This is a genomic window from Hymenobacter sp. DG25A (genome assembly GCF_001280305.1).
Lineage (GTDB): Bacteria > Bacteroidota > Bacteroidia > Cytophagales > Hymenobacteraceae > Hymenobacter.
Genome location: NZ_CP012623.1, coordinates 2,590,727 through 2,703,471, shown reverse-complemented (window position 1 = coordinate 2,703,471; position 112,745 = coordinate 2,590,727). Strand labels below are relative to the sequence as shown.

108 protein-coding genes, 1 other RNA gene and 1 pseudogene (2 of these 110 running past the window's edge) are annotated in these 112,745 nt (G+C 56.7%); 46 read left to right on the top strand and 64 right to left on the bottom strand.

Annotation, left to right across the window (positions count from 1 at the left end):
- The 4 genes from nuoD to AM218_RS11590 form a co-directional block, all read right to left on the bottom strand.
- On the bottom strand, positions 1-942 hold the 5' portion of the coding sequence (gene nuoD / locus AM218_RS11605) for an NADH dehydrogenase (quinone) subunit D (protein ID WP_054415544.1). Its footprint begins 249 nt before the window's first position; the window shows 942 of its 1,191 coding nt (coding positions 1-942); its start codon is at positions 940-942; the stop codon falls past the left edge of the window.
- Between the two features lie 96 nt (positions 943-1,038).
- The gene (locus tag AM218_RS11600; protein ID WP_082318199.1) at positions 1,039-1,605 is read right to left on the bottom strand and encodes an NADH-quinone oxidoreductase subunit C; all 567 of its coding nucleotides are present in this window, start codon (positions 1,603-1,605) and stop codon (positions 1,039-1,041) included.
- Between the two features lie 75 nt (positions 1,606-1,680).
- Positions 1,681-2,235: an NADH-quinone oxidoreductase subunit B gene (locus AM218_RS11595; protein WP_054414011.1), complete on the bottom strand. Its 555-nt coding sequence runs from the start codon at positions 2,233-2,235 to the stop codon at positions 1,681-1,683.
- A 69-nt stretch (positions 2,236-2,304) separates the two neighbouring features.
- On the bottom strand, positions 2,305-2,697 hold the full coding sequence (locus AM218_RS11590) for an NADH-quinone oxidoreductase subunit A (protein WP_044511890.1): 393 nt from the start codon (positions 2,695-2,697) through the stop codon (positions 2,305-2,307).
- A gap of 131 nt (positions 2,698-2,828) precedes the next feature.
- Between AM218_RS11590 and AM218_RS11585 the strand changes: the two genes are divergently transcribed.
- Positions 2,829-3,431, top strand: coding sequence for a Uma2 family endonuclease (locus AM218_RS11585; RefSeq protein ID WP_071843771.1), 603 nt, complete (start codon positions 2,829-2,831; stop codon positions 3,429-3,431).
- 122 nt (positions 3,432-3,553) lie between these two features.
- Here AM218_RS11585 and pruA read toward each other — a convergent pair whose 3' ends face one another.
- The 5 genes from pruA to AM218_RS11560 all read right to left on the bottom strand — a co-directional run bounded on the left by pruA (position 3,554) and on the right by AM218_RS11560 (position 7,551).
- The gene (gene pruA / locus AM218_RS11580) at positions 3,554-5,221 is read right to left on the bottom strand and encodes an L-glutamate gamma-semialdehyde dehydrogenase (RefSeq protein WP_054414009.1); all 1,668 of its coding nucleotides are present in this window, start codon (positions 5,219-5,221) and stop codon (positions 3,554-3,556) included.
- A 178-nt stretch (positions 5,222-5,399) separates the two neighbouring features.
- Positions 5,400-5,948 (bottom strand): nucleoside/nucleotide kinase family protein, encoded by a 549-nt coding sequence (locus AM218_RS11575; RefSeq protein WP_054414008.1) that lies wholly within the window; start codon positions 5,946-5,948, stop codon positions 5,400-5,402.
- Between the two features lie 58 nt (positions 5,949-6,006).
- Positions 6,007-6,717 carry a YjjG family noncanonical pyrimidine nucleotidase gene (locus tag AM218_RS11570; RefSeq protein WP_231717480.1) on the bottom strand — a complete coding sequence of 237 codons (711 nt, stop codon included), beginning with the start codon at positions 6,715-6,717 and terminating at the stop codon, positions 6,007-6,009.
- A 79-nt stretch (positions 6,718-6,796) separates the two neighbouring features.
- Positions 6,797-7,114 (bottom strand): (2Fe-2S) ferredoxin domain-containing protein, encoded by a 318-nt coding sequence (locus tag AM218_RS11565; RefSeq protein ID WP_054414007.1) that lies wholly within the window; start codon positions 7,112-7,114, stop codon positions 6,797-6,799.
- Positions 7,115-7,155: 41 nt separating this feature from the next.
- Positions 7,156-7,551, bottom strand: coding sequence for an ArsR/SmtB family transcription factor (locus AM218_RS11560; protein WP_054414006.1), 396 nt, complete (start codon positions 7,549-7,551; stop codon positions 7,156-7,158).
- Positions 7,552-7,662: 111 nt separating this feature from the next.
- Here AM218_RS11560 and AM218_RS11555 point away from each other — a divergent pair, with 111 nt between their 5' ends.
- Positions 7,663-8,343, top strand: a complete 681-nt coding sequence (locus AM218_RS11555; protein WP_054414005.1) for a carboxypeptidase-like regulatory domain-containing protein — start codon at positions 7,663-7,665, stop codon at positions 8,341-8,343.
- Between the two features lie 139 nt (positions 8,344-8,482).
- A complete protein-coding gene (locus AM218_RS11550) occupies positions 8,483-9,859 on the top strand; it encodes an NAD(P)/FAD-dependent oxidoreductase (RefSeq protein WP_054414004.1) in 1,377 nt (458 codons plus the stop codon).
- A gap of 162 nt (positions 9,860-10,021) precedes the next feature.
- On the opposite strand, the gene AM218_RS11545 is transcribed toward AM218_RS11550, so the two are convergent.
- The 5 genes from AM218_RS11545 to AM218_RS11525 all read right to left on the bottom strand — a co-directional run bounded on the left by AM218_RS11545 (position 10,022) and on the right by AM218_RS11525 (position 14,732).
- Positions 10,022-10,672 (bottom strand): beta/alpha barrel domain-containing protein, encoded by a 651-nt coding sequence (locus AM218_RS11545; protein ID WP_054414003.1) that lies wholly within the window; start codon positions 10,670-10,672, stop codon positions 10,022-10,024.
- 79 nt (positions 10,673-10,751) lie between these two features.
- Positions 10,752-11,126, bottom strand: coding sequence for a hypothetical protein (locus tag AM218_RS11540; protein WP_054414002.1), 375 nt, complete (start codon positions 11,124-11,126; stop codon positions 10,752-10,754).
- A 68-nt stretch (positions 11,127-11,194) separates the two neighbouring features.
- Complete coding sequence (locus AM218_RS11535; protein ID WP_054415537.1) at positions 11,195-11,569, bottom strand: PH domain-containing protein; 375 nt, start codon at positions 11,567-11,569, stop codon at positions 11,195-11,197.
- Between the two features lie 89 nt (positions 11,570-11,658).
- Complete coding sequence (locus AM218_RS11530) at positions 11,659-14,010, bottom strand: M1 family metallopeptidase (RefSeq protein WP_054414001.1); 2,352 nt, start codon at positions 14,008-14,010, stop codon at positions 11,659-11,661.
- Between the two features lie 134 nt (positions 14,011-14,144).
- On the bottom strand, positions 14,145-14,732 hold the full coding sequence (locus AM218_RS11525; protein WP_054414000.1) for a HupE/UreJ family protein: 588 nt from the start codon (positions 14,730-14,732) through the stop codon (positions 14,145-14,147).
- Positions 14,733-14,821: 89 nt separating this feature from the next.
- Here AM218_RS11525 and AM218_RS11520 point away from each other — a divergent pair, with 89 nt between their 5' ends.
- From AM218_RS11520 to AM218_RS11510, 3 genes are all read left to right on the top strand, one after another.
- Positions 14,822-15,310, top strand: coding sequence for a hypothetical protein (locus AM218_RS11520; protein ID WP_054413999.1), 489 nt, complete (start codon positions 14,822-14,824; stop codon positions 15,308-15,310).
- A 148-nt stretch (positions 15,311-15,458) separates the two neighbouring features.
- Positions 15,459-17,573, top strand: a complete 2,115-nt coding sequence (locus tag AM218_RS11515) for a TonB-dependent receptor family protein (protein WP_082318196.1) — start codon at positions 15,459-15,461, stop codon at positions 17,571-17,573.
- Between the two features lie 245 nt (positions 17,574-17,818).
- Positions 17,819-18,262: a hypothetical protein gene (locus AM218_RS11510; RefSeq protein ID WP_157547644.1), complete on the top strand. Its 444-nt coding sequence runs from the start codon at positions 17,819-17,821 to the stop codon at positions 18,260-18,262.
- Positions 18,263-18,353: 91 nt separating this feature from the next.
- Here the strand turns inward: AM218_RS11510 and AM218_RS11505 are convergent, their stop codons facing one another.
- Positions 18,354-18,746: a hypothetical protein gene (locus AM218_RS11505; RefSeq protein ID WP_157547643.1), complete on the bottom strand. Its 393-nt coding sequence runs from the start codon at positions 18,744-18,746 to the stop codon at positions 18,354-18,356.
- Between the two features lie 98 nt (positions 18,747-18,844).
- Positions 18,845-21,460, bottom strand: coding sequence for an ATP-dependent chaperone ClpB (gene clpB, locus AM218_RS11500; protein WP_054413995.1), 2,616 nt, complete (start codon positions 21,458-21,460; stop codon positions 18,845-18,847).
- Positions 21,461-21,547: 87 nt separating this feature from the next.
- On the opposite strand from clpB, the gene AM218_RS11495 reads away from it, so the two are divergent.
- On the top strand, positions 21,548-22,363 hold the full coding sequence (locus tag AM218_RS11495; protein WP_157547642.1) for a hypothetical protein: 816 nt from the start codon (positions 21,548-21,550) through the stop codon (positions 22,361-22,363).
- A 222-nt stretch (positions 22,364-22,585) separates the two neighbouring features.
- On the opposite strand, the gene bla is transcribed toward AM218_RS11495, so the two are convergent.
- The 7 genes from bla to AM218_RS17065 form a co-directional block, all read right to left on the bottom strand.
- Positions 22,586-23,332 (bottom strand): subclass B1 metallo-beta-lactamase, encoded by a 747-nt coding sequence (gene bla / locus AM218_RS11490; protein ID WP_054413993.1) that lies wholly within the window; start codon positions 23,330-23,332, stop codon positions 22,586-22,588.
- A gap of 226 nt (positions 23,333-23,558) precedes the next feature.
- The gene (locus tag AM218_RS11485; RefSeq protein ID WP_054413992.1) at positions 23,559-24,479 is read right to left on the bottom strand and encodes a DUF808 domain-containing protein; all 921 of its coding nucleotides are present in this window, start codon (positions 24,477-24,479) and stop codon (positions 23,559-23,561) included.
- 342 nt (positions 24,480-24,821) lie between these two features.
- A complete protein-coding gene (locus AM218_RS11480) occupies positions 24,822-25,415 on the bottom strand; it encodes a hypothetical protein (protein WP_157547641.1) in 594 nt (197 codons plus the stop codon).
- A 236-nt stretch (positions 25,416-25,651) separates the two neighbouring features.
- The gene (locus tag AM218_RS11475) at positions 25,652-26,071 is read right to left on the bottom strand and encodes a hypothetical protein (RefSeq protein ID WP_054413990.1); all 420 of its coding nucleotides are present in this window, start codon (positions 26,069-26,071) and stop codon (positions 25,652-25,654) included.
- Between the two features lie 111 nt (positions 26,072-26,182).
- On the bottom strand, positions 26,183-26,977 hold the full coding sequence (locus AM218_RS11470) for a hypothetical protein (RefSeq protein WP_054413989.1): 795 nt from the start codon (positions 26,975-26,977) through the stop codon (positions 26,183-26,185).
- Positions 26,978-27,225: 248 nt separating this feature from the next.
- Positions 27,226-27,768 carry a hypothetical protein gene (locus tag AM218_RS11465; protein WP_054413988.1) on the bottom strand — a complete coding sequence of 181 codons (543 nt, stop codon included), beginning with the start codon at positions 27,766-27,768 and terminating at the stop codon, positions 27,226-27,228.
- Between the two features lie 294 nt (positions 27,769-28,062).
- Positions 28,063-28,215: a hypothetical protein gene (locus AM218_RS17065; RefSeq protein ID WP_231717479.1), complete on the bottom strand. Its 153-nt coding sequence runs from the start codon at positions 28,213-28,215 to the stop codon at positions 28,063-28,065.
- Between AM218_RS17065 and AM218_RS17225 the strand changes: the two genes are divergently transcribed.
- The 3 genes from AM218_RS17225 to AM218_RS11450 all read left to right on the top strand — a co-directional run bounded on the left by AM218_RS17225 (position 28,165) and on the right by AM218_RS11450 (position 30,877).
- Positions 28,165-28,593, top strand: coding sequence for a DUF72 domain-containing protein (locus AM218_RS17225; RefSeq protein WP_502213744.1), 429 nt, complete (start codon positions 28,165-28,167; stop codon positions 28,591-28,593). The genes AM218_RS17065 and AM218_RS17225 overlap by 51 nt on opposite strands.
- The gene (locus tag AM218_RS11455; protein ID WP_157547640.1) at positions 28,590-29,675 is read left to right on the top strand and encodes a hypothetical protein; all 1,086 of its coding nucleotides are present in this window, start codon (positions 28,590-28,592) and stop codon (positions 29,673-29,675) included. The genes AM218_RS17225 and AM218_RS11455 overlap by 4 nt, the downstream gene beginning before the upstream one ends.
- Before the next feature lie 287 nt (positions 29,676-29,962).
- Positions 29,963-30,877: a pirin family protein gene (locus tag AM218_RS11450; RefSeq protein ID WP_054413985.1), complete on the top strand. Its 915-nt coding sequence runs from the start codon at positions 29,963-29,965 to the stop codon at positions 30,875-30,877.
- A 317-nt stretch (positions 30,878-31,194) separates the two neighbouring features.
- On the opposite strand, the gene AM218_RS11445 is transcribed toward AM218_RS11450, so the two are convergent.
- Positions 31,195-31,986 (bottom strand): SDR family NAD(P)-dependent oxidoreductase, encoded by a 792-nt coding sequence (locus tag AM218_RS11445; RefSeq protein WP_054413984.1) that lies wholly within the window; start codon positions 31,984-31,986, stop codon positions 31,195-31,197.
- A 213-nt stretch (positions 31,987-32,199) separates the two neighbouring features.
- Here AM218_RS11445 and AM218_RS11440 point away from each other — a divergent pair, with 213 nt between their 5' ends.
- On the top strand, positions 32,200-33,018 hold the full coding sequence (locus tag AM218_RS11440; RefSeq protein WP_054413983.1) for an ion transporter: 819 nt from the start codon (positions 32,200-32,202) through the stop codon (positions 33,016-33,018).
- Positions 33,019-33,051: 33 nt separating this feature from the next.
- Here the strand turns inward: AM218_RS11440 and AM218_RS11435 are convergent, their stop codons facing one another.
- Positions 33,052-33,618 (bottom strand): hypothetical protein, encoded by a 567-nt coding sequence (locus AM218_RS11435; protein ID WP_054413982.1) that lies wholly within the window; start codon positions 33,616-33,618, stop codon positions 33,052-33,054.
- A gap of 90 nt (positions 33,619-33,708) precedes the next feature.
- The gene (locus tag AM218_RS11430) at positions 33,709-34,110 is read right to left on the bottom strand and encodes an NUDIX hydrolase (RefSeq protein ID WP_054413981.1); all 402 of its coding nucleotides are present in this window, start codon (positions 34,108-34,110) and stop codon (positions 33,709-33,711) included.
- A gap of 158 nt (positions 34,111-34,268) precedes the next feature.
- On the opposite strand from AM218_RS11430, the gene AM218_RS11425 reads away from it, so the two are divergent.
- The 3 genes from AM218_RS11425 (at position 34,269) to treF (ending at position 38,608) form a co-directional block, all read left to right on the top strand.
- A complete protein-coding gene (locus tag AM218_RS11425; RefSeq protein WP_054413980.1) occupies positions 34,269-34,997 on the top strand; it encodes a DUF72 domain-containing protein in 729 nt (242 codons plus the stop codon).
- Between the two features lie 119 nt (positions 34,998-35,116).
- Positions 35,117-36,979, top strand: a complete 1,863-nt coding sequence (locus AM218_RS11420; protein WP_054413979.1) for a glycoside hydrolase family 13 protein — start codon at positions 35,117-35,119, stop codon at positions 36,977-36,979.
- Between the two features lie 21 nt (positions 36,980-37,000).
- Positions 37,001-38,608, top strand: coding sequence for an alpha,alpha-trehalase TreF (gene treF, locus AM218_RS11415; protein WP_054413978.1), 1,608 nt, complete (start codon positions 37,001-37,003; stop codon positions 38,606-38,608).
- A 95-nt stretch (positions 38,609-38,703) separates the two neighbouring features.
- Here treF and AM218_RS16585 read toward each other — a convergent pair whose 3' ends face one another.
- Positions 38,704-39,483, bottom strand: a complete 780-nt coding sequence (locus AM218_RS16585; protein WP_082318195.1) for a ferritin-like domain-containing protein — start codon at positions 39,481-39,483, stop codon at positions 38,704-38,706.
- Between the two features lie 282 nt (positions 39,484-39,765).
- Here AM218_RS16585 and AM218_RS16825 point away from each other — a divergent pair, with 282 nt between their 5' ends.
- Complete coding sequence (locus AM218_RS16825) at positions 39,766-39,903, top strand: hypothetical protein (protein WP_157547639.1); 138 nt, start codon at positions 39,766-39,768, stop codon at positions 39,901-39,903.
- A 143-nt stretch (positions 39,904-40,046) separates the two neighbouring features.
- Positions 40,047-40,571, top strand: a complete 525-nt coding sequence (locus AM218_RS11405; RefSeq protein WP_054413976.1) for a GreA/GreB family elongation factor — start codon at positions 40,047-40,049, stop codon at positions 40,569-40,571.
- A gap of 139 nt (positions 40,572-40,710) precedes the next feature.
- Here AM218_RS11405 and AM218_RS11400 read toward each other — a convergent pair whose 3' ends face one another.
- The 5 genes from AM218_RS11400 to AM218_RS11380 form a co-directional block, all read right to left on the bottom strand.
- The gene (locus tag AM218_RS11400; protein ID WP_054413975.1) at positions 40,711-41,568 is read right to left on the bottom strand and encodes a hypothetical protein; all 858 of its coding nucleotides are present in this window, start codon (positions 41,566-41,568) and stop codon (positions 40,711-40,713) included.
- A 223-nt stretch (positions 41,569-41,791) separates the two neighbouring features.
- The gene (locus AM218_RS11395) at positions 41,792-42,079 is read right to left on the bottom strand and encodes a YMGG-like glycine zipper-containing protein (protein ID WP_054413974.1); all 288 of its coding nucleotides are present in this window, start codon (positions 42,077-42,079) and stop codon (positions 41,792-41,794) included.
- A gap of 164 nt (positions 42,080-42,243) precedes the next feature.
- Complete coding sequence (locus tag AM218_RS11390; protein ID WP_054413973.1) at positions 42,244-42,954, bottom strand: pirin family protein; 711 nt, start codon at positions 42,952-42,954, stop codon at positions 42,244-42,246.
- 92 nt (positions 42,955-43,046) lie between these two features.
- On the bottom strand, positions 43,047-43,619 hold the full coding sequence (locus AM218_RS11385) for a nitroreductase family protein (RefSeq protein WP_071843902.1): 573 nt from the start codon (positions 43,617-43,619) through the stop codon (positions 43,047-43,049).
- Positions 43,620-43,712: 93 nt separating this feature from the next.
- Entirely contained in the window at positions 43,713-44,426 is a 714-nt protein-coding gene (locus AM218_RS11380; RefSeq protein WP_054413971.1) for a pirin family protein, read from the bottom strand.
- 375 nt (positions 44,427-44,801) lie between these two features.
- Between AM218_RS11380 and AM218_RS11375 the strand changes: the two genes are divergently transcribed.
- A complete protein-coding gene (locus AM218_RS11375; RefSeq protein ID WP_054413970.1) occupies positions 44,802-45,776 on the top strand; it encodes a glutamate--tRNA ligase family protein in 975 nt (324 codons plus the stop codon).
- Here the strand turns inward: AM218_RS11375 and AM218_RS11370 are convergent.
- The 3 genes from AM218_RS11370 to AM218_RS11360 all read right to left on the bottom strand — a co-directional run bounded on the left by AM218_RS11370 (position 45,717) and on the right by AM218_RS11360 (position 48,335).
- The gene (locus AM218_RS11370; RefSeq protein ID WP_054413969.1) at positions 45,717-46,397 is read right to left on the bottom strand and encodes a hypothetical protein; all 681 of its coding nucleotides are present in this window, start codon (positions 46,395-46,397) and stop codon (positions 45,717-45,719) included. The genes AM218_RS11375 and AM218_RS11370 overlap by 60 nt on opposite strands.
- 10 nt (positions 46,398-46,407) lie before the next feature.
- On the bottom strand, positions 46,408-47,094 hold the full coding sequence (gene nfi / locus AM218_RS11365) for a deoxyribonuclease V (RefSeq protein ID WP_054413968.1): 687 nt from the start codon (positions 47,092-47,094) through the stop codon (positions 46,408-46,410).
- Positions 47,095-47,180: 86 nt separating this feature from the next.
- Positions 47,181-48,335 (bottom strand): acyltransferase family protein, encoded by a 1,155-nt coding sequence (locus tag AM218_RS11360; protein WP_071843770.1) that lies wholly within the window; start codon positions 48,333-48,335, stop codon positions 47,181-47,183.
- Positions 48,336-48,732: 397 nt separating this feature from the next.
- Here AM218_RS11360 and AM218_RS11355 point away from each other — a divergent pair, with 397 nt between their 5' ends.
- Positions 48,733-49,293: a DUF1990 family protein gene (locus AM218_RS11355; RefSeq protein WP_054413966.1), complete on the top strand. Its 561-nt coding sequence runs from the start codon at positions 48,733-48,735 to the stop codon at positions 49,291-49,293.
- Positions 49,265-50,008, top strand: coding sequence for a DUF1990 domain-containing protein (locus AM218_RS11350; RefSeq protein WP_054413965.1), 744 nt, complete (start codon positions 49,265-49,267; stop codon positions 50,006-50,008). Before AM218_RS11355 ends, AM218_RS11350 begins: the two co-directional genes overlap by 29 nt.
- Positions 50,009-50,016: 8 nt before the next feature.
- On the opposite strand, the gene AM218_RS11345 is transcribed toward AM218_RS11350, so the two are convergent.
- Entirely contained in the window at positions 50,017-51,564 is a 1,548-nt protein-coding gene (locus AM218_RS11345; RefSeq protein WP_054413964.1) for a glycosyltransferase family 39 protein, read from the bottom strand.
- Between the two features lie 118 nt (positions 51,565-51,682).
- Here AM218_RS11345 and AM218_RS11340 point away from each other — a divergent pair, with 118 nt between their 5' ends.
- On the top strand, positions 51,683-52,726 hold the full coding sequence (locus AM218_RS11340) for an NAD(P)-dependent alcohol dehydrogenase (RefSeq protein ID WP_054413963.1): 1,044 nt from the start codon (positions 51,683-51,685) through the stop codon (positions 52,724-52,726).
- A 67-nt stretch (positions 52,727-52,793) separates the two neighbouring features.
- On the opposite strand, the gene AM218_RS11335 is transcribed toward AM218_RS11340, so the two are convergent.
- From AM218_RS11335 to AM218_RS11315, 5 genes are all read right to left on the bottom strand, one after another.
- Positions 52,794-53,297 (bottom strand): hypothetical protein, encoded by a 504-nt coding sequence (locus tag AM218_RS11335; protein WP_157547638.1) that lies wholly within the window; start codon positions 53,295-53,297, stop codon positions 52,794-52,796.
- 119 nt (positions 53,298-53,416) lie between these two features.
- Positions 53,417-54,091: a cytochrome b/b6 domain-containing protein gene (locus AM218_RS11330; protein WP_054413961.1), complete on the bottom strand. Its 675-nt coding sequence runs from the start codon at positions 54,089-54,091 to the stop codon at positions 53,417-53,419.
- Positions 54,092-54,178: 87 nt separating this feature from the next.
- Positions 54,179-55,378 (bottom strand): pyridoxal phosphate-dependent aminotransferase, encoded by a 1,200-nt coding sequence (locus AM218_RS11325; protein WP_054413960.1) that lies wholly within the window; start codon positions 55,376-55,378, stop codon positions 54,179-54,181.
- A gap of 140 nt (positions 55,379-55,518) precedes the next feature.
- Positions 55,519-57,057 carry an aldehyde dehydrogenase family protein gene (locus AM218_RS11320; RefSeq protein ID WP_054413959.1) on the bottom strand — a complete coding sequence of 513 codons (1,539 nt, stop codon included), beginning with the start codon at positions 57,055-57,057 and terminating at the stop codon, positions 55,519-55,521.
- Between the two features lie 325 nt (positions 57,058-57,382).
- Positions 57,383-57,700: a cupin domain-containing protein gene (locus AM218_RS11315; protein WP_197273956.1), complete on the bottom strand. Its 318-nt coding sequence runs from the start codon at positions 57,698-57,700 to the stop codon at positions 57,383-57,385.
- A 354-nt stretch (positions 57,701-58,054) separates the two neighbouring features.
- Between AM218_RS11315 and AM218_RS11310 the strand changes: the two genes are divergently transcribed.
- Positions 58,055-58,765, top strand: coding sequence for a ferritin-like domain-containing protein (locus AM218_RS11310; RefSeq protein WP_054413957.1), 711 nt, complete (start codon positions 58,055-58,057; stop codon positions 58,763-58,765).
- 87 nt (positions 58,766-58,852) lie between these two features.
- Here the strand turns inward: AM218_RS11310 and AM218_RS11305 are convergent, their stop codons facing one another.
- Complete coding sequence (locus AM218_RS11305; RefSeq protein WP_044516293.1) at positions 58,853-59,152, bottom strand: DUF3817 domain-containing protein; 300 nt, start codon at positions 59,150-59,152, stop codon at positions 58,853-58,855.
- A gap of 171 nt (positions 59,153-59,323) precedes the next feature.
- On the opposite strand from AM218_RS11305, the gene AM218_RS11300 reads away from it, so the two are divergent.
- Entirely contained in the window at positions 59,324-60,814 is a 1,491-nt protein-coding gene (locus AM218_RS11300) for a serine hydrolase domain-containing protein (protein WP_231717478.1), read from the top strand.
- A 206-nt stretch (positions 60,815-61,020) separates the two neighbouring features.
- Here the strand turns inward: AM218_RS11300 and AM218_RS11295 are convergent, their stop codons facing one another.
- The 5 genes from AM218_RS11295 to AM218_RS11270 all read right to left on the bottom strand — a co-directional run bounded on the left by AM218_RS11295 (position 61,021) and on the right by AM218_RS11270 (position 69,667).
- Positions 61,021-61,752: an MOSC domain-containing protein gene (locus AM218_RS11295; protein ID WP_071843769.1), complete on the bottom strand. Its 732-nt coding sequence runs from the start codon at positions 61,750-61,752 to the stop codon at positions 61,021-61,023.
- Between the two features lie 507 nt (positions 61,753-62,259).
- Positions 62,260-62,745: a hypothetical protein gene (locus tag AM218_RS11285; RefSeq protein WP_157547637.1), complete on the bottom strand. Its 486-nt coding sequence runs from the start codon at positions 62,743-62,745 to the stop codon at positions 62,260-62,262.
- A 73-nt stretch (positions 62,746-62,818) separates the two neighbouring features.
- On the bottom strand, positions 62,819-64,084 hold the full coding sequence (icd, locus tag AM218_RS11280; protein ID WP_054413953.1) for an NADP-dependent isocitrate dehydrogenase: 1,266 nt from the start codon (positions 64,082-64,084) through the stop codon (positions 62,819-62,821).
- Between the two features lie 177 nt (positions 64,085-64,261).
- Positions 64,262-67,213, bottom strand: coding sequence for a M16 family metallopeptidase (locus AM218_RS11275; RefSeq protein ID WP_231717477.1), 2,952 nt, complete (start codon positions 67,211-67,213; stop codon positions 64,262-64,264).
- A gap of 453 nt (positions 67,214-67,666) precedes the next feature.
- Positions 67,667-69,667 carry a DNA polymerase III subunit gamma/tau gene (locus AM218_RS11270; protein ID WP_054413952.1) on the bottom strand — a complete coding sequence of 667 codons (2,001 nt, stop codon included), beginning with the start codon at positions 69,665-69,667 and terminating at the stop codon, positions 67,667-67,669.
- A gap of 279 nt (positions 69,668-69,946) precedes the next feature.
- Here AM218_RS11270 and ssrA point away from each other — a divergent pair.
- Together ssrA and AM218_RS11265 are read left to right on the top strand one after the other, a co-directional pair.
- Positions 69,947-70,317: a transfer-messenger RNA gene (gene ssrA, locus AM218_RS16395) on the top strand.
- Between the two features lie 215 nt (positions 70,318-70,532).
- Entirely contained in the window at positions 70,533-71,039 is a 507-nt protein-coding gene (locus AM218_RS11265) for a hypothetical protein (RefSeq protein WP_157547636.1), read from the top strand.
- 63 nt (positions 71,040-71,102) lie between these two features.
- On the opposite strand, the gene AM218_RS11260 is transcribed toward AM218_RS11265, so the two are convergent.
- The 6 genes from AM218_RS11260 to AM218_RS11235 form a co-directional block, all read right to left on the bottom strand.
- Positions 71,103-71,372, bottom strand: a complete 270-nt coding sequence (locus tag AM218_RS11260; protein WP_044512015.1) for a hypothetical protein — start codon at positions 71,370-71,372, stop codon at positions 71,103-71,105.
- 143 nt (positions 71,373-71,515) lie between these two features.
- Positions 71,516-73,831, bottom strand: coding sequence for a beta-glucosidase BglX (bglX, locus tag AM218_RS11255; RefSeq protein WP_054413949.1), 2,316 nt, complete (start codon positions 73,829-73,831; stop codon positions 71,516-71,518).
- A gap of 39 nt (positions 73,832-73,870) precedes the next feature.
- Entirely contained in the window at positions 73,871-75,631 is a 1,761-nt protein-coding gene (locus tag AM218_RS11250; RefSeq protein WP_054413948.1) for a family 43 glycosylhydrolase, read from the bottom strand.
- 189 nt (positions 75,632-75,820) lie between these two features.
- Positions 75,821-77,161: a glucoamylase family protein gene (locus AM218_RS11245; RefSeq protein WP_054413947.1), complete on the bottom strand. Its 1,341-nt coding sequence runs from the start codon at positions 77,159-77,161 to the stop codon at positions 75,821-75,823.
- 85 nt (positions 77,162-77,246) lie between these two features.
- A complete protein-coding gene (locus AM218_RS11240; protein WP_071843901.1) occupies positions 77,247-78,782 on the bottom strand; it encodes a RagB/SusD family nutrient uptake outer membrane protein in 1,536 nt (511 codons plus the stop codon).
- Between the two features lie 11 nt (positions 78,783-78,793).
- On the bottom strand, positions 78,794-81,712 hold the full coding sequence (locus tag AM218_RS11235; RefSeq protein WP_054413946.1) for a SusC/RagA family TonB-linked outer membrane protein: 2,919 nt from the start codon (positions 81,710-81,712) through the stop codon (positions 78,794-78,796).
- A gap of 568 nt (positions 81,713-82,280) precedes the next feature.
- Here AM218_RS11235 and AM218_RS11225 point away from each other — a divergent pair.
- Complete coding sequence (locus tag AM218_RS11225) at positions 82,281-83,600, top strand: cystathionine gamma-synthase family protein (RefSeq protein WP_054413944.1); 1,320 nt, start codon at positions 82,281-82,283, stop codon at positions 83,598-83,600.
- Between the two features lie 90 nt (positions 83,601-83,690).
- Here the strand turns inward: AM218_RS11225 and AM218_RS11220 are convergent, their stop codons facing one another.
- The 5 genes from AM218_RS11220 to AM218_RS11200 all read right to left on the bottom strand — a co-directional run bounded on the left by AM218_RS11220 (position 83,691) and on the right by AM218_RS11200 (position 87,998).
- Positions 83,691-84,065, bottom strand: coding sequence for a hypothetical protein (locus tag AM218_RS11220; protein WP_054413943.1), 375 nt, complete (start codon positions 84,063-84,065; stop codon positions 83,691-83,693).
- A 29-nt stretch (positions 84,066-84,094) separates the two neighbouring features.
- Positions 84,095-85,012 (bottom strand): UV DNA damage repair endonuclease UvsE, encoded by a 918-nt coding sequence (uvsE, locus tag AM218_RS11215; RefSeq protein ID WP_054413942.1) that lies wholly within the window; start codon positions 85,010-85,012, stop codon positions 84,095-84,097.
- A gap of 48 nt (positions 85,013-85,060) precedes the next feature.
- Positions 85,061-85,723, bottom strand: a complete 663-nt coding sequence (locus AM218_RS11210) for a carboxypeptidase-like regulatory domain-containing protein (protein ID WP_071843900.1) — start codon at positions 85,721-85,723, stop codon at positions 85,061-85,063.
- A gap of 213 nt (positions 85,724-85,936) precedes the next feature.
- Entirely contained in the window at positions 85,937-86,596 is a 660-nt protein-coding gene (locus AM218_RS11205) for a hypothetical protein (protein ID WP_054413940.1), read from the bottom strand.
- Positions 86,597-86,759: 163 nt separating this feature from the next.
- Positions 86,760-87,998 carry a metallophosphoesterase gene (locus AM218_RS11200; RefSeq protein ID WP_054413939.1) on the bottom strand — a complete coding sequence of 413 codons (1,239 nt, stop codon included), beginning with the start codon at positions 87,996-87,998 and terminating at the stop codon, positions 86,760-86,762.
- A gap of 115 nt (positions 87,999-88,113) precedes the next feature.
- On the opposite strand from AM218_RS11200, the gene radC reads away from it, so the two are divergent.
- Positions 88,114-88,866 (top strand): RadC family protein, encoded by a 753-nt coding sequence (gene radC, locus AM218_RS11195; protein ID WP_082318192.1) that lies wholly within the window; start codon positions 88,114-88,116, stop codon positions 88,864-88,866.
- Positions 88,867-88,965: 99 nt separating this feature from the next.
- Here radC and AM218_RS11190 read toward each other — a convergent pair whose 3' ends face one another.
- Both AM218_RS11190 and AM218_RS11185 read right to left on the bottom strand, forming a co-directional pair.
- Entirely contained in the window at positions 88,966-89,499 is a 534-nt protein-coding gene (locus AM218_RS11190; protein ID WP_054413938.1) for a hypothetical protein, read from the bottom strand.
- Positions 89,500-89,511: 12 nt separating this feature from the next.
- Positions 89,512-90,666 carry a zinc-dependent alcohol dehydrogenase gene (locus tag AM218_RS11185; RefSeq protein ID WP_054413937.1) on the bottom strand — a complete coding sequence of 385 codons (1,155 nt, stop codon included), beginning with the start codon at positions 90,664-90,666 and terminating at the stop codon, positions 89,512-89,514.
- 399 nt (positions 90,667-91,065) lie between these two features.
- On the opposite strand from AM218_RS11185, the gene AM218_RS11180 reads away from it, so the two are divergent.
- From AM218_RS11180 to AM218_RS11155, 6 genes are all read left to right on the top strand, one after another.
- Positions 91,066-91,698, top strand: a complete 633-nt coding sequence (locus AM218_RS11180; protein WP_054413936.1) for a DUF1684 domain-containing protein — start codon at positions 91,066-91,068, stop codon at positions 91,696-91,698.
- 241 nt (positions 91,699-91,939) lie between these two features.
- The gene (gene pheT, locus AM218_RS11175) at positions 91,940-94,375 is read left to right on the top strand and encodes a phenylalanine--tRNA ligase subunit beta (protein ID WP_054413935.1); all 2,436 of its coding nucleotides are present in this window, start codon (positions 91,940-91,942) and stop codon (positions 94,373-94,375) included.
- Between the two features lie 219 nt (positions 94,376-94,594).
- Positions 94,595-94,891 (top strand): hypothetical protein, encoded by a 297-nt coding sequence (locus AM218_RS11170; protein WP_044512044.1) that lies wholly within the window; start codon positions 94,595-94,597, stop codon positions 94,889-94,891.
- 31 nt (positions 94,892-94,922) lie between these two features.
- A complete protein-coding gene (locus AM218_RS11165) occupies positions 94,923-95,213 on the top strand; it encodes a cell division protein ZapA (protein WP_044512045.1) in 291 nt (96 codons plus the stop codon).
- Positions 95,214-95,333: 120 nt separating this feature from the next.
- The gene (rny, locus tag AM218_RS11160) at positions 95,334-96,998 is read left to right on the top strand and encodes a ribonuclease Y (RefSeq protein ID WP_054415528.1); all 1,665 of its coding nucleotides are present in this window, start codon (positions 95,334-95,336) and stop codon (positions 96,996-96,998) included.
- 140 nt (positions 96,999-97,138) lie between these two features.
- The gene (locus AM218_RS11155; protein WP_157547635.1) at positions 97,139-97,915 is read left to right on the top strand and encodes a hypothetical protein; all 777 of its coding nucleotides are present in this window, start codon (positions 97,139-97,141) and stop codon (positions 97,913-97,915) included.
- A 45-nt stretch (positions 97,916-97,960) separates the two neighbouring features.
- Here AM218_RS11155 and AM218_RS11150 read toward each other — a convergent pair whose 3' ends face one another.
- Positions 97,961-99,364 (bottom strand): mercuric reductase, encoded by a 1,404-nt coding sequence (locus tag AM218_RS11150; RefSeq protein WP_054413933.1) that lies wholly within the window; start codon positions 99,362-99,364, stop codon positions 97,961-97,963.
- A gap of 125 nt (positions 99,365-99,489) precedes the next feature.
- Between AM218_RS11150 and AM218_RS11145 the strand changes: the two genes are divergently transcribed.
- The gene (locus AM218_RS11145) at positions 99,490-100,221 is read left to right on the top strand and encodes a hypothetical protein (RefSeq protein ID WP_071843899.1); all 732 of its coding nucleotides are present in this window, start codon (positions 99,490-99,492) and stop codon (positions 100,219-100,221) included.
- Between the two features lie 216 nt (positions 100,222-100,437).
- The gene (locus AM218_RS11140; RefSeq protein WP_157547634.1) at positions 100,438-100,986 is read left to right on the top strand and encodes a hypothetical protein; all 549 of its coding nucleotides are present in this window, start codon (positions 100,438-100,440) and stop codon (positions 100,984-100,986) included.
- A gap of 118 nt (positions 100,987-101,104) precedes the next feature.
- Here AM218_RS11140 and sucD read toward each other — a convergent pair whose 3' ends face one another.
- On the bottom strand, positions 101,105-101,986 hold the full coding sequence (sucD, locus tag AM218_RS11135; RefSeq protein WP_054415526.1) for a succinate--CoA ligase subunit alpha: 882 nt from the start codon (positions 101,984-101,986) through the stop codon (positions 101,105-101,107).
- A 209-nt stretch (positions 101,987-102,195) separates the two neighbouring features.
- On the opposite strand from sucD, the pseudogene AM218_RS11130 reads away from it, so the two are divergent.
- A pseudogene (locus AM218_RS11130) lies at positions 102,196-103,170 on the top strand (PLP-dependent cysteine synthase family protein); the annotation flags it as partial.
- A gap of 61 nt (positions 103,171-103,231) precedes the next feature.
- Positions 103,232-103,657, top strand: coding sequence for a response regulator (locus tag AM218_RS11125; protein ID WP_071843898.1), 426 nt, complete (start codon positions 103,232-103,234; stop codon positions 103,655-103,657).
- A gap of 85 nt (positions 103,658-103,742) precedes the next feature.
- On the opposite strand, the gene ade is transcribed toward AM218_RS11125, so the two are convergent.
- Complete coding sequence (gene ade / locus AM218_RS11120) at positions 103,743-105,395, bottom strand: adenine deaminase (protein ID WP_054413928.1); 1,653 nt, start codon at positions 105,393-105,395, stop codon at positions 103,743-103,745.
- Positions 105,396-105,477: 82 nt separating this feature from the next.
- Between ade and AM218_RS16820 the strand changes: the two genes are divergently transcribed.
- The 7 genes from AM218_RS16820 (at position 105,478) to AM218_RS11090 (ending at position 109,937) form a co-directional block, all read left to right on the top strand.
- Positions 105,478-105,639 (top strand): hypothetical protein, encoded by a 162-nt coding sequence (locus AM218_RS16820; RefSeq protein ID WP_157547633.1) that lies wholly within the window; start codon positions 105,478-105,480, stop codon positions 105,637-105,639.
- Positions 105,640-105,747: 108 nt separating this feature from the next.
- Positions 105,748-106,140 (top strand): hypothetical protein, encoded by a 393-nt coding sequence (locus tag AM218_RS11115; protein WP_054413927.1) that lies wholly within the window; start codon positions 105,748-105,750, stop codon positions 106,138-106,140.
- Positions 106,141-106,262: 122 nt separating this feature from the next.
- Positions 106,263-106,670: a hypothetical protein gene (locus AM218_RS11110; protein ID WP_054413926.1), complete on the top strand. Its 408-nt coding sequence runs from the start codon at positions 106,263-106,265 to the stop codon at positions 106,668-106,670.
- Complete coding sequence (gene cmk / locus AM218_RS11105) at positions 106,667-107,395, top strand: (d)CMP kinase (protein ID WP_054413925.1); 729 nt, start codon at positions 106,667-106,669, stop codon at positions 107,393-107,395. Before AM218_RS11110 ends, cmk begins: the two co-directional genes overlap by 4 nt.
- A gap of 54 nt (positions 107,396-107,449) precedes the next feature.
- Positions 107,450-108,328, top strand: coding sequence for a 4-hydroxy-3-methylbut-2-enyl diphosphate reductase (locus AM218_RS11100; protein ID WP_054413924.1), 879 nt, complete (start codon positions 107,450-107,452; stop codon positions 108,326-108,328).
- 86 nt (positions 108,329-108,414) lie between these two features.
- Positions 108,415-108,960: a DUF502 domain-containing protein gene (locus AM218_RS11095; protein WP_054413923.1), complete on the top strand. Its 546-nt coding sequence runs from the start codon at positions 108,415-108,417 to the stop codon at positions 108,958-108,960.
- Between the two features lie 182 nt (positions 108,961-109,142).
- Positions 109,143-109,937 carry an alpha/beta fold hydrolase gene (locus tag AM218_RS11090; RefSeq protein ID WP_054413922.1) on the top strand — a complete coding sequence of 265 codons (795 nt, stop codon included), beginning with the start codon at positions 109,143-109,145 and terminating at the stop codon, positions 109,935-109,937.
- 7 nt (positions 109,938-109,944) lie between these two features.
- On the opposite strand, the gene AM218_RS11085 is transcribed toward AM218_RS11090, so the two are convergent.
- Entirely contained in the window at positions 109,945-110,517 is a 573-nt protein-coding gene (locus tag AM218_RS11085) for an O-acetyl-ADP-ribose deacetylase (RefSeq protein ID WP_054413921.1), read from the bottom strand.
- 184 nt (positions 110,518-110,701) lie between these two features.
- Here AM218_RS11085 and AM218_RS11080 point away from each other — a divergent pair, with 184 nt between their 5' ends.
- The 3 genes from AM218_RS11080 to AM218_RS11070 form a co-directional block, all read left to right on the top strand.
- Entirely contained in the window at positions 110,702-110,983 is a 282-nt protein-coding gene (locus AM218_RS11080; protein WP_071843768.1) for a 2TM domain-containing protein, read from the top strand.
- 57 nt (positions 110,984-111,040) lie between these two features.
- The gene (locus AM218_RS11075) at positions 111,041-112,168 is read left to right on the top strand and encodes a PQQ-dependent sugar dehydrogenase (protein WP_231717476.1); all 1,128 of its coding nucleotides are present in this window, start codon (positions 111,041-111,043) and stop codon (positions 112,166-112,168) included.
- A 208-nt stretch (positions 112,169-112,376) separates the two neighbouring features.
- Positions 112,377-112,745 carry the 5' portion of an ATP-dependent zinc protease family protein gene (locus AM218_RS11070; protein WP_054413919.1) on the top strand. It continues 108 nt past the right edge of the window, so 369 of the gene's 477 nt are visible here — the first part of the coding sequence; the start codon lies at positions 112,377-112,379; its stop codon lies off the right edge, out of view.

Genomic DNA, 112,745 nt, shown 5'->3' with positions numbered 1-112,745 from the left:
GTGGTAGATGAGAGCCTCCATGTTCTGGTACACGGCCTGCTTGGGCGGCAGGTAATAATGCGGGGCATCGGCGTGGAAGGGGCCTTCGGGCAGGTTTTCCAGGGCTTGATTGATAATGCGCAGGCTCTGCCAGATTTCCTCGTTGCGCACCATGAAACGGTCGTAAGTATCGCCGTTGGTGCCCACCGGAATTTCAAAGTCGAAATCCTGATAAGAGGAGTAGGGGTTCATCACCCGCACGTCGTAGTCGACGCCGGCGGCGCGCAGGTTGGGGCCCGTGAAGCCGTAGTTCAGCGCCTTCTCCGCCGTGATACCGCCCACGTTCTGGGTGCGGTCCATGAAGATGCGGTTGCGGTTAAACATCTTCTCAAACTCCCGCATCACGGCCGGGAAGGTCTTCAGCCAGTCGCGCAGCTTCTGCAGGGCTACGGGCGTAAAGTCGCGCTCCATACCGCCCACGCGGCCCATGTTGGTAGTGAGGCGGGCGCCGCAGATTTCCTCGTAAATCTCATACACCTTCTCGCGCTCCTGAAACACATACAGGAAGCCCGTGAAAGCGCCGGTATCTACCCCCAGAATGGAGTTGCAGATGAGGTGGTCGGTAATCCGAGCCAGCTCCATCACAATCACGCGCATGTACTGGGCGCGGGTGGGCACCGTAACGCCCAGCAGCTTCTCTACCGTCATGTGCCAGCCCATGTTGTTGATGGGCGACGAACAATAGTTCATGCGGTCCGTCAGGGGCGTAATCTGGTAGAAGGGCCGGCGCTCGGCAATCTTCTCGAAGGCGCGGTGGATGTAGCCGATGGTGGGCACGCCCGAAATAATCCGCTCCCCGTCCATCTGCAGAATGTTCTGGAAGATGCCGTGGGTAGCGGGGTGCGTGGGGCCCAGGTTCAGCGTAGTCAGCTCCTGGTTGAAGTCGTTGACGGCCGGGTGCATCGGGTTGATGCGGTGGTCCTGCTCCTTCGCCGACTCAATGATTTTATGGGTGCCTTCCAGCGTGTCGTTTACTGCCATGATAAAGGTATCAGGGGCCTAGCGGCCGAAGAAAAGGTCAGTTTTGTCTTCGCGGGTACCATCTTCCAGCGCGTACTCCTTGCGCATGGGGTAGTAGTCCATATCCTCCACGTTGAGGATGCGAATGAGGTTAGGATGGCCCGGGAACAGGATGCCGTAGAAATCATAGGCTTCGCGCTCCATCCAGTTGGCCGTGCCGTAGATGTCCGTCATGGTGGGCACCACCGGGTCGGCAATGGGGAAGAAAATCTTCAGGCGCAGGCGGATGTTGTGCACCAGGCTGTGCAGCATGTACACTATGCCCAGCTCCTGTCCTTCGCGCTCCGGCCAGTGCATGCCGCACATGGTGGTGAGGAAGTTGAGCTGCAATTCCTGGTCCTGCTGAAGGCCGGCAATGATGTCATGAATCCGCTCACGCGTGGTGGTCACCGTCAGCATGCCGTAGGGCTCCTCTACATCGGTAAAGGCATCGGCCCCAAACAAGCGGTGCAGCAAAGCCAGCAGCTGCGCGTTTTGCTGCGCGGCCGGGTCCAGTGCCGCGGCAGTTTCCTGGGCAGCGGGAGATTCTTCGTTCTGTTCAGCCATTCTGGTGGAAGAAGCTAGAGGAGAGAAGAGAAGCGAGGGTCCGGAATAAACTTCCCGCTCCTCGCTTCCGGCTTCTTACTTAATGTTATAAGACGCCAGCAGGGCCTGATACTCGGGCGAGTTGCGGCGGCGCATCGATTCATTTTTGGCCAGATCCTGCACGCGCATCAGGCCATCCAGCACCTGCTCGGGGCGGGGCGGGCAGCCGGGCACGTACACGTCTACCGGGATAATCCGGTCGATGCCCTGCAGCACAGAGTAGCTATCGAAAATACCGCCGGAGCAGGCGCAGGCGCCCATGGCCAGTACCCAGCGGGGCTCGGCCATTTGCTCATATACCTGCTTTACAATGGGCGCCATCTTCTTGGCAATGGTACCCATCACCATCAGCAGGTCGGCCTGCCGAGGCGAAAACGAAGGGCGCTCCGAGCCGAAGCGGGAAATATCATAGTGCGAGCCCATGGTAGCCATGAACTCGATACCGCAGCACGAAGTAGCAAAGGGCAAGGGCCACAGGGAGTTGGCGCGGGCAATGCCCACTACTTTCTCCAGCGACGTGGCAAAAAAGCCTGCACCCTCAATGCCTTCCGGTGCCTCTACAGTTTTGATTTCAGGAACTCTATTATCCATGCGGAAAGGTCAGTTTAGAAAACGGGAAACCCCGCATAGCCAACACTGCGGGTGGGCTAAAGGTTGCTGCTAACGGGCTTCATTCCAGCGCAGGACGCCTTTTTTGATAACGTAGGCAAAGCCCGCCATCAGCAAAGCCAGGAATACAATCATTTCGTAGAAGCCGGTTTTGCCCAGCTCCCGGAAGTTCACGGCCCAGGGGTACATGAAGATGACTTCCACATCAAACAGCACAAATAGAATGGCTGTGAGGAAGTACTTCACCGAAATAGGCGTGCGCGCATTGCCCACCGATTCGATGCCGCACTCAAAGGCTTCATCCTTCACGCGGCTCTTGCGGCGCGGACCGATGAGGTGAGAGGCAATCATGGAAAAAGCCACGAAGGCTATAGCCAGCACAAACTGCACGATAATCGGCAGAAAGTCAGAGGGCTGGTAATTGGAGGTTACAGCAAGAAGCATAAGCAGCAACGGGAAAAGGCCGTTCGGGAACGGCATTGGAGGGCAAAGGTAGGGCTTGGAGGGTTGGGAACAAAGGTTAAACCGGGTGGGTAAGGGAATGGCGTATATTTGGGCAAATCAGCAGTTGTGATATGGCACATCCTCAATCCCCAATGCGGCGCTACACCTTGGAAGAATACCAGGCGCTGGAAGAGGTTTCGGAGCAGCGACACGAGTTTTTTGAGGGGGAGGTGTATGGCATGTCGGGGGCTACTCCCCGGCACAACCTAATTGCGCAGAACTGCGCCTTTGCCCTGCGACAGGCAGTGCGTGGCAAAGGTTGCCGGGTATTTCTGGAAGGGGTGCAACTGGCCGTTCAGGCAGGCCACTATCATACCTATCCGGATGTGATGGTTACCTGTGATGCCGACGATCTGGCAGCTGAGCGCACCATGCACCATCCGGTACTCATCATTGAAATCCTCTCGCCCTCCACCGCCGACCACGACCGGAGTTGGAAATTCAATCAATACAAACAGCTATCCTCATTGCAGCACTACCTGCTGGTTTCTCAGCACACCTGCCTGGTAGAGTGGTTCCGGCGTGAGGAAAGCGGCGTGTGGTCCTTCACCCCGCTGGGCGAACTGACCGATACACTGAAAATCCCGGAGCTGGATGCTATGCTGCGTGTACAGGATATTTATGATGAAATAGACATTACGCCGATGCGGGCGCAGCCGCCAGCGGAGTTATAGCAGAACGTGTCATGCTGAGCGGTAGAGACGCTTCGGTCAACTCAACATGACACCCCGTAAGAAAATAGAAAAAGCCGCCCCGGTAACCCGGAGCGGCTTTTTCTGTCAGAAAGTTAAACGGCTTAAAAACCGCCTTTCGCTACGTTCAGGTCCTCGTGGTTATCCACGCCCAGGAAGGGGTAGCGGTAGTCTACCGGCGGTACGAAGGTTTCTTTGATAGCGCGCGGCGACACCCAACGGAGCAGATTCAGCATGGAGCCAGCCTTATCGTTAGTGCCGGAGGCGCGGGCACCGCCGAAGGGCTGCTGGCCTACCACAGCGCCGGTAGGCTTATCATTGATGTAGAAGTTGCCGGCGGCGTGCACCAGGCGCTTCGAGGCCAGATCAATGGCATAGCGGTCCTGGGAGAAGATAGCGCCGGTGAGGGCATAGGGCGAAGTGCCATCTACCAGATCCAGCGTTTTCTCGAATTCCTGCGAGTCGTACACGTACAGCGTGAGCACGGGGCCAAACAGCTCCTCACACATGGTGATGTACTGCGGGTTTTTGGTCACGATAATCGTGGGCTCAATGAAATAGCCTTTCGACTTATCGTAGTTACCGCCTGCAATGATTTCGGCCGAATCATCAGCCTTGGCACCGTCGATGTACTTGGCCAGCTTATCGAACGACTTCTCGTCGATAACGGCGTTGATGAAGTTGGAGAAATCCTCCACGTCGCCCATTTTAAACGACTTCAGATCTTCCTGCAGGTAGCCTTTCACTTCATCCCACATGTTGCTGGGGATGTACACGCGGGAAGCGGCCGAGCACTTCTGCCCCTGATACTCAAAAGCACCGCGGCTAATGGCCGTAGCCACCTGGCGCGGATGCGCCGAGTGGTGGGCCAGGATGAAGTCCTTGCCGCCGGTTTCGCCTACAATGCGTGGGTAGCTCTTGTAGGTGCTGATATTCTGACCAATGGTTTTCCAGATGTTCTGGAACACGCCCGTAGAACCGGTGAAGTGGATACCGGCGAAATCAGGATGCGAGAAGATAACATCACCGGCGGTGGGGCCATCCACATACACAAGGTTGATAACGCCATCCGGTACACCAGCTTCCTTGAACAGCTCCATCAGCACCTGGGCTGAGTAAATCTGGGTGTTGGCGGGCTTCCACACCACCACGTTGCCCATCATGGCCACGGAAGTAGGCAGGTTGCCGGCAATGGAGGTGAAGTTGAAGGGCGTGAGGGCAAACACGAAGCCTTCCAGCGGGCGGTGCTCCAGGCGGTTCCACATGCCGGGGAGGCTCTCCGGCTGCTGCCGGTAGATTTCCTGCATGAAGTGCACGTTGAAGCGGAAAAAGTCGATCAGCTCACAGGCAGCGTCAATTTCAGCCTGGAAAGCGTTTTTGCTCTGGCCCAGCATGGTAGCCGCGTTGAGGCGCGCCCGGTAGGGGCCAGCCAGCAGGTCGGCGGCTTTCAGGAAGATGGCGGCGCGGTGCTCCCAGGGCATTTCGGCCCAGTTGGTGCGGGCAGCCAGGGCGGCTTCAATGGCCTGGCCTACGTGGGTTTTGTCGCCCTCGTGAAACTGCCCCAGCACGTGCTGGTGGTCGTGCGGCGCGGTGATATTCTTGGTTTTGCCCGTGCGGATTTCCTGGCCGCCGATGTGCATCGGAATGTCGCGCTGTTGCTGTTTCAGCTCTTTCAGCGTTTTGAGCAGCTCCAGGCGCTCCGGCGAGTTGGGCGCGTAGCCTTTAACAGGCTCATTAATCGGGGTGGGAACGTTAAAAAAGCCGTTGGCCATAGCGGTTGCGGGTTTGGGTTGCAGATTATTAATGGAGAAGTGGGCGGGCAAAGGTATAAGAATACTGTCTGTCATCCCGCGCCCGGTACAGGGACCTGCTTGGGCTTGAACCAGAAGTGATACTACGATATGCTCCTGAGTGAGAAGGTCCTTTGCCGGGCTCAGGATGACACGATTTTTAGAGTTGATTTAGCATGTCTGCCACCTGCTTTTCCAGCTCAGCGCGGGAGCCGGTGTTATACAGCACGGCCGTGAACTGGTCATACGTATCCATCACCGTTTCGCTGGGGTGCGAGTCGTCACGGGTGCCGTCGCCGCGCTGGTGGAGCGGGTCGCCTTCCACGCGCAGCATAATGCCGCCCCGGTCCAGAATGGGCTGGGCTTCGTTGGGGAAGCGCACATCGGGAATGATGACAAACTGGTCTTTAGGCAGGCGGGCGAAAAAGGCCTTCACCCAGATTTCATAGTCCCAGGCGCGCAAGGCGGCCCCTACCTGCTGCAGCATCTCGCCGCGGGTGCGGCCAAAGGCCGGCAGAAGCTCCGTTTTGCCGTTTTGGGTATAATAGGGGGCCGTGCTTTCGCCGGTCAGGGTGGCACACACAGCCTTGATGGCATCCCCGAAGGACATGATCTGCCAGTTGCGTTCGGGCTGGAGCTGCTGAATCAGGTGAGCCACCGTGTCCTTGCCGCTGCCGCGCTTACCCGAGAGTCCGATGAGTTGTACCATAGCGGGCAAAGGTCGGGAGGAACGGGGCAATAGTTAGCCTTGGGTAAAGAAACAGCAGTTATAAAATGGCCCGTAGCTCGCTTAAACAGCTGATTTCGTAGGTCACTTCGTTGAAATGACGGCGCTTTTCCGGGTTGAAATACACCTGGTCAATACCGGCGTTGTAGGCGCCTAGTACGTCGCACTCCAGGTTGTCGCCTATCATCAGGCTCTCGGCGGCTGTGGCGCCGGTGCGCTCCAGGGCGTGCTGGAAAATGCGCGTATCCGGCTTAAGATGGCCGCAGCACTCCGAGGTGACAATCTCCTGGAAATAGTCCGTCAGGCAGGAGGCGTTCAGCTTGATGTACTGAATATCCTTGAAGCCGTTGGTAATCAGGTGCAGCTCGTAGCCTTTGTCGCGCAGGTAGTCCAGCACCTCGTAGGTGTAGGGAAACACCGCCGACTTCTTGGGCAGGATATCCGTGAACTGCTCTGAGATACCGGCCGGGGAGTCGGCTTCCGTGAGGCCCAGCTTCACAAAAGTGCGTGGGAAACGGGTGGCGCGCAGCTGTTGCTGCGTGATTTTATTGTTCTGGTACAGGCGCCACAAGCCGTGGTTGATATCGGAATACACCTGAATAAACGCATCTACCGTGAACGTGCCGAAGCGCTGCAGGTCGTGGTGGTCGAACAAGTGACGCAGGGTAACATCGGCGTTGGTTTCGAAGTCCCAGAGCGTATGGTCGAGGTCGAAGAATAGGTGGCGGTAGGACTTCAAGGAAGAATTCACGTCAGAATGAATATATATTTTGCTTGTCATTCTTCGCGGGGCTCAGGATGACAGATAGATTTTGGGATTGGAAAGCGAATCAGTCAATCAATAACCGCTTTATAACCTGGCCTTCGCCCAAGTGTTTCTGCACAATTTCGGCGGCGTCCTTGGGCTTTACGTCGCCGTAGAAGGTGCCTTCCGGGTAAATGACCAAGGCAGCGCCGGGGCCTTTTTTGCAGTGCTTGCACTGGTCCAGGCAGTTACAGGTCTGCACGCGGTTCCGGCGCTTTTCTCCGCCTGTCAGCAAGCTTTTCAGTCCCTGCTTCTTCAGCTCGATTTTGAGCGCCTTGGCAACCTCCCGGCCGATTTCGTTTTTCTGATTGGTGCAGACAAATAGGTGATGATCGAGCAGCATGGATGGCAGAGGGTAGGGGCGGAAGGGAGGAGCCGGCCGGCTTACGAAACGGGCGTTCCGGTCCAGCGGCGGTTTTGCAGCTTATACGCGGCCAGCTCCCGGTTAGACCAGAGGGTTTGGTACACCTGCTGGTCGTGCACCAGCTGCGGGTCGCGCTCCAGGTAGCCCAGCAACTGCTGCATCAGCTCTATTACCTCATCCTTGAGATAGTAGAAAACCCAGTTATCGAGGCGGCGGAAGCTGACGAGCCCCGCATTTTTTAAAAACAATAATTGGCGGGAAGTTTTTGTTTGAGTGAAGTCCAACACCTGTTCCAGGTCAGAAATGCACATTTCCTGATTTCGCCAGAGCAAGTGCAGGATGCGGACGCGGCTTTCGTCGCCCAGGGCTTTAAAAATTGGGAGGCCAAATGCAACGGTGAAGTGTTTTAGGCGCATCTTTTGTAAAAGCAGGAGGGCAGAACCAGTGGCCGGGGGCGCCACAAATTTACGCTAAACCGGCCGGCTCCCCCCAAATCCACCGTATACTTGTAGTCTGTAATGCCTTGTATGTCTGTTGTAGTTCGATATAAATTCCTTTTCCCGGCACTGCTGGTGCTGGTGTGGGCCGCTTTTTCCTCGGCCGCCCAGGCTCAGGGCCAACGGCGCGTGGTGCAGTTCACGGGTATTGTGGCCACCGGCGACTCTCTGCTGGGCGTGCCCGGGGCCACTGTGATGGTGCCCCAGGCCGGCCGTGGCACCGCCACCAATGCCTACGGCTACTTCTCCCTGCCCGTGCTGGCCGGTGATAGTATCGTGATTCGCTCCCTGGGCTACCGCAACCAGTGGGTGGTGATACCGCTGGACTACCCGCGCCAGAGCTACTCCGTTATTGTGCAGCTGAAGGAAGATGCCACCATGCTGCCGGAGGTTCGCATTTTCCCCTACGTGACGGAGCGAGACTTTAAAAAGGCTTTCCTGGCCCTGCGCCTGCCCACCGAGCGGGGCTCCCGCACTGCTGAAAACCTCAACGAGGAAATCATGAAGCGCATTTTCAATAATGCTCCTGTGACCAGCATGGGCAACTACCGCCAAACCATGCAGCAGCAGCAGTTTGAGCGCGACCGGCGCATGGGCATCGGCCCCTCGGTGCAGGCCAACAACCCACTGCTGAACCCCTTCAGCTGGCTGCAGCTCATCAAACAGGTGAAAGATGGCGAATTCAAGAAGAAAGAAGGCGTAGATTATTAAGCGGCGGGCCTGAAAGACGCCTGAAGCAAGAAAGAACCTCAGGTAGCGCCCCGCTGCCTGAGGTTCTTTGTTTAACAGACAACCTGGACCCGGTTTTCCCGGTAAAGCCAGTGTTTGCTTCATTAGTAGCTGAGTTTATATGGATACGAACCTTCCGGTTTCAAAAAATCCGCGGGTAGTGATTGTGGGTTGTGGCTTTGCCGGCCTGCGCCTGGCCAAAGAATTGCGCCACGCCCCCGTGCAGGTGGTAGTCATCGACCGCAACAACTACCACAACTTCCAGCCGCTGCTTTACCAGGTAGCTACCGGCGCCCTGGAAGCCGATAGCATTGCTTATCCCATCCGGAAAATATTCGCGGGCCAGGAGAATTTCTTCTACCGCATGGCCGATGTGCAGCGCGTAGAGCCGGAGCGCAATACGGTGGTGACGCATATCGGCGACATTCACTACGACTACCTGGTACTGGCTACCGGCTCACTCACCAATTTCTTTGGCATTGAGAGCCTGGAGCGTAATGCCATGCAGATCAAGAGCATTCCCAATGCCCTGAATCTGCGCAGCTTCATCTTTCAGAATTTCGAAAAAGCCCTGCTCACGGAAAACCCCGACGAGCGCCAGGCCCTGATGAATATTGTAGTAGTAGGCGGCGGCCCTACGGGCGTGGAAATCAGCGGCTCCCTGGCCGAGATGCGCAAGCACGTGCTGCCTAAGGACTACCCCGAGCTGGATTTGCAGCAGATGCAGATTATTCTGGTAGAAGCCGGCGCCGAGCTGCTGGGGCCCATGTCTAAAAAGTCGCAGCAGAAATCAAAAGAATACCTGGAAGAGCTGGGCGTTCAAATCCGGCTGAATACGTCCATTAAGCGCTACGAAAACTGCCGCGCCTATTACTCCGAAACCGAGTTTATTCCCACGGAAAACCTGATTTGGGCCGCTGGGGTGAACGGGGCGGCTATACCCGGCCTGCCGCCGGAAATTGTGGCCCGCAACAAGCGCATCAACGTGAACCAGTGGAACCGCGTGGAAGGCTTCGAGAATGTCTTCGCCATTGGCGATGTGGCCAATATGGTGACGGAAGACATGCCCCGCGGCCTGCCCATGCTGGCGCCCGTAGCCCAGCAGCAGGCCGATTTGCTGGCTAAGAACTTAGTGCGCATCCTGCAGGGGCAGGCGCCCGAGAACTTCAAATACCTGAACAAAGGCGTTATGGCCATTGTGAGCCGCAATAAGGCCGTGGTAGACTTGCCCAAAGACGTGCATTTCAATGGCTTCTTTGGCTGGCTTACCTGGCTGTTTGTGCACCTGATGACCCTGGTTGGCTTCCGTAATAAAATCGTGGCCTTTATTGACTGGGCCTTCAGCTACTTCAACTCCGACCAGGCCCTGCGCCTCATTATCCGTCCCTTCAGCCGCCGCGACGTGAAAGACGACCGGGGCAAGAAGGCCGCCGAGCACCAGACCGCCACTCCGGAATATATTCCTACCCCGCCCGCTATTCAAACCCCCGTAGGCTAGCTAAAGGGGTAATAATCCCAAGCTTTTTTCTATAAAAGGCCGTCATGTCGAGCAAAGTCGAGACATCTCGCTAGTGTGGTGAATAGTTGGACTACTATCCCAACCTCAGCAAGCGAGATGTCTCGACTTCGCTCGACATGACGGTCTTATTTATTCGTGCAGCTAAGCTGTAGTACTCAGAGCCCGCATCAGCATGGCTACCTGCGCCGATAAGGTGGCTGGATCATCCGTTAGCAGCAGGCGGGCATCAATGCCTACGCAGGTAGCGCCGGCTTCCCGCCATTCGGTGAGCATCGGCACTGTGGGCTGAATACCGCCGGTAGCCATAATGGGCAGGGTAGGCATGGAGCCGCGCAGGGCTTTCAGATAAGCCGGAGTAAGCTGGGCCGCCGGAAATAGCTTTACGAGGGCCGCGCCCAGCTGCTGGGCCTGATACACCTCATTCAGGGTCATGACGCCGGGCAGCCAGGCCAGGTTGTGGCGCTGACACACGGCCGCTACTTCCGCGCTGATAATGGGTTGAATGATAAAGTCAGCGCCCGCCTCAATAAACCGCTCGGCTTCTTCGGCCGTGAAAATGGTGCCGGCTCCCAGGAGCAGCTCTGGGTATTCTGCTTCTACAAAGCGCTGTAAATCGGCGAAGATGGCAAAGGCGTTGGGTCCGCGGTTGGTGAACTCAAACAACCGGACGCCGCCCTCGTAGCACGCTTGCAATACCTGGCGGGCATACACGGCTTCGGCGTGGTAGAAAACCGGAATTAGCGGGGTGCTCTGCGCTTGCGTAATGGTGTGCGTACGGGTAAATCGGGGCATAAGCGGAAGAAATTTCGGGTCAGGCCACCTTCCCCATTATGCTAAGCGGCAGGCGCCAGGTAGCCAGCTCTGGGTACGGCTATTTCAGACATTTGGGCGGGCCTACCGTGAGTTGGGGTACGTCGTAACTCTGGTAAATAGCCAGGCACGGTTGCGCAGTGGCATCCGCATCTGTAGCGGGCTGCAGGCTGAATACAAAGGTGTCGCCGGCTTTTAAAGTATCTGGAAGTGGGGAGTAAGTGCCAAACACGTTGGTATACACTGTATCCTGATACGTGATATTTTGCCCTACACTGGTTTCCTCCAACAGCTGGATAAGCAGGCCATTGCAGCTGGGACCAATGACCCGTCCCCGGGCGCAGTTCAGCTGCAGATTTACGTTTTCTTCCTTGCAGCTACTGATCAGGGCCAACGCCAACAAGCCGGCTACAGTGGCCAGAAATATCTTATGCATAAACCGGGGAGAGTAAGAAGTATGCCTTAAGGAGCCTGAGCCTGCTTAAATGGTTGCAGGCTTAAGCGCTACAACGCATACTCGCTCAGGGCCCGGTAAATGTCATGGATGCTTTTATCGTCGCGGAAGGTTTTGATGATGGGGGCTGCCTGCCCGCGCACCCAGATTTTCAGCTCCGATTCCAGATCAAAATGCCCGGTGGTTTCCATGGAAAACTGCGTGATGCTGCGGTAGGGAATGCTTAGCAGCTCGGCCTTTTTGCCCGTAACACCCTGCTTATCCACGGTAATCAGGCGCTTGTTGGTGAAGATTATCTGGTCCCGGATGAGTACGTATGCCCGTTCTACCCGCTCGGTAGAGGCCAGTACCTTCGTCAGCTCTTCCTGTAATTCCTGGGCATCTTTTTCTGATGCATTGCCGAGTAAGCCGTCGAGTAGTCCCATGTGAAAAGTAGCAAAGGGTAGAATAAAAAACAGCCGCACCAGTTGGCGCGGCTGTTTCAGTACTGGAGTTAGGCTTCCAGAGTTGCGGCTTAGTTGCTGCCGCCCGTGCTGGTGCCGGTTGGTTTCTTCTCCGTCTGCTGCATGGCGTTCTGCATCGGGTTCGTCTGTGCGCGCTGCTGCTGTTCAAACAACTCGAAGCGCGAAGGCGAATTCCGGTGCGGGAAGGCGTTGTTAGACAGGTCCGTATCGGCGGTTTCCAGGAAGGGGTCTAGCACAAAGCTTACAACGGGCTTCTCAGTGATGAACACCTTCGTTACCTGGGCGTTGTTCTTGCGCCAGATTTCGGCCGGAATGTTCACTACTTCCTGCTTGCCGTCCTCGTAGGTCATCTGCACAATAACCGGCATGGTGAGGCCGCCCAGGTTTTTCAGGCTTACCTCGTAGAAGTGCAGGCCGCCGGAAAGGCGCTTCTGCTGCTCGGGAGTAAGCTTAGATACATACTCCTGATAGCGCTTCTTGTCGGCCTCAGTGGTAGCCAGCGGGTCATACTGGTTGTAGAAGTCCTTCAGCTCGGGCTTGTCGTCTACCAGGGTACGCTTGATGTCCTGCAGGTTGCGCTGCTCCGAGAGGGTTTTAGGGGCCGCATTCAGTTGCTCGCGCTTGCGGACGTTTTCAATTTCGGGGTTCTTGGAGTCTACGGTGTACCACTTCACGCCTTCAATGCTGAGGTCGGTGTAGTCGGTGGTGTAGAACCAGCCGCGCCAGAACCAGTCCAGGTCAGTGCCGGAGGCGTCTTCCATGGTGCGGAAGAAGTCAGCGGGCTCGGGGTGCTTGTAGGCCCAGCGACGGGCGTATTCCTTAAAGGCGTAGTCGAAAAGCTGACGGCCCAGAATGGTTTCGCGCAGAATGTTCAGGCCGGTAGCGGGCTTGGCGTAGGCGTTCGGCCCAAACTGCAGCACCGATTCCGAGTTGGTCATAATCGGGGTCTGCACGTTTTTGCCGGTGCGCATGTAGTCCACAATCAGCTTGGGCTCACCGCGGCGGGAGGGGTAGCCACGCTCCCATTCCTGCTCCGTGAGGTACTGCACAAAGGTGTTCAGGCCTTCGTCCATCCACGTCCACTGGCGCTCATCGGAGTTGATGATCATGGGGAAGAAGTTGTGGCCCACTTCGTGGATAATCACCGAAATCATCCCGTATTTCCGCTCAGCGGAGTAGGTGCCGTCTTTCTCGGGGCGGCCGCCGTTGAAGCACAGCATAGGGTATTCCATGCCGCCCACCGGGCCGTGCACCGAAATAGCTACCGGGTACTCGTAGTCGATGGTGTACTTGGAGTAGGTTTTGATGGTGTGCGCGACAACTTCCGTGGAGTATTTGCCCCACAGCGGGTTGCCCTCTTTGGGGTAGTAGCTCATGCACATTACGGGCTTGCCGGCCTGCTTAATCTGCATGGCATCCCAGATGAATTTGCGAGACGAAGCCCAGGCAAAGTCACGTACGTTTTTGGCGGCGTAGGTCCAGGTTTTGGTGCCTTTGGCGCGCTTCTGCTCGGCGGCTTCGGCTTCCTGCTGGCTCACGATGAGCACGGGCGTTTTGGCATTCTTGGCTTTCTCCAGGCGCTGGCGCTGGGCGGCCGTCAGTACTTCGCCGGGGTTCTGCAGCACGCCGGTAGCGCCTACTACGTGGTCGGCGGGGGCCGTAATGCTCACGCGGTAGTCACCGAAGGGCAGGGCAAACTCGCCATTGCCCAGGAACTGCTTGTGCTGCCAGCCCTGAAAGTCAGAGTACACCGCCATGCGGGGGTAAAACTGGGCAATTTCGTAGAGGTAGTTCTTGTCCTCGGGGAAGAACTCGTAGCCGGAGCGCTGATTGATTTTCAGCTGGTCGTTGATGTTGTAGCTCCACTTGATGCTGAACGTAACTGCCTGCTTGGGCCGCAAGGGCGTGGGCAGGTCAATGCGCATCATGGTGTGGTTGATGACGTGGGACAGAGCTTTACCACCTTTCAGCTTCACTTCCGAAATCTTGAAGCCGCCTTCAAAGTCGGAGTTCATCAGGTACTCCAGCCCACGGAAGGACATCTTATCCGACAGCTCGCCTACTTCTGTGGCTTGCGTGATGGAGTTTTTGTCCATGATGTTCTGGTCCAGCTGCACCCACAGGTAAGTGAGCACATCGGGCGAGAGGTTGGTGTAGGTGATGTCCTCGGAGCCCGTGATGGACTGCTTTTCATCATCCAGCTTCACCTGAATGTTGTAGTCGGCGCGCTGCTGCCAATATTGGCTGCCGGGTGCCCCGGAGGCCGTGCGGTACGCGTTGGGCGTGGGCAGCTCCTGGCCCAGCTGGGCAAATTTATCGGTGCCGGAGTTGGTGGACTGGGCAGCCAATGGGCCGGCTACCAGCACCGCCACACCAGCCGTGAGGAAGAAATGTTTCAGCATGTAAACAGGGGTGAAACGAAGATCAAAAAACAGAAAATCAAAGCTACGAAATGACAATGCGAAATAAGACACTTTCAGGATAGGAACGTTGCATCTCTATAACAGCCACTGGGGCGGTTGCACTTTAACCCGCCTTAGGCGTGCTGCAGCAGCAAAATAACCGCAATGCCCGCTGCCGCGCCGCTTACTACCAGCAGCCAGTCGCGGCGGGCTACGTTAAATACCCGCAGCACCACCAAGCCCAGTATCAGGATCAAAGACACAATTAAGAGCTGCCCAAGTTCCACGCCCACATTGAAAGCCAGCAGCTCCAGCACCGGCCGGCTCTGGTGGCCCAGCAGCTCGCGCAGGTAGCTGGAAAAGCCCAGGCCATGAATCAGCCCAAAGCTGATGGCCAGTAGGTTAGGCAAGGCCAGCACAATAGGGGCCCTGGGGTTGGGGCGCTGCCCGGCCTTGCTCAGGTTCACCAGGCAGGTGAGCAGAATGGTAACGGGAATCAGCACTTCAATGAGCGCCGGGCTGTACTGCACAAAGCCCAGCGTGGCCAGCGCCAGCGTAATGGAGTGGCCCACCGTGAAGCTGGTGACCAGCGCCGCCACGCGCCGCCAGTCCTGCAGCACATAGGGCGCGCACAGGGCCAGCAGGAACACCAGGTGGTCGTAAGCCTGCAGATTGAAGATGTGGAAGAAGCCGAGCTGGAGGTAGGTCTGAAAAACGGACATAAGGCAAAGCTAGACAGGGAAGCCGGAACTGCTATATCCGGAACTGCTATATATTACCGCCGCAAGTGTATGTATCCTATTTTCCCGTTATGCTCCGATTAGTGCTTATTCTCGGATTACTCATTTGTTTAGCCCCCTTTGCCCGGGCACAAACTTCCACCGACTCCATCCTCCACATTGCCCGGCCGGCAGCTACCGCCGCAACCTATACCCACGCCGATACCCTGCGCGCTATTCAGGCTATTTTCAGGAAGCACCGCCGTAATGCCCGGGTAATGGCTGGCTCATTCCCTGTTCTTTTGGCGGGAGGGATTTATTGTTTGAGCGAGGAAATGAACTCCGGCTCAGTTGCTATAATTGGGTACTCCACTCCGCAGAATGATGGCTCTACCTGGCGTTCAGCAGGATTTGTTGTAGGAACAGTTGGTGGTTTTGTTCTACTCTACGAGGCACTTAACACCGCCTTCAAAAACACCCGGAGAAGTGAACGGGACATGATAACCCTCTACGAGCAAAAGCAGGCGCTTCCCAAGCGTATGCAACGGCAATTGTCCCGGCAGCTGGCAAAACTGCGCTAAGTGCTGAATTATGCAGCTGGCATAACCTCAGCAGATTGAAGATGTGAAAGGAGCCGAACTGGAGGTAGGTCTGAAGTAAGGCTGGCCATATTAGCCCAACCTGAGCAGATGCTTCCGCGTTGGGAGAGGCCGGCTTTTTCTCTTTCTGATGAATCGTATTTTCCTGTTGAGTGGATTGCTGCTGGGCAGCGTCCCGCTACTGGGGCAAACCCTGCCCGCACCGGATACCACCCGCACCGTGCTGCTCCCGGAAACCACCGTAACCGGCTACGGACAGGAGCTGCCGTTGCGCCGCACCGCCGCCGGTATTGGGGTAGTAGATGCCCGCGTTATCAACCAGTTCAACCAGACCTCCCTTACGGCGGCCGTGAATACGCTGCCGGGCGTGCGGCTGGAGGAGCGGGCCACCGCCAGCTACCGCCTCAGCGTACGGGGCAGCACGCTCCGCTCGCCGTTTGGGGTGCGCAATGTGAAGGTTTACTACAACGATATTCCCTTCACCGAGGCCAGCGGCAGCACCCCGCTCAACCTGCTGGACCCCGCTACTATTGGGCGCATTGAAGTGCTGAAAGGCCCGGCAGGCAGTGCCTACGGCGCCGGAACTGGCGGGGCCGTACTGTTCAGCAGCCCCCGGCCGGCCGCGGGCACCACCCGGGCACAAACCGGCTTCACGGCGGGCAGCTTTGGGTTGCGGCGCTATAACGTAGCTGCCGAAAGCGCCACGGAAAAAGCCAGCTGGCGCGCCCAGTACGTGCGTCAGACCCTGGATGGCTACCGCCAGCAGAGTGCCCAGCGCCGCAGCGTAGTGGCCCTGGATGGGGAGCTGCGGCCTTCTGATGAGCGCACCGTGGCCCTGCATCTGCTGTATACGGATCTGGATTATCAGCTGCCCGGTGGCCTTACCCTGGCGCAGTTTCAGCAGAACCCCCGGCAGGCCCGCCCCGATAGTCCGGTCGGGCCGGGCACTGTGGCGCAAAAGGCGGCCTACCGTTCCCGCACTGCCCTGGTGGGCGGTTCGCATCAATACCAATTCTCGCCCCGCCTCAGCAATAAAACCGTGTTGTATGGCTCCGGCTCAGTTATTCGCACCCCTTTTCTGGTAGACTATGAGCGGAACACGCTGCTGGGGCTGGGCGGGCGCACCGCCTTCCGTTACCAGACTACCCTGGCCGGACATACGCTCCGTTTGCTGGCGGGGGCAGAGGTGCAAAGCAGCTTCGAGAATTCCCGCAACTACCGCAACCAGGGCGGCACGCCCGGGGCCCTGCGCTACGATGATGAAATCCGGACGGCTATGGGCTTTGGCTTTACCCAGGCCGACTGGGAGCTGCCCGCCGGCTGGCTCCTGACGCTGGGGGCCAGCTACAACCGCCTGACCTACCGCATTACCCGGGTATCGGATGCGGCTGCGCAGCCAGATACCTATCAGTTTAAGCGAAGCTTCCGCCCGGAGGTTTCCCCGCGGGTGGCGCTGCTGAAGGAGCTCAGCCCCAAAATTTCAGCCTATGCCAGCGTGAGCACCGGCTTCTCGCCGCCCACCGAAGAAGAAATTCGCCCTTCCGATGGCAGCCTGAACGCCGACCTGCAGGCCGAGCGCGGCACCAGCTACGAAATCGGGACCAGGGGGCAGCTATTGGCCGATCGGCTCACGTTTGATGTTTCGGTGTTTGATTTTGAGCTCCGCCAAACCATTGTAACCCGCAGCAATGCGCAGGGCACCGCCTTGTTTTCCAACTCCGGGGCCACCCGCCAGTTGGGGGCGGAGGTAGCGGCGAGCGGCTGGTTGTGGAAGCCTGCATCGGTAGAAGGGGGGACCTTCAATGCGCCCACCCCCGAAGCGGGTCTGCAGGCCTGGGCCAGCTATGCCTACAACCACTTCCGGTTTCAGACTTACCAGCAGGGCCCCAACGACTACACCGGCAACCGCCTGACGGGCACTGCGCCGCACACCCTCAGCGCGGGCCTGAATGCCAGCCTCCAGCAAGGGTTTTACCTCACGCCCAGCCTCAGCCACCAGGCCCGCCTGCCCCTCAACGATGCCAACACCGTGTTTGCCCCCGGCTACTGGACTTTCGCCGCCCGGGGTGGCTGGCGGCGGGTGCTGCTGCAGCAACTGGAGCTGGATGTATTTGCGGGCATTGAAAACGCCACGGATAGAAAATACAGCCTGGGCAATGATTTAAACGCCTTCGGCAACCGCTACTATCAGCCCGCGCCCGGGCGTAATTATTACGGCGGCGCTACCGTGGGCTGGCGCTGGTAGCGCTTTGTGTATCCATAACGAAAAACTGTCAACTCACTGCTAATGGGCTTTTCTCTGTAAGTCAGGTATCCGTCAACTGCATCAAACGGATGACATTTGAAATCCAGTACGCTAATGTTCCTGATGAAAATTAATGTGAAAGAAAAGTACTTGGCGGTTAGTTATAACTTTGACACGAATCATATTCTATTCCCAACACCTTCATTTTATCAGGCAAGGATTTCCTGAATCCTTGTTACAGCAGCATGAAAAAACAATTACTTATTACAGGCCTGGTTCTGACTACCAGCATGAGCGTGTATGCGCAACAAGCAGTTCCGGCTGGTACCATGGCTCCCAGTGCAGCAGCTGGCACAGCTACCCACGCAGATACAGTACAGGCCGTAAAAACAATGTTTCACAAACACCGCACCGGCGGTTGGATCTGGACTTCCATTGGCAGCGCGTTTGCTGTGCGTATTGCAACGGCGGCGGCAGCGTCAAGCAGCAATTCCATCGATTCACCTACTACCGGTAGTACGGTTACCGGAATTGCCCTGTTTGGCGGCGTACCGGCCGGTATTGGCATTGGCAAGCTAGTGCGTTTCAGCACCACCCGCGAGGCGGAAATACTTAGCGCTTTCGAGCAAGGCAAGACCCTGCCAAAATACGTGAGCAGCCGTTTGAAGAGGAAGTATTTCGGTAAGTAAAGTGCTGTTGATACAAACAAAAACCCCGCTGGTAACTTCCAGCGGGGTTTTTTGCAAATAGATCTACTGAGGGAAGCTCAGTGCAACACGGCTACTGTTTCCGGAAGATGAACGTCTGCACAATAAGGCCGGTACGATTTGCATCGGTTTCATTGATGCCGCCGCCGCCGGTTGCCTGAATAAGCGCGTAACCCGCCTGGTAAAGCTTGGAAATGGCCAGCTGAATTTCCTGGGTCATGGGCACATAGTTGTCCATGGATTTAAACTGCTTCAGGTTGGTTATATCGGTCTTACCATCCTCGTAGGTAACTACAATGCCAGAACCATATACGCCACGTCCCTCATACACCCGCATGACGGCAATACCGCTTGGAGGTACGGTAGCAGTAGCGGTGGGTGGGGCAGCAGGCGTACTGCTGCTTTGCGCGGTTACGGCTACCGGCAGCAGCAGACAAAGTAAAAAGCAATAGCAAGCGTGTAACAACCGCGCATAGCTGATAAGGGAAGTGAATGAACACAGCAAGCTAACAAAAAAGCCCCGCCAACATCTGCCAGCGGGGCTTTTTTGTGCTTATTCAATCCTTAACCAACGGCCGGAATCTCCACGTTGTTAAACCGGATCTGGTGGCCGTCTTCCAGCACGGCTTCCACCACGGAGTCCTTGCTTACGCGGCCGGAGAGAATATCCTTCGACAGCTCGTTGAGCACCAGGCGCTGGATGACGCGCTTCAGCGGCCGGGCCCCAAACTGCGGGTCGAAGCCCTGCTCGCCGAGGTAGTCCAGCACCTCGTCGGTGGCTTCCAGCCGGATGCCGGCTTCTTCCAGGCGGTGCTGAATCTGCTTGAACTGGATGTCGACAATCTTGCGGATTTCCTTGCGCTTGAGGGGCTGGAACATCACAATCTCGTCGATGCGGTTCAGGAACTCGGGGCGCATGTGCTGCTTCAGGCGCTCTACTACTTCCTCGCGGGTGCGGTCCACCACTTCGTCGTGGTTGTATTCATTCAGCTCCTTGAAGTTCTTCTGAATGATATCCGCCCCCGTGTTGGAGGTCATGATGATGATGGTATTCTTGAAGTTCGCCACCCGGCCTTTGTTGTCGGTGAGGCGGCCATCATCCAGCACCTGCAGCAGGATGTTGAACACATCGGGGTGGGCCTTCTCGATTTCGTCGAGCAGAATCACGGAGTATGGCTTACGGCGCACGGCCTCCGTCAGCTGGCCGCCCTCATCGTAGCCCACGTAGCCGGGAGGCGCCCCAATCAGGCGCGATACGGCGTGGCGCTCCTGGTACTCGCTCATATCAATGCGCACCATGTTGTTCTCATCGTTGAACAGGTACTCGGCCAGGGCCTTAGCCAGCTCGGTTTTACCCACGCCGGTAGTGCCCAGGAAAATGAAGGAGCCAATGGGCCGCTTGGGGTCCTGCAGGCCGGCACGGGAGCGGCGCACGGCATCGGATATGGCCGCAATGGCTTCGCTCTGGCCGGCCACGCGCTTGCCCAGCTCTTCTTCCAGGTGCAGCAGCTTCTCGCGGTCCGACTGCAGCATTTTGCTCACCGGAATGCCCGTCCACTTGGCCACTACCTCGGCAATGTCCTCCTGGGTTACCACTTCCTGCAGCATAGAGCCGCCTTCTTTGCTGGCGTTGGCAATGTCCTGGGCCTCTTTCAGCTTGGCTTCGGCTTCCTGAATCTTGCCATAGCGCAGCTCGGCCACGCGGCCGTAGTCGCCCTGGCGCTCGGCCTGGTCGGCTTCCAGCTTGTAGCGCTCAATGGCTTCCTTCTGCTCCTGAATGTTGGTGAGCACCGATTTCTCGTTTTCCCACTGGGCCTTCAGGTCGTCGCGCTTCTCGCTCAGCTCGCTTAGCTCCTTGCTCAGCACGGCTTCACGGTCCTTGTTGTTTTCGCGGCGGATGGCTTCGCGCTCAATTTCCAGCTGCATGATGCGGCGCTGCACCTCATCCAGCTCGGCGGGCATGGAGTTCAGCTCAATGCGCAGCTTGGCGGCGGCTTCGTCCATCAGGTCAATGGCCTTGTCGGGCAGGAAACGGTCGGTGATGTATCGGCTACTCAGCTCCACGGCGGCAATTACGGCGTCGTCGGTGATGCGCACGCCGTGGTGCAGCTCGTACTTCTCCTTGATGCCGCGTAGGATGCTGATGGCGTCTTCCTGCGAAGGCTCGTCTACCATTACGGCCTGGAAGCGGCGCTCCAGGGCCTTGTCCTTCTCGATGTACTTCTGGTATTCCTTGAGGGTGGTAGCGCCAATGGAGTGCAGCTCGCCGCGGGCCAGAGCAGGCTTCAACAGATTGGCCGCGTCCATAGCGCCCTCGCCACCGCCGCCAGCCCCAATGAGGGTGTGCATCTCATCAATGAACAGAATAATCTGCCCTTCGGAGTCGGTTACTTCCTTGATAACGGACTTGAGGCGCTCCTCAAACTCGCCCTTGTACTTGGCGCCAGCCACCAGCAAGCCCATATCCAGGCTCATGATGATTTTGTCCTTGAGGTTTTCGGGCACGTCGCCGGCCACAATGCGCTGGGCCAGGCCCTCCACAATGGCGGTTTTACCCACGCCGGGCTCGCCCAGCAGCACGGGGTTGTTCTTGGTACGGCGGGAGAGAATCTGCAGCACGCGGCGGATTTCCTCGTCGCGGCCGATAACGGGGTCCATCTTGCCGGAGCGCACTTGCTCATTCAGGTTGCGCGAGTAGCGGTTCAGGCTCTGGTACTGGTCCTCGGCGGTTTGGCTGGTGACTTTGCGGCCCCCACGCAGCTCCTTAATGCCGGCTTTCAGGTCTTTTTCGTTGAAGCCCGCGTCTTTCATCAGCGTGGCTACGCTGTCTTTGCCGCCCAGCAAACCCAGCAGCAAGTGCTCCACGGATACGTACTCATCCCCGAACTCCTTAAGGAAGCCCGAGGCGCGCTGCAGCGCCGAGTTGGCATCGTTGGACAGGTACGGCGAGCCGCCGCTCACCTTGGGGTAGGCGGCTACAATGGCGTCCAGGCGCGGGGTAAGAATATTGAGGTTGGCGCCCAGCTTCTTGGCCAGAAACGACAGTACATTCTCGTCGCTCTGGAAAAGGCCCTTCAGCAAATGGCCCGTTTCAATGGCCTGCTGCTGGTTGGCGCCGGCAATTTCGGTGGCCTTTTGCACGGCCTCCTGCGCCTTAATGGTATAGTTGTTAAAGTTCATGGCTACTAGGGCTTAAGTAGATGCTTCGGTTAAGAAGTTCTACGAGTGGCCTAGCAAACCGGGTGCAGAAGTGTTTTTGCTGACTTTTTGGCTGATTTATTGATTTTATTGGCTTTACATAAGTCAATATGTCTTATTGTTGCTTACTTGCATATGCATCTATCGCCAAAAAGACATATGGAGAATAATTTAAGTAAGTCAATTATAGCTGCTACAGCTTCTAACCTTACTGACATTACAAAAGATATTGTCGAAGCCGCCTTTGATTCATTGACTGATGATGGAATGATGAAAGATATTCCAGTAGTAAATACGATTCATTCACTATATAAAATAGGGACAAGTATTCGAGAAAGAATATTTATAAACATGATTCTTAAATTTCTAGTAGAATTGAAGGATATCCCACTCGAAAAACGAAAAGAATTTGCAGATAGGTTGCAAGAAGGATCCTATAGAGATAAAGCAGGAGAGAAAATCATAGTAATCTTAGATAAGCTAGATGATTCGGATAAGGCATCAATGATTGGTAAATTATTTCGAGCCTGTATACAGGGTAAATTTATTTTCGAGGATTTTTTAAGATTGTCACATATTGTAAATAATTCTTTCTTGGATGATCTACGTGTATTAAAAAGTGGTTTTCAAGTCGATGGCCGTGTTGCAACTTATAGTTTGTCAGATTCAGATTTAAGTAAGTTATATAGGGTTGGGTTAGCTTCTGCTGTAATTGTTCCAGATGCTTCTTCTATAGCTAGAAGGGAGAGATACCGCGAAACAAATAAGCCTATTGACTATAAAACAGCATACAAATTAAACAATGATGCATACATTATAACTCGGGAATTATTCGATTTTGCTTGGATTGAAGAAGTCTACGGTATATATAAAGGAAGGAAATAGGTATCTGTGGCGAAATACCAAATCATAGGGGAACCCCTCAACTGGCGCGAGCTTGTAGCTCGTGACCAGCCATGTGGTGGAGGTTGTACCTCCACTGGCGAGGAGCGGCAAATTACGCAAGAACGAACCCGGCGGCGAACGGCGCAAGCGGTGGGAGGCGCAGCCTCCCGGCATAACTGGTCACGAGTTACGCTGCGCTAAACTCGCGCCAATGCCGCGTTATTACTGTTGAAATAACTGAATGGTATAGTCAAGCAGGCTTGGGCCGCCGACTTTGCCATGCCCGGGAATTACAACTTGCACCGCAGGATATGCTTGCTTTATTTTTTCTACGGTGGCGGACCACGCTTGCACGTTGGCATCGCCCAAATAGCCTTTGTTGGCCTGCAACTCCTTAATTAAACAGCCACCAAACAGCACTTTGTCCTCCGGGAAATACCCCACTATGTTGTCTTTGGTGTGGCCTTCTCCCCAAAAAATGGCATACACCTTCGTAGTGCCAACCTTCACCGTCAGGCTATCGGTAAACCCGCGCTGAGGAATATTAAACTTGTTCTGCTTAGCGTACTCAATCGTATTTTTATTGGCGAAGGAGGGGATTTTTTGTCGCTCAAATTCCTTTAGCCCACCCACGCAATCCTCATGAAAATGGGTTGGGATAATAGCCTTCACTTTGCAGTGCAGGTCTTTGCTTATCCAGGCAATCAACTCTTTGGATTCCTGGTCGCCGGTAGGCGTATCAAACACCACGGTTTCACTGCCGCTTTTTACCACCATGCCGTTGCAGGGAACCTTGCCGAAGGTCTTGGTCTGCAAATACGAGGTATGCACAAAGCTGTTCTTCGCAACTTGCGTAATCATCAAATTCGCTGATTGATAAACTACTTTTTCGGTTTTGGCGCTGAGTTTACTGGGGGTGCTTTTCGCCGCAACGGCAATCAGGAGTGCAACGGGAAGCAGAAATTTCATGGTTAGTTAGCAGCTAAAGTTTGGTTGACTTTGTCCCCTGGTGCGCAGATAAAAGCTACTTCGGGGCAACTATACTGGCCAGTAGAATAGGCGGGAGGAAGCGCAGCCTCTTGAAATCAGTAAGCACTAATTACGCCGCAATAAAGTCCCGTTCAAGAGTGAAATGGTATGAGCACTGCAGCATTGGATAAACAGGGCATAAAAGCCGGAAAAACCGCGCAGCTTATTATTCCTTGCCGAATACCTTCTTCCCCAGCAGCACTATTTTCTCAACCACGAAGCCAATCAGTAACCCGCCAATAGCACAGGATAGCGCCTTGGCCAGCCATGCCACCGCCGGCAGGTGGGCTAAAGACTCTTCCAGATCATCCAGTAAATGACTGGTAAACGGAATGCCGTGGGCTATGATTTCAGCACCTACCCAAAGCATGGCAGCCGTACCCACATAGCTTAAGATGTTCAGGAAGTGCGGCATGAATTTTACGATGCCGCGCCCCAGTTTTTGCGTAGCGGGGTGGTATTTATCCTGGGCCATGTGCACGCCCACATCGTCGGCTTTCACAATCAGGCCCACAAAGCCATACACGGCCACCGTAATAAAAACGGCCACGGCCGCCATAACCACAATCTGGTTTACTATCGGCTGCTCGGTTACCTGGCTGTAAGCAATGGCCATAATTTCGGCCGACAGGATAATATCGGTGCGCACGGCGCCCGCCACCCGTTCCTTTTCCAGCTCCTCCGGCGTAATTATTTCTACCTGCTCGCTTTCCACGTCCACCTCGTGGTGCTTGCTGAACATGGAGTGTACCTTTTCGTACCCTTCGAAGCATAAATAAGCCCCGCCCAGCATTAAAATGGGCGTAATGGCCCAGGGGGCAAAATAGCCCAGTACCAAAGCCGCCGGGCTCAGAATCAATAATTTATTGATCAGGGACTTTTTGGCTATCTGATAAATAATAGAAAGCTCCCGGGAGGGGTCGAGGCCCACGACGTATTTGGGCGTAACCGCCGTATCGTCGATAACAATGCCGGATACTTTGCCGGTGGTTTTGGCTACCTGGGCGGGCACGTCGTCTAAACTGGCCGCGCTTACTTTTACCAAAGCGGAAATATCATCCAGTAGCGCAAAAAAACCTGAAGCCATATTCTATGTGTTCGTTACCTCATTCTCGTTTTTCAGGTGATTATGCGTTTTCGCATAGCTCAGCTTGCCGGCAAGTTATGGGGATTTCCTCCAACTGGCGCGAGCTTGTAGCTCGTGACCAGCCCTGCAGCGGAGGTTGTACCTCCGCTGGCGCGTAGCGGCAAACTAAGCGAGAATAAACCCGGCTGCAAGCGGTGCGGGTGGTGGGAGGCGCAGCCTCCCGGCATAACTGGTCACGAGTTACGCTGTGCTAAACTCGCGCCAGCGGCAGGGGCTCAAAAAATCAGTCAAAAAGCCGTTAATGGAAGGGCGTATTAATAGGTAGGTAGATATTTATTCGGACTAAAGCTCCTTGGTAATGGGAGTAAAATTAATAAGTACGGAGGAAAAAAAGCGCTTTTTATCCTGGATAGCACCTGCCTCCTCAGGAACAGCATAGGAGCAGGTTAGCAGGTAGATAGCCTGATGGTGGTACATCCAAACTGTCTCAATATTAATGGGGCGCTGATGGTAATCGTCGAACCCACGATAAAGTGCAGCGCGGGCTGGATTACCAGCAAAAACAATGTTGCCACTGGAAACCAACTTGCCTTTTATTACCTGACGATTATAAAGCTTAACCGCTCTTTCATAGGTTTTAATTAGGCTTGCTTCAGTTGGTATCAGATCCGGATTATAATGGGGGATGTAACGTAAGTCTACCCGCAATACCTGGAATTCATTGTCAGAAGTCGAAGTCCAGAATCTTTGTGCTCCCTGCAACTTTGTGCCCTCCTCTAATGTGCCTTCATAAGGCATCTGAATAGTAATCTGATCATCTATTCGGGTAGTGGGCCAGTTGCTTTGGGCAAGGCAAGGAGTAGTAAAGCCTATGACTAAACAGCAAAAAAGGAAACCCAGGATATGCCCAGAGATACGCGAGGAAGAAATATTCATGTCCGGGTTTAATATCCTAAGAAGGGATGCGGTAGGGAAAAGTAAACGAAGCTTTCTACCTCTACAAGTGTGGACGGATAGTCCGTAAAATACTGCTGCTGGTATACTTTTGAAACCACGTTCCCAAAGTACACCAGCAGCAGAGGTACATTCAACAAAAGCCCTATTGCTTTATTAAGATGAAGCGGATTGAGTATAGTTACGCTGACAGCCGTAAAAATGAGCTAGGCAATTATTTAGAATTCTACCCCGGCTGAAAGCCCCAGCGCCTTGTAGTGTAAGTAGCCTATATTCTCCTTGGTGCCAATCATTGTTTGACGGATTCCCGGGTTATTATCACTGTCTCTGCCTATGGAGTATTGTAACTCAATTAGAGGGGAAAGCCGGGTTTTAGTTTTGATTTCTAAGCCCACCCGGAAAGCGCCACTAATAACCCGATGGGCGCGCTCCGTGGGTTTAGCATCGGCAATGATTACATCTTCACGGAAGTAGCGATAAGCATCACCCCCTACATAAGTAAGGGTGGTGTAAGACAGCGTAGTGTGGTTATTGAGGAACATGCCAACCATGGGCCCAGCCGCCATATAGGGTCTGAACCGGTCGTGGCCCCAGGTATAACGAATTAAAAGAGGTGCCTGCAGGCTCTGGGCTTCCACATTAGCGGGCAGAACCAGAGGCTCTCCCTCATTTGCGGATCCTGCCTGCGCGGGCTTTATTGGGGAGGATGTACTACGGTGATAAGCATATTGCAACCCGCTGATGAGCGACTAGGGGCCATGATTGGCCAGCCGCACTTCCAGCGCATAAGCCGGGAGAACAGCGGTTTGTGCTTCTGCCCGTGGTAAGTAGTTGAAGTCGGGATAGAACAGTTTTCCCTGCTGCAAACCTCCCCGCATTCTTACAAACAGGTGCATGGTGCTGACCGGATCAGGCAAACGGTAGTCGTGGGCCTGAGGGGTGGTATGGCAAAGGGTGTCATAGCGTAGAATCAGGTTGCCGATTTTGCGCTCATCGAAAGGAGTGCGAGCCAACGCCTCCACTACAACAGGGCAGTCCTGGAGCAACACCGGAAATGCTCCCTGGTAAGTAAGCTTTCGAACCGGCATCAGGCTGCGGCCTTCAAAGCCGATAAAATACTGCACTCTTTCCGAGGGAGTGCCCTGCTGCGACTGACGCGCTGCATTGTAGTTATACCGATAGAAGCTGGCATAACCACTAACTAATTGTTGAAGCAACACAGCCGCGGAGTCGGCATTTCCGGTTGCCGCATTGCGGCCGATTGTAATGGTGCGTTTTACGAAGCGCTGTCCATCCTGTAAACCAACGGCCTGCAGGTCCTGCACATTAAATTGTTGACGCTTGCCTTGCTCATCCACTTTGAGCGTTACTCCTTCTTCCGTAACAAACTGCGGAATATGAATGAGGCCACGCGTAGTATCGCCAGTTGTAGAAACCACATAGCCCGGGCTCCACGCTTTAAAATTCTGGGCTACAATAACTTTCGGGAATAAGGTAAATAAAATACCTGCACAGCAAATGGCAGCTCTGGTGTTACGCAACATGTAAAAAGAGAAGGTATAACGTGAATTGCGTAATAGGTAGAAGCTGTATAGCAGATTATAACTTTAGCGCGGTCAAAAATAGGATAATTTAAGAGGTAGCTTTATAGGTAAGACCACTTTTCTGCCTAAATAAATAGCCCTCTTGACTGGTATTTGCTCGCAGGAAAACGGGTCCTGCCATACTAAAATCAGGGTGCCTGGGATTTGGGGAGGACAGCCGTCAGGGCAGTGTCCAGATTCTACCGGTCCTAATGCGGGCCAGCGGTGCCAGCACGGCGGAACAGTAACGCCGAAACAACCCACAGCCCGGCGAAGAGGGTGTTTAGCGCAATTACCCACACTACGCCTAAGTTGATTTCTGGCTTCCAGATCAGCATGGCTACAAAAGGAACGGCAAACTGAGTAAGCGCGGCGGCAAACATGGCCTTAGCCATGCCCAGGGGCCGGAGCTGCGCTACTATGGCCCCAATGAAGCCAACGGCCAGCACCCCACCGTACAGCAGGTTAGCCGGGTTGTCCTCGCTGCCGATGAAGCCCACGGCCAGGTTGCCCCACACCAGCAGGAGGGAAGCTGCCACCGCCACGCCGGCGGCCAGTTTATACGCGCCGTTGCGGGCCCTGCCTGCTATCAGCAGATACGTGAGGCCCGTACCAAATAGCAGGATGCCGGCCACCACGAAATCAGAAAAGGTCCAGTTTACGCCTGAGTTGAATTGCATGGCTACCAGGGGAATCAGCAGGAGGAATGCCGTGGCAACGGCAAGGCGAAGAATGCTTTTGGTGAGGGTCATGACTGTGGGGTTTTTAGGGTGAGGATGAAAGAATACTTGCGAGAGGGGATAATAATGGAGCCAGGCACGGGTGCTGGTGTGGGTCGTAGCCGGGGCCTGTGGATGGAAAACCAAGTGCCTGATTGCTAGTCAGCGGCGGGCCTCCACCGGCGGCAGACACTTGCCTATGGGTAGTATAAAGGAGAACGACACAAAGGATATGAAAGAACTTTGCATTTCAAAGTAGATGTAAATTATTTTCTCTGAGTCATAGCATCTGTCTTTCAGAAAGTGCTTTAGCAGGTCTTATTGGAACTACCCCAACTCAATAATCCGCTCCACGCATAGCTGCTCCAGAAAAACGTTGTCGTGCGCTACCACCGTGGCGCGAATGGGTCGGCAACGAAGAAAGACCGGATTGCTGTCAGCAGAAGCCCGGCAACGCTTCCAGAGGGAAAGAGCGGACACATCTACGTCCTCGCGTGCTTCGCTATACTCACCTGGCACATCAACTGCCCCGGCTACCACTACCGCCACTGGAAAGGCGTGTTCTACCCCGATAAGCTACCCCAGCGCCGCTGGTTTGAGTTCTATAGTCAGCATTTTCAGACGCTGGAGCTCAACGTCACCTTCTACCGGTTTCCGCAGCTTTCCGCTTCCCTTGCTTTCTGCTTTCCTTGCTTTCTGCTTTCCAGGTGCCCAAAAATACCATCCGGTAAGATGCCGGATACAGGGGGGATGCTGCCGGGGCTAGGTGGCCGGGCTCCTGCAACTACCACCCTGGGAAACGCCGACAACGTGGGCCGCAACCCGGGAGGAAAAATAGGGAATGCCATAAAGTTGTGATAAAATATGATATTTCTAGTTTAAATATTGATTATTTTAATAGAAAACTTGACTGGTTTTTAGGCCGCTTTACCCTTAAATCAACCTCAACTATGAAAAAAATAACTATGCTTATGGCCTTTGCGCTGCTGGCAGGCAGGGCAGGGGCCCAGTCGAATAGCAGCACGGTAGCGCAGACCGGCAATAACAATGAGGCTTATATCGAGCAGGTAGGTGAGCAGAACACCGCTTCGCAAATCCAGAAGGGGAACCTTAATCAGGCCTCCATTCTACAATCTGGTAGGGCAAATACCGCCATGCAGCAGCAACAAGGCAGGAGCAACACCGCCAGTATTTTGATGCGGGAGGCCTTCCAGACTACTGCCATACAAATCCAGAAAGGAAACTACAATCTGGCCACCGTTGAACAAGGAGGGGCCATTGCTTCTGGAATTGCAAAGCAGTATCAGACCGGTAATCATAATACTGCCACGGTGCATCAGATAAACTGGCAAACCGATGCGTATCAAGAGCAGATAGGTAATTACAATAGGGCATCTTCCGCCCAGGGAAATATTAGCGCCGGGCAAATCTCGAGACAATATCAGTATGGTGACCACAATGAGGCTTCCATAGCCCAGGCTAGGTTCGATCAATATGCCCTACAGCGGCAGGAGGGGAATCATAACAAGGCCAGTGTGAATCAGTATTATGACTCCAACGAATCTGAGCAGTATCAATACGGAGACTACAATGAGGCTACTGTGACGCAGTTGTATAGTGGGGTAAACAAGGCACTGCAGGTACAACGGGGAAACCATAACATGGCTTTCATAGACCAGGATGCCGCCTTCAGCAACACGGCTACCCAACGACAGCGCGGCAACAGAAACCAGGCGGAGATAACGCAGGGCTATTATAATGAGGCCACCCAGACCCAGGAGGGCGACAACAACGAAGCCCGCATTGCGCAGGGCGATGAAAATGAAGCCTGGCAATATCAGACAGGCAACAACAATAGCGCCGTAACGCAACAATCCAGAGGCAATAGTAGCACTATCACGCAGGTGGGCAATGGCAATTCAGCAACCGTAATCCAGTAGATGCCTTCATCACCCGAAAGGAATAAGAAGGGTAAACAGCCAAAGCTTCCGGACTAACTTCGGTCGGCATGCTTTGCTGACACTCTTCTTGACGTTCTTGTTGCTCAGTTTCACAATGCCCCATGGACCCTGGCACAGACCGGGGAGCAGTGTGTATTTGCGGAAATAATTCGGGGCGGGCTACCTTGCCCAACCGGCGGGCGCTTGCGGGAAGCATACTTTTTTGCCCCGCTTGGTTGATACAGAAGATGCGTGCCTGGCGCATTCTTCCACTTTTCCTCTGCCCCATGCTCGACCTTGTGATTGATGCCCGTCCGGCGGCTATTAGCGCCGGCTTTAATGTTCGCCGGATTCTGCCTTACCGGCTGCGGCGCATGCTGGGGCCCTTTATTTTCATGGACCACGCCGGGCCCGTGAATGCTCCGCCCACCGAAATGCACAACCTGGATGTACTGCCCCATCCGCACATCGGCCTCAGCACCGTGAGCTACCTGTTTGGCGGCCAGGTAACGCACCGCGACAGTCTGGGCGTAGAGCAGATCATCCGACCCGGCGAAGTAAACTGGATGACGGCCGGCAGCGGCATTGCCCACTCCGAGCGGTTTGAGGACCCCGCCGCACTGGCCGGCGGCGCGCTGGAAATGGTGCAGACCTGGGTGGCCCTGCCCGAAGCCGCCGAGGAAACCGCCCCGGCCTTCACTAACTACCAGCCCCAGGAGCTTCCCATCTTCACCGAGCCCGGCGTGTGGATGCGCCTCATTGCCGGCGACGCTTTCGGACTGAAAAATGACGTAAAAACCCACTCGCCGCTGTTCTACCTGCACGTGGTGCTGCAGCCCGGTGCCCGCTTTGGCCTGCCGCGCGGCTACCCTGAGCGGGGCGCCTACGTGGCCAAAGGCAGCGTGGAAGTGGGCGGCCGGCGCTATACTGCCGGCCAGCTGCTGGTGTTCACGGCCGGCCAGGATCCGGTGCTGGTGGCCCAGGAGGCCAGCACGCTCATGCTACTGGGCGGCGAGCCGCTGGGGGAGCGGTTTATCTGGTGGAACTTCGTGTCCTCGCGTCGGGAGCGGATTGAGCAGGCCAAAGCCGACTGGAAGGCCGGCCGCATTGCCCTGCCCCCGAATGATAACGCGGAGTTTGTGCCCCTGCCCGAGGATAAGTCCCGCCCGGCCGGCTCCCCGCCGCCCCAGGCGCTTTCATAGGGTGAGTAGGAGTGGGAAGCACAACCCAAGAGCGTCATGTCGAGCGCAGTCGAGACATCTCGCGTGCTGACGTTGTAATGGTATTGTCATGCTGAGCGCAGCCGAAGCATCTCGCCCACTTCGTTGCAGTGGTATACCTCACTAGCGAGATGTCTCGACTTCGCTCGACATGACGCTCTTGGGTTGATCAGAAGATTATGCCGGCCGCATACTTCAGCACAGCGGTGGCTTGCCAGGGTGCGGGAGGCCAGCCTGTAAAAACGCCCCCGTCTTCCGGTTAGTGGGGCCGGAAGGCGGGGGCGTGCGGGTAAGTGGGCTTATTTATGCTCTTCGTGCAGCTGCGCATTCATCAGCGTAGCCAGAACAGAGTCGGGGAGGACGAGGCTGGAGAGGAAGTTGACCTTCGCCCCAAGCGTGGGCAGGGAGCGGGACTCGCCTTCCATTAGCGCGTCGTAGCCATCCTCGGCCACCTGGCGGGCATCGGCGGTGTGGTGGGCCGCCCGGGTATTCTCGGCGTGAGCCGTGCGGAAGAAGTTGGTAGCGGTGGGCGGCGGGCAGAGAATGGTCATGGTAACGGCCGATTTCTGCTGTTTAAGCTCGTGTTGTATCGCCTCCGAGAAGCTCAGTACAAAGGCTTTGGTGGCGGCATACACGGCCTGGCAGGGGCTGGGGGAGAAGGAGGCCACCGAGCCCACCTGCAGAATCCGGCCTTCGTTGCGGGCTACCATTTCCCGCAGGTAGAGCTTGGTAAGGTGCACCAGGGAGGCCGCATTTACCTGAATAATGTTGAGCTCGGTCTGAAGGTCGGTGTCGGTGAAATAGCCGGTTTCGCCAAAGCCGGCGTCGTTCACCAAGGCATCAATGCGGAAGCCGCGTTGGGTGGTTTCGGCATAAATCTGCTCGGAGCTTTCTGGCAGGCTTAGGTCATAGGGCAGCAGAATAATATCTACGCCCTCAAATTCCTGGTGGATCAGGCGGGCCGCTTCTTTCAGCTCATCCAGGTGACGGGCCACGAGCACGACGCGGTAATCGTCGCGCGCGAAGCAGCGGGCCAGCTCGAAGCCTATGCCGCTGGAGGCACCGGTAATCAAGGCGGTTTGGTCATTCATGGCTGTAAGGTTTAAGGTGAAAGATTATTCTATTAAGTTACTTATATATAGACAAATAAATTCCAGAAAGGCGGCCCGGTCCACCACCTGGATTGCCGGGGCGGGGGCCGGAAAGCCGCCCCCGCGCCGGGAGCAAATTAACCCGTGGGCCGCGGGGGCGTAGGTATGCAGGCAGGAAGTGCTCTTCTTACCTCCACTGTTACTCTACTCGGCATGGCTTCTTCTTTTAAGCAAAAGCGTACTTCCTTACACGAACACAAACAGCTGCGGCAGGAGCGCTATGAATTGCTGCAGCAGCTCACCGATTGGCTGGAGACGCCTATGGTGGTGCTGGGGTTTGGCTGGCTGGTGCTGCTGGGCGTAGAGCTTATCTGGGGGTTATCTGCGGAGCTGGAGCTGCTGAGCACCATTATCTGGATAATCTTTATCCTGGATTTTCTGCTGAAGCTGCTGCTGGCGCCCGCCAGGCGGGCCTTTCTGAAAGCCAACATTATTACCATGATTTCCCTGCTGGTGCCTGCCGTGCGGGTGCTGCGGCTGGCCCGCGTGCTACGTCTGGCGCGGGCTGCCCGGGGCCTGCGGCTGGTGAAGGTGGTGGGCTCCCTAAACCGGGGCATGAAGGCGCTGGCGGCCAGTTTTGGGCGGCGGGGGCTGGGCTACGTCCTGGGCCTCACGGGCGTGGTGGTGCTGGTAGGCGCGGCGGGCATGTTTGCGTTTGAAAACAAGGAGCCCGGTGGCCTGCAAAGCTACTCCCAGGCACTCTGGTGGACGGCTATGCTCCTCACCAGCATGGGTAGCGACTACTGGCCCCGCACGGCGGAGGGGCAAACGCTGTGCTTGCTGCTGGCACTGTACGGGTTTGCCGTTTTTGGCTATTTCACGGCCACACTGGCCACCTTTTTCATGGGCCGGGAGGCCAATAGTGAGGAAGGGGAGCTGGCAGGGGCCGCCCAAGTGGCCGCCCTGCACGATGAGCTCCGGCAGCTCCGGCATGAACTCAGTACCCGGCAGAAGGACAGTCCAAACCATTAATACCGGGCAGTAAACGGCGGGTATTGCCGCTGACTATAGTGTGGCGGGAGGCGAGAGCTGCCGCAGCAGGGTATACAGCATATGGTAGACTTCGCGCAGTTGCTCGGGTTCTACCAGGGCCGTATCCTTGGAAAAGGTGAGGTACACTTCGGCGTCGGCATCGTGCGAGGCCGGCGCCAGCGTGAGGCGGAATTCCTGGTAGCGCAGCAGCGTCTGGCGCACGGCGGGGTCGGGGAGCAGCAGGCGGCGCAGGGCATCCGTATCGTTGGTGGTGATGATGAAGGCGGCGTCCAGCTCCGGGTCGCCCAGCTCCACATCCGTCAGGCCCAGAAACTTGCCTATTTCATGCACCCAGTCCTGCTCGTGCAGGGCAAAGCGCAGGGACGTATGGTTGGGCACCAGGGCCGTAAACGTGGTGGTTTCATAGCCGCCCTCAAAGCCGCCGCCCAAGTCAATATCCACGTCCAGCTCTATGTGGTAGCCGTTCTGAATGAGCTGGGCGTTGTATTCCAGCAAGCCTTCTTCCAGCTTGATATCAGCCGCCACCTGTTGCCACAGAGCGTCTTCGGTTTCGGCAGAAAAGGTATGGACGGTGTTCATGTGGTGAAGGGAATAGTCAGGGAGAAGAATTGGGTGTATGGTGTATTACTGGCTGGCGCACTCAGAGGTTTCTTCCATCAAAACCCAGGGCTAATCGGCCAGCAACTGCCGCTCCCGCAACCAGTCAAAAATCAGCTGATCCACGGCCGAAACCAACGGCCGGTGTTGGTAAGTAAGCCACACTATTTCTGCTATTTCCGCGGCCGGCTGCAGCTCTCCGCTATACTGGGCGCTGTAGCAGGTCATTTGCACCCGAATGCCCGCCGGGTGGCCGTGGGCGGGTGCCTCAAAAGTGCCCTGGTATACCAGGCTGGCGGGTTCCAGCTGCACGGTCAGCTCTTCCCGAATTTCGCGCAGCAGCGTTTGCTCGTCGGTTTCGCCGGCTTCGCGCTTGCCGCCGGGAATGTAGTACCGGTCTTTGCCGTGGCTGCGGGTGCTCAGCAGCCGGCCTTCGTGCAGATGGAGCCAGGCAATCTTATCAATCAGTGTCATGGAGGGGTATTGAAATAGGAGCGGTGGGTTGGCAATTTCGCTTAAACTGATCAGCGGAGAGCAACCTGCTGCTTCCGCCGCCGCTCCTAGGCCGGCAAATACCGCAACTCCCGGCCAAAACCGCGTACAAGGACGCTCCCACCACTGGCCCCTTCCTGATGCCCACTTACCACATTGGCTGCTCCGGCTTTTCCTACCGCGACTGGAAAGGCGTGTTCTACCCGCCCGAAATACCGCCGCGCAAGTGGTTTGAATACTACTGCACCCAGTTTAACACCGTGGAGCTGAACGTGACGTTCTACAAAATGCCGGAGCTGGGCTTCCTGGAAAAGCTCTACGACCAGAGCCCGCCCGGCTTTCAGTTTGCCGTGAAAGCCCCGCGCCTGGTAACGCACTACAAAAAGTTTAACGCCGAGGCCGAGCCGGTGCTGCAGGATTTCTACGGCACCATTCAGGAAGGCCTGCGCGATAAGCTGGGTCCGGTGCTCTTCCAGCTACCGCCCAAGGCCGCGTATACCGAGGAGCTGATGGCCCGCCTGCTCCACTGCCTGGACCCCGCCTTTACCAACGTGGTGGAGTTCCGCCACCTGAGCTGGTGGGAAGGGGAGGTGTACCGCGAGCTGGCCCGCCACCGCATTGCCTTTGTAGGGCAGAGTCACCCCATGCCCCTGCCCGATGAAGTAGTAGCCAATACCGACGTGCTGTACTACCGTTTTCACGGGGTGCCGGAGCTCTATAAAACGCCTTATGACGAGGCTTTCCTGCAGCGCATTGCCCACGAAATACAAGCGGCCAAACACGTTAAGCAGGTGTACCTCTATTTCAATAACGGCATGGGCGGCGCGGCGGTAGGCAATGCCCGCCAGATGCAGCAACTGCTGGGCTAGCTTAGTTTGAGTAGCTTGTTTTCTATTGCCTGGCAGGGCGGGAAAATGGCGGTAATAAACGCTACTTTTCCACTCTCTTCGGTTGCTCCGTTTTACTCTTCCATTTCTCTGTAAGCAAGATGACAAAAGCTTTTTTAGGTCGGCTGCTGGTGCTGCTGGTGCTGGTTTTGCCGGAGTTGGCCCTGGCCCAGGCTATTCAAAAGATAAACCCCACCAACTGGTGGGTAGGCATGAAGCGGCCTAATGTGCAGCTGCTGGTGTATGGCCCCCAGGCTGGCACGCTCACGTACACTATTACTTATCCCGGGGTGAAGCTGGTGAAAACCAACACCGTGGAAAACCCTAATTACGCCTTCCTAGACCTCACCATTGCGGCCTCGGCCAAGCCCGGCACCGTGCGGATTGTGGGCAAAAAAGGCAGCCAGACGGTTACCAAAACCTGGGAGCTGAAAGCCCGCGACAATTCCCCCAAAGGACAGGGCGTCACCCAGGCCGATTTCATCTACCTGGCCATGCCCGACCGGTTTGCCAACGGCGACCCCGGCAACGACAAATTCGCCGACCTGCGCGACCCCAACCACGACCGGAATAACCCCTTCTTCCGCCACGGCGGCGACCTGCAGGGTGCCGCCCAGCACCTTCCTTACCTCAAAGACCTCGGCGTTACGGCTATCTGGTTTACGCCCGTCCTCGAGAACAACCAGCCGCTCACCAACGAGGGCGGCACCATGCGCGCCTCCTACCACGGCTACGGCTTCACGGACCAGTATAACGTTGACCGACGCTTGGGCGGCAACGAGGCCTACAAATCCTTCGTGCAGAAAGCCCACGCCGCTGGTATGAAAGTGGTGCAGGATGCCGTGTACAACCACGTAGGCAACACCCACTGGATTCTGCAGGACCTGCCCATGAAAAGCTGGCTGCACCAGTGGCCCACCTACACCAATACCTCCTACCGTCAGCAGCCCATCACCGACCCGCACGCTTCTCAGATTGATAAGAAAGTAACGCTGGATGGCTGGTTTGTGCCTTTCCTGCCCGACCTCAATCAGCAGAACCCCTACGTGGCCAACTACCTGATTCAGCACGCCATCTGGTCGGTGGAGAACTTTGGGGTAGATGCCTGGCGCATTGATACCTACATGTACAACGACCAGCCGTTTATGAACCGCTGCAACGCGGCCCTGCTCACGGAATATCCACGCATCCACATCTTCGGCGAGTCGTCGGTGAATAACGTGGTGGACCAGTCGTACTACGTGCGGAACAACATCAACTTCCCCTTCAAATCCAACCAGCCCGGCGGGCTTGATTTCGTGCTGGAAGGCGCCATGGTAGAGGGGCTGAAGCACGAGGGCACCGCCCAGCGCATGTATGAGGCGCTGGCCCAGGATGCCGTGTACCAGGACCCCACCAAGCTGGTCACGTTCCTGGATAACCACGACCATGACCGGTACCTGTCAGTAATAGGCGAGGATTTCGACAAGTACAAAATGGGCCTCACCTGGCTGCTCACCACCCGGGGCATTCCCAGCATGTACTACGGCACCGAAATCCTGATGAAGAACTTCAAGAACCCCACCGATGCCGAAGTGCGCAAGGACTTCCCCGGCGGCTGGCCCGGCGACAAGGAAGACAAGTTTACGGCGGCCGGCCGCACAGCCCAGGAAAATGCGGCCTTTCAGTTTGTGCGCACCCTGGCTACCTACCGCAAAACGCATCCTGCGTTGCACTCCGGTAAGCTGATGCAGTACCTGCTGCAGGACAACCTCTACGTGTACTTCCGCTACGATGCCAACGGCACCGTGATGGTGGCCACCAACCCCACCGATAAGGTGGCGACGCTGCCTACCGCCCGCTTTATTGAGCGCACCAAAGGCTTCACCAAAGCCCGCAACGTGCTGACCAACGAAACCATCAACGATATTTCCACCCTGCAGCTGCCCGCCAAAACCGCCTTGGTGCTGGAGCTGCAGAAGTAGAACTTCCTTACCGGCTAACGCATGCGCAGACCTCTCTGCCTTCCCTCTACTTTTAACCGGCTGCTGCTGCTGGGCTGCCTGCTGCTGAGTTTGCGCGGGCAGGCCCAGCAGGCTTCGCCCCGGCAGCTGTATCCCGGCCTGTTTGAGGCCGTGCAGCTGGGCCACGTATTTCCCGATAATAAAACCTTCGTGGATGCCGTGGCCCGGGAGCAACCGGAAGTCGTACTGCGCGCTTACCAGCAGCAAAAAGACCAGCCGGGCTTCGATCTGAAGGCTTTCGTCGCCACGCATTTCATTGCCCCCGCTGAGGTAGGAGGGAGCTATAAAAGCCAGGTTTCGGCCGGTATCTGTCACCATATTGACACGCTCTGGGCGGTGCTGCAGCGGCAGCCGGATGCGGGCACGCAGTTCTCGTCCTTGCTGCCTTTGCCGCGCCCGTACATTGTGCCCGGCGGACGCTTCCGGGAGGTGTATTACTGGGACTCTTACTTTACGATGCTGGGTTTGCAGCAAAGCCACCGCACCCTGGTTATCCGGGATATGGTGGACAACTTTGCCTACCTGATAGACCACTACGGCTTCATCCCCAACGGTAACCGCACTTACTACCTCACCCGCTCGCAGCCGCCCTTTTTTGCCCTGATGGTAAACCTGCTGGCTGAGGAAGAAGGCCGGGCTACACTGGTGCGCTATCAGCCCCAGCTGCTCCGAGAATACGCCTTCTGGATGGGCGGCGTCGACTCCCTCTGGCAGCCCGGCAGCACCCACCGTATGGTAGTAAAAATGCCTGGCGGCGAAGTGCTCAACCGCTACTGGGACAGCAGCCAGCAACCCCGGGAAGAATCCTACGCCGAAGATGTAGCGGCCGCCCGGCAAAGCACCCAGCCGCCCGCCGCGTTCTATCAGAACGTGCGCGCGGCCGCCGCTTCCGGCTGGGACTTCAGCACCCGCTGGTTTGGCCCCGATGGGCAGCTGGGCTCCATCCAAACCCTGGACATGGTGCCGGTCGATTTAAACAGCCTGCTGTATCACTTGGAAACCACACTGGCCCGCACCTATCAGCTGCAAAACAACACCGCGCAGGCCTTGGTATTTAGCGCGAAAGCCCAACGCCGCAAAAAGGCGTTGCTGGCGTATTGCTGGGATAAAAAAGCCGGCTGGTTTCAGGACTATAACCTGCGGCTGCGGCAGCGCTCCACGGTGCCCACGCTGGCTGGCGTGTATCCGCTGGCGTTCGGGCTGGCCTCTTCCGGCCAGGCGAAAAAGGTAGCAGCTGTATTGCGGGAGAAGTTTCTGAAAGAAGGCGGCCTGGTGACCACGCTCAGCCAAAGCGGCCAGCAGTGGGATGCGCCCAATGCCTGGGCTCCGCTGCAATGGCTGGCTATTGATGGCCTGGAGCGCTACCACCAATCAAAGCTGGCGCGCACCATAGCCACCCGCTGGGTGCATCTCAACGTGAGCGTATTTCAGCAAACCGGCAAGCTGATGGAGAAATACAACGTACTGGATACGCAGCTGAAAGCCGGCGGCGGCGAGTACCCGCTGCAGGATGGCTTCGGCTGGACCAACGGTGTGCTGCTCAGGCTCATGAACCGCTACCAGCTGGAAGGCGCCGAAACCGGAAAATAGCCGGCAACGGCTATAATGGAAAAACAAAGATGCCCCTGGCGGCAGCACCAATCAGTGCTGCCGCCAGGGGCATCTTTATGTTGCAGAAAGGCTGCTTACTTCTTGCCTTGCATGCGCTTCAGCTCCTGATACGTTTTCTGCGACTGGGCATACTGGCGCTCTACGGCCTGCCGGAGGCTGCCCGAGAGGGAGCCGCTGTGCAGGGCATCCTGGTAGGCTTTAATAGCCCACTCTTCGCCATAGATGTTGGAGCCCAGAATGGCTTCTTCATCAAAGCCGGTGAGGGCCGCTTCCGTGTCCATCCAGCCCCGGTAGAGCTTGCCTTTGATGGTGGTGCCGGTTTCCCGCTCGTCGCCCTGACGGCGCAGGTAGTCGTTCAGCTCGTTAGCAAACTGCTGACTCTGGCTTACCAGCTGCTTGTAGTAGCCGGTGCGCTGTGGGTCCTTGCTTTCGGCGGCAGCCCGCTGGTAGCCTTCTACCCGGTCGTTTACGAACAGCAGCAGCTCGTGCAGCGTGTCGGTAGTATCGGTAGCGGCGTGGCCATAAGAAGTGCCTTTGGCGCCATTACCCGTCTTGGAGCTGCTGCGGGCCAGGTAGCCCACGCCCAAAGCCAGCAAAGCACCGCCCACCAGTTTCTGGGTGGTGGTCAGCTGGTTGAAGCGGCTCACGGCCTTATTGCCGATGCCCTGCACCGACTCGGGCAAACGCCCAATCAAATCCGACACATTGCCCTGACCCAGCCACTGGCTGGCTTGGTTGAGCAATGTGTTATCAGTAGCACCGGTGCCGCCAGTAGAGGTACGGCTGCCAGTGGTTGAGGAAGAAGAGGCGGAGCCGGTATAACCTGGCTGGTTAGGTTGCTGTGGTTGATTCATGGCTAGAATGTGATAAAGGGGTAAAAAATAGTAACAAAAACGTGCTAAGGCTTACGGGTTTTTCCTCAACGGGTTGAATAGAATTATCAGTAGCGGCTTTTATACTTCCCTTGGCCTTACATAATAGTCACCTGCTATACTGCCAGCTTGCCCCCAGGTTCTTCGGGACCGGGAGTAATAACCGGGGAGCTTAAAAGCGAGGCTGAATGGAAAAACCAGCAGATGAAATATGCTATAACTTACTTATATTGAGATGACAACACAGTAACGTTGGGAACTACTATGGCTATTACGAGAAGAAGAATTGGCCTCAGCGAGCGAATGAACCGGATTCCCTGGTGGGCTTACATTCTGCTGATTCCCGGCTTTTACCTGTTTGGTTGGGTATTGCACCTGCTGGGCGTTATTCCAGGCCAGTAGGGGCGTAGCCGGTTTTCCGGGGCATAAGCAAAGCGCTGGTACCGCAGAAGTGCTGTGCCCGGGCTTTCTATGGTTTTTGCCCGGCTGAAGGAGCCGGGTCAGTCGGTAGTAACCTGCTCCCTGCGCCTACGTTAGCAGGCAGCATGAGCCGTGCATTTACCAAAGAAGATGATTCGCTGGAGGCGCCCATTATCCCGCCCCGGCCGGCGTTGCCCGCCGGCACGCCCAACTATGTAACGCCGCAAGGCCTGGAGCAGCTCCGCGAGGAGCTGCAAACCCTGGAAGCGGAGCGCACCCAGGCCGAGGCCAACCGCGAAAACGAAGCCGACCGCACCCGCCGCCTCACCGTGCTCAACGGCCGCTTGGGCGCCCTGCAGGAGCGTATTGCCAGTGCCAAAGTAGTAGACCCCCGCACCCAGCCCGCCGATGAAGTCCGCTTTGGGGCCACCGTAACGTTGCGCACCCGCAGTGGCGGCAAGCCTGGTACGGAGCGTCACTTTACCATTGTGGGCGTAGACGAAGCCTCCATTGCGGAAGGCAAAGTAGCCTTTGTAGCGCCCATTGCCCGGGCAGTAGTAGGTGCCCGCCTCGGGCAGGCCGTGTCATTGCGCCTGGGGCCGCAGGAAGAAATTGTGGAGGTAGCCGCTATCAGCTACCAGGCAGAGTAGGCTCCGCAAGCACTAAGCAGGCGTTTGAGCAAGCCTCAATAACAGATAGAGTTAAATGCACAAGGCACGGTGGCCGGGGCTGCCTGTCGTAGCAGTAGGTGCCAATCCAGGCTGAACCATCAACTGGGCAGCCGGGCTGTTACAGCGAATAATTTATCTGAAAAGGCTCCGTGGTTACTATACGCACATTTTTGAGCGCGGCAAATCGGTTGTTCGGGTTGTCTTCCACCAGCCACTCGTGTTGCAACTCGGCTATCATTGGCTCGCCTTCGGAGGAAATCCCCTGCCAGTCTAATATAAACGAAGCCGAAAATGTACTATCCGCATTGGCCTGCACGGTCAGGTCCCGGATGTGGTGGCTGCTGTAACTAATACGCACAGGCAGGGCCCCGATCCAGGCCTGCACCTGCTCCCAGTTGGAAAGATGCCCGGCGGTAGCCGTGTACAACTCAAACTCCGGTGTATACAGCTCCCGCATCCTGGAAGCATCTCCATTGTGGGTTTCCATGCAATACAGCCAGTAATGCAACAGAGAAGATACCCGATTGACGGGGTAAGCATCCTCAAATGCTACGGGCTCTACATTGCCCGTGGGCGTAAGCTTTATGGAAGTGAAAACCGGAAGCTCATCCGGAATTAGTGCCAGCCGGGCATCGTACTGCAGGTTGTAGCTGTGTCGGTTGCCATCGGGCCGGATGTTCTGGAAGAGCACATGCCCCACCAACTCCAACGTATCAGGGGTGAGGGGCTTAACAGCAGCGAATTGTACGTGGTGTGCCGTCTTCCAGCCATCATATAAAGCCAGCCGTTCCAGAAAAGCGGCATGCCCTTTAAAAGCGCCATTCACAGATTGTATTTCTACGTCATCAGCTAACAGGGCAAGGGCATGCTGCCGGCGCTCATCCGTCAGTGGGCGCTCATACAACTGGAACCAGCGGTAGAATTGCGCCAGGGCCAGATGGCTTTGCTCGATTTCTAGAAAGGAATTAGGTTTCATCCGGCAGAATCAAGGAGGTGAGGTGGGTTTATGCTAAGGCTGGGTGGGGAGCGGCTAAATGGTGCCAGAAGGTAAGAATTAGTTTTTCTACTATAGAACGGAATTCCGATTTCGATCGAACGAGCTAGGCGGTAACCCCCATAACTGGCGTTTTATGGCCTGGGTAAAAATAACGAACACCCCAGCGGGAGTGTCTGGAGTGTTCGGGTAAATAGTACAATACCTAGTCTTTGCGGGTGTAGTGCTTGTAGCGCACGGGGTCTTTTTTCTTGTCCTTTTTCTTGCCGATGATGCTCCCGGCGGCGGCCCCGGCTACGGTGCCGACTACAGCTCCTTTTTTACCGCCGACTACAGCGCCCGTAACGGCCCCGGCGCCGGCACCAATAACGGCACCCTTCGCTTTTTTACTCCAGTGCTTTTTGGGCTTGGTTTGCGCCACGGCACTGGTCAGGTTGCTGCCCAGCAGAAAAAAAGCTAGCAGCAGGGTGAAAATGAATTTGAAAGATTTCATGGCAGATTCGCAGTTAGGAAAAAAGTGTAAACAGCTAATCCTGTGTATGCTAAAACGTAAATCCGGGGCGAGGGGTTGTAGAGGAGGTATAGGAAAAGATGCCGCCTTAAATCAAAAAAGCCTCCCCAAGGGGAGGCTTTTTTGGCAAAGTGTTAAGTAGGGTTTTAGTGGTTGATGGGCGCCTCAATGAGAATAAACCGGCTTTCTGCCGGGCACTCAATGGAAACGTTATCCGTATCCCACAGCCCAATACTATCCCGCTTTTCAATGGTCTGGCCGTTCACCGTCAGCTGCCCATCTATCACAAACACAAACACGGCCTTGTTCAGCGGGTTTAGCGAGTACTCTACCGTGTTACCAGCCTCAAAATAGCCCAGAGAAAGTCGCGCGTTCTGGTTAATCCAGCAGTGCGCGGTGCCTTCCTCATTGCTGACAATGGTAACCAGCTGGTTGCGGCGCTTTTCCTCCGGAAACTGCCGGCGCTGGTAGCGGGGCGTGGTGTTCTGCAGCTTGGGCTCAATCCAGATCTGCAGGAAGTTCACCTCCTCGTCGCCCACGTTGTGCTCCTCGTGGCGCAGGCCGCTGCCGGCACTCATAATCTGCACGCCGCCGGGCTCAATCACCTCCGAATACCCCATGCTATCCTTGTGGTTCATGCGCCCACTCAGCAGCACCGATATGATTTCCATGTTGCTGTGCGCGTGCAGGCCAAAGCCGCCCCCGCGCTGCACAAAGTCGTCGTTGAAGACCCGCAGCAGCCCAAAGCCGCTGCGCTCGGGGTTGTGGTAGCTGCTGAAGGAGAAGGAAAAGTTGCTCTGCAGCCAGCCAATGTCTTTCAGGCCCCGGTCGGCGGCGCGGATAATGCGGTAGTTCATAGTGGAAAGGGGTAGAGGACCAGTAGAACGCTAGGGCCCGACTTTGTCGCGCCCTAGCGTTCTACCTTAAGCTGGCTGGTGGATTATCACGCTTACAAATGCTCGTGAAAGGCAATTTCATTTATCCCTTTGCGCTGGCGCGCAGCCTTTTCGCGACTCAGGAAAGGTTCGTCCAGCTGCTCGGCCTCACCCAAGTAGCCCAAGGCAATAAATACCACGGGCTGCAGCGTGTCGGGCAGGTTAAAGGCCGCTTTGGTTTTGGCCGCGTCGAAACCACCCATCAGGTGGCCATGCAAGCCCAGGGCAGTGGCTTCCAGCAGCAGGTTGGCGTTGGCGGCGCCCAAATCGTGCAGGGCTACGGTGTTGGGGCTGCCATTTTCATACTGCGTCTCGGCCAGAGCCAGAATCAGGACCGGGGCGTTTTTGGCCCAAGGCTGGTTGCCGGGCAGCAGGCAGTCTACCATTTTCTGGAAGGTTTCCTGGTCGGCGTGGTGGGCGTAGATGTAGCGCCAGGGTTGCGCATTCATGGCGCTGGCAGCCCAGGAGGCCGCTTCAAATAGCTGGCCCATGGTTTCCGGGGCCACGGGGTAGCTGGCAAAGGAGCGGGGGCTCCAGCGCTTGCGAATCAGCTCATGAACCGGATAGGTGGTGGTGGCAACTTTCATATCGAGAGGAAAAATGGCTTCGGGCATCGGCCCAAAACCGGAAAAACGTGGCGGTAGCCCGCCATCAGGAAAGAGAAAAGGCAGAATGGGCCTTTAGAAAGACATGGGTACGTCCATCAGCAACAGTTGGGTGTTGCTGTCGGCGGTAATCTGCAGCTTGTCCGTCTCCCATATGCCCAGCCCGTCGCGGCGCTGCAGGGGCTGTCCGTTCACGGTAGCGCTGCCTTCCAGCACGAATACATAAACGCCGTTTTCGGGGCGCTTAATGGTGTATTCCGTGTTTTGGCCGGCATCAAAGTCACCCAGCTGAAACCAGGCATCCTGGTGAATCCACACGCCGGCATCATCCGCGGAGGGCGACACAATCTGCTGGAACTGGTTGTGGCGGTCTGCGGGGCGGAAGGTCTGCTGATCGTAGCGCGGCGTTACGTTGCGCTTGTTGGGGAATACCCAGATCTGCAGAAACTTAACTTCCTCGCTGGTGCTATGGTTTTTCTCGCTGTGTGCAATGCCGGTGCCGGCACTCATCACCTGCACATCCCCGTTCCGGATAACGGCCTGGCGGCCGGTGCTGTCCTGGTGCTCCAGGTCGCCGGAAAGCGGAATGCTGATGATTTCCATGTTATCATGCGGGTGACGGCCAAATCCCATGCCCGCCGACACGGTATCATCATTCAGCACGCGCAGCGCCCCAAAATGCACTCGGTCGGGGTTCTGGTAGCCGCCAAAGCTGAACGTGTGGTAAGAGTTAAGCCAACCGTGGCTGGCGTGGCCGCGGGTAGAAGCCGCGTGGAAAACCGTTTTCATGTTGATGCAGGTTAAAATCAGCCCACAAACATAGTTGTTTATGGTTGATATATGTACATACATCAATTGTGATAATAATGTTTCCGATTGGGGTAGAAGTGTTGTGCGCAAGAGGCCGTCATGTCGAGCTTGTCGAGACATCTCGCGTAGGGTCGTTGCCATAGCAATTGTCATCCTGAGCTTGCGAAGGACCTTATCACGCCAGCACGACCATCGTAATAACGACTAGTGCTAATGGGAGAAGATCCTTCCTTTGTCAGCATGACAGGTGAAGTGGGTGTGATTTCTCTACGAGCCCGACATAACAGCCTTACTATGTCTTAAATGAATTATCTATCTGGTAAATGCGCATAGAAGCGTAATTTTCGCTTCGCCATGAGCCAGAGTCCTCCTCCCGTTGTATCGCGCCTGGCGCCCACGCCCAGCGGCTATCTGCATCTGGGCAATGCCGTCAACTTTGTGCTGACGTGGCTTCTGGTGCGCCGCGCCCACGGCACACTGCACCTGCGCATCGATGACCTGGACCGCGCCCGCCTGCGCCCGGCCTACCTGGAAAATATCTTCCGCACCATAGCGTGGCTAGGCCTCGACTACGACCACGGCCCCAGCGGCCCCGATGACTTTGAGCGGCATTACTCTCAGCAGCATCGGTTAGCCGAATACCAGCAGCTGCTAGACCAGCTACGCGCCGTACCCGGCTTGCTCTACGCCTGCCGCTGCTCCCGCGCCGATATCCTGCGTGCCACGCCCCACGGCCTGTATGCCGGCACCTGCCGCCCGCAGCAAGTGCCTTTTGATACCCCCGAAACCGCCTGGCGCGCCCATGTGCCCAAGGCGTTGCGCGTGCAATTTCCGGACCTCTGGCAGGGGTCAGTAACAGTGCCGCTGGCCGCCGAACTGGGTGATTTGGTGGTGCGCAAAAAAGACGGCACCGCCGCCTACCAGATTGGCTCCCTAGTCGATGATGTGCGCCTGGACACTAACCTCATTGTGCGCGGCCTCGATTTACTGCCTAGCACCGCTGCCCAGCTGTGGCTGGCGGCGCAATTGCCAACCACGCGCCCTTTTCTTAGCACGCAGTTCGTGCATCATCCGCTGCTGCCGGCTGCCGGTGGCCAGAAGCTATCCAAGTCGCAGCAGCAGGAGCTGGATAGAGGAATTATGGGTGAAGCGGCCAGCCCCCAGCCCGTGTATGCGGCCGTGGCCCGGCTGCTGGGGCTGCCGGAAGCGGCCGGGCACTCATTAGAAGCCTTGCGGGGGGCATTTGAGGTGTCGGGCCTGTTGCTGCTATCAGGCGCTGCAGGGAATGCGCAAATCCAGGAACACCAGCCGCCAGGTACCGTCGGCTGACTTGGCGAAGTGGAATTTGAAGCTGAAGCGGGTTTGCAGGATAGTATGTGTAGCACGGGCCTGCGCCGCTTTTCCTTCGGCGGCAGTGCCGCCCTGCACAGTACCATAAGGCCATAAATCCATGCGGCGAAAATCGGCCGCTGTGCTCACGAAGCAGCCATCCCGCGTAAAGCCCGAGGTAGAATCGGTTTGCATGCCACAGTCAAACTTGGGAAGTGCCGTAACCGGAACAGGGGTGGAGCAGGCCATCAGCTGCTGATCCAGCGAGAATAAGGGCAGATTCTGGTAGTTTCGGTGGAAGTCGCGCACGTGGGCTACGTGCGTTACCAACGGCATAGCACCGGGCTGCTCCAGCACCCAAAGCCCCACGGCGGGGTCCAAGAGGCGCTGCAGGGCCAGCGTATCGTGCGCCCGGATGGCACGGTCGAACTGCTGCCAGGCGGCCAGCAGGGTGGTGTCAGGCAGGGGAGAAGTCGCGGCCTCTGGTCCCGCAGCCACCGAATCCGTAGCGGTAGTGGGCGGCGGAGGCGCAATGGTGGAACTGCTTGGCTCCGAGTGGCAAGCCGCCAGCAGAAAAGCTGCGCTCAGTATCTCTGTCAGAAGTAAATGAATGCGGCCCATAGCAACCGGGTTAGCGTAGCTCCTTTTTAAATTCCTCGGCCCAATAATCGGCCAGGCGGGTAGGCTCGGGGAGCTTGTAGCCGCGCAGGCATGCCAGCGTAAGGCGCGTGGCCGTGGCCTGGTCGCAGCGGTGGCCGGGACTCAAAAACAGCGGATTTACATTGTCCTTACTGCGGATGACTTCGCCTAACAGCTCACCGCTTTTATCGGTGAGCGGTGAAATACTGCCTTTGGTGCTATCCGGCTCGGTATAGGTGCCGGTGAGCTTTTGTTTGGCCACTCCGAAGGTGGGTTTATTCAGCAACACGCCCAAGTGCGCGGCAATGCCCATGCGGCGCGGGTGCGCAATGCCGTGGCCATCTACCATAATCACATCGGGTTTCTGGTGCAGCTTGGCATAGGCCAGCAGCAGGTTGGGCGCTTCGCGGAAGGAAAGGAAACCGGGCACGTAGGGCATTTCCACCACCTCCGTATTCCAGGCTTTTTCCACCACCTCCAACGACGGATATTTCAAGAGCACAAACACTGAGAGAATGGTGGTAGGGGTGGGAAAAGAGGAGTCGCAGCCGGCAATGAACTGGGGCTCCTGGGCTAGGGGCTCCAGGCGCACCTGGGCGCGCATTGTTTCCTGCAGCTTGGTCAGGTCCCGGACAATCAGAGGATCAACGGGCGGATGGGCGGGGCGGTAATAGGCCATAGGGATAGAGAATAGTTGCCCTGTTATACGACGAACGGGCCGGTGGTTGTGTAACCACCGGCCCGTTCGGGTTGAAAGCATAGTTGCTAAGCTGTGGTAGGTACGTTAGCTGTCCGGGGAATTTCCTGGCGCTTGCCGGTCTGCTCAAAGCGTCCGATAAGCCATTTGCCGGCCTGCATCCCCGGCTTCTCAATCAGGTAATAAGTAAGGGTGGCTACTATCGTTGCCAACAGCAAGAGCAGCATGTAGCGAAGTGCGTAGTTGAGTACGGCTCCTTTCTCGTCGGCTACCGTCGTCAGGTCCATAATACCCCAGTATTGCATAGCATGCAGCACGGCAAAGTGCGTGAGATACAGGCTGTAGCTGATGCGGCCAATATATTCGGTAGCGCCGTTTACCAGCCAGCGGGTGGGCAAGTGGGCCAGGGCATAAGCCAGCATCACAAACGCAACCCCAAAAATCAGGTAGGAGGGTACCAGATTACCCAGTAGCAGGCTGGCAAGCAACAGCGCGGTTCCTATCAGCAGCGCCGCTGGCCGGAAGGCAAGGGAGTTGCCTTCTGGCGGCGGGCTTAACAGAAAAAACAGCACAATGCCCATCGCAAATACCGGTAGCTGCGTGGGGAAGGCCATAAAGAGGAAGTTCTTCCAAAGTTCGACATTCCCGATCAGCGGCCTGTCTGCCAGCACTACATTAAAGACAACGGCCCCCGCCAGTGTGAAGCCCAGCAGCCATAAGGCTCTTTTACCGGTGGTGACTACCCGAAATAACACGGGAACGAACACGTAAAACAGCATTTCTACCGCAATGGACCAGCCTCCCGGTACAATGCTATTAATCCAATAGGGATTAACGCCGTTGGTGAAGGTAGCGGTGGCTACAATGCCGGCCAGGGTAATGCCCGGAGCATCGCCCAGCCAATAGCGTGGCCCCCAACCATCCTGCCACAGGTAGTAGAGGACAGCGCAATAAAACAGTGGCGCAATGCGGAAAAAACGCCTTAGGAAAAAGTTGAGGGTAGCAAAACGCTCGGCCTTGCTGCGACCACTCATGGATAAAAACAGCGTCAGCGCACTCATTATATAGAATAATTGTACGCCCCGTGCGCCATAAACAGCCGCCACGGCTAGTGGGCTATGAGCTGGAAGTGTGGTGCCAAATTCAGCACAGTGTACCGCCAGCACCGCCAGCACAGCTGCCCCACGTAGCGCATCGATATACGCATATTTCTTAGTCTCCATAAGTGTATGTGCTGATACTGACTAGCGTATTAAACAGCGTAGAAGGTTTAGATGAGAAAGTAATTATTATTGTATAATTTTATAATAAATTTTGATATAACTAATATAAAATAAAATCTGATTTGCGCCATACTAGTATAAAAGACCACTAATTGACTTTAGCCTTGCCTTTTAGTATCACATAGCATTCAAGGAGCCCTTGTTCCTGGCCTCGAAGGACAGAGGTAGCCGCTTTGTTAGAATAGGGTGGAACAACTTTAGGAACTGACTGCCTTGGTAGCACTGCCAATGCTCACCGCTTCTTTGTCTGCGGCTTGTTCTGTGCGCAGACTAACCCCATTTGCATTGGTTGCGTTAGGGTATAGCTACTACTATCCTAAGCAATACCCCGCACTCTATGGAAAAATCAGAACAGCCTGCCGCAGTGGGTAGTGGTCCTTTATTGGAGCGCCGGTACTATGTAGATATTGAAGGCGCTACGCTGGCGGCGGATGAGCTGCTTCGCCGCGTGCAGTGCGACGTGCCCTATTTCTCGCCCGACTTACTGGCGGAGTTTGAAAAGCGAAAGGGCGCTTCTGACTGCCTGCAGAAGGGCGACGAATTTTCCATCAAAATTCTGGGTCCCTGGAACGGCACGGTGCGCGTCACGCGCATTGAAAAGACCTATTTTGAGTTTGTTACGCTGGAAGGCCACCCGGAGGCCGGCCGCATCCGGTTTTCGGTGCGCCGCAAGGCGGGTGGGAAACTGCGCTTTGAAATTCACTCTTGGGCCCGCTCCCGCGATGGCCTCGTGTCCTTTGCCTACGATACGCTGGGGGTGGGCAAGCGCGTGCAGGAAAATACCTGGCGCATTTTCTGCGAGCGGGTAGCCGAGGCCAGCGGCGGCCAGGCCCTGGGTCCGGTTACCATTGAAACCATCAACCACGACCATGCCAAGCACGACGTTAAACAGGGCTGAAGCACCGCCGCTCTGGGAACAGTATCGGCCCCGGCTGGAAGCCTACGAGAAGGCGAAAGTCAACTTCGACCTGACCGCTACCAATGAATACACCGCCGAAAACGGCTGGCGCGTGGATGACTACGAAATAGAACTGCCGCCCGAAACGCCCGGACCACCCGTCCTTAATGGCAGTTGGGAAGCTGCCCGCGAGGTGCTGCGCCGCTACTCCTTCCCACCTCCTGGCCTCATAACCGGCATTTTTGTGCCCGATCAGCCACTGGAAAAGCGCCTGATGGTGCTGCGGGGGCGCTTCCTTTTTTTTACCTTCTGGTTTGGCGTGCGAATTGGGGGCGTAACTGATGAAAAGCGGACTTCTCCGGAGGGCGAGGAGCAGGTGTGGGGCTACAACTACCGCACACTGGAAGGCCATTTTGAGCGCGGGCAGATTGACTTCACCGTGCACAAGTTTCTGACTACCGGCCGTGTGGTATTTCGCATTCATGCCTTTTCGCAGGTGGGCAAAATCAGCAACCCGTTTTACTGGTTAGGCTTTAAGCTGTTTGGGCGCATGCTGCAGCGCCGCTTCGCTCATCAGTCTATGCAGCGGCTGCATGCCCAGGTAGAAGAAATGCTGCGCACCGGCCACACCGCGCCTCCCGCGGCAGCGGCCCCGCCCGTAGAAGCCGCCGAAACCAGCAAAGGCGCCCAGGCACAATTGAAGAAGGCGCAATGAGTAGCCAGCTATTTTAGCTGCTGCCCATCCATTATTTCCTGCTTTAGCTGCTGCAGAATTGCTGCATCGGGGCCGGTGAGCAGGTAAATACGGGCACCATATTCCCGGGCCAGCGGCTCGGCTACGGTGCCGGTTTGCTGCACGCGGGCAAAATGCCGGGCATCTTCCGCCGAAAGGGCATCATTGGACACCAGTATGATGGCCTTGATTTGGTGCAGGTCCGGAAACCAGTACACGTAATCGGCATTGACGGAAACGGCCGGCGGGAGCCGGTGAAGGGCGTAGTAATTGAGCGCACCGGTTTGCCCGTAATTGTCGCAGAGCACCAGCGTGTGTTGGCGCAGGGAATCAGGCAGCAGCTGATACGCCTGTTCGGCCTTGGTTGCCATTTCGCGCCAGCCCAGCATATCGGCAAAATCCTGGGGCAGGGCATGGTCGCGGCCATCTTCCCAGCGGAGTAAACCCATTGCCCGGTACCGCTCGCCTTTTTGCTGAATGGCCTGGGGCGGCCGGTTGGGAAAGGCTATCAGCAGCATGGGTATAAACAAGGCAGCTATAACCGCCACTAATACCGGCCGCACGTAGCGCCAGGGCCCGGCGCGCAACACATGCTCCAGGTAAACGGCCCCAATGGCCAGCAGCACCGGGTACAGCCCCACGGCATAATAGCCCTTGGCGCGCAGGTACGTGAACAGCGCCAGCGTAAACAGCACGCTCCAGCCCACAAACCGATAGGGTTTCAAAGGAGCATAGCGCCACAGGCCCACAAAAGCAGCCACCAGCACAAACAGGCTATTCAAAAAGAACAGCAGCTGCTCCTTCAGAAAACCGGCGCGCTCTACGTGTACCAGCTGGGTTTTTTGCAGCTCGTTCATGTGCCACACTACCGGGAAGCTGTGCTGTATTTGCCAGAGCAGGTTGGGCAGAAATATCAGCAGCGCCAAGCCCAGCGCCAGATAGGTAGCCCGGTGGCCAAACACCCGGTTTCGATGCTCAGACAGCAACAGGGCCGGCAGCATACCCGCCGCCCAGAATAATACATTGTATTTATTCAGCATGCCCAGGCCCAGCACTATGCCCAAGGCCAGCATCCAGCCGGCGCGCCGGGTATTCAGGTACCGAATCAGGCAGTAATAAGCGGCCGTCCAGGCCAGAATATCAAAGGAGTTAGGCTGAAACAGCAGGTTCAGGCGCAGGAGCGCCGAAAGTAGCACGGCCGTAGCGGCCAGCAGTTTGGCGTAGAGGCCGCCCCATAGCTCATGCACCAATGCCCACACCAGGGCCAGCGTAAGCGCCCCGAACAGCGCCGGGAAGAAATGTACCCAGAACTCCCCGTTGCCCAGCGCCTGCACCAACCACGCTACCCAGGAGGTAAGCGGCGGCAGGGAGATATAGCCCCAGGCCAAGTGGTTTGCCTGGTCGAGGTGCAGGTATTCGTCGCGGTGGAGCTGGTAGGTTGGGTGAATGAGCAGGTACTGGCCCAGCAGCTTGAGAAAGAAAAAAGCCAGGAGCCAGCCTCCGTAAAACCGGCGGGCAGGTGCATAAAGTGCAGACATAGAGGAAACGTAGAATTCCTCAAAAATAGGGAAAGCACAATATGAGCGGCCCCCGCCTCAACTTTCCTTCGCCGGATCAGTTAACGTTTCTATATCCGCACTATTTACCAGAACAACCATGCTACCAACCAAAGCCTATGCCGCTCCCGCGGTTAATATTCCGCTGGAGCCTTTCCAGTTTGAGCGCCGCGACGTCGGCCCGCACGATGTGCAAATTGAAATTCTGTTCTGTGGCGTGTGCCACTCCGACCTGCACCAGGTGCGCGACGAGTGGGGCGGCTCGATCTTCCCTATGGTGCCCGGCCACGAAATTGTGGGCCGCGTAACCCAGGTAGGCAATCAGGTACGTCTGTTCAAAGCCGGCGACTTGGCCGGCGTAGGCTGCATGGTAGACTCCTGCCGCACCTGCCCCAGTTGCCGCGAAGGCCTGGAACAGTACTGCGAAGTAGGCTTTGTAGGCACCTACAATGGTCGCGAGCTGAAATCGGGGGCGCCTACCTACGGTGGCTACTCCAACCAGATTGTGGTAAATGAGGCCTTCACCTTGCGTGTGCCCGATAGCCTGCCGCTGGCCGGCGTTGCACCGCTGCTGTGCGCCGGCATTACCACGTACTCGCCGCTGCGCCAGTGGAAAGTAGGCGAGGGGCACCGCGTGGGTGTTATGGGCCTGGGCGGCCTGGGCCACATGGCCGTAAAGCTGGCCGCCGCTATGGGTGCCGAAGTAACCGTGCTCAGCACCTCGCCTAATAAAGAGGCAGATGCCAAGGCGCTGGGAGCCCACAAGTTTGTGGTAACCAAAGATGCTGAGGCGCTGAACAGCGTTACCAACTACTTCGATTTCATCCTTAACACGGTATCAGCGCCCCTGGATATGAGCCTGTACGTGAACCTGCTGCGCCGCGACGGAACCATGATTCTGCTGGGCGTGCCCCCGGAAGCGCCGCAGCTGCATGCCTTTAACCTCATTGCCAAGCGCCGCCGCATTGCCGGCTCGCTTATCGGCGGCATCGATGAAACTCAGGAAATGCTGGACTTCTGCGCCCGCCACAACATCGTTTCCGATGTCGAAGTCATTCCCATGAACTACATCAACGAAGCCTACGAGCGGATGCTGAAAGCCGACGTGAAATACCGCTTCGTAATTGATATGGCGACGCTGTAAGAGAACCTACTAACTGAAAAACGTCAGGCAGGGGCTAGCGCCGCTGCCTGACGTTCTTTTTTTGTGCCTACCGCACCTCGTATGGATACGTAAAGCTCCCCTCCAGCACCAGGCGTTTGGCCGCGCTGCGCGCTACATTGGTCTGGCAGACCACCGCGCGGTAAGTGCCCGTGAGCAGGTGATGCTCGGTATCCACGGCCGTAATGCGTACTTCGCCATCATTCAGCTGGCAGGCTTTGGATTCGGCGGATACGTCGCCCACCTGATAATACGCCTCGCGGATGTGTCCGGTGAGGATTTCCTTGAAGCGGTATACGGCCGGTATGGGCTTGAATTCATCTACCATAATGGTCAGGCCGGGGTCGTCGGGTGTGGCGGCGGGCACAATGGTCAGGGTGAGGACTTGCCCGCCGTTGGGGGTTACATCAAAGCGGGAGCTGAGCGAATCGGTGACGACGGCCTCGCCATTACGGCGCAGGGTAAGGGTGTGGGCCGCGGCCAGCTTTGGGGGTGTACTGCTGATCAACCACCCCGAACCTAATACTCCCAACAGCAACAGACAGCTACGCATACAAAAACGGTGAAAAAGCTAAAAATCCGCCCCGGGAGCCAGCAAAGTGGCCGCCAGGGCGGATGGAAGTTACACAGCGCCGGGCGTTTTTCCTGAGGAAAAATCCCAGCCTGCAAGGATCAGGCCTGCTTATCTGTTGGGTTGGGGCCGCCGCCGTGAATCATCTCGGAAACAATGCCCCGGTCCTTGGTCAGCTCGGCCCAGACTACGCCCAGCAGATGCACGGCGAAGAAGGCCAGAATGAGGTACATATTCACGTTATGCACCTCCTTGATGGTATGCTCCAGCTTGTGCAGCGCCGCCACGTCATCGGCGTAGATAAGGGCCAGCCCGGTAACTACCATCACCAGCAACAGCACATAAAATAGCAGGTAAGAGTACTTCACGGCCACTGAGTGCCGCACCCGAAAGGCTTTGTAGGGCGCATCATGAGTAGACTGTTTGGCCTGATGCAGGCGGGCGCTGAATTTCTGCGAAGCCGGCTGCAATACCTCTACAATAATGCGCCAAAGCAGCAGTCCGGCCAGAGTTACGCCCAGGTAAATATGCCAGTCCCAGATGCGGTGATTCACCAGCCCGCCAATGCTGCGCAGCTGCTCCGTAGTGGCCTCCACCCCGTTTTTCGCCAGGGTCTCCTGCATCTTCGGAAAAAGCCCCTTTATGTTAATGATAACCTTCAGAAACAGAATGGTGCTTAGCAAACCGGAAATAACCGCCCAGTTGGCCCAGTGCCAGATGCGCAGGCCCGCGGAGTATTTTTTGGCAGGAGAGGTTTCGGTGGTAGCGTGTGCCATGAAGAACTTTAGTAGGAAAACCGGATATGCGAGGGCTGGAAGATAGCCGTTTGTCTGCCTTCCACCAACGCTACCCCGGTAAGTGGGTTATTCCCGCCGACCAGGATATACTTCCAGCGCGTGGGCCAGGCAGTCCATGGCGGCATCCAGGGCCGTGAGGTTGAGCACGTACGCCAAGCGTACCTCATCGAGGCCCGCGCCGGGGGTGGCGTAAAAGCCCGAGGCCGGCGACATCATCACCGTCTGGCCTTTGTGGTCAAACTCTTCCAGCAGCCACTGCGCAAACCGCTCGGTGCTATCCACAGGCAGGCGGCAGAGCACATAGAAGGCGCCGCCGGGCATGGGGCAGCGCACCCCGGGCATAGCCTGCAGGCGCTGCACCAGCCGGTCGCGACGGGCCTGATATTCGGCTTTGGTGTGGTCGAAGTAGGAGTCGGGCAGGTCGGCCGCGGCTTCGCCCATCAGCTGGGCCAGCCCGGGCGGCGAGATGCGCATCTGCGCGAAGCGGAAGGCGGCATCGTGCACGGCCTTGTTTTTCGTGACCAGAGCCCCTAGGCGGGCTCCGCAGGCGCTGTAGCGCTTGGAAATGGTATCCAGCAGTACCACGTGCTCGGCCGCGGCCGGCCCCAGGTGCAGGGCACTTACAAACGGCTTTTCGTAGCAAAACTCCCGGTAGGCTTCATCGGCCAGCAAATACAGGCCATGCCGCTCACAAAGGGCCAGCACCTGCTCCAGCTCCTCGCGGCTGTACACGTGGCCGGTGGGATTGTTGGGGTTGCAGATGAGCACGGCCCGGGTGCGCGCTGATACGTGTTGCTCCAACTCCTGCACGGGCGGCAGCGCAAACCCGGTTTCCAGGTAAGAGCGCATCGGCACCATGGTTACGCCGGCGGCAATGGAAAAGGCGGTGTAGGCCCCATAAAACGGTTCCGGCACCAGCACTTCGTCGCCGGGATTCAGGCAGCTCAGCAGGGCAAACAAAATGGCCTCTGAGCCCCCGGTTGTTACGATAATCTCGTCTTCGCTGACGTTGATGCCGGCGCGCTGGTAGTAAGTGGCCAGCTTGCGGCGGTAGCTGGGGTGGCCCGCGCCGTGGCTGTATTCCAGCACCCGGATATCCGCGTTACGCACCGCTTCCAGCATAGCCGGGGGCGTTTCAATATCCGGCTGGCCGATGTTGAGGTGGTATACAGTGAGGCCGCGGGCTTTGGCCGCCTCGGCATATGGAGCGAGCCGCCGGTAAGGTGACAAAGGCATCGCCCGGCCGCGTTCGGAGATTGTCAGCATCTCCAAAACTACGACCGGGCGCGCAAATGTGCGGCACGAATAGTGCCTATTTGAGAATTGATAGGCTGCGCTACATGGACCTTTTGTTTGACAGGCTCACGGTGCCAGAAAGAAGGCCTCTAGCAACGCACCACCATCCTTTAAATCTTTTCCGGCAGCAGCGTGGCATCCTGGTAGTTACCCAGCACCGGCGTTTTGCCCTCCGTTACGGCTTCTACCAGCAGCTTGCCGCCCACAAACGCGCCCTTCCAGGACTCGCCCAGGCCCCCGAACACCTCTTCCCGGTCGCCGCGGGAGCGGAGCTTGTTGATACCCACTTTGAAGGCGCGTACTTCCTTGGCCGTACGTTCCGCCCACTTGGCATCATCGGAGGCCACAGCGGCTACCAGCGCGCCGTTGCTGATGTTCATTTCGCCCACCAACTCCTCTACCCGGTCTACCAGCACAATGCTGTCGATGGGGCCGAAGGGCTCTTTGAAGTACAGCTCGCTCTGGCGCGGCAGGTTTACCAGGGCCCGCGGGGCGCGGTAAGCGGAGCGGTCCTGGCCGGGCAGGAAAAGACTGTCGTCCAGCTTGCCGTCATAAATAGGCGTGGCGCCGGTTTTCAGCGCGTCGGCGTAGAGGCGGTCCAGGTCTTCGGCCTGGGCTTTGTTGATAACGGGTCCGAAGGCCAGATCCGGCAGCTTGTCGCCGATATTATCGACGAGCGTGGGGTTGCCCACCTGCAGGCTGCGGATAGTGTTCCAGTAGGTTTCCAGGAACTGCGGAAACAGGCGGCGCTCTACCACAAAGCGCACGTAGGCGGTGCAGCGCTGCTTGCCGTAGTCGTAGCCCTTTTTGAGCTGGTCGGCCAGGGTGTCCCAGTCGCTGTAATCCCAGATGCCGTAGGTGTTCACGCCTTCCATTTCCAGCATGTAGCGCTTGTTGTGGGTGCTGAGGGCATCCGCAATGTTGCGGCCGTTGTAGCGCCCACCCACAAAGCTCAGGCAGTCAATGGCTTCGTTTTTCACCAGCACGTCGCTCAGCTCGCCGCCGGGGCCGCTCACCAGGGTAACGGGCAGGCCGCAGCGGCGGGCAATGGCAAACGTCACGCTCAGGGAAATAAAGCCGCCATCGGTAGGGGTTTTGGCAATAACGGCATTGCCGCACAGCGCCTGCACCAGCACCGCGTGCAGCAGCACCGACATGGGGTAGTTCCAAGAGGCAATGTTGCTCACCAGCCCTAAGGGCTTGCGCTGGTCCAGCATGCCTTCAATGTTATCCACGTACCACTGCACGCCCTCAATGGCGCGGTCAATGTCCGTAAAGCCTAGCTTATAGGTTTTGCCGATTTCCCAGATCAGCAGCTTGCCAATGAGGTCTACCTGCGGGCGCAGCTGCACCAGGCAGTCCTGCACGCGGCGTTTGCGCTCATCCAAATCTATGGCGGCCCAGGCGGCGGCTTCCTGCTTGGCGGCCTGCACGGCACGCAGGCCGGTGGCGTGGTCCAGCATGGGCAGCGCGCCCAGCGCCGTGCCATCTACCGGCGAGATAAACTCGCGGGGCTGGCCGGGCTCCTGCCAGCGGCCTTCCAGCAGGTTCAGAAAGCGGCCTTCCTGATCAAAGATTTCCGGCGTCAGCTGCTTTACCTGGGCCAGTAGGCCGGCATATTCTACCTGGGGCGAAATGATTTTTGGCATCGAAGGAAAAGGTCGGTTGGAAAGAATAGAGGAGCGGTTGAGCGGTCAAGTTATCGGCATTACGGGAAACGGTGCTATATCGTCATGCAGCGCAAAGCATCTCACATGCTGAGGTTGTTGGAAAAAGGACGTCATGTCGAGCGAAGTCGAGACATCTCGCTAGTGTGGTATACAATGGTTACCACTGCAACGACCCCACGCGAGATGTCTCGACTTCGCTCGACATGACGTTCTATTACAAAAGGTTTGCTCTTTTCTTAAACAGCCCAAACGCAAAAAGAGCCTCCGGTGGGGAGGCTCCTGGGAAAATAAATTCGAAATCCGGCTAGCGGTAAATCAGGATGCGGGCGGGCTCTAGGCAGGTCAGGGAGTGGCGCTCTTTGGCGGGAATGATGACGAAGTCGCCGGCTTCTACTTCCGTGGGCGTATCGGCTACGGTGATGATGAGGCGGCCGGCCAGCACGGTTACCAGCACGTCCATGGGCGCATCGTGCGTGGGCATGACTTCGCCGGCCTGGAAGGTTTTGAAAATGACTTTCTGGCCGTTTTTATCCAGCAGAACCTGGCCTTTGGTTTCGCCAATGGCAGAGTGACGGCCGGCCAGCAGGCTGCCGGTATGGAAAATAGTGGAGGTAGCAGACATAAGCTTGAAGGTACTAGTGAAAGCCAAAGCTACCCCGCCCGCAGCCATCCAAAAATGACATTCGTCATGCCCGGGCGGCCCGGGCCGCCACGCCAAAATCTTTTGCCGGAAACCGCCGCTCAACCATTAACCTATCCTTTTTGGCTGCGTTGGAAAAGGAGTCTATCTACTTGTACGGCGTCATGTATAAGCTCTAAACCAACCATTCAGCCGCCCCGGCGCCACCGCCAACAGCAGCAGCCCCCAAGGGCGGCGAGGGGCTGAAAACCTGACATCCAACCTGCTTTTTTGTCTCCCGGTACCACCGTAATTGCTGAAACAGTTTCTTATTTCTAACCCTTTTTTCTGTCAGTTATGGCTTATGAAAATCAAACAGACTGGGGCGGCCGCTCAGCCGGCCGCACCCGCTCGCCCCGCTATGCTTCCTATAGCCCTGAATATGACGAGCACAATCTATACTCCTCCCGCCAGGGCACCGCGCTGTTTGGCAAAGGCACGGTGGGCGGCATGCTTGGGAGTATGAGCACCACGCAGAAAATTCTGGGCGGCGCGCTGCTGCTGCTGGGCGTTACCTCCCTGCTGAAAAGCGGTAGCACCGGCGGCGCATCGGCCAGAAGCCAGGCCGATGCGCTGCAGGAACTGCTCCTGTTCGTAAACGACCGGGTAGCAGGCTACCAGCGGGCCGCCACCGAAAGCAAGGACCCGGAGCTGAAAGGCTACTACAGCCAACTGGTGAACCAGAGCCGGCAGTTTGCCAACAAGCTCAATGACTACCTGCGGCAGCTGGACGTAAGTCAGGAGCGGGGCACTACGCTGAAAGGCAAGCTCTACCGGGGTTGGATGGACGCCAAAGCCACCTTCACCGGCTTCGACGAAAACGCCATTCTGGGCGCCAATATCTACGGCGAAGAATGGGCCCTGAAAGCCTACCGCGAAGCCCTGCAGGCCCCGGGCCTGTCCGGGGAAATACGGCAGGAAATAGTGCGCCAGTACGGCCAGGCCCAAGACACGTACCAGCGCCTGAAAAGCATGGAGTTCCAGCCTAATGCGGCTAATGCCTTGTAAGTGGTTTCTGCATCGAAGTAAAGCAAAAAGGCACCCCAACCAGGGTGCCTTTTTCTTGCTGTAGTCCGCTCAGCGGCAGGGGAGTGGCTACTCCCGGAACAGCTTTTTATCAGCCCAGAAGGTGCCAAAGGGCAACACCGATACCACCAGCGCCAGTAGCGTTTTCTGCCACGTCCAGCTGTGCTCTATAGCTGCCTGAATCACCAGCAGTACATACAGCACAAACAGCACTCCGTGGGCCATGCCTACCAGGCGCACGGCTTCCGGCTGCCCGGCCAAGTACTTCAGCGGCATAGCAATGCCCAATAAAACCAGAAAGGAAACCCCCTCCAGAAAACCAACCGTCCGCAGACGCCCCAGTGAAGTCCGCAACAAAGAAACCAGCATCATACCCAAACTGAATGAGGCCGCAAGTTACGGCGCCACGGCTAAACCCGCTTCAGGTACAGTATTGCATGTATTTTATAATATATATCGAATAATTAATAAATACAGACAACCTTTACCCCGCTCAATGCATCTGCCTTCTATATTTCCCCTCCCTGTTCCGTACGCTACATGAAAACAACCCTTACCCGCTTCCGAGGCTTCCTGCCCGCCTTCCTGCTTTTGCTCCTGATGAGCAACTGCTTTCAAGCAGAAGCCCGCACTGCTGCCCCCGCCGACAGCGTGGACACGTTCCTGACGACCATCATGCAGCAAAAGCGCATCCCGGGTTTGCAGCTGGCGGTTGTCCGGCACGGCAAGCTGGTGAAAGTGGCGCAGTATGGGCTGGCCAATGTGCAGGACTCGGTGCCCGTTACCCGGCACACCCGCTTTGTGATTAACTCCATCACCAAAGCCTTTGTGGGGGTGGCCGTGATGCAGCTGGTGGAAGCCGGCAAGCTGGATCTGGGTGCGCCGGTGTCGCGCTACCTCCCGGGTCTGCCCGTGGCCTGGCAGCCCGTAACGGTGCGGCAGCTGCTCACGCACACCTCCGGCCTGCCCGATATCCTGCCCGAAGGCGCCATTGTGACGGAAGAAAACGAAACTGCCGCCTGGGCCAAGGTGCAAACCCAGCCCCTGGATTTCCCCATCGGCGAGAAGTTTGCCTACAACCAAACCAACTACCTGCTGCTGGGCAAAATCATCGACCAGCTCAGCGGCATGCCTTTCGCGCAGTTTATTCAGGAGCGGCAGCTCAACGTGGTGGGCATGCCCCTAACCACCTCCGGCGATGCGCACGACGTACTGCCGCACAGCGCCCGGGGGTACACCTATTTTCAGAATATTGACGGGCAAATGCACCGGGGCCGCCAGCTCCGCAACATGTTTGAGGTGTTTTCGCCCATGCTGCGCACCGCCGCGGGCATGAGCTCTACGGCCGAGGAAATGGCCCGCTGGGTAATAGCACTGCAAAAGGGCCAGCTGCTGAAACCCACCAGCCTGCCTACCCTCTGGACGCCGGGTCAGCTCAATAACGGCTCCCAGGACGGATTCAGCCGCCTGCTGAATGGCTATGCCCTGGGCTGGCCCACCGTATCCCGCCCCGAGCATCGGGCCGTAGCGCCGGTGGGCGGCGGGCGCTCCGCCGTATTCCTCTACCCCAACGACGACCTGGCTATTGTGGTGCTCACCAACCTGACGGGCACCAACCCCGATACGTTCATAGATGAGCTGGCTGGGTATTATATCCCCGATATGAAGGTGGCGACGGGCTTCGGCATGTCGCCCGGCCTGCGGGCACTGCATCAGGAGCTTCGTAAGCGAGGCTTTGCCAATGCCCAGCAGGCCGTGAAGCAAGCCAAAAAGAAGAATGCGCAGCTACAGCTGTCCGAAGCGGAGATAAATGACTGGGGCTACTCGCTGCTGAAGCAGGAAAAGGTGCAGGATGCGCTGGAAATCTTTAAGCTGAACGTGAGCCTGTACCCCCAAAGCGCCAACACCTATGATAGTCTGGCCGAAACCTACGCGTCGTTGGGCAACAAGGCGCTGGCCACCAGGAACTATCAACGCTCCCTGGCGCTCAATCCTAAAAATACCGCTGCGGCGGAATATCTAAAGCAGTAAACGAAGCGGAGGGAGTTGCGGAAAAAAGCCCGTCATGTCGAGCGCAGTCGAGACATCTCGCGTGCTGATGTTGTGGTAGTAACTCAACGAAGCGGGCGAGATGCTTCGGCTGCGCTCAGCATGACAATACCATTATAACATCAGCACGCGAGATGTCTCGACTGCGCTCGACATGACGGGCTAGAGCAGCCAGTGGCTTGGTATTACTATCCGGCGGTAAGTCCTTCCAGTCGGTTGGCGTCGTCGTAGAGGGGAAGGGTGCCGGAGGTGCGCCCCAGCATTTTTTGCCGCCACAAGTGGCCCAGTGCCGGGCAGGCAGGCAGCGCGGCTGATAGCGCCAGGTCCTCGCGCAGCTCATATTTCACGCTGTTGGCGCGGGCCACCGTCCACTCGGGGTAGGGGCGCTCTATCAGCTCCAGCGTATCATGCGCCGACACCCGGCCGGGCTGCAGCACGCGCATGTACCAGCCCGTGAAGCCGGAATCCTGTAGCCATTTGGGCAGCAAAGGCAGCTGCCAGCGCAAACCCAGCTGGAAGCAAGGCGAGCGGGGCTGCGAAATCTGAATCTGCGCCTCGCCCCACTGAAATACGTCGCCGAGGCAAACGTCCTGCTCGGTGCAAGAGCCGGCCAGCGTGAGGTTCTCGCCGAAGCTCCCGGGTAGCAGGGGCTGGTCCACCCGCTCCGACCAGTAGCTATAATGGGTGCCGGGATACACGCACAACGCCTGATCGGGGCCGCCGTGGGCTTTCAGGTTGGCTTGCCCGTCGCCGGTTAGGTTGAGCGCATCCAGCCACAGCGGTTCCGTAACGGCGGTTTTGCGGATGGCCGTTACCCATTTCCGCGCCAGTGGGTTTGGGGCATCAGGCGAGCCTAATTGCTGGGGCTTGCCCACAGATACGGCTGTGAGTGGAATGGATAGAGGCAGGAGCGAAGGCATGAGTTGATAGCAGGAGAAAGAGGAACTTCACCTCAAGGCTAGTCACGAGCTTTAAGATTATGCCAGTGAGGGGTTAGAAAACGTGTATAAAATACTGATTTATGATAAGGTAAATAATTATTAGTATCAATGAGAATAGTGAGTTATACCAAATGTCGTCTTTTATTAAGATGCTATATGGTGTCTTAAATCCGTTCAATATCCAAAGAATAAATGCCCCTGGGTAAGCTAGTAAAGTCATTGTTATTATTTCAATTACTATATTCATTATTCTGATCAAATTTTGCAGTGATTTAAAAATAGATTTTTGTGAATCCCCCCGCAGTCCCCGCAGTCCCCGCAGTCGCTCGGCTGTGCCGAGTGACGTCTATGTTCCAGCAGCTGTGCTGCCTGCGTTTGATTCGTATGAGTTGCTGTACAGGTTGTGCGGCTCAATTCGCAGCACAGCTGCTCAGGCATAGTGGTCACTCGACATAGCCGAGCGACTGCAGGGGAAACCTATTTAATTTATTTGTCAAGTGATTCCATAAATAATTCGAATTCCGAGCTATTTAACATGATTGATCTTAATATCTCTCTAGAATGGATAACGGTTTTTCTGTGTCCCATATCCTTTCTTATTAAAACTATTAGATCCATGTAGATTAAGATATGCTTTGAATTGCCGGGTTGTAATTCGTTGTATTGCTGCCATTCATTGAATTTTCTTATAATATTATCTGGAGCGTATATGTATAGGTCCTTTCTAATGTCAATCAATTTTGATATCAAATCATTTTCCTTTTGCTTTTTTAAGCCTTTGGTGCTTTTTACTATATCAAAAATGACACTAATAACTTCGTTGTATACGTTGTATTTTTTGTCAGATAACTGACTTTGAATACCTTTTATTTCATCTTTCTGCTGTTTTACTAGGTATCCAAGTGCCGCTACTATTGCTCCAAGTATCGGTACTAAAAATTCTGAAAGAGAAAATGTTATTTCCTTTATCATATAGAAAGAATAAAACCCCGCATCAGCCAAAGCCAATGCGGGGTTTCTTTATTAATTGGCAAGAGCCAAACTACTACATATCCTTGATAATCTCGTCGCCGAACTCGCTGCACTTCAGCAGGGTAGCGCCTTCCATCAAACGCTCAAAGTCGTAGGTGACGCGCTTAGAGGCAATGGCGGCTTCGATGCCTTTGTAGATGAGGTCGGCGGCTTCCTGCCAGCCCATGTACTCCAGCATCAGGGCACCCGAGAGGATAACCGAGCCGGGGTTCACTTTGTCCTGGTTAGCGTACTTGGGCGCCGTACCGTGGGTAGCTTCAAAAATGGCGTGGCCGGTTACGTAGTTAATGTTAGCACCGGGCGCAATGCCGATACCACCTACGATGGCAGCCAGGGCATCGGAAATATAGTCGCCGTTCAGGTTCAGGGTAGCCACTACCGAGTACTCGGAGGGGCGGAGCAGAATCTGCTGCAGGAAGGCATCGGCAATGCTGTCCTTAATGAGGATTTTGCCGCTTTCCAGGGCTGCCTTCTGCTGGGCATCGGCTACGTCTTGGCCCTGCTTGGCGGCGGTTTTATCGTACTGGCTCCAAGTGTATACTTTGTCGCCGAACTCGCGCTCAGCCAACTCGTAACCCCAGGTTTTGAAGGCACCCTCGGTGAACTTCATGATGTTGCCTTTGTGCACAATGGTCACGGAAGGCTTCTTCTGCTCAATGGCGTACTGGATGGCGGCGCGCACCAGGCGCTCCGTGCCTTCCTTGGAAACCGGCTTAATGCCGAACGAGGACGTCTCGGGGAAGCGAATTTTCTTCACGCCCATCTCATCCTGCAGGAATTCCAGCATTTTCTGAGCCTGAGGGGTGCCGTTCATGTACTCAATGCCGGCGTAGATATCCTCAGTGTTTTCGCGGAAGATAACCATGTCCGTCAGCTCGGGGTGCTTCACGGGGGAGGGCACACCCTGGAACCAACGTACGGGACGCACGCAGGCGTACAGGTCCAGCTCCTGGCGCAGGGCCACGTTCAGGGAGCGGATACCGCCGCCTACGGGCGTAGTGAGGGGGCCTTTAATGCCCACCAGGTATTCACGGAAGGCATCCAGCGTTTCGTTGGGCAGCCAGTTGCCGGTCTGCTTGAAAGACTTTTCCCCGGCCAGCACTTCTTTCCACACCAGCTTGCGCTTGCCGCCGTAGGCTTTTGCTACTGCCGCGTCAAACACTTTAACAGAAGCCGCCCAAATGTCCGGACCGGTACCGTCGCCCTCAATGAAGGGAATGGTGGGTTGGTCTGGTACGTTCAGCTTGCCGTTCTTGATGGTGATTTTTTGCTCTGCCATTGGTATGTAAGGACTTGGGGACGTAGGTCTTCGGTCTTCGGTTTAATGTGAAAGGATGTGTGCCGGGCCGGGCGGGAGTGACGGAGGACTCGGGCCGCGGGTAGTGCAAAAACAAAGGGGCGCCCAAAAGGCGGTGCAAAGAAACTAAGAGCAGGCCCCTAATTCCTAAGCTCTGCCTTAATACCCGAAAATTTCTTTTAAGGTGAGCTGCTGTACCTTCCCGTATTTGGCTAGTTCCGGGAAGTTGAGCCGCTCTTTCGAGCCAATCACCAGGATGCTCTGGTTTTGGCCCTTCACTTTGGCTTCCTGAAACTTCTTCAGGTCGTCAAAGCTCATGTTGTAGGTCTTTTCATACACGTCGCGGCGCAGGTCGTAGTCCAGGCCCAGGCGCTTGGCGCGCTCGTAGCTGAACAGGATATCGGACTTGGTGATGCGCTCCGTGGCAATGCTGTTGCGGATGGCGTTTTTGGCAATCTGCAGGTTGGCTTCGGCCACGGGCATATCGTTCAGCAGTGCCTGCATGCCGGCCATGGCCTCGGGCAGCTTGTCGCTCTGCGTCCCGATGTAGGAGAGAATGTAGTTGGAGCGCCCCAGCTTATCGGCATTGGCATACCGCGACGAAGCCGAGTACGCCAGCGCCTTGCTCTCGCGCAGCTCCTGAAACACGATGCTGCCCATGGAGCCGCCAAAGTATTCGTTGTACAGGCTCACCGTGGGTACCAGGCTCTTGTCGTACGCATCCCCCTTCGTTAAAAACAAAATTTCGGCCTGCACCATGTTGTAATCCACCCAATAGACTTTGCGGTCCTTCATAGGTTGCTCCGCGAAGTCGTTGTTGGCCGGTACAGGGGTGAGGGTGGCGGGTGTTTTATGCTCTGCATTCAGCACGGTAGTCAACGCATCAGCAGCCCGAGGGCCGTAGTACAATACGCGGTGCTGATAAGTCGGAATCTTCTTGATAAGGGCCGTCAGCTGCTCCGGCTTCAGGGCGCGCAGCTGCTTTTCGGTGAGCTGCGAGGTGAAGGGGTTCTTGGGGCCGTATTTGGCGAAGTTCACCATGGCCTGGCTCAGAATGACCTGCTTGTTCAGCTTAGCATCCTGACGCGCTTTCAGCACGCCATCCACCATGTTTTTCAGGGCCGCGGCATCGGGCTTGGGGTTGGCCAGCAGGCTTTCGAAAAGCTGCAGGGCCGGCTCAAAGTTGTCGTCGAGGCCGGAGAGGCTCACGTACACACGGTCCTGCCCGCTCTGCACGCCAAACGAGCAGCCCAGCTTGTAGAACTCCTGCTGCAGCTGCGCGGCGGAGTATTTCCCGGCGCCGAGGTACTGCAGATAGTCGGCCGCCAGACCTAGGCGTGGGTCGTTGTTGGTGCCCATATCGAGCACGTAGTACAGATCGAAGAGGTTATTCTCGGTGTTGCGGGTGTAGAACACCGGCACACCCGAAGCCAGCTTCAGCTCCTGAATATCCTTCTTGTAGTCCAGGAACACCGGCTGCAACTCGGGCGAGGACATTTCGGTTACCTGCTTGTAGAAGCTGGAGGCTACTTCGCGGTTTACGGGCACCGGCGTAATGGCCGGCTTCACCACCTTCACTTTATTAGGATCCTGGCCGGTGCGCTTGTACACGGCCACGTAGTTGTTCTGGTAGTACTGGTTGGCCACGCGCATCACATCGGCCTTGGTAATTTTACCGAAGTCGTCTATCTGGCGGAGGTAGTCTTTCCAGTCCTGGCGGGCAATGAAAGCCGAAACGAAAGCGCCGGCGCGGGCCTCGTTGCTCTCGTAGCTCTTGGTGCGCTGCAGCTTCTCGTTGTTGATGATGGCCGGAATCAGCCAGTCGGGGAAGTCGCCCTTTTTCACCTTAGTCAGCTCGCCCAGCAGCAGGTCGCGCACCTGCGTCAGGCTCTGGCCCTGGCGTGGGGTAGCGTAGAGAATGTGCGAGGCGTAGTCGTCGTTGATATCGGTGAACGAAGCGGCCTGCAGCACTTTCTGCTGCTGGTTCAGGTCCAGGTCAATCAGGCCGGCCTGGCCGTTGCTCAGGATTTTGTCAATCATGCGCAGCACCAGCGCATCGGGCGTGGTGGTGCCGGGAAAGCGGAAGCCGAGCATGACGTTTTCCGCGTCGGGGCCTTTCACTTCCTTAACAATAGGCGCTGTAATGGGGTCTTCCTGCGCCACAGTAAACGTGGGCACCGGCTTGCTCTTCAGCTGCCCAAAGTACTTGTCAATCACCCGGATAGCCTGATCGTAATCCAGGTCGCCGCTCAGGGCTACCGCGAAGTTGTTCGGCACATAATACTGGTCGAAATACTTCTTAATCTCCGTGATGGATGGGTTCTGCAGGTGCTGAATGGTACCAATGGTGGTTTGGGTGCCGTACTGGTGCTTGCGGTACAAGCTGGCATTCAGGGCCTCAAACTCCTTGTTAAAGTCGTTGTCGAGGCCGCGGTTTTTCTCCTCGTACACGGCCTCCAGCTCCGTGTGAAACAGGCGGGGTACCAGCTCGCCAAAACGCTCGGCCTGAATGGCGGCCCACTTCTCAATCTGGTTGGAGGGAATATCCTCCTGGTACACGGTCTGCTCGTTGGAGGTGTAGGCGTTGGAGCCTTTCGCGCCAATGGCACCCATCACCTTATCGTACTCATTGGCCACGGCGTACTTGGCCGCCACGCTGGAAATCGAGTCAATCTGGTGGTAGAGGCGCTTGCGCTCGGTCTGGTCGGTTTTGGAGCGGTATACTTCGTAGAGGGCCTCAATCTTGTCCAGCTCGGTTTTCTCGGCGGCCCAGTTCTGCGTGCCCAGGCGCGAAGTACCCTTGAATACCATGTGCTCCAGGTAGTGCGCCAGGCCGGTAGCAGTGCTGGGGTCGTTTTTAGAGCCGGCGCGCACCGCTACGTAGGTCTGAATGCGCGGGGCGTCCTCGTAGTCGGAGAGGTACACCGTCAGGCCGTTATCGAGGGTGTAGATGCGGGCTTTCAGTGGGTCACCTTCTACGGTGGTGTACTTATATTCCTTGGTTTGGGAAACCGGGGCGGGGGCCGATGCAGCCGGCTTACTGGACTGGCACTGAGTAGTGAGGCCCAGCGCAACAACCGCCGGAAATAAAAGCAGAAAGGGTTTTTTCACGAGAGCAAACGCAGAATTTCAGGCAGGAAACAAGAAATCAAAGATAGGCCGCCCGCCTTGGAATTAAAAGCCGATTTGGATTCTAGCTTGATAGAAAAGAACAAAGCCAGAATAGTGGGATGAGTGCCTAATACCTCGTTATGGTATGCTACGGCTAAAAGCTAGTTCCCCTCCTCAGATGAGGAGGGGTTAGGGGTGGTTGACTAATCGGTGTTTACCTGAGCCGTCATGCTGACCGTAGTCGAAGCATCTTGCTAGTGTAGTAAATCCAACGAATCGAGCGAGATGCTTCGACTACGGTCAGCATGCCCACCTCTTGATTTATATCGTCCGGGCTTCGCACAACCAAACAACGTCATTTACCACCCCGGCCTGCGGCCACCCCTCCTTAAAAAAGAAGGGGAATTACGTTCTGGCTTATTTCCTTAAAAACAGGTTCTTAGATTCTATTCTCTAAAAATCTGTATCCAGACCCAGGCGCTGGCGCATTTCTACCAGGGCGGGGAATCTCTCGGCCAGGTACTCAAACTTATCGGCGGAGGTATAGAGCTTGCGGCCGGTGCTTTGCTGCTCTACTATTTCGGCCTGCAAGGTGAGGCGCGGATAGCCGGTGCGGCGGCGCAGTTCCCCTGTCAGCTCGGCCCGAAACTCGTTGAACACGTCTTCCTGCACTGGGTTATCAACGAGGAGCTTGATGACATGCTTTTCATCGGCTTGTATGGGGCGGTTCAGCACGGTGTACACACTCATGCTCGTGGCTTTGTAGCTGTCCTTCAGCGCTGCCCAGGTCTGTTGCAATAGGGCATCATCAATAGTGGGCAGCGCGCCGGACATCGTGGGCGCATCCTCCTCCACAGCAGTAGCACGACTGGCCGTGTTTTCCCGGGCCGCCTGCTCCTTTATGCCGGCCAGGCTGGGCAGTTTGGAGATGCTCCCGCTTTTGGCGAGGGAAGGCATGGGCCGAATGGGCGCCGCTACTACCGGTATGTCGCCGGGTTCGTGGCCGGCCACGCTGGGGCGGCCCGTTTCCACGTGCGGCGTGCTGTCCAGCACCTGATGGTGCGTGGGCACCGGCGCGGGTGGGTTCTCAATGCTAAGCGTCTCGTGCAGCTCTTCTACGCCGCTGTCCACTGGAATTAGAGGTTCCGGATCGGCTGGAATGGCCTTGATGGGCGCGGCGGGTTGTGGGGTGCTGGTAGGTTGCGGGGCTGCCGCTACGGGCGCAGTAGGCGGGCTACTGATGGTAGCAGGAGCCGCAGCCGGCGTTACACTAGTTTTTTTTTTCGCCTCGCCGTTATCTGACGATGCGCGCTGCGGGCTGGCGACCGAGCCACCTTGCAGGTCGCGGGCAAACTGCACGGCCCCGTTGAGGTAGGCCAGCTTCATGAGCGTGAGCTCCACGTGCAGACGTTGGTTTTTGGCCTGCTTGAATTCCCGGTCGCAGAGGCTCACCAGGTTCAGGGCAGAGAGCAGAAACGCCAGCGGCGCGGCCTGGGCCTGCTGCACATAGCGCGCCCGAATGCCATCAGATACTTCCAGCAGCTGCACCGTTACGGGGTCTTTGCACACCAGCAAACCCCGTAGGTGCTCGGCGGCACCTACCACAAAGTTGTGCAGGTCGAAACCGTTCTGCATCACCTCTTCCAGCAAGAGCAGCGCAGCCGAGAGGTTCTCCGTCAGCAGCGCATCAACTAAGCGGAAGTAGTACTCATAATCCAGAATATGCAGGTTCTGGATAACGTCTTTATAGGTCAGATTGTGGCCTGAGAAGGTCACCATCTGGTCGAACATAGACAGAGCGTCGCGCAGGCCACCGTCAGCCTTTTGGGCCAGCAGATGCAGGGCGTCGTCTTCGGCTTGTACCTTCTCCTGGGTAGCTACATAGCGCAGGTGGCTGCGCATATCATCCACCTTAATGCGGTTGAAGTCGAAGATCTGGCAGCGCGACAGAATGGTAGGAATAATCTTGTGGCGCTCAGTGGTAGCCAGAATGAAAATGGCGTAGCTCGGTGGCTCTTCCAGCGTCTTCAGAAAGGCGTTGAAGGCCGCGTTGGAGAGCATGTGCACCTCGTCGATGATATAAATTTTGTAGCGGCCGGCCTGCGGGGCGTAGCGCACCTGCTCCACCAGGGAGCGGATATCCTCCACGGAGTTGTTGGAAGCAGCATCCAGCTCGTGCACGTTGAAAGAAGCGTTCTGATTGAACGCCCGGCACGACTCGCACTCGTTGCACGCCTCGGCCTCTTGAGTGAGGTTGGTGCAGTTGATGGTTTTGGCCAGAATGCGCGCACAGGTGGTTTTACCCACGCCGCGCGGTCCGCAAAACAGGAACGCCTGCGCCAGGTGGTTACTCAGAATGGCGTTCTGCAGGGTAGTGGTTACGTGCTGCTGACCCACCACGCTGCGAAACGTGGCTGGGCGGTACTTGCGGGCAGATACAACGAAATTCTCCATACGACTAGCCACAAAGATACCGCGAAAACCCGGGCTTTGGAAGGGGAGAAAAGGGGGCCATCCACCAGTAGCGCGAAGCGCCGGCTTCGCGTACGAGCAACGCGAGTAGTCGGCGTCCGCATACGTCAGAACTCGCTGTGCTCGTACGCGAAGCCGGCGCTTCGCGCTACTGTGTGGGCTACTTTAAATGGAACAAATTCACCCCGCCGCAACGTTTATTGCCTGATGTGCGTACCTTCGCACCCCGCCTCTTGGGGCGGGTATCGTTCTTTCTTTTCTGGGGCTGACTGGAATTGACAGCTTGAGCAAGTCGCGAGTAAGCGTGTCGGGAGTTGGATGAATCTCCCGCTAAAAAGCCGTCCAAACAATAACTGGCGACTATTCGTACGCCATGGCTGCTTAGTCTAGGTACTAAGTAATGTCATCGTCCCGCACCCGTCTTCCTTCTCACGGGTGAGTTCGGGGCGTCGTAAGTAGTTAGGATAGTTCTGGTGGCGCTGTGACGCCAGGGCGAAACTCAAACAGATAAGGGGAAACCAAGGGCCTGATGTGCGCCTGGGTTCCCACGAAAATTTAAGCATAGATACACACGTAGAAAGCTCGACGCCTTCCTTGTCTGGACCAGGGTTCGAATCCCTGCAGCTCCACAAAAAAGCCCTCCCCGGTTTCGGGGAGGGCTTTTTTGTTGTATTGCCAATACTTTTGCTAATAGATGAAGATTGCTGCTACATAATAGGTAGGAGCTAAGTAGTGGATTTTATACTAAGTGTAATTGCGTAGGGGAGCCGCTCAAAGAAGTGCTAGTGGATCAGGAAGTGTAACTCTCTATATTTACGCTTACCTGTAATCAGTTTATTTAACCTTTATGCCTGATTCTTCAATCTTAATACCTATAGTATCAGGAGTTATATCAGCTGGTGTGTCTTACTTCGTTTCTGTCTTCTTAAAAGATAAAGAATATCAGAAGGAGTATTTTAAGAAGGTAATAGAGAAGCGACTGGCAGCCTATCAATTACTTGAAACAGTAGTAAATGAACTGCAGTACAGCACAGCCAATTCAGCTGACAAGAGATTATATCATGTAGTATTTCATACGAAAGAGCAGTATGATGTCTTTCACAGTCTGTTATTTAACGCTGTCAAAAGCAACTTATGGCTAAGTCATAATGCGTCCTCTCAATTGAGTACGTTGAATCAACAGATTTATAACGCTACTCTAACATCTGATTTTTCCGTAGCAGATGAAAGACATCAGGCAGCGAAGGCTAACTTTGAAATTATTACAAAGATGAGGGACAGGCTAAGGCATTTGATACGTCATGATATGTATCATATGCATGATGTAGAGCGTTTCTTTAAAAACGGGAACTAATTAAAAAGCCCCGGCCTACTAAGGCCGGGGCTTTTTAATTAGTGCTTGAATTAAAAGAAGGTTTTAGTTCAGAAACACTTCCGTTAGCATCTCAAATCGGTGGGGGCCGAAGGCGTTGTAGTATGGGGCCTCGCCTTCGAAGCCGAGGACGTGGACCAGCTCCATGCCCTCTACTTTGCTGGGCACGGTGCGTACGGGGTAGAGTTTGCCTTCTTCAGGCCAGTCGCCCACGTGGTTGGCGGGACGGTTGGATGCATCTATACAGAAAGCATATTGCACCATGGGTTCGGTGCGGGTTGCTTCTGCAAATGTGAGGTTGGTTACTTCTGCCATAGTGGCAAATAAACAGTTGTTTTCGGAAATCGTTCGAAAAGTACCAGCTATGGCCGGTGGGGCCATGTGCTTTAACCTTGTGGCAGCACCCGGAAATACCGGCACCGGAATTGGGTTTCCGATGCCGGTACCGCCTTTTAGGCTTACTCCGTGAGCTTAAACGCGGCGGTTTGCACGTCGCGGGAGTTGCCGCCTACAAACACCTGGAAGTCGCCGGGCTCGGCGGCAAATTTCAGGTCGGCGTTGTAGAATTTGAGGTCTTCCGGGGTGAGGCGGAAGGTGAGCGTGCGGCTCTCGCCTTTCTTCAGCATCACCTTCTGAAAGCCTTTCAGCTCTTTCACGGGGCGGGAGATGGAGCCCACCATATCCCGGATATACAGCTGGGCCACTTCCTCGCCATCGTAGTTGCCGGTGTTCTGCACGGTTACTTTCACGTCCAGCGTGCCGCTGGGGCTAAGCGTGGTGGTGCTCAGCTCGGGCTTGCCGTACTGAAAGGTGGTGTAGCTCAGGCCGTAGCCGAAGGGATACAGCGGGTCGTTGGGCACATCCATGTACCGCGACTTATACTTGTCCAGCTTGTCGCCGACGTAGGGGCGGCCGGTGTTTTTGTGGTTGTAGTAGATGGGTACCTGGCCCACGTGGCGGGGGAAGGTGGCCGTGAGCTTGCCCGAGGGGTTGTAGGCGCCAAACAGCACATCGGCAATGGCGTTGCCGGCCTGGGTGCCTGCAAACCAGGTTTCCAGAATGGCATCAGCATTCTCATCTTCCCAGGTCAGCGTCATGGGGCGGCCGCTCATCAGCACAATCACCAGCGGTTTGCCGGTTTTCTTGAGGGCTTTCAGGAGCTCCAACTGCTGGCCGGGTAGGCCAATGTCGGCGCGGCTGGCGGCTTCGCCGGTCATGCCCTGGCTTTCGCCTACGGCGGCTACAATTACATCGGCCCCCTGAGCCAGCTGCACGGCTTCCTGAATCATAGCTTCGGAGGTACGCTTGTCTACGTTCAGCTCGCCGCCGTGGGCGTTCAGACGGTCAATCATCTGCTGGTCGTCGGTGAAGTTGGCACCCTGGGCGGTTACCACTTTCACGGAGCTGCCTACGGCGTTTTTGATGCCTTGTTCCAGTGATACGGCCTGTTTCCAGTCGCCGGCACCGCTCCAGCTGCCAATCATGTCGCGCTGGCGGGTGGCTAGCGGGCCAATCAGGGCAATGGTGCCGGTTTTCTTGAGGGGCAGGGCGTTATTGCTGTTTTTGAGCAGCACCATGCTCTTGCGGGCAATGTCGCGGGCATCGGTCACAAACTCCTTTTTCATGAGCGTAGCCTTGGCGCGCTTCTCGTTGGCGTAGCGGTAGGGGTCCTGGAAAAGGCCCAGCTTCCACTTGGCTTCCAGAATGCGGCGGCAGGCCAGGTCAATCTGCTCCTGCTTCACAGTGCCATCCTTCAGGTTTTGGGCCAGATTCTTAAGGAAAATCTCGCCTACCATATCCTGATCAATCCCCGCGTTCAGGGCCAGCGCCGATACCTGCGCATCGTTGCCCATGCCGTGGGCGGTCATTTCATTGATGGCAGTGTAGTCGGTAGCCACGAAGCCGGTGAAGCCCCACTGGTTGCGCAGCAGCTCGGTCATCAGCCACTTGTTGCCGGTGGCGGGCACGCCGTTGATGTCGTTGAACGACGACATCATGGAGCCGGCGCCAGCGTCGATGGCGGCTTTGTAGGGCGGCAGGTACTCGTTGTACATGCGCACCATGCTCATATCGGTGGTGTTGTAGTCGCGGCCGGCTTCGGCGGCGCCGTACAGCGCAAAGTGCTTCACGCAGGCCATCACCGTGTTATTCTTCATCAGGTCGTCGCCCTGGTAGCCGCGCACCATTACGCGGGCAATCTGGGAGCCCAGGTAGGGGTCTTCGCCCGAGCCTTCTGAGATGCGGCCCCAGCGTGGGTCGCGGGCAATATCCACCATGGGCGAGTACACCCAGTTGATGCCGTCGGCGGAAGCTTCTTCGGCGGCAATGCGTGCGCTACGCTCAATGGCCGTCAGGTCCCAACTGGAAGCCAGACCCAGGGCAATGGGGAAAATGGTGCGGTGCCCGTGAATGACATCGTACCCAAAAATCAGGGGAATGTGCAGGCGCGACTCCTTCACAGCCATTTCCTGCAGCTTGCGGGCCGCTTTGGGCGTGAAAGTATTCAGCACCGAGCCCACGTTGCCCTTGCGGATGTTGGCGTCCACGTCCTTGCTTACCACGGGTCCGGTCACGTCAAAGCCTACCGTTATAAGGTTCAGCTGGCCGATTTTCTCTTCCAGCGTCATTTTCTGCATCAGGTCGTTGATGAACTTGGTCATCTTCGGGTCAGCGGAGGCGGTAGTGGTAACAGGGGTGGTTTTCTGAGCCTGCAGCGGCGGACTTAGCTGGAGGCTGAGCGCCAGCAGCAAGACAGTACGGAAGGTTCGTTTCATGTAAGCGAAAATTATGATGAGGTAATAGGGGAGACAGGATTATTTCGATTCCATAACCGGCGTGCGGGTAGACACGCCGTTTTCATTGATGGCCTCGATGCTAAAGTAGTACGGCCGGTCTTTATCCATGCCTTTGAAATAGTACTCATTCTGGCCGTGCACCATAATGCAGCTGTAAAGCTTATCGGGGGCAATGCCGGTGTAGATGTTGTAGGCGTAGGCATCAGAGGAAGGCATCCACTTCAGCCAGGCGCTGCGCTTGTCGGTTTCGGTACGCAATACTACCAAGCCTTTCACTACCGCCGGCGCGGGGCCGCTGCCCAGTCCAAACACGCGCAGCCCGCTGATGGCGAACTTGCCGGTGGGCATGTGGATGTTTTCCAGCTTGATAAACCGGGTTTTCACAGCTTCGGGCAGCTCGATATAGTCGTGCGGCACGTCGGTTTTATTCTGGCTTTTATCCACCAATAGCTTCCATTTCTTGCCGTTTTCAGAGTGCCAGAGCTTGTACTGATGATAGATGCCTTGCTGCTTACCCAGAAATTCGGCATCCTGATCGGCATAGTTCAGCTGAATGGCGCGCACGGTGCACACGCTGCCTAAATCGGTCTGAATAAACTCGCCTTTGTTGGCCGTGGCGGCGCTCCAGTAGGTTTTGATGCTTTCATCTACGGCGTAGTTGGGCAGGTAGCCGCCCAGCGTGGAAGATACCTGCACGGGTTTCTGATAATTCAGCAGCATCCAGCCCGTAAAACGGCTTTTCAAATGGTCCTCGGGGCCGGTAGGCAGGTAATGCGGGTAATCCCCGAACGTGGTGTTGGCGTACAGCACGCCGTCTTTATCGAAGCCAGCCGGCCACAGGCCCAGGCGCCGCTCAAAGTTATTTTTCACCGATACTACCATGGTGGAAAGATGCCACCAGTTGCCCCAGGTATCCTGAAAGGTATTGCCGTGGCCCGCGCCGCGGGCAAAGCCGCCGGGCTTGTAGGCAAACGGGTTGTGCGGCTGCGGCGTGAACGGGCCCAGGGGATTGTCGCTCACCTGCACGCCATCGGCGTAGCCGCTGAACTCGGTGCCGGGCGCGCCATACTGCAGGTAGTATTTGCCGTTGTGCTTGGTCATCCAGGCGCCCTCCATAAAAGGGTTCAGGAAGGTGTTGTCGAGGTATTCGCCGAAGCGCTGCCAGCCGAACTGCTTGTCGTTGAGCCCGAACATCACCTTTGGCTGTCCGATAGGCTGGAAGGTTTTGCGGTTGATTTGCTGGCCGTAGAGCGGAAACTCGTTGCTGCTGCCCCAGTAGAGGTAGAGCTTGCCGTCATCATCCAGGAAAAAAGCGGGGTCCCAGGCGCCAATCTGGAACGGCTCCACGGCTTCTTTCCACTCGTTGGCCTTGGGGTTGGTGCTCATCCAGATGGGGAAGTTCTTCTCGTGGGTAGAGCCAAAAACCAGCAGCGTATCGCCCTGCACCCACACGGCCGGGGCGCATAGGTCGTCATACACCTTATGCTGGGGCTTGAGAAAGGAGCGGGAAACGAACTTCCAGTTGTAAAGGTCTTTGCTCCACCAATAGCCCCACTGGTTGGTGCTGAACAGGTAATAGTCGCCTTTGTAAAGCGTGATAACCGGGTCGGCGGTGGCGCGGTGGCGGCCCGCCTCCGAAAAGTTGGGAATGGGCGTGTAGCCGTAGTCCAGATTCAGCGGGTTGCAGTACGTGCGCTGCCCCGGGCTGCCCGTGGGTTGGGCTACCATGGGCAGAGTCAGTAGCGTGAGCAGGTAGATGAGAAGCACGGTTCTGAACATGGGTGGAATAGGCGAATACGTCTGTCATGCTGAGCGCAGTCGAAGCATCTCGCGTGCTGACGTTGCAGTGTTAATTGATTTCACCACACTAGCGAGATGCTTCGACTGCGCTCAGCATGATGTTCTTTTTTAACAAAATCTATATGCGAGATGCTTCGCTGCGCTCTGCATGACGGGAATATTTGGCGGCTACTTCTTGATTTCGGGGCTTTCGAAGCCGAGCTTGGTGAGGCCGCGCTGCACGTCGGGGGAGCTCATGAACAGCTTCCAGAGCAGGCCGGTGCGGTAGTTTTCAATCATGCCCACAATGGGACCCTGGTCAATGGCCAGGTAGGACTTGGCGTACCAGTTGTGCTGCTCGCTGAAGCCATCCACAAAGCCATACTCGCCCCAGATTTTATCGCCCAGATCATAGTAAAAATGCTTGAGCGCGGCCATGGACTGCTCCGGCGCGTAAGGCATGGCCGATAGCGCGGCCGTGGGCGAAATCACGCCCAAGTCCTCCAGGGGAGAGTGGGCGGCGTAGCCCTGGTAGCTGTCGGAAGCGGTGAGACCCCAGCTGTTTTTGCCGTAGCCTTTGTATTTCTTGGGGTTGTCTACGCAGTAGGCGTAGTTGATGAGCGTGTGGTTTCTGTTCTGCTCCCAATAGTCGGCGTACTGGTCTTTCAGCCCGTGCGGGTTTAGGCCCAGGAAGGAGTAGTGTGAGAAGAACAGCGGCCCACCGTAGTCAAAGCCCAGCGGCAGCTTGATTTTGTAGAACTCCTTGCCATTCTTGAAGTAGTCGCCGGTAGCCCAGCCCTGGTCATATACCTTTTTGTCGATGGCATATTTGGGCGAGGATGCAGCCAGCACGTAGGTAATCAGGCACTCATTCCAGCCATGAATCTGGTGATTCATGCTCCAGCCGTTGTTGGGGCTCCAGTGCCAGTACAGCACGTTCTGGCCGCCCTGGGTGTGCCAGTTCCACTCCACATTTTCCCACATCCAGAGGATATGGTTGCGCAAATCCTTTTCAACCTGCGTGTCCTGTGTGAAGTACTGGCGGGCGCAAATCAGGCCTTCAAACAGGAAGGATGTTTCTACTAAGTCGCCGCCGTCATCCTTTTGGCTAAAGCGAATCACCTTGCCGGTTTCGCCATTCAGCCAGTGCGGAAATACGCCGTGGAAAGAGTCAGACTTTTCCAGAAACCGCACGATTTTATAGATGCGCTCCGCAGCCTGTTGACGGGTAATCCATTTACGGTCGGCGGCCACAATAATGGCCATAATCCCGAAGCCCGTGCCGCCCGTAGTGACCACCTCATTGCCGTAGTCATAGGCTACGTTGCTTCGCTCGCGGGCCATGCCGGAGGTGGGGTGACCAAAGTCCCAGAAATAGCGGAAGGTCTGCTTTTGCACCAGATCCAGTAACTGGTTATCGGTCAGCTTCTGCGGACGAGGCGTGGGGGACGGGTTCTGGGAGCAGGCACTGCCGCCCGAGAGCAATACCAGCCATAGCAGGACCAAAAAGGACGAAAAAGAAGTTCGCATAAGCGAAGGATTAGACGTGGATAAAAGCTAAAAAGCAGGATAGCGCCAACCCATAGGGGCCGGTGCCATCCTGCTTTTTAGTCTATTAATAGCCGGGGTTCTGCGTCAGTTGGCCGCCGCTCAAGTCAATCTGTTCCTGCGGAATGGGAAACAGCTCGTGCTTGCCTTTTACAAAGGTTTTACCCTGAGCAGCAAACAGCGGAACAATCCGGCCGGGTTGTACACTCTCCTGCCGCACTAGGTCAAAGAACCGGTCGTGCTCCAGGGCCAGCTCCAGGCGGCGCTCTTTCCAGATACCTTCCAGCGTGACTGCCCCTAACGGAGCCAGGCCGGCCCGTTCCCGCACCAGGTTCACATCCGTAGTGGCCGTGGCCACATCGCCCACCTGGAACGCGGCTTCGGCATTAATCAGCAACACCTCCGCGTAGCGCAGAATGCGGATGTTCTTCGGCAGATAATCGTTATTGCCGCAGTTCTTTTCCTTGGTGCGGCTATGGTAGGCTTTATAGCTGTAGCGCAAATTTTCCACTGAGTCTTTGCTGGGAATGCGGAAACCATCCCACAGCACCGTTCCGCTGGGAGCGGGGTTGATGAAGATGATGGTACCAGCGCGGCGCTTATCACCGGGCTCGTAGGCATCGGCCAAGGCTTGGGTGGGCGTGTTAAAGCCAAAGCCCAGATCAGCCCAGCCGCCTTTGCCGCCCTGGCGCGGGCCCTGGCTAACCACATACAGGTTCACAGCGGAGTTATTGCAGGCGGCATTCACGCCCGTCTGCACTTCAAAAATAGACTCTTCGCTGTTGGCACCTACTTCGCGCCAGATGCTGGCGTAATCATCATACAAACCATATGCACCCGATTGACCCGTGGTTATGGCATTGGTCAGATCCAGCGCCTTCTGGTATTGCTTCTGGTACAGGTACACCTTGGCCAGCATGCCCTGCGCCGCGGCTTTAGTAGCCCGGCCCGTTTCCGTTTCACCTTTAATAGGCAGGTTATTAGCGGCGAATTCCAGGTCTGAAATAATCAGTTGATAAATCTCCTCCGCCGTAGCACGTTTCTGCAGCTTCGGGTCATTGATTTCTGAAGTGGCGGGCACCCGATCCAGCTTGGGCACTCCTCCAAAAAAGCGCACCAGGTTAAAGTAGAAGTAGCCGCGCAGAAAGCGCACTTCACCCAGCAGACGATTCTTGGTTTCATCCGACGCGGGACTCAGCGGAATCTTTTCAAGTGCCTGGTTGGCACGCGTCACGCCCTGGAAATAGCCTTTCCAAACGTTATTAACAATGCCGTTGCTGGAAGTAAGGGTAAAGTTGTCAACATCGGCGGCGGGACCATAGTCCGTGGGCGTACTGCCCTTATCTGAATCATCGGAAGCAATATCCGTGAGGATAACGTATTGCAGCCCGTGTACATCGGTGCCAAAGCCGCCGAGGTACATGACGTTATACACGCCATCCACCAGTTTTTGAGCGGCGGCGGGGTCTGTTTTGATCTGGTCTTCGGTAAGCTGGCCCTGTGGCGCTACATCCAGAAAATCTTTGCAGCCGCTAACCACGGAGAGCAGCAGCGCGCAGGCGGCCGTGCCCAGGCGTCGGGTGAGTATAGAAGAGGATTTCATATCCGGAAGCATTAAAAATTAACATTCAGTCCCAGCGCGAGCGTGCGGCTGGTGGGATACGTAGTGGATTCGATGCCGGAATCCAGCGGGCCACCGGGCAGCTCCGGCGTGAAGCCCGAGTACTTTGTGAAGGTGAACAGGTTCTGGGCCGTGGCAAAAATCCGCACGTTGGAAATCTTCGCCTTCTGCGTGACGTTGGCGGGAATGGTGTAGCCCAGCACCAGGTTATTCAGCCGGATGTAGGAGCCTGACTCAATGAAATATGTGGAGTTAGGCGTGTTGTTGGAAATGGTGCGCGGATCTGACTGCGAGCCATTCGTCGCCGTCCAGCGGTTGTTGGCAAAGTCAGCTTCCACATTGTCTGTGGCCTGGTAGCGGAACTGCTTTTTGGCGTTGTACACCTCATTGTTCAGGTTACCGGAAAACACAAAGGAGAAATCGAACTTCTGATAGTTCATTCCGCCATTGATGCCAAAGTACACGGGCGGCTGATAGGAGCCGGAGTGTACCCGGTCGAGCAGGGAAATCACGCCGTCACCGTTAGCATCAGCGTATTTCAGGTCGCCGGGCTGGGGGGTAGGCACGCCGGTGTATTTGGGATAGGCATCAATTTCTGCCTGCGACTGGAATATGCCTGTGGACTTGAGCACATAAAAGCTGCCAGCCGACACGCCATTATCAGAGAGAGTGACGTTGTTGAAGCCGCCAAACAGGGCCTGTCCGCCATTCAGCTTTTCAATCCGGTTTTTGTTGAAAGTGGCATTCACCCCAAAGTTGTAGCTCCAGTCGGTGCTCAGCTGGTTGCGCCAGTTCAGCGCGGCTTCAATGCCTTTGTTGCTGATATCGGCGGCGTTGGTGATGTACTGGTTGTCCGGGTCGCCGAGGTTACCGGGAATATTCACCGGAATCAGGGCATCTGTGGTTTTCTTCTGGTAGTAGGTCAGCTCGCCGGAGAGGCGGTTGTCCAGCAGCGCAAATTCCACGGCGGCATCATACTCCGTGGTGGTTTCCCAGCTCACATTCCGGTCCTTAATCTGGTTGATAATGGCGCCCAGCACGGACTGCCCATTAAAGACATAAGGAACATTGGACTCCGCCGTTACAATGTAAGCGTTGGGGTCAATCTGGTCGTTGCCCAACTGGCCGTAGCTGGCGCGCAGCTTCAGGAAGCTCAGCACCGTCTGGCTCTTCATAAAATCTTCTTCCGACAGAACCCAGCCTAAGCCCAGGGAGGGGAAAAAGCCCCAGCGCTGGTCTTTGTTGAACCGGGAGGTGCCATCGTAGCGCAGGTTGGTGGTCAGCAGGTAGCGGTCGGCGTAAGAGTAGTTTATACGTCCCAGCAGGGACAGGCGCCGGTCTATGGCGCCCACGGCATTGTTCGTGGACGTATTTGGGTCGCCGGCACCCAGGTACCACTGGTCTTTGTTAGGTCCTACATCCTTGCGGCTGCCCTCTAGGGTGCGCGACTCGCCCTGTTCCGTTACCGTGCCGGCCAGCACCGTCAGGTTATGCTTATCAAACTGCTTCTGAAACGTGGCCGTATTTTCCCAGAGGTAGCGGTTGCGGTTGTTCTGAATAGTAGACAGGTTGCTCCGCAGCGTACGCTGGTTACCGCCAGCCGTAATAAAGGTGCTTTCGTCGCTGTTGTACTGATAATCGTAGATAATCCGGTTATCAAAGTTCAGATCCACGTTAATGGCTGAACGCAGCGTAAGGGCCGAAACCGGTTTGAAATCAACACCCACATTACCCTGTAGGCGGTTTTCCAATGAGCGGTTGTTGTTTTTTTCGATGTCTAGCAGCGGGTTGCCCACGTTGCCGAACGCCGAGGTGTTACCGTACCGGCCATCTACTTTTGAGGGAATAATGGGGGCCGCGCGGTAAGCATTCTGGTAAGCCGTGGCAAAGTTCACGTCCTTGGTATTGGCGTGGCTAAACGACGCCTGCGAGTTTATCGTCAGCTTGTCAGAAAGCGTGAAGGCCGTGTTGGAGCGCACCGTGAGGCGGGAAAACTTGTTGCTGATGGCCAGGCCATCATCCTGCAGCAGGTTGCCGCTGAAGTAGTATCGCACGTTTTCATTGGCGCCCGATACAGCCAGGTTGTGGTTCTGGTAAGTAGCCCGGCGCAGAATCTCATCGTACCAATTGGTAGAGCCAGAGTAGTCCGGAATGGTCAGGTCGGGAGCAGTGTCTTTCAGGTAGTTGGTATACTGCTGCGCATCGGCCATATCTACCAGGTGGGCGGCCCGCTTAAAGCCCATGGTGGCATTGTAGCTCAGCACCGGCTTGCCCACCTTGCCTTGCTTGGTGGTGATGATGATAACGCCATTGGCTCCGCGTACCCCGTAAATGGCCGCGGCGGAAGCGTCTTTCAGCACGTCAATGGTAGCAATGTCGGCGTTACTCAGGTTACGGATGTCCGTGGTCTGCACACCGTCCACCACGTACAGCGGCTCAGCGCCGGCCAGCAACGTACCCGTACCCCGAATGCGCACTTTGGGCTGCGAGTTTGGGCCCCCGTCGCTGATAATCTGTACACCGGCCACCTTACCCTGAATAGCCTGGGTAGGCGTAGTAACGGGTTGTCGTTCAATTTCTTCCGCTTCTACCCGGGCTACCGCGCCGGTCAGGTCGCGCTTGGCTTGCGTGCCGTAACCCGTTACTACCACGTCGCTCAGCGTTTGCGTGGCCGAGGTGAGCGTTACGTTAATCGTAGTGCGGCCGCCTACTACCAGTTCCTGGGTATTGTAGCCGATAAAGGAGAAAATCAAGGTGGCATCGTCCGGTACCGTGATGCTATACTTGCCGTCGGTATCAGTCTGGGTGCCGTTGGAGGTGCCTTTTACTACCACGTTTACCCCTGGTATACCAGCACCCTGCTCATCCACTACGCGCCCGGTCACGGTCACATCGGGAACGATTGCGGCCATGGCCGGCGTGAAAGTATTTAGCCGGATGGCAGGGGTGGCGTGGGCTATGGCTGGGCCGGAAAACAGTACCAGGCAGAGGGTGGGGGGAAACGCCAGATGAGACAGCCGCCGAAGCAGCGGTGGGCATTGTAGAGGAGGAATCATGCGGAGGGGAGATAAGGAAATTTCACTACAGTGGGGAATGGTTTGCTTGGGGCGTACAGGCGGAAAAGCCAAGTTCCGGGCTCACCGAAACAACCGCACCCGGGTGGGATGGCAAACAGCAGAGCGCTTATCTACTCATAGGCAGTAAAGGATTAGAAATTCAGAAAAGAATTAAGGCGGCTCTCACTTGCACTAAGAAAAGCCTGAATAATACCGGGATATGGATACATTCAAGCAAGGCTTGCACTAATACGTGGGAAAAGGCAGATTAGGCTAATAACTGGGCGTAATACCTGATATCGGCGCCTTAGGATTTTTCCATGGGCCTGAGATTGAACGCTCCAGCTTGCCGGTTTTGCCTGATGAGGCTTCGGCCAGCGGCAAATTTTTACCTTCGTGCACCCATCCACTTTTCCCCCCACCCATGAAACCCTTACCCGAACACGCCGAAATCAATGGCCAGCGGCTACGGCCCGAAAGCCTGATGATGAGCTACGGCTACACCCCGGCCTGGAGCGAAGGAGCCATCAAATGCCCCATTTTTCAAACCTCCACCTTCGTTTTTAAGAATGCCGAAGAGGGCAAAGCATTCTTTGAGCTGGCCTATGGCTTGCGCCAGGCCGACCCCGACGAGGAAATGGGTCTGATTTACTCCCGCCTCAATAACCCCAGCCTGGAAATTCTGGAGCACCGCCTCACCCTCTGGGACGAGGCCGAGGAAGCGGCTTCCTTCGCCAGCGGCATGGCTGCCATCAGCACCACGCTGCTGGCCCTGCTCAAGCCCGGCGACGTAATTCTACACTCCGAGCCCGTGTACGGCGGCACCGATTTCTTCCTGAAGCAGGTATTGCTACGCTTCGGCATCACGGCCGTGGGATTCTCGCCCAAAGCCACCGAAGAAGAGCTGGCGGCGCAGGTAGCGGGCATTACGCAGGGCCGCCTGGCCATGATTTATGTGGAAACGCCCGCCAACCCCACCAACCACCTCGTAGACCTGCGGGCCTGCGCGGCCGTGGCCCGCCGCTACAGCTCGGAGGCCAGCCCCGTGCGGTTCGTGGTTGACAATACTTTTCTGGGCCCCGTGTTCCAGCACCCCCTGCACCACGGTGCCGATGTAGTGCTGTACTCGGCTACCAAGTTCCTGGGCGGCCACTCCGACCTGATTGCCGGCGCGGCCCTGGCCTCCCGGGAAATCATGAAGGAAATTAAAGCCATGCGTACCTTCATGGGTACCATGTGCGACCCCAACACCGGCTGGATGCTGATGCGCAGCCTGGAAACCCTGAAGCTGCGCATGGAGCGCGCCGCCCAGAGCGCCCAGGTGATTGCCGACTGGCTGCGCGAGCATCCGCAGGTAGAGCGCACCTACTACCTCACGCACCTGGAGCACGACCCCGCCCAGCAGGCCATCTACGAGCAGCAGTGTCTCTCGCCGGGCTCCATGATTTCCTTTGATATCCGGGGCGGCGAGGCCGAGGCCTTCCGCTTCCTCAACCACCTCAAGCTGATAAAGCTGGCCGTAAGCCTAGGTGGTACCGAAAGCCTGGCCGAGCACCCCGCCACCATGACGCACTCCGATATTATGCCGGAAACTCAGCGCGAAATGGGCATCAGCTCCCAAATGATCCGCCTCAGCATTGGGGTAGAAGATCCGCAGGACCTCATTGCCGACCTCACGCAGGCCTTTGACATGGTACTGGCAAAAGATGGCCATCAGCTGGAAACGGCTGCTATGAGCCGCTAACCCCGGCCATAATCCAGGCAAAAGCCCTGCTGCTACCGGATATCCGGTGGCAGCAGGGCTTTGTTTTTGGGGATTTCTGAGGCGGAGCTTTTACAAGCCTTCCAAATCGCCGCCGGCTTTCAGCAGCATATCCGCCAAGCGGGTTAAATCCTGGCGGGTTTCGGGTGTGGCGGTGGCGGCGGCCTGGGTGGTTTGGGCGCCCAGCATGCTCAGGGAGCGGCCAATGGCAACCGAATTCAGGGTGTGGTTTTCGCTGCTGAGCAAGGACTGCAGATTGCCCAACTCGCGCACCACGTCCTGCAGGGCGGGAATACCGCTTTGCTCCAGCAGGTTTTGCCAGTTGTCGATGTGGGTGTGGGCGGTGCTGAGGGGCAGGCCGGTGAGGCCGCTATGCAGGGCATGCAGGGTTTCTGTAAGCTGCGCGGCGCCCGCTTTGGGGGTATAATGGTCGGTAAATTGGCTCATATGTGGATAAGTTGTGGAAAACAGGTGAGTTAGTGGATAACAAGGGTAGCAGGGGGCGTGGCCAGACCCAGTTCGTGCAGAATGGCCACGGCCCGCAGGGCGCTGCTTTCCTTGTCTTTTATTTCCAGCATCACATCGGGGTGCAGGCCGTGCAGGTGGGTGAGAAATTCCCGGAACTGCTCCTCGCTGATGGAGTTGGTGTGTTTGCCTTTCCGCTCGCCCAGGGCCTGGGAGCTGTAGTCCATCATGGGCGGGCCATCCTGGGTGGGGTGCCAGGTAGCGGCGGCCTGCTGCAGGGCCAGCGCCATAGGCTCGCTGTTATTCAGGCATTCGTGGTGCAGGTTATCGAAGAGCACGGGCACGCCCACGGCATCGTAGAGCTGCAGACAGTCGCGCAGGCTGTAGAGACGGTCGTCGTTTTCTACCACTAGGCGGGCCTTCACGGCTTCCGGCAGGTGCTTGTAGGTGGCAATCCAGCGGCTGAGGGCGGCTTCCTTGTCGCCGTACAGGCCCCCGGCATGAATCTGGAGCTTGGCCGTGGAATCGAGCCCCATCAGGTCCAGCATAGAGCCCTGGTACACCAGCTCCTGAATGCTGCGCTCCACAATGCCGGCGTCGGGTGAGTTCAGCACCACAAACTGATCCGGGTGGAAGGAGATGCGCAGGTTGTGCCGCTGAATGTACTCGCCCAGGGCGCGGAAACCGGCGGCAAAGTGCGTTTGCCAGGGAAAGGTATTGATGGGGTGCGAGCCGAAGGGCACCACGCCGGAGCCAATGCGGAAGAAGAGCAGGCCGCGCTCCACATTATATTCCAGAATGCGCTGCAGGCAGGCCAGGTTGTTGGTTACGGCCTGTACCAGCCGCTCTTCGGAGTAAGAAGCCAGCCGAAACGTGGACGTAGAGGTGCACGGCAGCGAGGCATTAACGCAGGGATACCCAATTCTCATACCGCAGACTTACGCAAGCCTCGGCAGAATGGGTGCCTCAGCAGGGCGTCAATCTACCTCGTAGCCGGTATTATCCTGAAAGTTTTGATTGTATTTGCGCCGTTCCTGCAGGAATTTCTCCACCTGGGCCCGATGCTCAATCTCCTCCATTTTCCGGCGCTGCTTGCCCTCCTTGGAGAACTGATCATAGAGCAGGCTGGCGGGGTTGGCAAGCGTAGGAGTGGGTGCTTTAGGGGCGGTGGAATCTACTTTAAACAGCGGTTTGGGTGCCGGCGGGCGCTTCACGGCGCTGGTAGGGGCCGTAGATGGGCGGCGCACATTGCGCAGGGCCCGGTTAATAGCGGCGCGGTCGGGGCGGCCTTCCTGCACCCGTACTTCACCCAGCTGAATATTGTCGCGCTCCAGCTTAATGTGAATAATGAGCTGCGAAAGCCCCGAGCCGCCCAAGGGCATGCGCTGCGTCTTAAAGCCCACAGAGCGGAATACCAGGGTGTCGGTATTCAGGGCATTCAGGCCAAAGTCGCCGTCACTATTGGCCACCACCCCGCGGCCGGTGCGCTTTATCATCACGGAAGCCCCGGGAATAGGCTTGCCGGTATCGGCCTCCGATACGGAGCCCGTGACCCGCATCTGAGCGGTGGCGGGCACGGCCAGCAATAACCCCAACAACAGGAGCATCGCCAGCCCCAGCCGACCGGCTCCAGAAAGCATCAAAGCAAAAAAATCCGCCATTAACATACAGAAACGCAGCGCAAGGTAGCCAACTACCGAGCCAAATGCAGGGTCTGTAGTTGCATGATTTGCAAAGGCTGCCTGCACTGGTGGCTGGCCGCCAGGAAAACAAGGGTGATATTCTCCGGCAGGCCCACAAAAAAGCCCCCGCCATTTCGGGCGGGGGCTTTTACTTGACTTAAGAAAAGCGGGTTATTTAATCACGCTCTTGTCACCGTCTTCGGGCTTGTCCTTCACGGTGCCATCATCGGCATCCATTTTGGTTTTGTTGCCTTCGGCGTCTTTTATTTTCACGTCACCGTCAGACTTTACTTTGATTTTCGAGCCGTCGTCGTACTTGGTTTTCGATTTGGCATCAGCGTCCATCATGTTGTCCGTCGAGGTCGACGAAGCCGAGGTGCTCATGTCTGAGTCATCCATATAGTTGTTGTCGTAGTACGCTACCCGGTTGGTTTCGTACTGCTGATACATGGTCGGATCAGCGAATACCTGCTTCAGCTCCAGATCTGAGTTATCGTATACGGTGCGCATTTCAGCGGCCATACCGGTGGTATCAGCGGCGTACTTCTGCTGCACCTCGCCCAGGCGCTTGCCACGGGTTACATACACGGTGCGCACTTTGGTACGGGTGGCATCGTCCAGCTTCATTTTGGCGGCTACGTCGGCGGCAATACGGTCGGCGCGGCGCTCAATGGCATCGTCGGAGTAAGCCTGCGTGGTCGTGGTGGTGGTAGTAGTGGTGGTTGCGGCGCCATCCATGTTGGTGGTGGCCGTTTCCGTGGTTTTCTCCTGCGAGCAGGATGCCATAGTGAGGGCAACGCCGCACGAGAGCAAGAACAAGGTCTTTTTCATGAGTTTAAGATTAGGTGGGAGGGGAGGGAGAGTCAAAAATTGGATTTGGCGCATATACGGCCCGGTTCTCTACACGGTTGCCGAAGCCCTATATAGGACAACAAAAAAGCCACCGGCTGCCAGGCCGGTGACTTTAGAGAAGTTGTACAGGAAGCGCCGGTATTTAGGCGCGCTGCAACTCGAATACCGTGATTTCGGGCAGGAAGCCCACCCGCCCCGGATAGCCCAGAAAGCCCAGGCCGGTGTTCACATATAAATACTGCTTGCCGCGCTGGTACAGGCCCGCCCATTCCTTGTAGGCGTACTGCACGGGGCTCCATTTAAAGCCCGGCAGGTTCACGCCAAACTGCATGCCGTGGGTGTGGCCGGATAGGGTCAGGTCGATGTCGGGGTAGTTCACCACCTGCGCATCCCAGTGGGAGGGGTCGTGGGAGAGCAGGATTTTGAACGGTGCGTCGTGCGAGCCGGCGTGGGCCTGGACCAGGTTGCCGTACTTGGGAAAGCGCATTTGCGCGCCCCAGTTCTGCACGCCCAGCACGGCTATTTTCTCGCCGTTGCGCTCAATCTGATGATGCTCATCCATGAGCAGGCGCCAGCCTATTTTGGCGTGATTATTCATCAGGCGCTGCAGGTTGGCGCGCTTGGCCTCCGGTGATTCCCACTCCACATAGTCGCCGTAGTCGTGGTTGCCCAGAATGGAGAAAATGGGCAGCTCAGACTTAATCTGCGCCAGGGTTTCAATATGCTCTTCCACCTCCGTGGCCACATTATTCACCAGGTCGCCGGTCATAAACACCAGGTCGGCGTTTTGGGCATTAATCATCCGCACGGCGCGCTGCAGGGGCTCTTTTGATTGGAAGGAGCCCGTATGCAGGTCTGAAATCTGCAGAATCTTGAAGCCATGGAAGGAGGCCGGCAGGTTAGGAAAGCGCAGCGTCACGCGCTTCACCTGATAATCGGTGGCGCCTTTGGCCATGCCCCACACCAGGGAAATAAACGGCAGGCTGCCCACCACCAGCGCCATGCGGCTCAGGAACTCGCTGCGGGAGATAAGGCCATTGGAAGTCCCACTAGGCTGTGTAATGGAGCGCACGGCCAGCACGCCCATCCGATACAGATCTTCGGGCAGCAGGAAAACCAATACTACCAGCTTGGTAGCCAGAAAAATAACCGGCAGGCTGCCCAAATAGGTTTTGAAGGGCGCCGGCGAGGAGTGTCGGGTCATCATGGCCCAGGTAGCCAGCGCCCACACCGTGGCCGTGAGCACCCAATAGCCAATGGCGGCCGCCCGCCGGGTGCCCGGCGAGGTATGTTGCAGCACCGTGCGAATGGCCTGGAAGCCATACCACTCGGCTAAAACAAAAAGGGCAAGAAAGAGAATGGTAATGAGTAGTCGAGACATATCGGGGTGTAAAACTCAGCCGGCCGGAAATAGTTCAGGGCCGGCCGTATGCGTTCAGACGTAGAAACCGGGTTTTTACTTTATTTTCCGGCTGGTTTATCTACTCCAGGCAAGTATGAAAGTGAAGAATGAAGTTACCACTGACGGGGCCGCCGAAGCCGCCCCCGTGCGCTATGAAACGCCGGCTTCGTTCAGCATCAAAAGCTGGGCCGAAGAAGACCGCCCCCGCGAAAAGCTCCAGCAGAAAGGCCGCGCCGCCCTCTCCGATGCCGAGCTGATGGCCATTCTGCTGGGTTCCGGCACCGCCAAACTCTCCGCCGTGGACGTTTCCAAGCTGATTCTGGCCGCCGTGAACAACGACCTGAATGCCCTGGCCCGGCTGTCAGTAAAAGAGCTCATGCGCCATAAAGGCATCGGCGAAGCCAAAGCTATAACCATTGTGGCAGCCCTGGAGTTGGGCCGCCGGCGCAAGGAAGCAGCCGCTTCCCAGCGCACCACCATTACCTGTTCCACGGATATCTACAACCTGGTGCGCCCCAACCTGCAGGATTTACCGCACGAAGAGTTCTGGGTGATTCTGCTGAACCGTGCCAACGTGGTGATGCGCAAAACCAGCATCAGCAGTGGGGGCGTGGCCGGCACCGTCGCCGACCCCAAGCTGATTTTCAAAGAAGCTCTGGAGCAACTGGCCTCGTCCATTATTCTGGTGCACAACCACCCCAGCGGCAACCGCAGCCCTTCCGCCGCCGATATTGCCCTCACCCGGAAAGTGAAAGAAGCCGGCCAATTCCTGGACCTGCCCATCCTCGACCACCTGATTTATACCGATCTGGGCTACTACAGCTTCGCTGATGAAGGCATGCTCTAATAAATACAGCCGCCTACACGCGAAAGCCTCCTGCCGCTTCCCGTCTGAGTTATCAGGCCTGGGATGCAGCAGGAGGCTTATTAGCGCTTAAAGCGAGGCTTAATACCGGCTCCGCTTAACCGGCTTCTTCTTTTTATTGCCGGAGCTGAGCCAGAGAATGGTGCCCGCGGTAACGGCCGTGAATGCCGCCATCTTCAGGACCAGCGTCTGGGGACTGTGCTTCCACTCGGCTTTGTAGCCCTTTTCGGCGAAGATATTGGGGATGTGCCCATGTACCAGGTCATCTACCACGCCTTCCACCACGTTCACGCGGTCGGCCAGCAGCAGCGGCAGCCAGTGCGGATACTGGTTTTCGCTGAACTGAAAGGCAAACCGACGAATCAGACCGCTCAGCCCGGTAGGGGGCTCCGGGGTACCAAATACCGCCGAGACATTAGGCCGCTCAATGGAGCGCAGCACTTCGGTATCTTCGGGCTGCAATGATTTTGGCCGGTGCTTGAAATCGGGGTCCTGCGAGATGTTCATGCGGTTCCGCATGGGGTACGTAGGGTCGTTTTTTGGATCGGCATCAATACCCCAACCCTTGATTTTCTTGGGGTCGATGGGGGTATTTATGACATTATGATTTTCCATGGGGAGGCAGCGTTATTGGTTGGCGGTGGGGGGCATCAGGACGGTCTTGATGCAGTTGTCCATCTTACCGGAGAAAATGCGGTAGCCATCGGCTACTTCCTCCAGCGGCAGGCGGTGCGTAATCAGGCCTTTGGGGTTCAGTACCCCGTTCTGCACGTGCTCAATCAGGCGCGGCAGCAAACGCTTTACCGAGGTCTGATTGCCCCGCATGGTAAGGCCTTTGTTCATCATGTTGCCGATGGGCACCAGGTTATCCGTGGGGCCATATACGCCCACAATAGATACCACGCCGCCTTTTTTCACCGAGTTAATAGCCCAGTGCAGGGCCGTGGCCGAACCGGCCTGCAGCAGTAGCTTGCGGCCCGTAAGGGTCTGCAGGGCATTGCCGGCGGCTTCGGCGCCCACAGCGTCAATCACGCAGTCAGCTCCCAGCCAATCGGTAATCTTCTTGATGAATACCACCGGGTCGCCTATTTCATTGAAGTTGTAAGCTTCGCAGTAGGAGTAGTTGCGGGCAAACTCCAGGCGGTAGTCTTCCTGGTCGATGATGATAACGCGGCCCGCACCAAACAGCCAGGCGCAGCGCGCGGCCATAATGCCAATGGGCCCGGCGCCAAATACTACTACGGTGTCGCCGGTCTGAATGCCGGCCATTTCGGCGGCCTGATAGCCGGTGGGCACCACATCAGTCAGCAGCACGGCGTCATCCAGATCCATGCCTTCGGGGAGGATGGTGGGTCCCACATTGGCGTAGGGCACACGGCAGTACTCAGCCTGGCCACCATTGAAGCCGCCGGCAGTGTGCGAGTAACCGAAAATGGCCCCTACCGCCGTCGATTCGGTGTTAGACTCGTGGCAGTTGCCGAACATGCCCTGCCGGCAGAAGTGACATTCGCCGCAGGCAATGTTGAAGGGCACAATCACCCGGTCGCCCACTTTCACCTTCGTCACCTCAGTGCCGACTTCCACAATCTCGCCCACAAACTCGTGGCCGAAGGTGGAGCCCACGCGGGTGTCGGGCACGTTACCATTGTATAGGTGCAGGTCGGAACCGCAGATGCAGGTGCGCAGTACCCGGACTATGGCGTCCTGGGGGTGCTTAATTTCCGGCATGGGTTTTTGCACGGCACGGACCCGTTTCGGGCCTCTGTATTCCATTGCTAGCATATGATTCCTGCTTAAGGTATAAGTGGGACAAGTATTCCCGGGGCGCGGCGGCGGCTGTTTCAGAAACATCCAACCTGCTGCCGGTTGCCTGGTGGGGGAATCACTTAGTACTGCCTTAAAATCCTAAAGTTTCATGCCTGGATTTTATTGTCCGTAAATCAGTATTTATACGGATGAGCTTCTACGAAATAACCCGGTTAGGTGGATTAGGGTAGCCAGTGGACAGACCAGCGGACCTTTTGTAGGAGCTTAATAAGCCAGCATAAAGTCTTGCTTCACTGCTTTGTTATTGCTGTAGTATTCTGTTTTGCAGCACTTTGTATAGATAAAATAGGGCTTTGAGCCCCCTCTACCAAGACTGGCAGCGCAAGCCTTAGCGCCCGTCCCTACCTTTGCGCCATGCGCGTTAACTCTAAACTTCTCATTGGCCTTGGCCTGCTGCTGATACTGGGCTATTTCCTGCAGGATATTGTCTTCAACGACAACGACTATTTCCTGCGCCTCCGTAAAGCCCGCCAGGAAAAAAACGCCAGCTTCCACCGGTCAACCGGCTCGCCCCTGGACCAGAAGCAGCGCGACGGTTTCGACAGCCTGCGCTATTACGCCCCCGATAAAACCTACCGCGTAGAGGCGAAACTGGAGCGCTTCGCTAAACAGGATACCATGTTCATACCCCTCACCGATGGCAAAGCCGACAAATACCTGCGTTGGGGCCGCGCCGCCTTTGAGGTAAACCAGCAACCCCAGCAGCTTACCCTGTTTCTGAAAGCCGACGGCCAGGACTCCACGCTATTTATCCCGTTCACCGATAAAACCAACGGCTTCAGCAGCTACGGCGGCGGCCGTTACCTCGATGCGGCCCTGCCCGCCGCTGACTCCCGGGAAATAGAGCTGGATTTTAATCAGGCCTATAATCCCTACTGCGCCTACAATAACGGCTATGCCTGCCCCGTGCCCCCGGCCGATAACCGCCTGGCCGTAGAAATCAGAGCCGGCGAGCAGGACTTCCACGACCACTCTACCCACGAGTAGGATAGTACTCAGTACCGCAGAGTAGCGCGAAGCTCCGGCTTCGCGTACTAGCAACGCGAGTAGTAGGCGCCTGCTAATGTATAGTCCAACGCGTAGGAACTCGCTTCGCTCCTACGCGAAGCCGGAGCTTCGCGCTACTCTATGCGCTACTCTATAACCCGCCGCCCCAAATCCTTACCTTTGCCGCGCCTGCCAGCTCCTTCCGCGCCTGGCAACTGGCAACCGACAACTGACAACTGAGATGAAAATATCCCTTGACTGGCTCCGCACGCTTATCCCTACTGACAAACCCGCCGAGGAAATCGGGCAGCTGCTCACGGGCTCCGGGCTGGAGGTAGAAGGCATTGAAGAGCTGGAAAGCATCCCCGGCGGCCTGCGCGGCCTAGTGCTAGGCACCGTGCTCACCTGCGAAAAACACCCCGACGCCGACAAGCTCAGCCTGACTACCGTGGATGTGGGCGACGAAACCCCACGCCAGATTGTGTGCGGCGCCGCCAACGTGCGCGCTGGCCTGAAAGTGGTAGTGGCCCTGGAAGGCGCCATGCTCTACCCGGCCCAGGGCGAGCCGTTCAAAATCAAGAAGTCCAAAATCCGCGGCGCGGCTTCGGAAGGCATGATCTGCGCCGAGGACGAAATCGGACTGGGTACCTCGCACGAGGGTATTATGGAGCTGGATACCGACCTGCCCAACGGCACCCCCGCCGCCGACTACTTCGGCCTGGGTTCCGATTCGGTATTCGAAATTGGCCTGACGCCGAACCGCGCCGATGCGGCCTCGCACTACGGCGTGGCCCGCGAGCTGCGCGCCCTGCTGCGCCAGCCCTGCCACCTGCCCGATATCAGCCAGTTCCACGCGCCCGCCACGGCGGAGCAGAATATTGCTGTGGTTATTGAAGACACCGAGGCCAGCCCGCGCTACGCAGGGCTGCTGCTGGAAAACGTGCAGGTAGGCCCGTCGCCGGAATGGCTGCAGCGCCGTTTGCGCAGCATTGGCCTGTCGCCCATTAATAATGTAGTAGACGTCACCAACTTCGTGCTGCACGAGCTGGGTCAACCCCTGCATGCCTTCGATGCTGACCAGATTACTGGCCATACCATCCGCGTGAAGCGCGCCGAAGCGGGAGAGAAGTTCACGACCCTGGACGGCACCGAGCGCACCTTGAAAGGCGAAGACCTGGTTATTGCCGATGCCAATGGCCAGCCGATGGCCCTGGCTGGCGTATTCGGCGGCAAAACCTCCGGCGTTTCCGAGCAGACTACCCGCGTATTCCTGGAAAGCGCCTACTTCGCGCCGGCCGTGGTGCGCAAAACCAGCCAGACGCATCAGCTGAAAACCGATGCCTCCTTCCGCTTTGAGCGCGGCACCGATCCACACATGGTGCCCATTGCCCTGAAGCGCGCCGCCCTGCTGCTGCAGGAAGTGGCCGCCGCCACGGTAGCCGCTCCCATTGTGGATGAATATCCCCACCACATCGGCCACAACCTAGTACGCCTGCGTTTGCCGCGGGTAGAAAAGCTGGTAGGTCAGTTCATTGCCCCAGAGCGCATCCGCCAGATTTTAACTGATCTGGATATCCTGATTTCGGAAGAAGGCAAGGACGAGGCGGGCCACGCGGAATGGATTCTTTCGGTGCCGCCGCACAAGGTGGATGTAACCCGCGAGGCCGATATTATTGAGGAAATTCTGCGCATTTACGGCTACAACCACGTGGTCCTGCGGCCGCATAACTCCGCTACTTTCCTGGCGCAGTTTCCGAACCCCGATCCGGAAATCATCCGCCAGAATACGGCCCGCCTGCTCAGCGGACAGGCTTTCTCAGAAATCATTACCAACTCCATTACCAACTCGGCTTACTTTGAGAAGGAAGGGGAGCCGGTGGAAGAGCTGGTGCGCCTGCTCAACTTCAACAGCGCCGAGCTGAATGTAATGCGCCCGGCTATGTTGTTCAGCGGCCTGGAGGTGGTGCGCTACAACGTGAACCGCCGCCAGCGCGACCTTAAGCTGTATGAGTTCGGGAAAACCTATCGTCAGAAAGCCGGGGGCCAGTACGAGGAGCAGAACAAGCTGGTGATTTACCTCACGGGCAACACCGCCGCCGAAACCTGGCAGCAGAAGTCGGACAAATCCTCTTTCCACCAGCTGGCCGGGGCCGTGCAGCAGGTGCTGGCCTCGCTGGGCTTTGCCGCGCCTACCTCACAGCCGGTGCAGCACCCGTACCTGGCGGGCGGCCTTACGCTGCTGGCGCAAAACCAGCCCGTAGCGCAGCTAGGCGCCGTATCAGCCGCCGTGCTGAAGCGCATGGACGTGAGCCAGCCAGTGTGGTACGCCGAGCTGGACTGGGACTGGCTGATGCGCAAGTACAAGAACACGCTGGTGGCCCGCGAACTGCCCAAGTTCCCGGAAGTGCGTCGCGACCTGTCCTTGGTAGTCGATAAAACCGTCACCTTTGACCAACTGCAGCAGATTGCCCGCCGCACGGAGAAGAAACTACTCCAGCAGGTGAATGTGTTTGACGTGTATGAAGGCGACAAGCTGGGCGCCGACAAAAAGTCGTACTCCGTGAGCTTCCTGCTGCAGGATCCCACCCAAACCCTCACCGACCAGGCTATTGATAGCGTGATGCAACGACTGATTCAGCAGTTTGAGCAGCAGGCCGGGGCGCTCATTCGAAAGTAAAATTGTCAGGAACGTCCATCATGCTGAGCGGAGTCGAAGCATCTCGCGTGCCGAGGTTGTGGTGCTAACTATTTACCACACTAGCGAGATGATTCGACTCCGCTCAGCATGACCGTTCTACACTTGCCCCAATGCCGGGTAGTTAAAGCCCAACTTTAAGCAAGTAGTATTAGAGCCCGTAACTTCGTCTTACATTAGCTCCAAAATATTTCCCCGTCCATGGCCTCCACTCAGCAGCTTGCTCAACTCGACCGCCTAGAGCGGCAGGTAACCACGTTAGTGGCTGCCTATCAGCAGTTGCGCGAGGAGCTGGCCGATGCCCAAACCACCATTCAGCAGCTGCGCGCCGACGTGCGCGACCGGGAGCGGCAGTTGAAGGATTTCCAGAATCAGGAGAATATTACTAAACTTGTACATACCATAGCAGGGGAACCTGCCAATGCAACAGAGCTAAAACAGCGACTCAACGAATACATCCGCGAGATAGATAAGTGCCTTGCCTATTTGAGGGAGTAAAACACCATCAACCTACCGCCTACTGATACCCATGTCCGACTTATCCATCAAAATTCGCGTCGCCGACCGGGATTACCCCATGCGGGTAACCCCCACGGAAGAGGAGCGCCTGCGTATGGCAGGCCGGCTGCTCAACGACCGGATCCGGGAATTTCGCGAACAGTACGGCATCCAGGACAAGCAGGACTTGTTGGCCATGATTGCCTTATCCACCATGGCTGACCGCCTGAAGGTTAGTAAGGAAAAGGACGGCACCGACGCAGCGCTGACGGAGCGCCTGTCGCGCCTGGACCAGCTGCTTTCCTCGCTCGTGCTCGACTAAGAGCCGGGCGTTTGGCCGAACAATCGGTTCGGTTGCAACGGGCTTTCGCTAAGCCCTTTGTGCCTGTTGTAGTGGCATTCTTTTGCTGTGGCTTTGTTCTTTATTTCAAAAACCATAGCCATGCCCGACATTTTGTATATCGTGGTGGCGGCCGTAGTAGCGTTAGCCCTGGGCGTCTTTATCGGACGACAGCTGGCTGGCAAAGCCCGGCAGGACCACGAGGCCAATGCTAAAGCCCGCGCCCAGCAATTGCTGGAGGAGGCTGAAGCCAAGGCCAGCCGCATCCGCGACGAGCGGATCCAACAGTCGAAAGACAAGTTCCGCAACCTCAAACAGGAGTTTGAGCAGGAGAGCCGCCGCCAAAAACAAGCCCTGGACCAGGAGCTGATTGAGCGCCGCGCCGCCGTAGTAGAGCAGGAGCAAAGCATTAAAAAGCTGAGCGAAACCACGCAAAAGCAGCTGGAACAGCTGCAGCGCAAGGAAAAGGACCTCGACACCACCCGCGAAAAAATTGAAACCCAGGCGCAGCAGCTGCGCGAAAAGCTGGAAGGCCAGGAAGAGCGCCGCCAGCAGGCCCACGATGCCCAGATAGCCAAGCTGCAGCAGAAAGAGCACGATGCCGAAACCAAGCTGCAGCAGGTACAGCAGCAGCTGGAAACGATTTCGGGCCTGACGGCCGCCGAAGCCCGCGAGCAGCTGGTAGAGTCGCTGAAGAACGAAGCCCAGATTCAGGCGTCCAGCTACATCAAAGATGTGGTGGCCCAGAGCAAGCTCACGGCTACCAAAGACGCCAAGAAAGTGGTGCTGGAAACCATTCAGCGCACTGCTGCCGAGCACGCCATTGAAAACTGCGTGTCCATCTTCAACATCGAATCAGACGATGTGAAGGGCAAGATTATCGGCCGCGAGGGTCGGAACATCCGCGCCCTGGAAGCCGCTACCGGCGTGGAGATTATTGTGGATGATACGCCCGAGGCTATCATCATTTCCGGCTTTGATCCGGTGCGCCGCGAGGTGGCCCGTCTTTCCCTGCACCTGCTGGTGAAGGACGGCCGGATTCACCCGGCCCGCATTGAGGAGATTGTGGCCAAAACCCGCAAGAACATTGATGAGGAAATCGTTGAAATCGGCGAGAAAACCATCATCGACCTCGGCATTCATGGTCTGCACCCGGAGCTGATTAAGATGGTGGGCCGCATGCGCTTCCGCTCATCTTATGGCCAGAACCTGCTGCAGCACTCCCGCGAAGTAGCTAACCTCTGCGCCACCATGGCCGCCGAGCTGGGCCTGAACGTGAAGCACGCCAAACGTGCCGGCCTGCTGCACGACATTGGTAAAGTAAGCACCGAGGAGCCCGAGCTGCCCCACGCCATTCTGGGCATGGAGATGGCCAAGAAGTACAAGGAGCATCCCGACGTGGTAAATGCCATTGGCGCCCACCACGATGAAATTGAGATGACGGCCATGATTTCGCCGCTGGTGCAGGCCTGTGACGCCATTTCCGGCTCGCGCCCCGGCGCCCGCCGCGAGATGATGGAAAGCTACATCAAGCGCCTGAAGCAGCTGGAAGAAACCGCCGTTTCGTTTGATGGGGTGTTGCAGTGCTACGCCATCCAAGCCGGCCGCGAGCTGCGCGTGATGGTAAATGCCGACAACGTAACCGACGACCGGGCCCAGGAGCTGAGCTACGAAATCTCGCAGAAAATCGAGAAGGAAATGCAGTACCCCGGCCAGATCAAGATTACGGTTATCCGGGAAATGCGCGCTGTGGCTTACGCCAAGTAAAACGGCGAAACTGTATTTCATTAAAAAGCCCCCGCAGCGTTAGTTGTGGGGGCTTTTTGTTGGTAGCCCGTAGGTTGATATGCGTCAATACCTTCTATCTTGCTTCAAATTAGCTGGTTCACGTTGTATTATTTCTACTGATGAATTCTCATTATTTCCGGGCAGCTTGGAGCATAGTTCTCTTAGGGTTAGCAACCGGCTGCAGTATTTATGCACCTATGTTGCCTATTGCGCCCGTGTTGCGGGATAAAAATCAGGCCGAAGTAGCGGCAGCAGTGCACATTAATGGCCGTATACAGGGTAATATAGCCTATTCGCCAATCCGACATTTATTGCTAACAACGGCTGGAAGCTATCAGGAAAGAGGATCTACTGAGGACACAACGCATTTTTATAATCGTCAATACGAAGTAGGGCTTGGTAGTTATTGGCCGGTAGCTAAATCCTGGTTGTTCAGCGGACAATTGGGTTATGGACAAGCGGAAAGCCAACGGGGCTTTAAAGGAATAAGAAATTTTCTGGTGTCGGATCCCGGTTACGATAAGTATAAAACCCATTACAACAAGTTTTACGGGCAGGTAGCGGCCTCCGTGGATATAAAAAGAGTAACCCTGGGGCTTTCGTACCGTCGCACTTGGATAGATTTCAAGTCGCTTACCTATAATGGCGAACCGTTGCCTTTTCGCCGCATGATCCGGGATGAGCCTATGTTTTTACTGCGTACCGGTATCACCCGCCAAACAGCCTCTTTTCTGAAGCTACAGGCTACCCTGGGTTGCTCTTTTAATTCCGGTAATGGATTGGATAACGCTGATGATTTATTAAACCGGCATAGAGTACATGTACGGGAAGACATGCTCACTTACAGTATAGGGCTAATCTTTCACCCACACTTTTTGCCAAAGCGCGCTGAGTAGGGAATATTTCTGAAAGGAAGCAGGGGTGCTAAACATCCGGATCAATTACTTCTGCTTTAGATAGCGAAACACATTATTCAACCCCTCCGCCCAGGTAGGATGCGCAAACACCATATCCTGCAGCTGCTGGTACCGTAGCCGCCCGGCCATAGCCAGCTGAAACATGGCCATGATTTCGCCGCCCTGCTCACAGAAAATGGCGGTTCCCAGTATGCGGTCCTGCTTATCAATCAGCACCTTCCAGAAGCCGGCGGTCTGGCCGGTTTCACGGGCGCGGCCAATGGTTTTCACGGGCAGCTTGGCTACGCGGTAGTCAATTCCCTGCTCCCGCGCCTGCTGCTCTGAGAGGCCAATGCGGCCTAGCTGCGGATGCGTGAAGATAACGTAGGGCAGGGGCCGGTTTTTGGCCGAGCGACGCTGGCCGTGCAGCAGGTTGTCGCGCACCACGCGGTAGTCGTCGTAGCTGATGTGGGTGAACTGGGGGCCGCCGTGCACATCACCCAAGGCATAGATGCCGCGTACATTAGTTTGCAGGCGGCTGTTTACCTGGATATACCCTTGGTCATCGGTTTTGATGCCAGCGGCTTCCAGGCCCAGATCATCGGTGTTGGGCTGGCGGCCGGTAGCTACCAGCAGGTGAGTGCCCGTAATGCGGCGCTGGCCGGAGTGGGCTTTTGCTGTTACCGTAATTGCCCCTGCTTTCTCAGGCTGCGAAACCCGATGCGCCCTGGCCCCCAGCACGAATTCAATGCCCATTTCTTCCAGCATGTGTTGCAGAGCTTCGCTGACATCGGTATCCTCGTGCCCTAGCAGTTGCTTGCTGGAATCAATAATGGTAACGCGGCTGCCGAAGCGCCGGAACATATACCCAAACTCTACGCCGATATAGCCGCCACCCAGAATGACAAGGTGCTCGGGCAGCTCGCGCAAATCCAGCAGTTGGGTAGGGGTGAGGTAACTGGTCTTCAGCAGGCCTTCTATCTCTGGAATAGCGGACCGCGTGCCAGTATTGATGAAAATGAGGGGAGCAGTAATTTCCTGGGTTACGAGGCCGCCGCTCATCACCTGCACAGTGCGGGGAGCTGTGAAAGTGGCGTGGCCGTGCAGCACCCGGATATTGGGGTGCTCAGGAGTGAGGTTGTGCTGCACCCCGGCGCGCGTTTTTTCGATGATGGCATCTTTGCGGTCCATGGCGGCGGCTAGGTCCAGCACCGGCGCGGCTACCTGAATGCCATAAGCGGCGGCCTCCCGAATCTGCTGCAGGCGTTCGGCGGTGGTCAGCAGGCCTTTGGTGGGGGAGCAGCCGAAGTTGATGCAGGAGCCGCCCAGTAGGTGTCGCTCTATCAGAATAACTTTTTTTCCGGCATCGGCCAGACTGCCGGCCAGTGGATTGCCGGCCTGGCCGGAGCCAATAATCAGCGCGTCGTAGGAAAGGCGTTGCAGAGCCATAAGCAGCAGGGAAGTACAGGCGCGAAAAACAAATGACCCTTCCTTACGGCACAAACTCCGCCGTGGCTACACAACGAAACGGGCTTTTCGTCGTTGTGCCCCATATCATTGCCATTGCTCAGCTTATGACTACTTCCTTACGCGTCCTTTTTTCTGTTTGCCTGTTGGGGTTGGCCAGCTGCCGCTCCATGTATTTCCCGCCTACCCCCAATGCCCCCATGCTGACCCAAAAGGGCGAGTTTAGTGGCGGCGCCCATGTCAATTTCCAGGGCAATTTCACGGCCCAGGGCGCGTATGCCGTTACAAACGGGCTGGGCGTCATCGGCACGGCATCCTTTCTGCACACCGATAAAAAGCGCAAAGCCCTCGACCATGACTTTGCTGAGCTGGGAGCAGGGTACTTTACCCGCTTAGGCGACCACCGCGTGATTGAAGGCTACGCCGGCTACGGCTTCGGCACCAGCGCCCGCACCGAGCGCGACGGGGACGGCATCACAACGGAGCGCCTCGATGCCAAGCTGGAAAAGGTATTCGTGCAGGTGAACTACAGCTCCAAAGACAGCAAAGTGGTGCGGGCGCTGGGTCGCGAATGGCCCATCAGCTACGGCACGGCCCTGCGCGTAAGCTTCATGAACATGTATGACTTCAAACTGAACGGAGTGCCCGGCCCCAACGAAAAGAACATTCTCCTGGAGCCCATTACCTGGACGCGCGTGCAGCTGGCCGGCCCCTTGCAATTTCAGTTCATCAGCGGCAGCAACTTTGGCCTGCGCCACCGCAAATACATGAAAGCCTCTAACTCCGTCTTTAATTTCGGCCTGCTGATGAATATTGGCGGACAATCGGGGAAGCGGTAGCTGCTTGACGTCGAGCTATATATTTTATATTAGATTTTTAAAGATGCAGAATGAATGATAAGAATAAATAAGCGCCGGTGGCTGATAGGGGTAAGTAGCTGTTTGTTGCTGGGTAGCTGGCAACAATCCACGGCTGTTGTACTCGATACCAGAGCCTATACACTCGGCCTGATTTCGGACTACATAGGCCGGTCCATTGTACCTACCAGTTCGCAGATGCGGCACCGTATCGATTCATTTTATCAGGATGAGCAGCCGCTCATAGATGTTTTGGGAACGATGCTACGGTCTGACCATTACGCGTTCAAGCTGGCACCTAACTATCAGGCAAATTGTTTGAACTGCCACGAATTTACCATACTTACATCACCCAGGCTAGCGGCGCAACTAAACAGCAGTTATCGTTTTCAGCGTATTGGCTGGGATGAAGACGAGAATAAAACCTATATGGGGCAGCTGTCAAAACCAAGGCTATATAACGACCAAGCGAGGCTCTCATTTGTTGCGGGAGCGTATGCTCGCTACGGTAGTCATCAAGCGGATAGTTTTTTTATCTCTTTAGCTAACTCCACCAGTAAATACTCCTTGTTGCTTAAGAGCCTGAAGCAGTTAGGGCAAGAGCAAATAGTCGCTAACATGCGCCCAGGCGTACCAGTCAGTCAGCGCATTGCCTTTGTGCCGGAAGGAAAGCTACGGCAATACCTGCAAGCACAGAATCCTATTGTTGATTCCATCCAGGCGCGCAATGCTCGGCGGAACCGATGATCAGGGACAGTAAAATGTCGGATTAGAAACCTGCTGCGGTAACTTGAGCCCAATAAAAAAGCCCCGACTCACGCCGGGGCTTTTTTTTATTTACTCGAAAGCAATACTGCTAACGCTTCTACTTGCCGCCCAGTACGCGCAGCATGGTGTCACCAATTTCAGCGGGCGAGTCCACTACGTGGATACCGCACTCGCGCATGATGGCCATTTTAGCAGCTGCCGTGTCGTCGGCACCGCCTACGATAGCACCGGCGTGGCCCATGCGGCGGCCGGGAGGGGCCGTTTGGCCGGCAATAAAGCCAACTACGGGCTTCTTGTTACCGGTTTCTTTAATCCAGCGTGCGGCTTCAGCTTCCATGCCACCGCCAATTTCGCCAATCATCACGATGCCCTCGGTTTCGGGGTCGTTCATGAGCATTTCTACGGCTTCTTTGGTGGTGGTGCCAATGATGGGGTCACCGCCAATGCCGATGGCCGTGGTCTGGCCCAGGCCAGCTTTGGTTAGCTGGTCTACGGCTTCGTAGGTCAGGGTGCCCGACTTGGACACGATGCCTACGCGGCCTTTCTGGAAAATGAAGCCGGGCATGATGCCCACTTTGCACTCGCCGGCCGTCATCACGCCGGGGCAGTTAGGCCCAATCATGCGCAGCCCGTCGCGGCCTTTCAGGTATTCCTTTACCGCAATCATGTCCTTGGTTGGAATGCCTTCGGTGATGGTAACGATAACCTTAATGCCGGCATCAGCTGCTTCCATAATGGCATCAGCGGCAAAAGCTGGTGGCACGAAAATGATGCTGGTATTGGCACCGGTTTTCTCTACGGCGTCGGCCACGGTGTTGAACACGGGGCGCTCCAGGTGCTGGGTGCCTCCTTTGCCGGGCGTTACGCCGCCCACCACGTTGGTGCCGTACTCAATCATCTGCTGGGCGTGGAACGAGCCTTCGGAGCCGGTAAAGCCCTGCACAATCACTTTAGAATCCTTGTTGACCAGAACACTCATAGAGGTGGGGTTAGCGGAAATGCGGGTTGAGGGTGGGAATGCCCGGCGGCCCAGGTGGGTTACCGGTCCGCAAAAGTATGCTTTTTTAGGTGTAGCGCGAAACGGCATTTCCACCGTGTACAGGAGGCCGGTGCCGCCTCTGTTTAGGGCTCCCATCTGAAATCCGTACCTTTGCCGGCTACATCTCACAAAACTGCCCACCCATTTCCATGTACCTGAACCATATCATTGAGGCCGTTGGTAATACTCCGCTGGTGAAACTCAATAAAGTCACTGATGGCATTAAAGGCACCATCCTGGCCAAAGTGGAATATTTCAACCCCGGCAACTCGGTGAAAGACCGGATGGCCATTAAAATGGTGGATGATGCCGAGAAGGCCGGCCTGCTGAAACCCGGCGGCACCATCATTGAAGGCACCAGCGGCAACACCGGCATGGGCCTGGCGCTGGTAGCCATTGCCCGCGGCTACAAGTGCATCTTTGTGATGAGCGACAAGCAGAGCAAGGAAAAGCAGGATATTCTGCGGGCCGTAGGCGCCGAGGTGGTAGTATGCCCCGTAGACGTGGCCCCCGAGGACCCACGTTCTTATTACTCGGTAGCCCGCCGGCTAAGCCAGGAAACACCGAATTCGTTTTATCCCAACCAATACGATAACCTCTCCAACGCGGCCTCGCACTACGAAACAACCGGCCCCGAAATCTGGAACAGCACCGATGGCCGGATTACCCATCTGGCGGCAGGTGTAGGCACAGGCGGCACCATCTGCGGCACGGCCAAATTTCTGAAGGAGCGTAACCCCGGGGTGGTATCCATTGGCCTCGATACTTATGGCTCCGTTTTCAAAAAGTACAAGGAAACCGGTATCTTTGATGAGAACGAAATTTATCCTTACAAGACGGAAGGTATAGGGGAGGATATTCTCCCCAAGAACGTTGACTTTGATCTGATTGATCAGTTTATCAAAGTAACCGACCAGGACGCCGCCCTCATGACGCGCCGCCTGGCCAAAGAAGAAGGCCTCTTTGTAGGCTGGTCCTGTGGCTCGGCAGTGCATGGGGCATTAGAGTATGCCAAAGAGCACTTAAAAGAGGAAGACACCATGGTTATTATCCTGCCCGACCATGGCACCCGCTACCTCGGAAAAATCTACAACGACGACTGGATGCGCGAGCAAGGTTGGTTGTAGACTCCCATTATTCCCTGTTTGCGGATGGCAGGGCTCACGCGTACCAATGCCTATAGCCATGCCCAAGAAACTGCGCAACGTTGTACTGGTGGATGATAACGAAACCACCAGCTTTCTGAATAACCGCTTGCTCAGCCGTTTAGATGTGGCGGAAAGCGTGCAATCCTTCTCCCGCGCCGAAGAAGCCTATGCCTTCCTGTGGGGTGATGGCTCGGACGGTACCGGCACCAGCTCCGAAAAAGCGGCTAACCTGATATTTCTGGACCTGAAAATGCCCGGCATGGATGGTTTCGAGTTTCTGAAGCTGTATGATGCGCTGCCCGAGCAGGCCAAGCGCAACACGGTAATGACGGTTCTCACCACCTCCATGCACTCCGCGGATACCGCCCGGGTAGCCCAGTACAAGGATGTGGAGTACCTGGCCAAGCCGCTCACGGAGGAGAAAATGAATAAGCTCATCGAGAAGCGGTTTAAGGACAAGTAAGCCGTTGCTGTTGATTTAAATAAAAAAGGCCTTCTGCTGATCAGCAGAAGGCCTTTTTTTGTGTTATGGACAAGAACTTTCCTGGCTACACTACCGCTTCTACAAACCGGAAGGCTTCGCCATCAAACAGGCCTTTGTCGCTGAGCTTGAGGCTGGGAATGACCAGCAGCGCCATAAACGACAGCGTCATGAAGGGGGCCTGCAGCGGCGAGCCCAGCTGCTTGGCCAGGGCATCTACGGCGGCATAAGCCTCCGCCACGTGGTAGCCATCTTTATCTGACATTAGCCCCGCTACGGGCAGCGGCAGGAGCATTTCCTGGCCATCAGGGCCCACTGCGGCCAGACCCCCTTTGGCTTCCATCACAAGATTAACGGCGCGGGCCAGGCTCTCGTCGTCGCAGCCCACGGCCGTGATGTTGTGCGAGTCGTGGCCTACACTGCTGGCCAGCGCCCCTTTTTTCAGGCCAAATCCTTGGATGAACGAAGCCGCGGGTGGAGCCGCGTGGTAGCGGTTTACCACCGTCAGCTTCAGAACATCCTGCGGCACATCAGCTACCACATAGCCATCCTGCACGTTGGCGGCCATATCGTGGCGGGCCGTGATAAGCTGGCCGTCGAAGCACTCCATCACGCGCACGGTGGCTACATCGCCGGGGGTGGGCACCGCAAAATCAGCCGCCGTGAGGTGCTGGGGATGAAACTGGTTGACTACCGGGCAAGGGGCCGAGGCTATGCGCGTCTGGCCGTTTTCGGCCACCAGCACCCCATCCAGGTAGGTTTGCTGCACCTGGAAATTTTGGAGGTTTTGCACAACAATAAAATCGGCGGCATCCCCGGGCCGGAGCAGGCCCACGGGTAGGTTGTAGTGCTCCACGGGGTTGCGGCAGGCCACGCGCAGCACCTTCAGCACATCCTGGCCGCGGGCCACGGCCCGCTCCACCAGCTGGTTGATGTGGCCCAGCACCAGCGTATCGGGGTGCTTGTCGTCGGAGCAGAACATCATATTCTCGTAGTATTCCGGCAGCAAATCAATCAGCGCCTCAAAGTTGCGGGCCGCGGAGCCTTCCCGGATCAGGATTTTCATGCCCACGGCCAGCTTGTCCAAGGCTTCTTCGGCCGTAAAGCACTCGTGGTCGGTGCTGATGCCGGCGGCGGCGTACTGGCGGGCATCCTCGCCGCGCAGGCCGGGGGCGTGCCCATCTACGGGGCGGCCATAGGCCTGGGCCAGCCGGATTTTCTCCATCACCTCCGCGTCGCGGTGTAGCACGCCGGGCCAGTTCATCATCTCAGCCAGATATCCGATTTGGGGGTTCTGGAAGAGCTCCTCAATATCCTGGGCGGTAATGGTGGCGCCGGCGGTTTCAAACACGGTGGCGGGCACGCAGGAGGGAGCCCCAAAGCAGAACTTAAAGGGCACGTGCCCGGCGCTGGCCAGCATATACTCCACGCCTGCCACGCCCAGCACGTTGCCTATTTCGTGCGGATCGGAGACGGTGGCTACGGTGCCGTGCACCACGGCCAGGCGGGCAAACTCGGCGGGCACCAGCAGGGAGCTTTCCACGTGCACATGCGCATCTACAAAGCCGGGCAGAGCATAGGGGAGGGCGGCATCGGGAGCGGTGGCACCGGTGGGAGTAATGGACTGGATGCGCCCGGCCGCTACCTGAATAGTGGCGGGCAGGATAGTTTGCGCGAAGAGGTCGACGACATTGGCCGTCAGCTGGAATTCGGTGGGCATAAGCAGGGACACTAAGGGCCGGCGTGCGGCGTTGCGCTGTAAAGAACCTTAACTTTACCTGAAAATCAGTATCTCAGTTACCGTGAGAAAGAGCATCACCATGTTTTTGGCCTTCTGGGTGCTGGCCACGGCCGGCGGCCTCACTAGTTCCTGCGCCACCCGCACGCCCCAGCAAAAGAAAACGGCTTCCTTTAAACGGAAAGCCAAAGGCGGCCACGAGCCCTGCCCCTGCGACAGTCATTAATAAGCAAGAAGTACGTTGTCATGTCGAGCGAAGTCGAATCATGACAGGCTTTGCGTTAATGCCGTATTGAATTCATTTGCCGTAAAGATTTCCCACTAGCACAACTCTATGTCCACTGAATCTCCCCTAGCCGCCCTCCACCAGGCCGCCGAAGCCGTCCGCCAGGAACTGCAGGTAAATGCCTTTGATGCCGCCGCCGTGCAGCGCCTGGCCGACTTCATTGAAGCCCAGCGCCCCGGCCTGAAGCCCGAAGACCGGCAGGGTGTAATTACGGCCCTGGGCTGCTTTTTTGGGGAGTGCCTGGTCCAGACCTTCAAGGGCCAATGGGCAGCCGGCCCTGATGGTAATACCGGGGTGGGAATTGACGGCCAGCACTTCTTTAATCCGTTCTATCGGGTTGAGCAGCAGCTGACTCACGGTTTGCAGGAGTCGGTGGCGGCCTTCTTTGCCAGCGTGCCCAACCGCATGGCGGAGAAAGTACAGCGCAAAAGCTGGATTTAATATCAATTTTCAAATAAAAATTTCATTATTCCGCGCCAGTTCGCTATACTTACTTTACGACCTGGCAACACACCTATTGTCAATTAACCAGCCCAGAAGCCAGGACTGGTCCTTTACGTGCTGTGGAAGAACTGAGAGCGGCCGCCGAAGACGTGCGGCAGAATTTGAATTTTTCGTCGTTTGACGAACCCGCAGTGCGGGAGCTGGCCAAATTTATTGAGGAGCAACGCACTACCGTGCCCGAAGACGAGCAACCCGGCGTTATTAACGCCCTGGGATGCTTCCTGGGAGAGTGCATTATTCGGACCTTTGGGGGCTACTGGCACCGGGAGCTGAATGGCCTGGTGGGCGTGCGCCTGCAGGGCCGGGGCCTCATCAACCCGTTTGTTTCCGTAGAGCGCCACCTGCTGTACGGGGTAGCGGATGCCGTGGTATCCGTATTTCGGGAAGCGGCAGTGGTGCCGGAAACAACGCGGCGGAGAACGTGGATACCACTACCTTTGCCCCCGCGTCGAACCCTCTCCACATGAAACTACTCGTCATTGCCATCGATGGCTACTCCTCGTGCGGCAAAAGCACCACGGCTAAGGCCGTAGCCGCCGAATTAGGCTACGCCTACATCGATACGGGCGCCATGTACCGGGCAGTGACGTTGTATTTACTGGAGCATAACATCAGTCTGGAAGACCTGCCTCGTATTGAGCAGGCCCTGCATGAGATGCACATCACTTTTAAGCGCAACCGCCGGACGGGGCGCAACGAGGTGTGTATTGACGGCGAAATCCGGGAAGATGAAATCCGCCAGATGCGTATTTCCAACTCCGTGAGCGAGGTATCCGTGATTCCGGCCGTGCGCCACGCCATGGTGCGCCAGCAGCAGCGCATGGGCCGCAAGCGCGGCGTGGTAATGGATGGGCGGGATATTGGCACCACCGTGTTTCCGGATGCGGAAGTGAAAATATTTATGACGGCCGATACCCGAACCCGCGCCCTGCGCCGCCAGGATGAGCTGTTGGCCAAAGGGGAAGAGGTGGCGCTGGAAAGCATTATTGATAACCTCATCAAGCGCGACCATATAGATTCTACCCGCAGCGAGAGCCCCCTGCGCCGCGCCGCCGATGCCGTGCTGCTGGATACTTCGCACATTACCATTGATGAGCAGGTGGATTTCGTCCTCGAACGGGTTTCCGCCGTATTGTTAGCACAGGCTGCCGCCGCTTATAATGAGCGAAATGGCAGTGAAGCCGTGGTATAACCAGATGGGCCCGAAAGTTGCTTTCGGGCCTTCTGCTATTTGTTCCGTGAACCCATGAATGTTACGATAGATAAGAATTCCGGGTATTGCTTTGGGGTCGAATTCGCCATTCAGATGGCTGAGGACGAGCTGGCCAATGAACCGACGCTCTATTGCCTCGGCGACATTGTACACAACCGCATGGAGGTGGAGCGCCTCCATGCCCTGGGCCTGCGCATCATCGACCGGGAGCAGCTGGGCACCCTGCACGACTGCAAAGTGCTTATCCGGGCCCACGGCGAGCCGCCGGAAACCTACCAGCTGGCCCTACAGAACAACCTGGAGCTGATTGATGCTTCCTGCCCCGTAGTGCTGAAGCTGCAGAACCGCGTAAAGCACGCCTTCGACGCCACCACCCGGCAGGAAGGCCAGATTGTCATCTACGGGCAGCCCGGGCACGCCGAAGTGACGGGCCTCAATGGCCAGACCGGCAACCGCGCCCTCATTGTGATGCACGAGGCCGACCTGGACCAGATTGATTTCACCCGCCCCGTTACCCTGTTCAGCCAGACCACCAAGAGCACCGCCGGCTTCTACCACATGAAGGAGCTGATAGAGCAGCGTATTCAGGCGGTGGGCGGCCCTCTGCAGGCCTTTGATGCCAACGACAGCATCTGCCGCCAGGTAAGCAACCGGGAGCCGGCCCTGCGCCGCTTTGCCGTAGATCATGACGTGGTGATATTTGTCAGCGGCCGCAAAAGCTCCAATGGCAAGGCTCTGTTCTCGGTGGTGAACCAGACCAACCCGCGCAGCTATTTCGTGGAAAACGAGCAGGAAATAGACGACGCCTGGTTTCAGGGGGCAAACTCCGTGGGAATTTGCGGGGCTACCAGCACCCCCATGTGGCTCATGAGCCGCGTAGCAGAGCGTATTGAGCCCGTGGCCGCTGCGTAAGCAACTGGCTATTCTGCCGCTTCTTTTCTGATTTTTGGAGCCCGGTCGTCAGCGGCCGGGCTTTCTTGTGTAGTTTTCCGCCCTTCATGAGCAAACTCGGCAATTACTTTCTCAATGGGCTGCTGATTGTAGCCCCCATCACCATCACCATTTATATTCTGGTGGGCCTCTTTATGTGGCTGGATGGCCTGTTCAACCTGAATGGCTTTCCCGGCCTGGGTCTGCTCACCATGCTGGTGCTGATTACGCTGGTGGGCTTTGTGGCCCGCTCTTTTGCCGTGCGCCCGTTTCTGGTGCTCGCGGAGCGGGTGCTGCACCGCACCCCGCTGGTTAGCATCATTTATTCCAGCCTGAAAGATTTGTTTGATGCTTTTGTCGGCGACAATCAGAAGTTCAACCGCCCCGTGCTGGTGTGCGTGAACGAGGAAACCAAAGCCTACCGCATGGGCTTTGCCACCCAGGATGACCTGAGCGTGATGCACCGCCCCGATTTGCTGGCCGTGTACTACCCGCACTCCTACAACTTCTCCGGCGAACTGCAGCTGGTGCCCAAAGAATCCGTCACGTACCTGGATTTGCCCAGCAGTGAGGTAATGAAGTTTATTGTTTCCGGGGGCGTGTCTAAGTTGTGAGGTGGTGAAATGGCGAGTTTGTGAAGCTGTGAAATAACATCTGTCATCCTGAGCAAAGCGAAGGACCTTCTCTCGTTAGCACGAGTCGTAACAACGATTATCGTTTTAACGTGAGAAGGTCCTTCGCAAAGCTCAGGATGACAGGCGGGAAATACGCAACTTCACCTTTCATCTCCTCCGCCATGAAAACGCAACTGCACTATCAGCGCTATGGCACCGGGCCCCGGGCAATTCTGGCCTTTCATGGCTATGGGCAGGGCGAGGGCCACTGGCGCAACCTGATTGCCGCGCTGGACCCCGGCGTCACGGTATATGCCTTCGACCTGTTTTACCACGGCCGCAGCCGCCTGGCCCGCCCCGACGCCCCTCTCACTAAAAAGCGGCTGGGCGAGGTGATGGATGATTTTTTGCGGGAGCAGCAGCTCACCCGCTATGGGTTGCTGGCTTTCAGCATGGGGGCCAAATTTGCTCTCACGCTGCTGGAAAACCACCCGGAGCAGGTAGAGAAAATCTGGTTGATTGCCCCCGATGGCCTGCAGCGCCAGTTCTGGTATAAGCTGGCCACCTCGCCGGCCGTGATGCGTGGTATGCTGGGCCGGGCCGTGCTGCGGCCCCAGCGCCTGCTGGGGTTGCTGGATACCCTGGCACAGCGGCGGCTGGTCAACACAGGTCTGGTACGCTTTGCGCAGTGGCAGCTGGACAGCCGCGAAAAGCGCCTGCGCGTGTACCGCAGCTGGACGGGCTTCCGGAACCTCACGTTTGATCTGACCCACTTGCGCCGCCTGCTCAATCAGCATCAGATACCCATTACCTTTTTCCTGGGTCAGCACGACCGGGTCATTCCGTATGCCGGCCTGCAGCCCTTCATCAGTGGCCTGCAGCACGCGCACACTGTGGTCCTGAATGCCGGGCACGCTGGTTTGCTTCATGACGTAACCAGCTGGCTGCGGCGGCACCCACAGGAAGCCGGCTGGTAGCCAGCCGTTATTTCAGCAGCTCCTGCTCGTAAAGCCAGCGGTTATCCTCATTAAAGGCCACGAAAACCACGGTTTGCGGAAACTCAAACTGGGTCAGATACTTCCGGACTTCCCGCACGGCCAGCTCGGCCGCTTCTTCCTTGGGGTAGCTATAAATGCCTGTACTGATGCCCGGAAAGGCAATAGTGCTCAGCTGATGCTCCGTAGCCAGCTGCAGGGAGTTGCGGTAGCAGCTGGCCAGCAGCTCCGGCTCGCGCTTGTGGCCGCCCTGCCACACCGGGCCCACGGTATGAATTACGAACGAAGCCGGCAGCTGGCCGCCGGTAGTCAGTACGGCCTCGCCGGTGGGCAATCCAGCGGAATATTGGGTGGCGCGTATCTGCTGACAAGCTTCCCGGATGGCTGGCCCCCCTGCCAGGTGAATAGCCCCATCTACACCGCCGCCGCCCAGTAGGGAGGAGTTGGCCGCATTCACAATGGCATCGGTGTCAAGCTTCGTAATATCACCCAGGTACAGGAGAATGCGCCCAAAGGATTGGGCAGCGCGCCAGGGAGAGGCAGTAGGATCAGAGGAGGCCATAGCGGTAATAAGATAGGATGAGGCGCATACGTAGGCCGACGACCCAGGGCTTGGCTTTCGTCTCGCTTTTTCTACAGGTCAGCCCCTGAATAGCCCACCTGAGTAAATTACGAATTGTGTATATTATTTGAAATGAATAGGTTTCGATCAGTAATCCGTGTCTAACCCCTTACTTATAACTACCATGGAACCTGTAGAACGTGACCCCCAGCTTTGGCGCATGGCCCAAGACCGTGCCCGCTTTAAAACACATTTGTTCACGTATGCCTGGGTAAATGCCCTGCTATGGACTATCTGGTTTCTGACGGCCCGCCACTCAAATGGTATTCCGTGGCCCGTGTGGGCCACCGTATTCTGGGGCCTGTCCCTGGTTTTTCAGGGCTTTTCCACGTACGGGGGCTATGGGAAAAACCAGCTTTCGGAGCGGGAATACGAGCGGCTGATGCGCCAGCGGGAGCGGCACTAAGCCCACCGGCCGGCTGGGGCGTGTAACCTTGAGCAGCCAGTAGTAGTTTGGAGAAGCATGATGAAAAGCCGTCTGCTTCCGTTGCTGCTACTGGCGCCATTATGGGCCGCCACGCCGGGTGCCCCCGTGGTATCCGCCCCCGATAACCTGACCAAAATCAAGCTGCCGCCGGGCTTCACCATCAGCTACTTTGCCCGCAACGTAAGCGGGGCCCGCTCGCTGGCCGTCGGCACCGATGGCACCGTGTACGTAGGCACCCGCGGCGACAAAGTGTACGCCCTGCCGGACCGCAACCGTGACGGCCGCGCCGATGAAGTCATAACCATAGCCTCGGGCCTTAACCAGCCCAATGGCGTGGCCGTGCGCAATGGCGCGTTGTACGTAGGCGAAATCCAACGCATTGTGCGCTACGATAACATTGCCGCGCGCCTGAAGCAGCGCCCCAAACCGGTGGTAGTGTATGATAAGCTGCCCAACAAAGAATGGCACGGCTGGAAATACATTGCCTTTGGGCCCGATGGCAAGCTGTACGTGCCCGTAGGGGCGCCCTGCAACTCCTGCGAGCCCGAGGAGCCTATCTTCGCCACCATCAACCGTCTGAACCCCGACGGTACCGGCCTGGAAACCTTTGCCTACGGCGTGCGCAACACCGTGGGCTTCGACTGGAGCCCGGTAGACAAGGCCCTCTGGTTTACCGACAACGGCCGCGACCTGCTGGGCGACAATCTGCCGGCCGATGAGCTGAACCGGGCTCCTGCGGCCGGCATGCACTTCGGCTTTCCCTATTTCTTTGCCGGTGATGTGAAGGACCCGCAGTTTGGAGAAGGGAAATCAGCCGGTACGTATGTGAAGCCGGCCCGCAAGCTGGGGCCGCACGTGGCCGCATTGGGAATGAAGTTCTACACGGGCCGGCAGTTTCCGGCCGCCTACCGCAATCAGATTTTTATTCCCGAGCACGGCTCCTGGAACCGCAGCCAGAAACTGGGCTACCGCATTACGCTGGTCAGGCTGGATGCCACGGGCAAACAGGCCACCAGCTACGAAAACTTTGCTACCGGCTGGCTGCAGGGTCAGAAGGCCTGGGGCCGCCCCGTGTGCCTGCTGGTGATGCCCGATGGCTCCATGCTGGTCTCCGACGACCAGAACGACGCCGTATACCGCATCAGCTACAAAGGAGGGAAGTAGCCAATAATCACCCCCTTTCCTCTATCTATCTGTCATCCTGAGCCCCGCGAAGGACCTTCTCACGCTGGCACCAGGCGTTGTTACGCTTGTCGTTCAGTCGGGATAAGGTCCTTCGGCTAATGCCTCAGCATGGCCGTTATTTTTTCATACCTGTATTTCAGGCCCGCTCTAAATTTCAAACAGCGGCACATGCTCTATCTTGCCAACCATGAAAAAACCGCGGGTACCAAAGCAAGTTGTGGGGCGGCGTGAGCTGGTAGATTTTCCGGAGTTTCAGCTCTGGGGGGTAGAAGCCAAAGTGGATACGGGCGCCTACACCAGCGCCATCCATTGTTCCAACATTCACGTAGAGCGTCTCCCGGATGGGCGGGAGCAGCTGCGCGTGCTGTTGCTGGACCCCTCGCACCCCAACTTCGACGGTACGCCCATGGAATTTTCGGATTTTTCTCTGCGCGATATTCGCAGCTCCAATGGCGAGGTGCAGGAGCGCTTCGTCATCCGGGCTTCCCTGCGGCTGTTCGGACAAGATTATGTCACGGAGTTCTCATTATCTGACCGTTCCGACATGAAGTATCCG

Bases quoted from the DNA above. Each gene is read 5' to 3' on its own strand.
- AM218_RS11295 (WP_071843769.1), bottom strand. From the start codon at position 61,752: ATGCCTTCGCTCCTGCCTCTATCCATTCCACTCACAGCCGTATCTGTG.
- AM218_RS11075 (WP_231717476.1), top strand. From the start codon at position 111,041: ATGATGAAAAGCCGTCTGCTTCCGTTGCTGCTACTGGCGCCATTATGG.
- AM218_RS11190 (WP_054413938.1), bottom strand. From the start codon at position 89,499: ATGGAAAATCATAATGTCATAAATACCCCCATCGACCCCAAGAAAATC.
- AM218_RS11330 (WP_054413961.1), bottom strand. From the start codon at position 54,091: ATGGCACACGCTACCACCGAAACCTCTCCTGCCAAAAAATACTCCGCG.
- AM218_RS11090 (WP_054413922.1), top strand. From the start codon at position 109,143: ATGAAAACGCAACTGCACTATCAGCGCTATGGCACCGGGCCCCGGGCA.
- AM218_RS11115 (WP_054413927.1), top strand. From the start codon at position 105,748: ATGTCCACTGAATCTCCCCTAGCCGCCCTCCACCAGGCCGCCGAAGCC.
- AM218_RS11600 (WP_082318199.1), bottom strand. From the start codon at position 1,605: ATGGCTGAACAGAACGAAGAATCTCCCGCTGCCCAGGAAACTGCCGCG.
- AM218_RS11595 (WP_054414011.1), bottom strand. From the start codon at position 2,235: ATGGATAATAGAGTTCCTGAAATCAAAACTGTAGAGGCACCGGAAGGC.
- AM218_RS11540 (WP_054414002.1), bottom strand. From the start codon at position 11,126: ATGCATAAGATATTTCTGGCCACTGTAGCCGGCTTGTTGGCGTTGGCC.
- AM218_RS11210 (WP_071843900.1), bottom strand. From the start codon at position 85,723: ATGCTTTCTGGAGCCGGTCGGCTGGGGCTGGCGATGCTCCTGTTGTTG.
- AM218_RS11085 (WP_054413921.1), bottom strand. From the start codon at position 110,517: ATGGCCTCCTCTGATCCTACTGCCTCTCCCTGGCGCGCTGCCCAATCC.
- AM218_RS11165 (WP_044512045.1), top strand. From the start codon at position 94,923: ATGTCCGACTTATCCATCAAAATTCGCGTCGCCGACCGGGATTACCCC.
- AM218_RS11530 (WP_054414001.1), bottom strand. From the start codon at position 14,010: ATGCTGAAACATTTCTTCCTCACGGCTGGTGTGGCGGTGCTGGTAGCC.
- radC (WP_082318192.1), top strand. From the start codon at position 88,114: ATGAAAGTGAAGAATGAAGTTACCACTGACGGGGCCGCCGAAGCCGCC.
- AM218_RS11380 (WP_054413971.1), bottom strand. From the start codon at position 44,426: ATGAAAACGGTTTTCCACGCGGCTTCTACCCGCGGCCACGCCAGCCAC.
- AM218_RS11245 (WP_054413947.1), bottom strand. From the start codon at position 77,161: ATGCGAACTTCTTTTTCGTCCTTTTTGGTCCTGCTATGGCTGGTATTG.
- pruA (WP_054414009.1), bottom strand. From the start codon at position 5,221: ATGGCCAACGGCTTTTTTAACGTTCCCACCCCGATTAATGAGCCTGTT.
- AM218_RS11385 (WP_071843902.1), bottom strand. From the start codon at position 43,619: ATGAAAGTTGCCACCACCACCTATCCGGTTCATGAGCTGATTCGCAAG.
- AM218_RS11560 (WP_054414006.1), bottom strand. From the start codon at position 7,551: ATGCGCCTAAAACACTTCACCGTTGCATTTGGCCTCCCAATTTTTAAA.
- uvsE (WP_054413942.1), bottom strand. From the start codon at position 85,012: ATGAGAATTGGGTATCCCTGCGTTAATGCCTCGCTGCCGTGCACCTCT.
- AM218_RS11260 (WP_044512015.1), bottom strand. From the start codon at position 71,372: ATGGCAGAAGTAACCAACCTCACATTTGCAGAAGCAACCCGCACCGAA.
- ade (WP_054413928.1), bottom strand. From the start codon at position 105,395: ATGCCCACCGAATTCCAGCTGACGGCCAATGTCGTCGACCTCTTCGCG.
- AM218_RS11080 (WP_071843768.1), top strand. From the start codon at position 110,702: ATGGAACCTGTAGAACGTGACCCCCAGCTTTGGCGCATGGCCCAAGAC.
- treF (WP_054413978.1), top strand. From the start codon at position 37,001: ATGCGCAGACCTCTCTGCCTTCCCTCTACTTTTAACCGGCTGCTGCTG.
- AM218_RS11310 (WP_054413957.1), top strand. From the start codon at position 58,055: ATGGCTTATGAAAATCAAACAGACTGGGGCGGCCGCTCAGCCGGCCGC.
- AM218_RS11435 (WP_054413982.1), bottom strand. From the start codon at position 33,618: ATGAACACCGTCCATACCTTTTCTGCCGAAACCGAAGACGCTCTGTGG.
- cmk (WP_054413925.1), top strand. From the start codon at position 106,667: ATGAAACTACTCGTCATTGCCATCGATGGCTACTCCTCGTGCGGCAAA.
- AM218_RS11480 (WP_157547641.1), bottom strand. From the start codon at position 25,415: ATGAATATTTCTTCCTCGCGTATCTCTGGGCATATCCTGGGTTTCCTT.
- AM218_RS11250 (WP_054413948.1), bottom strand. From the start codon at position 75,631: ATGTTCAGAACCGTGCTTCTCATCTACCTGCTCACGCTACTGACTCTG.
- AM218_RS11430 (WP_054413981.1), bottom strand. From the start codon at position 34,110: ATGACACTGATTGATAAGATTGCCTGGCTCCATCTGCACGAAGGCCGG.
- pheT (WP_054413935.1), top strand. From the start codon at position 91,940: ATGAAAATATCCCTTGACTGGCTCCGCACGCTTATCCCTACTGACAAA.
- bglX (WP_054413949.1), bottom strand. From the start codon at position 73,831: ATGAAACGAACCTTCCGTACTGTCTTGCTGCTGGCGCTCAGCCTCCAG.
- AM218_RS11180 (WP_054413936.1), top strand. From the start codon at position 91,066: ATGCGCGTTAACTCTAAACTTCTCATTGGCCTTGGCCTGCTGCTGATA.
- clpB (WP_054413995.1), bottom strand. From the start codon at position 21,460: ATGAACTTTAACAACTATACCATTAAGGCGCAGGAGGCCGTGCAAAAG.
- AM218_RS11200 (WP_054413939.1), bottom strand. From the start codon at position 87,998: ATGTCTCGACTACTCATTACCATTCTCTTTCTTGCCCTTTTTGTTTTA.
- AM218_RS11185 (WP_054413937.1), bottom strand. From the start codon at position 90,666: ATGCTAGCAATGGAATACAGAGGCCCGAAACGGGTCCGTGCCGTGCAA.
- icd (WP_054413953.1), bottom strand. From the start codon at position 64,084: ATGGCAGAGCAAAAAATCACCATCAAGAACGGCAAGCTGAACGTACCA.
- AM218_RS11150 (WP_054413933.1), bottom strand. From the start codon at position 99,364: ATGGCTCTGCAACGCCTTTCCTACGACGCGCTGATTATTGGCTCCGGC.
- AM218_RS11145 (WP_071843899.1), top strand. From the start codon at position 99,490: ATGACTACTTCCTTACGCGTCCTTTTTTCTGTTTGCCTGTTGGGGTTG.
- AM218_RS11335 (WP_157547638.1), bottom strand. From the start codon at position 53,297: ATGCGTAGCTGTCTGTTGCTGTTGGGAGTATTAGGTTCGGGGTGGTTG.
- AM218_RS11470 (WP_054413989.1), bottom strand. From the start codon at position 26,977: ATGTTGCGTAACACCAGAGCTGCCATTTGCTGTGCAGGTATTTTATTT.
- AM218_RS11440 (WP_054413983.1), top strand. From the start codon at position 32,200: ATGGCTTCTTCTTTTAAGCAAAAGCGTACTTCCTTACACGAACACAAA.
- AM218_RS11125 (WP_071843898.1), top strand. From the start codon at position 103,232: ATGCCCAAGAAACTGCGCAACGTTGTACTGGTGGATGATAACGAAACC.
- AM218_RS11100 (WP_054413924.1), top strand. From the start codon at position 107,450: ATGAATGTTACGATAGATAAGAATTCCGGGTATTGCTTTGGGGTCGAA.
- AM218_RS11525 (WP_054414000.1), bottom strand. From the start codon at position 14,732: ATGTCCGTTTTTCAGACCTACCTCCAGCTCGGCTTCTTCCACATCTTC.
- AM218_RS11320 (WP_054413959.1), bottom strand. From the start codon at position 57,057: ATGCCAAAAATCATTTCGCCCCAGGTAGAATATGCCGGCCTACTGGCC.
- AM218_RS11550 (WP_054414004.1), top strand. From the start codon at position 8,483: ATGGATACGAACCTTCCGGTTTCAAAAAATCCGCGGGTAGTGATTGTG.
- AM218_RS11465 (WP_054413988.1), bottom strand. From the start codon at position 27,768: ATGACCCTCACCAAAAGCATTCTTCGCCTTGCCGTTGCCACGGCATTC.
- AM218_RS11565 (WP_054414007.1), bottom strand. From the start codon at position 7,114: ATGCTGCTCGATCATCACCTATTTGTCTGCACCAATCAGAAAAACGAA.
- AM218_RS11395 (WP_054413974.1), bottom strand. From the start codon at position 42,079: ATGAAATCTTTCAAATTCATTTTCACCCTGCTGCTAGCTTTTTTTCTG.
- AM218_RS11510 (WP_157547644.1), top strand. From the start codon at position 17,819: ATGAAAAAACAATTACTTATTACAGGCCTGGTTCTGACTACCAGCATG.
- nfi (WP_054413968.1), bottom strand. From the start codon at position 47,094: ATGGCCTATTACCGCCCCGCCCATCCGCCCGTTGATCCTCTGATTGTC.
- AM218_RS11420 (WP_054413979.1), top strand. From the start codon at position 35,117: ATGACAAAAGCTTTTTTAGGTCGGCTGCTGGTGCTGCTGGTGCTGGTT.
- AM218_RS11485 (WP_054413992.1), bottom strand. From the start codon at position 24,479: ATGGCTTCAGGTTTTTTTGCGCTACTGGATGATATTTCCGCTTTGGTA.
- AM218_RS11555 (WP_054414005.1), top strand. From the start codon at position 7,663: ATGTCTGTTGTAGTTCGATATAAATTCCTTTTCCCGGCACTGCTGGTG.
- AM218_RS11325 (WP_054413960.1), bottom strand. From the start codon at position 55,378: ATGCTGACAATCTCCGAACGCGGCCGGGCGATGCCTTTGTCACCTTAC.
- AM218_RS11270 (WP_054413952.1), bottom strand. From the start codon at position 69,667: ATGGAGAATTTCGTTGTATCTGCCCGCAAGTACCGCCCAGCCACGTTT.
- AM218_RS11450 (WP_054413985.1), top strand. From the start codon at position 29,963: ATGCTCGACCTTGTGATTGATGCCCGTCCGGCGGCTATTAGCGCCGGC.
- AM218_RS11170 (WP_044512044.1), top strand. From the start codon at position 94,595: ATGGCCTCCACTCAGCAGCTTGCTCAACTCGACCGCCTAGAGCGGCAG.
- AM218_RS11545 (WP_054414003.1), bottom strand. From the start codon at position 10,672: ATGCCCCGATTTACCCGTACGCACACCATTACGCAAGCGCAGAGCACC.
- AM218_RS11300 (WP_231717478.1), top strand. From the start codon at position 59,324: ATGAAAACAACCCTTACCCGCTTCCGAGGCTTCCTGCCCGCCTTCCTG.
- AM218_RS11355 (WP_054413966.1), top strand. From the start codon at position 48,733: ATGGAAAAATCAGAACAGCCTGCCGCAGTGGGTAGTGGTCCTTTATTG.
- AM218_RS11345 (WP_054413964.1), bottom strand. From the start codon at position 51,564: ATGTCTGCACTTTATGCACCTGCCCGCCGGTTTTACGGAGGCTGGCTC.
- AM218_RS11370 (WP_054413969.1), bottom strand. From the start codon at position 46,397: ATGGGCCGCATTCATTTACTTCTGACAGAGATACTGAGCGCAGCTTTT.
- AM218_RS11515 (WP_082318196.1), top strand. From the start codon at position 15,459: ATGAATCGTATTTTCCTGTTGAGTGGATTGCTGCTGGGCAGCGTCCCG.
- AM218_RS11235 (WP_054413946.1), bottom strand. From the start codon at position 81,712: ATGGCCGCAATCGTTCCCGATGTGACCGTGACCGGGCGCGTAGTGGAT.
- AM218_RS11590 (WP_044511890.1), bottom strand. From the start codon at position 2,697: ATGCTTCTTGCTGTAACCTCCAATTACCAGCCCTCTGACTTTCTGCCG.
- AM218_RS11520 (WP_054413999.1), top strand. From the start codon at position 14,822: ATGCTCCGATTAGTGCTTATTCTCGGATTACTCATTTGTTTAGCCCCC.
- AM218_RS11285 (WP_157547637.1), bottom strand. From the start codon at position 62,745: ATGATAAAGGAAATAACATTTTCTCTTTCAGAATTTTTAGTACCGATA.
- AM218_RS11405 (WP_054413976.1), top strand. From the start codon at position 40,047: ATGAGCCGTGCATTTACCAAAGAAGATGATTCGCTGGAGGCGCCCATT.
- AM218_RS11575 (WP_054414008.1), bottom strand. From the start codon at position 5,948: ATGGTACAACTCATCGGACTCTCGGGTAAGCGCGGCAGCGGCAAGGAC.
- AM218_RS11305 (WP_044516293.1), bottom strand. From the start codon at position 59,152: ATGCTGGTTTCTTTGTTGCGGACTTCACTGGGGCGTCTGCGGACGGTT.
- AM218_RS11220 (WP_054413943.1), bottom strand. From the start codon at position 84,065: ATGAGCCAATTTACCGACCATTATACCCCCAAAGCGGGCGCCGCGCAG.
- AM218_RS11240 (WP_071843901.1), bottom strand. From the start codon at position 78,782: ATGAAATCCTCTTCTATACTCACCCGACGCCTGGGCACGGCCGCCTGC.
- AM218_RS11350 (WP_054413965.1), top strand. From the start codon at position 49,265: ATGCCAAGCACGACGTTAAACAGGGCTGAAGCACCGCCGCTCTGGGAA.
- AM218_RS16585 (WP_082318195.1), bottom strand. From the start codon at position 39,483: ATGAATCAACCACAGCAACCTAACCAGCCAGGTTATACCGGCTCCGCC.
- AM218_RS11140 (WP_157547634.1), top strand. From the start codon at position 100,438: ATGCGGCACCGTATCGATTCATTTTATCAGGATGAGCAGCCGCTCATA.
- AM218_RS11375 (WP_054413970.1), top strand. From the start codon at position 44,802: ATGAGCCAGAGTCCTCCTCCCGTTGTATCGCGCCTGGCGCCCACGCCC.
- AM218_RS11360 (WP_071843770.1), bottom strand. From the start codon at position 48,335: ATGGAGACTAAGAAATATGCGTATATCGATGCGCTACGTGGGGCAGCT.
- AM218_RS11095 (WP_054413923.1), top strand. From the start codon at position 108,415: ATGAGCAAACTCGGCAATTACTTTCTCAATGGGCTGCTGATTGTAGCC.
- AM218_RS11225 (WP_054413944.1), top strand. From the start codon at position 82,281: ATGAAACCCTTACCCGAACACGCCGAAATCAATGGCCAGCGGCTACGG.
- AM218_RS11315 (WP_197273956.1), bottom strand. From the start codon at position 57,700: ATGTCTGCTACCTCCACTATTTTCCATACCGGCAGCCTGCTGGCCGGC.
- AM218_RS11400 (WP_054413975.1), bottom strand. From the start codon at position 41,568: ATGAAACCTAATTCCTTTCTAGAAATCGAGCAAAGCCATCTGGCCCTG.
- AM218_RS11425 (WP_054413980.1), top strand. From the start codon at position 34,269: ATGCCCACTTACCACATTGGCTGCTCCGGCTTTTCCTACCGCGACTGG.
- AM218_RS11155 (WP_157547635.1), top strand. From the start codon at position 97,139: ATGAATTCTCATTATTTCCGGGCAGCTTGGAGCATAGTTCTCTTAGGG.
- AM218_RS11340 (WP_054413963.1), top strand. From the start codon at position 51,683: ATGCTACCAACCAAAGCCTATGCCGCTCCCGCGGTTAATATTCCGCTG.
- rny (WP_054415528.1), top strand. From the start codon at position 95,334: ATGCCCGACATTTTGTATATCGTGGTGGCGGCCGTAGTAGCGTTAGCC.
- AM218_RS11205 (WP_054413940.1), bottom strand. From the start codon at position 86,596: ATGAAAAAGACCTTGTTCTTGCTCTCGTGCGGCGTTGCCCTCACTATG.
- AM218_RS11535 (WP_054415537.1), bottom strand. From the start codon at position 11,569: ATGGGACTACTCGACGGCTTACTCGGCAATGCATCAGAAAAAGATGCC.
- bla (WP_054413993.1), bottom strand. From the start codon at position 23,332: ATGAAATTTCTGCTTCCCGTTGCACTCCTGATTGCCGTTGCGGCGAAA.
- AM218_RS11585 (WP_071843771.1), top strand. From the start codon at position 2,829: ATGGCACATCCTCAATCCCCAATGCGGCGCTACACCTTGGAAGAATAC.
- AM218_RS11445 (WP_054413984.1), bottom strand. From the start codon at position 31,986: ATGAATGACCAAACCGCCTTGATTACCGGTGCCTCCAGCGGCATAGGC.
- AM218_RS11265 (WP_157547636.1), top strand. From the start codon at position 70,533: ATGCCTGATTCTTCAATCTTAATACCTATAGTATCAGGAGTTATATCA.
- sucD (WP_054415526.1), bottom strand. From the start codon at position 101,986: ATGAGTGTTCTGGTCAACAAGGATTCTAAAGTGATTGTGCAGGGCTTT.
- AM218_RS11390 (WP_054413973.1), bottom strand. From the start codon at position 42,954: ATGAACTACCGCATTATCCGCGCCGCCGACCGGGGCCTGAAAGACATT.
- AM218_RS16825 (WP_157547639.1), top strand. From the start codon at position 39,766: ATGGCTATTACGAGAAGAAGAATTGGCCTCAGCGAGCGAATGAACCGG.